105 protein-coding genes, 3 tRNA genes, 2 pseudogenes and 1 riboswitch (2 of these 111 only partly in view) are annotated in these 115,343 nt (G+C 37.4%); of the genes and pseudogenes, 89 read left to right on the plus strand and 21 right to left on the minus strand.

Annotation, left to right across the window (positions count from 1 at the left end):
- The 10 genes from IGJ37_RS05000 to IGJ37_RS05045 form a co-directional block, all read left to right on the plus strand.
- Positions 1-75, plus strand: the 3' portion of a protein-coding gene (locus tag IGJ37_RS05000) for a metallophosphoesterase (protein WP_325814745.1). It extends 816 nt beyond the left edge of the window; the window shows 75 of its 891 coding nt (coding positions 817-891); its start codon lies beyond the left edge, outside the window; the stop codon is at positions 73-75.
- 291 nt (positions 76-366) lie between these two features.
- Positions 367-1,278 carry an ABC transporter permease gene (locus IGJ37_RS05005; RefSeq protein ID WP_002382199.1) on the plus strand — a complete coding sequence of 304 codons (912 nt, stop codon included), beginning with the start codon at positions 367-369 and terminating at the stop codon, positions 1,276-1,278.
- A 14-nt stretch (positions 1,279-1,292) separates the two neighbouring features.
- On the plus strand, positions 1,293-2,174 hold the full coding sequence (locus IGJ37_RS05010; protein WP_002357901.1) for a carbohydrate ABC transporter permease: 882 nt from the start codon (positions 1,293-1,295) through the stop codon (positions 2,172-2,174).
- Between the two features lie 17 nt (positions 2,175-2,191).
- Entirely contained in the window at positions 2,192-3,790 is a 1,599-nt protein-coding gene (locus tag IGJ37_RS05015) for an ABC transporter substrate-binding protein (RefSeq protein ID WP_002357899.1), read from the plus strand.
- Between the two features lie 56 nt (positions 3,791-3,846).
- A complete protein-coding gene (locus IGJ37_RS05020) occupies positions 3,847-4,440 on the plus strand; it encodes a DUF624 domain-containing protein (protein WP_325814746.1) in 594 nt (197 codons plus the stop codon).
- Positions 4,433-5,350: an acetylxylan esterase gene (locus tag IGJ37_RS05025; RefSeq protein ID WP_002385975.1), complete on the plus strand. Its 918-nt coding sequence runs from the start codon at positions 4,433-4,435 to the stop codon at positions 5,348-5,350. The genes IGJ37_RS05020 and IGJ37_RS05025 overlap by 8 nt, the downstream gene beginning before the upstream one ends.
- Positions 5,331-6,095, plus strand: coding sequence for an endonuclease/exonuclease/phosphatase family protein (locus tag IGJ37_RS05030; protein ID WP_325814747.1), 765 nt, complete (start codon positions 5,331-5,333; stop codon positions 6,093-6,095). The genes IGJ37_RS05025 and IGJ37_RS05030 overlap by 20 nt, the downstream gene beginning before the upstream one ends.
- A gap of 4 nt (positions 6,096-6,099) precedes the next feature.
- A complete protein-coding gene (locus IGJ37_RS05035; RefSeq protein ID WP_010710169.1) occupies positions 6,100-8,250 on the plus strand; it encodes a glycoside hydrolase family 3 N-terminal domain-containing protein in 2,151 nt (716 codons plus the stop codon).
- A gap of 17 nt (positions 8,251-8,267) precedes the next feature.
- Positions 8,268-11,543 carry a GH36-type glycosyl hydrolase domain-containing protein gene (locus tag IGJ37_RS05040; protein ID WP_325814749.1) on the plus strand — a complete coding sequence of 1,092 codons (3,276 nt, stop codon included), beginning with the start codon at positions 8,268-8,270 and terminating at the stop codon, positions 11,541-11,543.
- 15 nt (positions 11,544-11,558) lie between these two features.
- A complete protein-coding gene (locus IGJ37_RS05045) occupies positions 11,559-12,524 on the plus strand; it encodes a LacI family DNA-binding transcriptional regulator (RefSeq protein WP_002357893.1) in 966 nt (321 codons plus the stop codon).
- Positions 12,525-12,556: 32 nt separating this feature from the next.
- On the opposite strand, the gene IGJ37_RS05050 is transcribed toward IGJ37_RS05045, so the two are convergent.
- Together IGJ37_RS05050 and IGJ37_RS05055 are read right to left on the minus strand one after the other, a co-directional pair.
- A complete protein-coding gene (locus IGJ37_RS05050) occupies positions 12,557-13,087 on the minus strand; it encodes a DUF5067 domain-containing protein (protein WP_002384665.1) in 531 nt (176 codons plus the stop codon).
- 270 nt (positions 13,088-13,357) lie between these two features.
- Entirely contained in the window at positions 13,358-14,071 is a 714-nt protein-coding gene (locus IGJ37_RS05055; protein ID WP_002366529.1) for a GntR family transcriptional regulator, read from the minus strand.
- 242 nt (positions 14,072-14,313) lie between these two features.
- Between IGJ37_RS05055 and IGJ37_RS05060 the strand changes: the two genes are divergently transcribed.
- From IGJ37_RS05060 to IGJ37_RS05070, 3 genes are all read left to right on the plus strand, one after another.
- The gene (locus IGJ37_RS05060) at positions 14,314-15,747 is read left to right on the plus strand and encodes a glycoside hydrolase family 1 protein (RefSeq protein WP_002366531.1); all 1,434 of its coding nucleotides are present in this window, start codon (positions 14,314-14,316) and stop codon (positions 15,745-15,747) included.
- Positions 15,748-15,771: 24 nt separating this feature from the next.
- Positions 15,772-16,821: an oxidoreductase gene (locus IGJ37_RS05065; RefSeq protein ID WP_002409424.1), complete on the plus strand. Its 1,050-nt coding sequence runs from the start codon at positions 15,772-15,774 to the stop codon at positions 16,819-16,821.
- 473 nt (positions 16,822-17,294) lie between these two features.
- On the plus strand, positions 17,295-17,753 hold the full coding sequence (locus IGJ37_RS05070) for a DUF441 domain-containing protein (RefSeq protein WP_202567844.1): 459 nt from the start codon (positions 17,295-17,297) through the stop codon (positions 17,751-17,753).
- Positions 17,754-17,791: 38 nt separating this feature from the next.
- On the opposite strand, the gene IGJ37_RS05075 is transcribed toward IGJ37_RS05070, so the two are convergent.
- From IGJ37_RS05075 to efbA, 3 genes are all read right to left on the minus strand, one after another.
- The gene (locus IGJ37_RS05075) at positions 17,792-18,133 is read right to left on the minus strand and encodes an iron-sulfur cluster biosynthesis family protein (RefSeq protein WP_002391631.1); all 342 of its coding nucleotides are present in this window, start codon (positions 18,131-18,133) and stop codon (positions 17,792-17,794) included.
- Positions 18,134-18,206: 73 nt separating this feature from the next.
- Positions 18,207-18,470 (minus strand): hypothetical protein, encoded by a 264-nt coding sequence (locus IGJ37_RS05080; RefSeq protein ID WP_002381957.1) that lies wholly within the window; start codon positions 18,468-18,470, stop codon positions 18,207-18,209.
- 155 nt (positions 18,471-18,625) lie between these two features.
- Positions 18,626-20,338, minus strand: a complete 1,713-nt coding sequence (efbA, locus tag IGJ37_RS05085) for a fibronectin-binding protein EfbA (protein WP_325814750.1) — start codon at positions 20,336-20,338, stop codon at positions 18,626-18,628.
- Between the two features lie 219 nt (positions 20,339-20,557).
- On the opposite strand from efbA, the gene IGJ37_RS05090 reads away from it, so the two are divergent.
- A complete protein-coding gene (locus IGJ37_RS05090; RefSeq protein ID WP_002386659.1) occupies positions 20,558-21,217 on the plus strand; it encodes a hypothetical protein in 660 nt (219 codons plus the stop codon).
- Between the two features lie 433 nt (positions 21,218-21,650).
- On the opposite strand, the pseudogene IGJ37_RS05095 reads toward IGJ37_RS05090, so the two are convergent.
- Positions 21,651-22,182, minus strand: a pseudogene (locus IGJ37_RS05095) (hypothetical protein).
- 61 nt (positions 22,183-22,243) lie between these two features.
- On the opposite strand from IGJ37_RS05095, the gene trpX reads away from it, so the two are divergent.
- The 3 genes from trpX to IGJ37_RS05110 are packed head-to-tail and all read left to right on the plus strand — an operon-like array spanning position 22,244 to position 24,909.
- Entirely contained in the window at positions 22,244-23,233 is a 990-nt protein-coding gene (gene trpX, locus IGJ37_RS05100; RefSeq protein WP_002391629.1) for a tryptophan ABC transporter substrate-binding protein, read from the plus strand.
- Positions 23,234-23,257: 24 nt separating this feature from the next.
- Positions 23,258-24,145 carry an ABC transporter permease gene (locus tag IGJ37_RS05105; RefSeq protein ID WP_002357879.1) on the plus strand — a complete coding sequence of 296 codons (888 nt, stop codon included), beginning with the start codon at positions 23,258-23,260 and terminating at the stop codon, positions 24,143-24,145.
- Entirely contained in the window at positions 24,142-24,909 is a 768-nt protein-coding gene (locus IGJ37_RS05110) for an ABC transporter ATP-binding protein (RefSeq protein ID WP_002357878.1), read from the plus strand. The genes IGJ37_RS05105 and IGJ37_RS05110 overlap by 4 nt, the downstream gene beginning before the upstream one ends.
- 31 nt (positions 24,910-24,940) lie before the next feature.
- Here the strand turns inward: IGJ37_RS05110 and IGJ37_RS05115 are convergent, their stop codons facing one another.
- A complete protein-coding gene (locus tag IGJ37_RS05115; RefSeq protein ID WP_002357877.1) occupies positions 24,941-25,402 on the minus strand; it encodes a threonine/serine exporter family protein in 462 nt (153 codons plus the stop codon).
- An 11-nt stretch (positions 25,403-25,413) separates the two neighbouring features.
- Positions 25,414-26,190 carry a threonine/serine exporter family protein gene (locus IGJ37_RS05120; RefSeq protein WP_002363785.1) on the minus strand — a complete coding sequence of 259 codons (777 nt, stop codon included), beginning with the start codon at positions 26,188-26,190 and terminating at the stop codon, positions 25,414-25,416.
- A gap of 231 nt (positions 26,191-26,421) precedes the next feature.
- Here IGJ37_RS05120 and IGJ37_RS05125 point away from each other — a divergent pair, with 231 nt between their 5' ends.
- Positions 26,422-26,628, plus strand: coding sequence for a hypothetical protein (locus IGJ37_RS05125; protein WP_002357875.1), 207 nt, complete (start codon positions 26,422-26,424; stop codon positions 26,626-26,628).
- Positions 26,629-26,645: 17 nt separating this feature from the next.
- Here the strand turns inward: IGJ37_RS05125 and IGJ37_RS05130 are convergent, their stop codons facing one another.
- Positions 26,646-27,425, minus strand: coding sequence for a Cof-type HAD-IIB family hydrolase (locus IGJ37_RS05130; protein ID WP_002363786.1), 780 nt, complete (start codon positions 27,423-27,425; stop codon positions 26,646-26,648).
- A gap of 214 nt (positions 27,426-27,639) precedes the next feature.
- Here IGJ37_RS05130 and IGJ37_RS05135 point away from each other — a divergent pair, with 214 nt between their 5' ends.
- Positions 27,640-28,359: a response regulator transcription factor gene (locus IGJ37_RS05135; protein ID WP_002381953.1), complete on the plus strand. Its 720-nt coding sequence runs from the start codon at positions 27,640-27,642 to the stop codon at positions 28,357-28,359.
- Positions 28,359-29,828: a sensor histidine kinase gene (locus IGJ37_RS05140; protein WP_016627159.1), complete on the plus strand. Its 1,470-nt coding sequence runs from the start codon at positions 28,359-28,361 to the stop codon at positions 29,826-29,828. Before IGJ37_RS05135 ends, IGJ37_RS05140 begins: the two co-directional genes overlap by 1 nt.
- 38 nt (positions 29,829-29,866) lie before the next feature.
- Here the strand turns inward: IGJ37_RS05140 and IGJ37_RS05145 are convergent, their stop codons facing one another.
- The 3 genes from IGJ37_RS05145 to IGJ37_RS05155 all read right to left on the minus strand — a co-directional run bounded on the left by IGJ37_RS05145 (position 29,867) and on the right by IGJ37_RS05155 (position 33,348).
- Positions 29,867-30,418, minus strand: a complete 552-nt coding sequence (locus tag IGJ37_RS05145; RefSeq protein WP_252671508.1) for a hypothetical protein — start codon at positions 30,416-30,418, stop codon at positions 29,867-29,869.
- A 14-nt stretch (positions 30,419-30,432) separates the two neighbouring features.
- On the minus strand, positions 30,433-31,134 hold the full coding sequence (locus IGJ37_RS05150; RefSeq protein WP_002360505.1) for a hypothetical protein: 702 nt from the start codon (positions 31,132-31,134) through the stop codon (positions 30,433-30,435).
- A 105-nt stretch (positions 31,135-31,239) separates the two neighbouring features.
- Positions 31,240-33,348 (minus strand): LTA synthase family protein, encoded by a 2,109-nt coding sequence (locus IGJ37_RS05155; RefSeq protein WP_002357869.1) that lies wholly within the window; start codon positions 33,346-33,348, stop codon positions 31,240-31,242.
- 257 nt (positions 33,349-33,605) lie between these two features.
- Here IGJ37_RS05155 and IGJ37_RS05160 point away from each other — a divergent pair, with 257 nt between their 5' ends.
- Positions 33,606-34,778, plus strand: coding sequence for a class I SAM-dependent rRNA methyltransferase (locus IGJ37_RS05160; RefSeq protein WP_325814753.1), 1,173 nt, complete (start codon positions 33,606-33,608; stop codon positions 34,776-34,778).
- Between the two features lie 66 nt (positions 34,779-34,844).
- Here the strand turns inward: IGJ37_RS05160 and rnhC are convergent, their stop codons facing one another.
- Entirely contained in the window at positions 34,845-35,762 is a 918-nt protein-coding gene (gene rnhC, locus IGJ37_RS05165) for a ribonuclease HIII (protein ID WP_002391377.1), read from the minus strand.
- Positions 35,763-35,980: 218 nt separating this feature from the next.
- Between rnhC and IGJ37_RS05170 the strand changes: the two genes are divergently transcribed.
- The 9 genes from IGJ37_RS05170 (at position 35,981) to IGJ37_RS05210 (ending at position 46,085) form a co-directional block, all read left to right on the plus strand.
- Positions 35,981-38,401 (plus strand): cation-translocating P-type ATPase, encoded by a 2,421-nt coding sequence (locus IGJ37_RS05170; RefSeq protein WP_002384650.1) that lies wholly within the window; start codon positions 35,981-35,983, stop codon positions 38,399-38,401.
- Positions 38,402-38,542: 141 nt separating this feature from the next.
- Positions 38,543-40,429, plus strand: a complete 1,887-nt coding sequence (locus tag IGJ37_RS05175; RefSeq protein WP_252671506.1) for an Ig-like domain-containing protein — start codon at positions 38,543-38,545, stop codon at positions 40,427-40,429.
- A 205-nt stretch (positions 40,430-40,634) separates the two neighbouring features.
- A complete protein-coding gene (gene rimP / locus IGJ37_RS05180; protein ID WP_002357863.1) occupies positions 40,635-41,108 on the plus strand; it encodes a ribosome maturation factor RimP in 474 nt (157 codons plus the stop codon).
- 143 nt (positions 41,109-41,251) lie between these two features.
- Positions 41,252-42,451 (plus strand): transcription termination factor NusA, encoded by a 1,200-nt coding sequence (nusA, locus tag IGJ37_RS05185; RefSeq protein WP_002360499.1) that lies wholly within the window; start codon positions 41,252-41,254, stop codon positions 42,449-42,451.
- 20 nt (positions 42,452-42,471) lie between these two features.
- Positions 42,472-42,771: an RNase P modulator RnpM gene (gene rnpM / locus IGJ37_RS05190; protein ID WP_002363794.1), complete on the plus strand. Its 300-nt coding sequence runs from the start codon at positions 42,472-42,474 to the stop codon at positions 42,769-42,771.
- Positions 42,761-43,066 carry a YlxQ-related RNA-binding protein gene (locus tag IGJ37_RS05195; RefSeq protein ID WP_002357860.1) on the plus strand — a complete coding sequence of 102 codons (306 nt, stop codon included), beginning with the start codon at positions 42,761-42,763 and terminating at the stop codon, positions 43,064-43,066. The genes rnpM and IGJ37_RS05195 overlap by 11 nt, the downstream gene beginning before the upstream one ends.
- A 12-nt stretch (positions 43,067-43,078) precedes the next feature.
- On the plus strand, positions 43,079-45,475 hold the full coding sequence (gene infB / locus IGJ37_RS05200) for a translation initiation factor IF-2 (protein WP_002357859.1): 2,397 nt from the start codon (positions 43,079-43,081) through the stop codon (positions 45,473-45,475).
- A 24-nt stretch (positions 45,476-45,499) separates the two neighbouring features.
- Complete coding sequence (gene rbfA / locus IGJ37_RS05205; RefSeq protein ID WP_002360497.1) at positions 45,500-45,850, plus strand: 30S ribosome-binding factor RbfA; 351 nt, start codon at positions 45,500-45,502, stop codon at positions 45,848-45,850.
- Positions 45,851-45,932: 82 nt separating this feature from the next.
- The gene (locus IGJ37_RS05210; RefSeq protein WP_002371260.1) at positions 45,933-46,085 is read left to right on the plus strand and encodes a hypothetical protein; all 153 of its coding nucleotides are present in this window, start codon (positions 45,933-45,935) and stop codon (positions 46,083-46,085) included.
- Positions 46,086-46,132: 47 nt separating this feature from the next.
- Here the strand turns inward: IGJ37_RS05210 and IGJ37_RS05215 are convergent, their stop codons facing one another.
- Together IGJ37_RS05215 and IGJ37_RS05220 are read right to left on the minus strand one after the other, a co-directional pair.
- On the minus strand, positions 46,133-46,618 hold the full coding sequence (locus IGJ37_RS05215) for a toxin (RefSeq protein ID WP_002382232.1): 486 nt from the start codon (positions 46,616-46,618) through the stop codon (positions 46,133-46,135).
- A gap of 34 nt (positions 46,619-46,652) precedes the next feature.
- Entirely contained in the window at positions 46,653-47,135 is a 483-nt protein-coding gene (locus IGJ37_RS05220; RefSeq protein WP_002360496.1) for a helix-turn-helix domain-containing protein, read from the minus strand.
- Between the two features lie 217 nt (positions 47,136-47,352).
- On the opposite strand from IGJ37_RS05220, the gene IGJ37_RS05225 reads away from it, so the two are divergent.
- From IGJ37_RS05225 to IGJ37_RS05335, 23 genes are all read left to right on the plus strand, one after another.
- On the plus strand, positions 47,353-47,487 hold the full coding sequence (locus IGJ37_RS05225) for a hypothetical protein (protein ID WP_002360495.1): 135 nt from the start codon (positions 47,353-47,355) through the stop codon (positions 47,485-47,487).
- Between the two features lie 45 nt (positions 47,488-47,532).
- Complete coding sequence (locus IGJ37_RS05230) at positions 47,533-48,288, plus strand: DnaD domain protein (RefSeq protein ID WP_002391825.1); 756 nt, start codon at positions 47,533-47,535, stop codon at positions 48,286-48,288.
- Positions 48,289-48,306: 18 nt separating this feature from the next.
- The gene (locus tag IGJ37_RS05235) at positions 48,307-49,149 is read left to right on the plus strand and encodes an ATP-binding protein (protein ID WP_252671505.1); all 843 of its coding nucleotides are present in this window, start codon (positions 48,307-48,309) and stop codon (positions 49,147-49,149) included.
- A 66-nt stretch (positions 49,150-49,215) separates the two neighbouring features.
- Positions 49,216-49,608, plus strand: a complete 393-nt coding sequence (locus IGJ37_RS05240; RefSeq protein WP_252671531.1) for a hypothetical protein — start codon at positions 49,216-49,218, stop codon at positions 49,606-49,608.
- Between the two features lie 19 nt (positions 49,609-49,627).
- Positions 49,628-50,035, plus strand: coding sequence for a RinA family phage transcriptional activator (locus IGJ37_RS05245; RefSeq protein WP_002360491.1), 408 nt, complete (start codon positions 49,628-49,630; stop codon positions 50,033-50,035).
- Between the two features lie 220 nt (positions 50,036-50,255).
- Positions 50,256-50,672 (plus strand): hypothetical protein, encoded by a 417-nt coding sequence (locus IGJ37_RS05250; RefSeq protein WP_002382237.1) that lies wholly within the window; start codon positions 50,256-50,258, stop codon positions 50,670-50,672.
- A 12-nt stretch (positions 50,673-50,684) separates the two neighbouring features.
- Positions 50,685-51,197 (plus strand): phage major tail protein, TP901-1 family, encoded by a 513-nt coding sequence (locus IGJ37_RS05255; protein ID WP_002365550.1) that lies wholly within the window; start codon positions 50,685-50,687, stop codon positions 51,195-51,197.
- Positions 51,198-51,229: 32 nt separating this feature from the next.
- The gene (locus IGJ37_RS05260; RefSeq protein WP_002357848.1) at positions 51,230-51,589 is read left to right on the plus strand and encodes a tail assembly chaperone; all 360 of its coding nucleotides are present in this window, start codon (positions 51,230-51,232) and stop codon (positions 51,587-51,589) included.
- 17 nt (positions 51,590-51,606) lie between these two features.
- Positions 51,607-51,963, plus strand: coding sequence for a hypothetical protein (locus IGJ37_RS05265; RefSeq protein ID WP_002363802.1), 357 nt, complete (start codon positions 51,607-51,609; stop codon positions 51,961-51,963).
- On the plus strand, positions 51,964-54,897 hold the full coding sequence (locus tag IGJ37_RS05270) for a phage tail protein (protein ID WP_325814755.1): 2,934 nt from the start codon (positions 51,964-51,966) through the stop codon (positions 54,895-54,897). It begins immediately after the preceding gene.
- A 1-nt stretch (position 54,898) separates the two neighbouring features.
- A complete protein-coding gene (locus tag IGJ37_RS05275; RefSeq protein WP_430598983.1) occupies positions 54,899-55,825 on the plus strand; it encodes a distal tail protein Dit in 927 nt (308 codons plus the stop codon).
- 12 nt (positions 55,826-55,837) lie between these two features.
- On the plus strand, positions 55,838-57,295 hold the full coding sequence (locus tag IGJ37_RS05280; RefSeq protein ID WP_325814756.1) for a phage tail protein: 1,458 nt from the start codon (positions 55,838-55,840) through the stop codon (positions 57,293-57,295).
- A gap of 32 nt (positions 57,296-57,327) precedes the next feature.
- Positions 57,328-59,097, plus strand: a complete 1,770-nt coding sequence (locus tag IGJ37_RS05285; protein ID WP_252671502.1) for a hypothetical protein — start codon at positions 57,328-57,330, stop codon at positions 59,095-59,097.
- 23 nt (positions 59,098-59,120) lie between these two features.
- A complete protein-coding gene (locus tag IGJ37_RS05290) occupies positions 59,121-59,516 on the plus strand; it encodes a phage holin family protein (protein ID WP_002357842.1) in 396 nt (131 codons plus the stop codon).
- Between the two features lie 118 nt (positions 59,517-59,634).
- The gene (locus IGJ37_RS05295; RefSeq protein WP_325814757.1) at positions 59,635-60,759 is read left to right on the plus strand and encodes an SH3 domain-containing protein; all 1,125 of its coding nucleotides are present in this window, start codon (positions 59,635-59,637) and stop codon (positions 60,757-60,759) included.
- 154 nt (positions 60,760-60,913) lie between these two features.
- Positions 60,914-61,834 carry a tRNA pseudouridine(55) synthase TruB gene (gene truB / locus IGJ37_RS05300; RefSeq protein WP_002357840.1) on the plus strand — a complete coding sequence of 307 codons (921 nt, stop codon included), beginning with the start codon at positions 60,914-60,916 and terminating at the stop codon, positions 61,832-61,834.
- Between the two features lie 25 nt (positions 61,835-61,859).
- A complete protein-coding gene (gene ribF, locus IGJ37_RS05305; RefSeq protein WP_002363808.1) occupies positions 61,860-62,810 on the plus strand; it encodes a riboflavin biosynthesis protein RibF in 951 nt (316 codons plus the stop codon).
- On the plus strand, positions 62,810-63,406 hold the full coding sequence (locus IGJ37_RS05310; protein WP_002360474.1) for a GNAT family N-acetyltransferase: 597 nt from the start codon (positions 62,810-62,812) through the stop codon (positions 63,404-63,406). The genes ribF and IGJ37_RS05310 overlap by 1 nt, the downstream gene beginning before the upstream one ends.
- Before the next feature lie 149 nt (positions 63,407-63,555).
- The gene (locus tag IGJ37_RS05315) at positions 63,556-63,879 is read left to right on the plus strand and encodes a PadR family transcriptional regulator (RefSeq protein WP_002360473.1); all 324 of its coding nucleotides are present in this window, start codon (positions 63,556-63,558) and stop codon (positions 63,877-63,879) included.
- A gap of 3 nt (positions 63,880-63,882) precedes the next feature.
- Positions 63,883-64,224, plus strand: coding sequence for a DUF1048 domain-containing protein (locus IGJ37_RS05320; RefSeq protein ID WP_002357836.1), 342 nt, complete (start codon positions 63,883-63,885; stop codon positions 64,222-64,224).
- A 25-nt stretch (positions 64,225-64,249) separates the two neighbouring features.
- A complete protein-coding gene (locus tag IGJ37_RS05325) occupies positions 64,250-64,510 on the plus strand; it encodes a DUF2087 domain-containing protein (protein ID WP_002360471.1) in 261 nt (86 codons plus the stop codon).
- Between the two features lie 158 nt (positions 64,511-64,668).
- Positions 64,669-65,844, plus strand: a complete 1,176-nt coding sequence (locus IGJ37_RS05330) for an FtsW/RodA/SpoVE family cell cycle protein (protein ID WP_252671500.1) — start codon at positions 64,669-64,671, stop codon at positions 65,842-65,844.
- Positions 65,810-66,958, plus strand: a complete 1,149-nt coding sequence (locus IGJ37_RS05335; protein ID WP_002357833.1) for an FtsW/RodA/SpoVE family cell cycle protein — start codon at positions 65,810-65,812, stop codon at positions 66,956-66,958. The genes IGJ37_RS05330 and IGJ37_RS05335 overlap by 35 nt, the downstream gene beginning before the upstream one ends.
- Before the next feature lie 61 nt (positions 66,959-67,019).
- Here IGJ37_RS05335 and IGJ37_RS05340 read toward each other — a convergent pair whose 3' ends face one another.
- Complete coding sequence (locus IGJ37_RS05340; protein ID WP_002357832.1) at positions 67,020-67,907, minus strand: LysR family transcriptional regulator; 888 nt, start codon at positions 67,905-67,907, stop codon at positions 67,020-67,022.
- A 23-nt stretch (positions 67,908-67,930) separates the two neighbouring features.
- Entirely contained in the window at positions 67,931-68,806 is an 876-nt protein-coding gene (locus tag IGJ37_RS05345; RefSeq protein WP_002382245.1) for a LysR family transcriptional regulator, read from the minus strand.
- A gap of 252 nt (positions 68,807-69,058) precedes the next feature.
- Positions 69,059-69,229, plus strand: a riboswitch (M-box (ykoK) riboswitch).
- 113 nt (positions 69,230-69,342) lie between these two features.
- On the opposite strand from IGJ37_RS05345, the gene mgtA reads away from it, so the two are divergent.
- The 12 genes from mgtA to IGJ37_RS05405 all read left to right on the plus strand — a co-directional run bounded on the left by mgtA (position 69,343) and on the right by IGJ37_RS05405 (position 83,987).
- A complete protein-coding gene (gene mgtA / locus IGJ37_RS05350) occupies positions 69,343-72,003 on the plus strand; it encodes a magnesium-translocating P-type ATPase (protein WP_325814758.1) in 2,661 nt (886 codons plus the stop codon).
- A gap of 243 nt (positions 72,004-72,246) precedes the next feature.
- Complete coding sequence (gene hemW, locus IGJ37_RS05355; RefSeq protein WP_002357829.1) at positions 72,247-73,395, plus strand: radical SAM family heme chaperone HemW; 1,149 nt, start codon at positions 72,247-72,249, stop codon at positions 73,393-73,395.
- 225 nt (positions 73,396-73,620) lie between these two features.
- Positions 73,621-74,664 carry a heat-inducible transcriptional repressor HrcA gene (hrcA, locus tag IGJ37_RS05360; RefSeq protein ID WP_325814759.1) on the plus strand — a complete coding sequence of 348 codons (1,044 nt, stop codon included), beginning with the start codon at positions 73,621-73,623 and terminating at the stop codon, positions 74,662-74,664.
- A 54-nt stretch (positions 74,665-74,718) separates the two neighbouring features.
- Positions 74,719-75,270 (plus strand): nucleotide exchange factor GrpE, encoded by a 552-nt coding sequence (grpE, locus tag IGJ37_RS05365; protein ID WP_023627973.1) that lies wholly within the window; start codon positions 74,719-74,721, stop codon positions 75,268-75,270.
- A 59-nt stretch (positions 75,271-75,329) separates the two neighbouring features.
- The gene (dnaK, locus tag IGJ37_RS05370) at positions 75,330-77,159 is read left to right on the plus strand and encodes a molecular chaperone DnaK (protein WP_002357825.1); all 1,830 of its coding nucleotides are present in this window, start codon (positions 75,330-75,332) and stop codon (positions 77,157-77,159) included.
- Between the two features lie 114 nt (positions 77,160-77,273).
- A complete protein-coding gene (locus tag IGJ37_RS05375) occupies positions 77,274-77,396 on the plus strand; it encodes a hypothetical protein (protein WP_002357824.1) in 123 nt (40 codons plus the stop codon).
- Positions 77,397-77,450: 54 nt separating this feature from the next.
- Positions 77,451-78,620, plus strand: coding sequence for a molecular chaperone DnaJ (dnaJ, locus tag IGJ37_RS05380; RefSeq protein ID WP_252671497.1), 1,170 nt, complete (start codon positions 77,451-77,453; stop codon positions 78,618-78,620).
- Positions 78,621-78,858: 238 nt separating this feature from the next.
- On the plus strand, positions 78,859-79,593 hold the full coding sequence (locus IGJ37_RS05385; protein WP_002369513.1) for a metallophosphoesterase family protein: 735 nt from the start codon (positions 78,859-78,861) through the stop codon (positions 79,591-79,593).
- 97 nt (positions 79,594-79,690) lie between these two features.
- Positions 79,691-81,883: a Tex family protein gene (locus IGJ37_RS05390; RefSeq protein WP_010707641.1), complete on the plus strand. Its 2,193-nt coding sequence runs from the start codon at positions 79,691-79,693 to the stop codon at positions 81,881-81,883.
- Between the two features lie 26 nt (positions 81,884-81,909).
- Positions 81,910-82,371 (plus strand): SprT family protein, encoded by a 462-nt coding sequence (locus tag IGJ37_RS05395; protein ID WP_002365561.1) that lies wholly within the window; start codon positions 81,910-81,912, stop codon positions 82,369-82,371.
- A 68-nt stretch (positions 82,372-82,439) separates the two neighbouring features.
- A tRNA-Leu gene (locus IGJ37_RS05400) sits at positions 82,440-82,523 on the plus strand.
- A gap of 246 nt (positions 82,524-82,769) precedes the next feature.
- On the plus strand, positions 82,770-83,987 hold the full coding sequence (locus tag IGJ37_RS05405; protein WP_002357817.1) for a pyridoxal phosphate-dependent aminotransferase: 1,218 nt from the start codon (positions 82,770-82,772) through the stop codon (positions 83,985-83,987).
- A 65-nt stretch (positions 83,988-84,052) separates the two neighbouring features.
- Here the strand turns inward: IGJ37_RS05405 and IGJ37_RS05410 are convergent, their stop codons facing one another.
- A complete protein-coding gene (locus tag IGJ37_RS05410) occupies positions 84,053-84,229 on the minus strand; it encodes a hypothetical protein (RefSeq protein WP_002357816.1) in 177 nt (58 codons plus the stop codon).
- A gap of 177 nt (positions 84,230-84,406) precedes the next feature.
- Here IGJ37_RS05410 and IGJ37_RS05415 point away from each other — a divergent pair, with 177 nt between their 5' ends.
- Both IGJ37_RS05415 and nagA read left to right on the plus strand, forming a co-directional pair.
- Positions 84,407-85,234: a helix-turn-helix domain-containing protein gene (locus tag IGJ37_RS05415; protein WP_002381942.1), complete on the plus strand. Its 828-nt coding sequence runs from the start codon at positions 84,407-84,409 to the stop codon at positions 85,232-85,234.
- Between the two features lie 100 nt (positions 85,235-85,334).
- Positions 85,335-86,483: an N-acetylglucosamine-6-phosphate deacetylase gene (gene nagA / locus IGJ37_RS05420; RefSeq protein ID WP_002357814.1), complete on the plus strand. Its 1,149-nt coding sequence runs from the start codon at positions 85,335-85,337 to the stop codon at positions 86,481-86,483.
- 42 nt (positions 86,484-86,525) lie between these two features.
- On the opposite strand, the gene IGJ37_RS05425 is transcribed toward nagA, so the two are convergent.
- Together IGJ37_RS05425 and IGJ37_RS05430 are read right to left on the minus strand one after the other, a co-directional pair.
- Positions 86,526-86,912, minus strand: coding sequence for a hypothetical protein (locus IGJ37_RS05425; RefSeq protein ID WP_192189759.1), 387 nt, complete (start codon positions 86,910-86,912; stop codon positions 86,526-86,528).
- A 13-nt stretch (positions 86,913-86,925) separates the two neighbouring features.
- Positions 86,926-87,585, minus strand: coding sequence for a DNA/RNA non-specific endonuclease (locus IGJ37_RS05430; protein WP_002357812.1), 660 nt, complete (start codon positions 87,583-87,585; stop codon positions 86,926-86,928).
- Positions 87,586-87,745: 160 nt separating this feature from the next.
- On the opposite strand from IGJ37_RS05430, the gene IGJ37_RS05435 reads away from it, so the two are divergent.
- The 8 genes from IGJ37_RS05435 to IGJ37_RS05470 all read left to right on the plus strand — a co-directional run bounded on the left by IGJ37_RS05435 (position 87,746) and on the right by IGJ37_RS05470 (position 94,268).
- The gene (locus IGJ37_RS05435; RefSeq protein WP_002363831.1) at positions 87,746-88,447 is read left to right on the plus strand and encodes an ABC transporter ATP-binding protein; all 702 of its coding nucleotides are present in this window, start codon (positions 87,746-87,748) and stop codon (positions 88,445-88,447) included.
- Between the two features lie 9 nt (positions 88,448-88,456).
- Positions 88,457-91,093 carry an FtsX-like permease family protein gene (locus tag IGJ37_RS05440; protein ID WP_325814767.1) on the plus strand — a complete coding sequence of 879 codons (2,637 nt, stop codon included), beginning with the start codon at positions 88,457-88,459 and terminating at the stop codon, positions 91,091-91,093.
- Positions 91,094-91,276: 183 nt separating this feature from the next.
- Positions 91,277-91,810 carry a hypothetical protein gene (locus IGJ37_RS05445; protein WP_002380225.1) on the plus strand — a complete coding sequence of 178 codons (534 nt, stop codon included), beginning with the start codon at positions 91,277-91,279 and terminating at the stop codon, positions 91,808-91,810.
- A gap of 16 nt (positions 91,811-91,826) precedes the next feature.
- The gene (locus IGJ37_RS05450) at positions 91,827-93,296 is read left to right on the plus strand and encodes a flotillin family protein (protein ID WP_002357808.1); all 1,470 of its coding nucleotides are present in this window, start codon (positions 91,827-91,829) and stop codon (positions 93,294-93,296) included.
- A gap of 146 nt (positions 93,297-93,442) precedes the next feature.
- Positions 93,443-93,676: a DUF2969 domain-containing protein gene (locus IGJ37_RS05455; protein ID WP_002357806.1), complete on the plus strand. Its 234-nt coding sequence runs from the start codon at positions 93,443-93,445 to the stop codon at positions 93,674-93,676.
- Between the two features lie 96 nt (positions 93,677-93,772).
- Positions 93,773-93,853 (plus strand) — tRNA-Tyr (locus IGJ37_RS05460).
- A gap of 9 nt (positions 93,854-93,862) precedes the next feature.
- Positions 93,863-93,934 (plus strand) — tRNA-Gln (locus IGJ37_RS05465).
- Between the two features lie 154 nt (positions 93,935-94,088).
- Positions 94,089-94,268 (plus strand): hypothetical protein, encoded by a 180-nt coding sequence (locus IGJ37_RS05470; RefSeq protein WP_002357804.1) that lies wholly within the window; start codon positions 94,089-94,091, stop codon positions 94,266-94,268.
- Positions 94,269-94,323: 55 nt separating this feature from the next.
- Here the strand turns inward: IGJ37_RS05470 and IGJ37_RS05475 are convergent, their stop codons facing one another.
- Complete coding sequence (locus IGJ37_RS05475) at positions 94,324-94,935, minus strand: TetR/AcrR family transcriptional regulator (protein WP_002357803.1); 612 nt, start codon at positions 94,933-94,935, stop codon at positions 94,324-94,326.
- A 175-nt stretch (positions 94,936-95,110) separates the two neighbouring features.
- Between IGJ37_RS05475 and IGJ37_RS05480 the strand changes: the two genes are divergently transcribed.
- The 14 genes and pseudogenes from IGJ37_RS05480 to IGJ37_RS05545 all read left to right on the plus strand — a co-directional run.
- Complete coding sequence (locus tag IGJ37_RS05480) at positions 95,111-99,358, plus strand: 2-hydroxyacyl-CoA dehydratase (RefSeq protein WP_002385954.1); 4,248 nt, start codon at positions 95,111-95,113, stop codon at positions 99,356-99,358.
- Between the two features lie 206 nt (positions 99,359-99,564).
- Positions 99,565-100,272 (plus strand): GntR family transcriptional regulator, encoded by a 708-nt coding sequence (locus IGJ37_RS05485; RefSeq protein ID WP_002357800.1) that lies wholly within the window; start codon positions 99,565-99,567, stop codon positions 100,270-100,272.
- A 414-nt stretch (positions 100,273-100,686) separates the two neighbouring features.
- The gene (locus IGJ37_RS05490; RefSeq protein ID WP_002357798.1) at positions 100,687-100,980 is read left to right on the plus strand and encodes a WXG100 family type VII secretion target; all 294 of its coding nucleotides are present in this window, start codon (positions 100,687-100,689) and stop codon (positions 100,978-100,980) included.
- Positions 100,981-101,007: 27 nt separating this feature from the next.
- Positions 101,008-104,484: a type VII secretion protein EsaA gene (gene esaA, locus IGJ37_RS05495; protein WP_325814768.1), complete on the plus strand. Its 3,477-nt coding sequence runs from the start codon at positions 101,008-101,010 to the stop codon at positions 104,482-104,484.
- A 2-nt stretch (positions 104,485-104,486) separates the two neighbouring features.
- Entirely contained in the window at positions 104,487-104,984 is a 498-nt protein-coding gene (locus tag IGJ37_RS05500) for a hypothetical protein (RefSeq protein WP_096397710.1), read from the plus strand.
- A gap of 14 nt (positions 104,985-104,998) precedes the next feature.
- Positions 104,999-105,268, plus strand: a complete 270-nt coding sequence (locus IGJ37_RS05505; RefSeq protein WP_010712367.1) for an EsaB/YukD family protein — start codon at positions 104,999-105,001, stop codon at positions 105,266-105,268.
- A pseudogene (essB, locus tag IGJ37_RS05510) lies at positions 105,265-106,437 on the plus strand (type VII secretion protein EssB). The gene IGJ37_RS05505 and the pseudogene essB overlap by 4 nt, the downstream one beginning before the upstream one ends.
- Entirely contained in the window at positions 106,418-110,866 is a 4,449-nt protein-coding gene (gene essC / locus IGJ37_RS05515; protein WP_325814769.1) for a type VII secretion protein EssC, read from the plus strand. Before essB ends, essC begins: the two are co-directional and overlap by 20 nt.
- 14 nt (positions 110,867-110,880) lie before the next feature.
- Complete coding sequence (locus IGJ37_RS05520) at positions 110,881-111,708, plus strand: DUF6232 family protein (RefSeq protein WP_225589822.1); 828 nt, start codon at positions 110,881-110,883, stop codon at positions 111,706-111,708.
- A gap of 58 nt (positions 111,709-111,766) precedes the next feature.
- Positions 111,767-112,213 carry a DUF5082 family protein gene (locus tag IGJ37_RS05525; protein WP_325814770.1) on the plus strand — a complete coding sequence of 149 codons (447 nt, stop codon included), beginning with the start codon at positions 111,767-111,769 and terminating at the stop codon, positions 112,211-112,213.
- 19 nt (positions 112,214-112,232) lie between these two features.
- Complete coding sequence (locus tag IGJ37_RS05530; protein ID WP_002385949.1) at positions 112,233-112,505, plus strand: hypothetical protein; 273 nt, start codon at positions 112,233-112,235, stop codon at positions 112,503-112,505.
- 13 nt (positions 112,506-112,518) lie between these two features.
- Positions 112,519-113,163, plus strand: a complete 645-nt coding sequence (locus IGJ37_RS05535) for a DUF4176 domain-containing protein (RefSeq protein WP_325814771.1) — start codon at positions 112,519-112,521, stop codon at positions 113,161-113,163.
- 15 nt (positions 113,164-113,178) lie between these two features.
- The gene (locus IGJ37_RS05540; protein ID WP_192189751.1) at positions 113,179-114,726 is read left to right on the plus strand and encodes a T7SS effector LXG polymorphic toxin; all 1,548 of its coding nucleotides are present in this window, start codon (positions 113,179-113,181) and stop codon (positions 114,724-114,726) included.
- Positions 114,702-115,343 carry the 5' portion of a hypothetical protein gene (locus IGJ37_RS05545; protein WP_192189750.1) on the plus strand. The gene runs 84 nt beyond the window's last position, so 642 of the gene's 726 nt are visible here — the first part of the coding sequence; the start codon lies at positions 114,702-114,704; its stop codon lies off the right edge, out of view. Before IGJ37_RS05540 ends, IGJ37_RS05545 begins: the two co-directional genes overlap by 25 nt.

A 115,343-nucleotide genomic window follows, 5' to 3' on the forward strand; every position in this document is an offset into this window, starting at 1 on the left:
GGCTTAGGAACGACCGCCATTCATGCCCGTCTTGGGGTGATCCCTGAAATTACACATTTTACTATCTATATTTAAAAAGTCTGGTCAATCCGACCAGACTTTTTTCTGTTATTTAACAGAATTATTTTTAAGAAAAAGATGTTCATATTTTGGTGAAACGTTTCTATAAAATGCTTTAAAATATCTAGAAAAGAGTATTTTTATGGAAAAAGAAGCAGGGGAAATAATTTCTTTATAAATGGTCTATAGCGCTTTTTAATGCTGTTATTTTTAAATAAAACCACAATGTAAGGGTTTACAACCGTTTGGAGTGAATGTATAATCTGTTTGTAGAAACGTTTCACTAAAAAGAAAGGAACCCTGCTTATGAAAAAACTAAAAAAGTTTTATGATCAGCGGCAATTGCATTGGATGGTACTTCCGGGTGTAGCATTCATGATTGTCTTTAACTACATTCCAATTTATGGAATTATCATTGCTTTTAAAAATTATACGATTGTTGATACGGTTTCTTCTGCACCATGGGTTGGACTTGAAAATTTTCGAATCATTATGGAAGATAGTTTTTTTTGGGAAGCAGTTCGTAATACCTTAGCGATTAGTTTAATGAAACTTTTTTTAGGATTCGCTATTCCGATTATCTTAGCGGTAATGATTTTTGAAATGAGAGATGGACATTTAAAAAAAGTGATTCAGACAATTTCTTATATTCCGCACTTTTTTTCTTGGATCGTTTTAGGCGGGATGTTGATTTCGTGGCTTTCAACAAATGGCTTTATCAACCAAGTCATGATGTCGTTAGGCTTAATGAATCAGGGCGTCAATCATTTGTTAGATCCTGATAAGTATTGGTGGATTGCTGTTCTTTCTGATTTGTGGAAAGAAGTAGGTTGGGGCACGATTCTCTATCTTGCTGGCATGTCTCGCATTGATCCAACGTTTTATGAAGCGGCGAGAATTGATGGTGCTTCAAAATTAACACAAATCCGAACGATTACTTTGCCCTTATTAGCGCCGATTATTTCGTTGAACTTAATTCTAAATGTTAGCGGTTTATTGGGATCGAACTTAGATCAAACGTTGGTTTTAATGAATGCTCAAAACCAAAACAAATCAGAAGTAATTAATTCATTTGTTTATCGTATGGGGCTAACGCAAGGGGACTTTTCTTATGCGACGGCAGTTGGTTTAGGGATTTCTGTTATTTCAATTGTTTTATTAGTCATTACAGATCGCATTACTAGAAAAATGAACAATGGTCGGTCGGTTATTTTATAAAGGAGGCAACAGCTGTGATTAAAAGAAAATCAAAAGAAAACAAATGGTTTTACTTTTTCAATACGTTAATTCTTGTGTTGTTTTCTTTATTAATTATCGTGCCAATTTGGAATATTTTAGTTTCCTCAGTTTCGTCAAGTTCGGGTTTAGCCGGTAAAGGCTTGGTTTTATGGCCGAAAGGATTTACGCTAGAAAATTATCGGAAAGTTTTTTCGGATAGTAGCATTCCGCGAGCGTTTTTGATTTCTGTTTTAAAAACAGTCATCGGTGCGTCGACGCATACGCTGTTCTGTGCAATTGTCGCCTATGGACTTAGTAAATCTAGACTAGTCGGGCGTAACATTTATACAACGATGGGTGTCATTACAATGTACTTTGGTGGGGGCATGATTCCCACGTATCTTTTGATTAAGTCATTAGGACTCTTAGATACCTTCTGGGTATATATCATTCCAGCTTTATTTAGCTATTATGATGTAGTTATCTTAATGAACTTTTTCCGAGAAATTCCACCATCTTTAGAAGAATCCGCCAAAATAGACGGCGCCAGTGAGTTTCAAATTTTTTATAAAATCTTTTTACCTTTAACAAAACCGGCATTAGCCACCATTATTTTATTTAATGGGGTAGGTCAATGGAATGACTTTATGACCACGAAATTATATATTACCAAAGAATATCTGTATCCATTGCAGATGAAAATTTATGAAATTATTGTTCAATCAAACTTGAGTACCATGACAGAGAGCGGCAGTACAGATATGGTGGTGCAGGCAACGACACGTGGTGTTCAGCTGGCAACAATTGTCATTACAACGATACCAATTTTAATCATTTATCCATTACTACAAAAACACTTTATCGGCGGTATGATGGCCGGTGCAGTAAAAGAATAAAGAAAGTAGGGAACAATATGAAAAAAGTTTTAGGCGGTTTATTGGTGGCAACGGCGGTCGTTAGTTTAGCGGCATGTAGCGGTGGGGAAAAGAAAGCTAGCTCAGATGTCTCAATTAAGGATCGGTATGAATTAGATGAAAAGACGCCTGCTTGGAAGTTAGATAAGAAGAAAGAACCGACCAAGATTAAATGGTATATTAACTCAGATTGGACGGCGCTGCCTTTTGGAAAAGACGTGACCACTGCGCAGATTAAAAAAGACTTAAATGTGGATATTGAATTTATTTCCGGCGATGATTCAAAATTAAATGCCATGATTTCAAGTGGAGATATGCCTGATATTGTGACATTAACTGAAAAAACTGGACAAGCAGCATTGAAAGCAGATTCTTGGGCCTATTCTTTAAACGATTTAGCTAAAAAATATGACCCCTATTTAATGAAAGTTGTTAACCAAGATACGTTTAAATGGTATGCCTTAGAGGATGGAAAAACATATGGTTACCCTAATTACTCTAATACAAAAGCGGATTATGAAAGTGGAAATATCCCAGTAAATGATAATTTTGTTATTCGTGAAGATGTCTATAATGCATTAGGCAAGCCAGACGTTTCAACACCAGAAAATTTTGAAAAAGTCATGCAACAGATTAAAGAAAAATATCCTGAGATGACCCCAATGGGCTTCACCACAGTGGGCGATGGTGCAGGACCATTTTTAGACAAATTACAAGACTTCTTAGGTGTTCCTTTAGAGGATAAAAATGGTAAATACTATGATCGAAATTTAGATAAAGAATATTTAGAATGGTTAAAAACATTTAATGATGTTTACCGAGCAGGCAATATTAGTGATGATAGCTTCACAGATGATGGGGCAACGTTTGATGAAAAAGTGAAACAAGGAAATTATGCAACCATGCTCGTTGCTGGAACCAGTGGTCAAGGTGGAAACTTTACAGAATTTATGAAAAAATCTGGCACACGTTATATAGCCATTGATGGACCAAGTAGCACTTCTGGCCGAAAACCAACATTAAATCAAACCGGCATTTCAGGTTGGTTAAGTAATTACATTACGAAAGATGCGAAAGATCCAGCGAAAGTCACTCAACTATTCACATATTTAATTGATGAACCAGGACAAATTTTAACAAAATATGGCGTTGAAGGAGTTACTTATGCGTACAATGATCAAGGAAAAATTGATTATTTACCAGAAGTGAAAAAATTAGAACAAACAGACAATGATGCCTACAACAAAAAATATGGCATTAGTCGTTTCCTATACTTTAACAATGACCGTGTTAATAAACTAAAAGTGCCAATGGAAAGTGCTTTAACGCAAATGCAAGAATGGGGCAAAGGAAAATTGGTCCCACATTTCGTAATTGAAAATATTAATCCAGATGCAGGAACGCCGGAAGCTCGGGCGAATGAAGCGATTGAAACCAAACTAAATACAACCGTTATTTCAATGATTCGTGCGAAAGATGATAAAGCCTTTGACAAATCTTTAGAAGACTACAAAGCATTCTTAAAATCAAATAAATGGGATGCAATTGAAAAAATAAAATCTGAGAAAATGGCGGAAAACAGAGACAAACTTAAGTAAGAGAGGAGGAGAGAAAAGCGGATAAAGCAACGAGAAATCCGCTTTTCTCTTTTAATATGAATAAGCTATTTGCATATGAAGGTTGGTATTATCGGATTTTTTCTTTTATTGCCAACTTGATCATTATTAATTTTCTCTTTTTAATTACCTGTATAACAGGCATCTTTAGCGGTGTCGGCTTAATTGCGTTGTATCGAACGATCTATCGTTTTTATCGTGAAAAAGATATTCCTGTTTTGCGAACGTTTTGGACAGCATTAAAAAATAACATCATGCGAGGTTTTATTTTAACAGGTGTCTTGTTCGTTGCTTTTTTACTGGGCGGTATTGTCGTAACAAGTTTATTTAAAATAGCCACTAGTTTAGGTTTCTTAGCTATTTTTCTATTAAGTTTTGTTGCATTATTTTTGACGAGTTTTCTTTTTCTCTTTTCCGTTTTTAATTGGTCCGTTAAAAAGACACTAGGTGAGACGGTTTATGTGGTCTTAAGTAATAGTGCAAATGCGATTATTTTGTTTATTTTACCTCTTTTAACGTTTGTTTTTTTCTATAAGCTTAATTTGTTTTTATATATTGCGTTAGGATTCGGGACAACGGCTTTTCTTCAAGTAGCGTTTTTTCAGAAAGTGTTAGGTGTGGAACATGAATGAGTATTTTGAGTTTTGGGAAAAGACTAAGGAAGAACTTCAAAAAATACCGCTAGATATTCATCGGCGGGTCATTGACTATCCATTGGAAAATGTTCAAGTGGAACAGGTCGACTTTTTAAGTTTCCTAGGTGAGCGCATCTTTGGCTATTTGTTACTTCCTAAAACGGCGGGGAAACAGCCAATAGTGATTGATTGTTTAGGCTATATGAATCATATTCAAGAACCTTGGCAATTTGCTCATTGGACACAAATTGGTTGTGCTTGTTTTGTCATTGATAATCGAGGTCAAGGGGGATTAACCAAAGATCGCGTGCCATATCAAACAATTTGGCATGAAGCACCAATGGGACGAGGATTTCTAGACAAAGAAGATTGGTACCAACGCCGCTTGTTTGCCGACCATTTACGTAGCGTAGAAGTGGTGCGGACCTTTACTGAAATTAATCAGGACCAAATCATTCTTCGTGGTGGTTCCCAAGGGGGTGGCGTAGTGTTAATGGTGAACAGTTTAGTCGACTTCCCGATTTTAGCTACTTTTGCAGATGTTCCAAGTCATTCTTGTTTAGAAAATAGAGTAGCAGAAGGAACGGGTTCGTATCAAATTATTCATCAGTACTTACAAGAGCATCCTCAAGCGCATGAAAAAATTGCCGCGGTCCTTCCTTATTTTGATAGTCGTCACTTTGTTTCGCAAATTAAAAATCCAGTCTTTGCTTCTGTTGGGAGTCACGATCCGATATGTCCGATGAAAGATTTTTTCCCTTCTTATCATCAGATAAAGGCAAGAAAAGCAGTCAGAGTGTATTGGAAAAAAGGCCATGGTGGCGGTGAAACAACCCAGATCCGTCGTGAGATGCGTCAAATTCAACAACTATTGCAGGAGGTTAAAAATGAAAATAGCTACGTATAATGTCCGGGTAGATACAGAGTATGACCAAGATTGGCAATGGTCTTTTCGTAAAGAGGCTGTTTGTCAGTTAATCAATTTTCATGATTGGAGCCTTTGTTGTATTCAAGAAGTACGACCGAATCAAGTCAGGGATTTAAAGGCGTATACAACATTCACCTGTCTTTCTGCGGAAAGAGAAGGGAATGGTCAAGGAGAAGGACTAGCGATTCTCTATAACGAACAAAAAATTCAGGCTATTGATACAGGGTATTTTTGGTTATCTGAAACACCTCAGCAGCCAAGTATCCATCCTGAAGCTGGCTGTCCAAGAATTGCTTTGTGGGGACTATTTAAGGAAACGACTCAAAATACGCCTTTTTTAGTCATCAATGTTCACTTGGATCATATTTCAGCTCATGCTCGTTTAGCAGGAATGACCGTTATCTTAGAGGAGTTACATGACAAAATTGCACAGTATCCAACTTTATTAATGGGCGATTTTAATGCAGAGTCGGAGGAAGCGGTTCATCAACTTGTTCAAAAAAAATTTCAAGATAGCAAAAATTTAGCTACTCATTATGGCCCAAGAGGAACATTTCAAAATTTTACTTACACAAAACCTTGGGCGGAATTAGAAGAAATTGATTATATTTATGTAAAAGGTTGGCAAGTACAGCAAACCGCAAGTTTAACAGATAGTATCGATGGACGTTTTCCCTCCGACCATTTTCCTTTAGAAGCAGAAGTATGTATTGAAGAAAGGTGAGAGTATGAAAGAAAATCAACTGATTCAATTAGTCGAAGAAATGACGATTGATGAGAAAATTAATCAATTATTACAATTAGCAGCAGCGTTTTATTCAGATAAAGCAGAAGAAAAGACCGGCCCTATGTCAGAGCTAGGACTAAGTCAAGAAACGATTGATACGGCTGGGACAACACTGGGTGTTTCTGGTGCAAACGAAGCAAAACGTGTTCAAAAAGAATATATGCAAAATCATCGATTAAATATTCCAACACTTTTAATGGCGGATATTATTCATGGTTTCAGAACCATCTTTCCGATTCCTTTGGCTTTAGGAAGCACTTGGGATGAAGCAGCGGTTGAAAAAATGGCGGAGATTTCAGCAAAAGAAGCTGCTGTTTCAGGATTACATGTAACCTTTTCACCAATGGTTGATTTAGTGCGCGATCCACGTTGGGGACGTGTCATGGAGTCAACAGGTGAAGATCCATTACTCAACAGCCGCTTAGCTGCTGCAATGGTGAGAGGTTACCAAGGAGAAAATTTAAAAGAAGACAATTGGCGAGTAGCCGCGTGCGTGAAGCACTTTGCGGCATATGGTGGTGCCTTAGCTGGTCGGGATTATAATACGGTAGATATGTCTGAACGGCAGCTAAGAGAAATGTATTTACCTGGCTATAAAGCTGGATTAGATGCGGGTGCAAAACTTGTCATGACGTCCTTCAATACAGTGGATGGGATTCCTGCTACAGGCAACCAATGGCTGTTTAGAGACGTATTACGAAATGAATTTGGCTTTGAAGGAGTTGTGATTTCAGACTGGGGAGCGATTAAAGAATTAATTCCTCATGGCGTTGCCAAAGATGAAAAACAGGCAGCAGAATTGGCTATCAAGGCTGGTGTAGATATTGAAATGATGACCACGTGTTATCCAGATTATTTAAAAGAATTACTTGAAGAAGGCCGGATTGCTGAAACACTTATTGATGAAGCAGTTATGCGAATTTTAAAACTAAAAAATGAGCTAGGCCTATTTGAAAATCCCTATCGTGGTGCGGATGAACAAGCGGAAGCAGAAGTGATTTTAAGCAAAGAACATCGAGAAATAGCTAAAAAGATTGCTCAAAAATCAATGGTTCTTTTAAAAAATGAAAATATTTTGCCTTTTACGCCGCAAGAAAAAATCGCGCTTGTCGGCCCAGGGGCCCAATCACAAGATATTTTAGGGGCTTGGTCATGGCAAGGAAAGAAAGAAGAAGCCATTTCCCTCGTGGCTGGTGCCCAAAAATTAACTACAAATCTTCTAGTTGCCCAAGAACCCTTTGATTACTTTGAACCGACCGCGGCGGCCATTGAAGAGGCTTTAACGTTAGCTAGTCAAGCAGATAAAGTAGTAGTGGCACTAGGCGAAACAGATTGGATGAGTGGGGAAGCTGCCAGTCGCAGTGATATTCGTCTACCCGAAAAACAATTAGCAGTAGTGGCACAAATTATTGAGAAAAATCCCAATGTTGTTGTCACGGTCTACAGTGGTCGGCCCTTAGATTTACAAGGGATAGATGTTGCAAAAGGAATTGTGCAAGCTTGGCAACCTGGAACAGAAGGGGGCAATGCGCTAGCAGAAATTTTGTGGGGACAGTACAATCCAAGTGGTCGCTTAAGTATGTCGTTTCCAGAAACGGTTGGTCAAGTGCCAATTTTTTACAATGTCGACAATACTGGGCGTCCTTATGAGTCAGCACCAGAAGAAAAATATGTTTCTAAATATTTAGATGTCTCTAATTACGCTAAATATCCCTTTGGATTTGGCTTAAGTTATAGTCATTTCTCTTATCAACCAATTCAACTAAGTGCATTAACATTTACCAAAGAACAACCAGTCACGGTCTCTGTTTTAGTAAGAAATGACAGTCCAATCGCTGGAGAGGAAACCGTGCAATTTTATGTACGTGATTTGGTGGGACAAGTGGTTCGCCCAATTAAAGAGTTAAAAGATTTCCAAAAAGTTTGGCTGGAACCAAAGGAAGAAAAAGAAGTTCAGTTTCTTCTTTCAGAGGATATGGTGCGCTATGTTCATTCAGATAATCAGGTAACCAGTGATGCAGGTGAATTTATCGTAATGATTGGTGGAAATAGTCGCGATGTACAAACCGCAACAGTCACGTTAAATGAATAAGATGGGAAGGATAAGTTATGCAGATAAAGAAGCTTAAGCAAGCAGACACAGTTGCTACATTTCTAGAGACAGGTGATTTAAAAGAATTGAATAGCTGTGGCATGATGATTAATCAATTAGAAGGTAATCCTTTAGACGGCAGTATGAACCAACTCTATTTGCGGATAATTACAGGGGACACAATTAATTATCGACCAATGATTGGTTCCAACAGTCAAAGTGATTTTTATCTTTCAGATAATCAATTGACATGGCGGGGTGAATTTGAAGCGGTTCGTTACCAAGTTGACTTTCGTTTGGGGCCAAGCAATCAATGGTTCTGGCGGGTTAATGTCACTGGAACTGGCTTAGTAGATATTGTTTATGGTCAAGATATTGGCTTAGCGACAAAAGGAGCCGTTCAGTCAAATGAAGCGTATGTGTCGCAGTATCTTGATCATCACATTTGGCAAGAGGGCGAAGAGCTTGTTGTTTTATCAAGACAAAATCAACCGCAAAATGAGAAGTTTCCAGCCCTTATTCAAGGGAGTTTTCAAAAATTAGTAGGCTACTCAACGGACGGCTATCAATTTTTCGGACGTTCATTTAAACAAACAAACACACCAGAAGCATTGGGGAAAAGATATTTAGCAAATGAAGTCTATCAATATGAATTTGCTTACACCGCTTTACAAACGGAAGCCGTCCAATTAACGAATGAAAGTAAGGAATTTGTTTTTTATGGTGCGGTAACAGAAACACATCCGCAAGCATTAGCTGAACCTTTTTTATCGAAAGAAGCCTTACAAGCTATTTATGAAACTGTGACATTCGATTCATTAGAAGGAACACAGGACTATCCTCCGAAACTTTTAGGAGAACCTATCACAGGAAATCCATTAACAGAAGAAGAGTTGGCTGCACTTTATCCCCTTCAGACACAAATTGAAAAAGTAGCAGGTCAGACGTATTCCTTTTTCACGGAAAATTACCATCATGTTGTTCTTCAAGAAAAAGAAATTGCCATGGAAAGAGCGCATGGCCACATTTTATTAAGTGGTAAAGGTTTAACGGTTGACGAACCTTTGCTTAGTACGACAGTGTATATGTATGGCATTTTCAATTCACAAGTAGTTTTAGGAAATACGACCATGAACAAATTAATGAGTAATAGCCGAAACGCTTTAAACGTTATGAAACGCTCTGGTCAACGAATCTACATTTTAGAGAATGGCTTATGGCGCTTACTAACAATGCCTTCTGCTTTTGAAATGGGGTTGAACTCTGCTACGTGGTATTATAAGTTGCCAAAGGATACAATTCGTGTACGCACCTTCACTTCGCCTGATTCAAGAGTGATTCAATTGGAAGTGACCAGTCAAAAGGATGCATATATGTGGGCTGTTTCTAACCATTTGTTATTAGGACCGGAAGAAGTACCAACCTATCAATTAGAACAAGCTGGCAAAACGCTTCGAGTGACGGGAAATCATTCTGCTACAGAAAATTATTACCCAGAACTAACCTATGCATTGACAGTTGATAAATCATTTCAAGTAACCGATAGCACATTATTGGGTGGAGCTGAAGCAGACTTATTAGTCTTGGCAATCGAAAAGACCCAAAAATTTTCACTACTTATTACGGGCAGTACAGAGGACCAAGCATTAGTCAATACACCATTAGATTTTGAAAAAGCAGAAAGTCAATATTTAGCATTCATTAATGGCTTGTTGCATCATTTTGAGTTAACACACACAGACTCAAGTGTGCAGCAAATGAATCAATTAACTCGTTGGTATACTCATAATATGCTCGTTCATTATTTGTCGCCACATGGCTTAGAACAGTATGGTGGAGCAGCTTGGGGCACACGAGATGTGTCGCAAGGACCGACAGAATTTTTCTTTGCGACGCAACAGCCTAAGATCGTGGCCTCCATTATTCAGCATCTATTTGAAAATCAATTTGAGGACGATGGCAACTGGCCGCAATGGTTTATGTTTGACCGATACGAAGAACAAAAAGCCAGTGAAAGCCATGGCGATATTATCGTCTGGCCATTGAAAGTAGTGACTGATTATTTGGAACAAACCGCAGATGATTCAATCTTAGCTACGGAAATCCCTTATACAAGTCGCAAAGATAATCACAAAACAAAAGAAACAGCATCTTTATTTGAACATTTGAAAAAAGAAATAAATTATATTGAACAACATTTTTTACCAGAAACTTTTCTATCCTGTTACGGTGACGGCGATTGGGATGACACGTTACAACCTTATGATAATCGTCTTAAAGAGCAAATGGCTAGTAGTTGGACCGTTGCCTTAACGTATCAAGTATTGAAAAAATTTGCGGCTTTAATTACGGAAATCGATGCTACTTATAGTCAACACTTAGCAATTTTAGTCGCAGGAATAAAGAACGATTTTCAAAAATATATGTTGGCGGATGAAACGATTCCAGGGTTTATTTATATGGAAACGCCAGAAACTTTTGAACAAATGATTCACCCAAATGACCAAAAAACAGGGATTCAATATCGATTATTGCCAATGACTCGTAGTATGTTAGCTGAATTATTAACACCGGAACAAGTAAGTCATCATTTAGAAATTATTGAAAAAGAATTAACGTTTCCTGATGGCGTGCGTTTAATGAACAAACCAGCGAACTATCGAGGCGGTGTGAGCACTAATTTTAAACGAGCAGAACAGGCGGCTAATTTTGGTCGCGAAATTGGCTTACAGTATGTTCATGCGCACATTCGCTATACAGAAGCGATGGCGAAAATTGGTCAGCGAGACAAAACCTGGCAAGCATTAATGCAAATCAATCCAGTTCAATTAAAAGAAGGGGTTCACAATGCAGAGTTACGTCAAGCCAATGCCTATTTTAGTAGTTCCGATGGCGATTTTAAAACAAGGTATGAATCACAAGAAAATTTTGGTAAACTAAAAGATGGAAGTATTGGGGTAAAAGGTGGTTGGCGAATTTATTCAAGCGGGCCGGGAATTTATTTAAATCAATTAATTACAGCTGTTTTAGGGATTCGGCAAAAGGCCCAAAGTGTGGTTTTTGATCCCATGTTACCAGAAAAATTGTCTGGTTTAACACTAACTTACCAATTGTTTGATAAACCTGTCACATATAAATTTTATCCAAATCAGTCAGCGAAAATAGTTATCGATGGTCAAGAGGTTCCGTTTAAGTTTGAAGAAAACCCTTATCGAGAAGGGGGAATGGAAGTTCAAAAAGACGAGGTGCTTTCATTATTAAATGAAGCAAGTGTTATTGAAATTTACCATTAGAAAGGAGAGTAGTCCATGGTAGGAATTAAAGATATTGCAAAAAAAGCAGGCGTATCAATCTCGACCGTTTCTTACGCATTGAATGGTAGTTCAAAGGTAACTGAAGAAACACGAACGCGCATCCAAGCAATTGCTGAAGAGCTAAACTATGTTCCTAACATGGCCGCTCGCACATTAAAACGTCGTCAAACCAATATTATTGGTGTCTATTTGGCCGATTATGGCGGTAGTTTTTATGGTGAATTGTTGGAGGGAATTAAGAAAGGCTTAGCACTGTTTGATTATGAGATGATTGTCTGTAGCGGTAAAAAGTCACATCTTTTCATTCCTGAAAAAATGGTGGATGGGGCAATTATTTTAGATTGGACATTTCCAACAAAAGAAATTGAAAAGTTTGCTGAACGTGGCCATTCGATCGTTGTCCTTGATCGAACCACTGAACATAGGAATATCCGGCAAGTTCTCTTGGATAATCGTGGCGGTGCCACGCAGGCAATTGAGCAATTTGTCAATGTGGGTTCAAAAAAAGTTCTTCTGCTTTCTGGACCAGAAAAAGGTTATGATAGCCAAGAACGATTGGCTGTTAGTACACGAGAATTAACTCGTTTTGGGATACCTTATGAAATTATCCAAGGCGATTTTACCGAACCTTCTGGCTATGCGGCTGCTAAAAAAATTTTGAGTCAACCACAGACAGAACCAGTCGATGTTTTTGCTTTTAATGATGAAATGGCGATCGGTGTCTATAAATATGTTGCAGAAACAAATTACCAAATGGGGAAAGACATTCGGATTATTGGTTTTGATAATTCTGAACTAGGTGCGTTTGTGCAACCGCGATTAGCAACAATTGCCTATTCTAAACATCGATGGGGCATGGTGGCTGCAGAGAAAATTATTCATTTAATGCGGGGAGAACTTGCTGAGAGCGAACACATTTACACACGTTTTATAGAAGGAGAATCTTTTCCATCTGAATAATAAATAAAAAGTTTGGTCCAATGCTAGCTAAGCTAGCGGACCAAACTTTTTTCTGTAATGGTAATTTCTTCTGATGCAATGGGTTCATCCAGACTGAGAAGGCGATCTCTAAATTTAAAATGGACCGGCTTATTCTCATTAATAAATTCATACGGGTAAGCGCCTTGGATTGTTTCACCAGGATTGATTTCATCTGCTAAACGATCTAATTTGTCTTGGAAAGGTGAATCTGTTAAGACTGCATATTGTAAATTTTGGGCTTTTCCGTGGACAGTTTGACTAACTTCCATAAAACTTTGAATCATTAGCTGAATATTTTGTGTTTTTTCGGTTGTATTGGTTAATTCAAACAGGACATAAAACATTGGTTTGCCTTGATAATCTTTTCCTTTATGCAAGGCAGTTAAGGCTAAACGCCCATCTGGAACCAACAATGTTCGATTTTCATACGTCCCAATACTTGTCGCCAACACTTCATCAGGTGCGGGCGCACTTTGACTTGCTGGGCTGCCACTTACAGTTGAACAAGCACTTAATAAGGTACTTAGAACGAGTAAGCTCATTAAAATGTAGGGTTTCCTCATATAAAGTCCTCACTTTGGTTGATTGACTATGTAAAAAACAAATTGCTTGTATCTATATAAAAAAGAGTGCTACAAGCAATATTTTAATCGTAGTTCTAGTAAATAGCAATACTTTTATCAAAATTCATGTTTGGAAATATAATTTGAAAAATATTTTTAACTAGCAGAAAAACATTTCTAACAAAAAGTATTGGCTCAAAGTAAAGAGATCATTTTGTTAGAAATGAGAAATGGCAACATAAAAGTTTTCTATTTTTCTGCAATTAAGACAGTTTCAAAAGTGAATTCACTAGGAATATGATTCGCAATTGAGTATTCAAAAATATGTCCATTACCTAGGTAAGCAATTTGTTCTGCACGCATCAGGAAATCATTATCGGTTAAGTTTAAATATTTTTTTTCCAACGCAGAAGGACGGATCCCAGAAATGCTGACCCGCGCACTTTGAATTTTTTGATGCAATTGTTCCGAAATATATTGATAAATGGAGACTTTCAATTCTTTCATTGTCAAGTTCGGAATTAAAGCAACGGGCATCCAAGTGTATTCAATAATTGAGGGCACATCTTCGATAATCCGTAAACGAATAATTTTGTAGACTAACTCTTCTTCTGTAATACTTAATTTTTCAGTCACCCAAGGCTCAGGTACTTCTGTTGCAAAGCCTAAAACCACGGATTCAACTTTTCCATCGTAGGTTGAGTAAGTGCCGGTTAACGGAGAAAATTTAGTAATGGTTCGATTTTGAAAGTCTTGAACAAAGCTGCCCGAGCCACGTCGTCTGACAACATAACCTTCTTGCACAAGCAAATGTAAGGCTTTTGTAATGGTTAGTTCGCTGACTTGATATTTTTCTGCAAGAAGACGACCTTGGGGTAACTTTTGATTAATTGGATAAACACCTGCTTCAATATCCTGTTTTATAGCTGCATAAATTTCTTTATAACGTGTATTTGTCCGCATCAGAGTCCTCCTTTATCACCAGTATTTCTCTCATTATACCATGAATTTAACGTGTTAAAACTATATATTTATTTTTACCGTAACCACTTAATAATCAAGTGCTTAAATAAAAGTAGTTGACTTATTATTTTTAAAACTATATAGTTTTAAAGGTAAACAGAAGAACTTATTGATCTGATTGGTACTTTTTGTGAAAACCTTTTACAATAAAAGGGCAGCACGGAAAAGAGGGAGGAATGACAATGGAACATCACCAACTAAAAGCATTTCCGCAAGATTTTTTATGGGGCTCTGCTTCGGCCGCTTATCAAGTAGAAGGTGCTTGGAATGAAGATGGCAAAGGCGCATCTGTTTGGGATGAATTTGTTCGGCTACCAGGAAAAACGTTCAAAGAGACAACTGGTGATTTAGCCGTCGATCATTATCATCGTTTCAAAGAAGATGTGGCTTTAATGAAACAACAAGGTTTAAAAGCATATCGTTTCTCGATTGCATGGACACGAATTTTACCTGAAGGGCGTGGTCAAGTAAATCAAGCGGGACTGAAATTTTATTCAGATTTAATTGATGAGTTATTAGCGGCAGGAATTGAACCAATGGTAACTTTGTATCATTGGGATTTGCCAGCTGTTTTGCAAAAAGAATATGGTGGCTGGGAATCAAGAAAAATTATTGATGATTTTGTGGCCTATGCGAAGATTTTATTTGACGCTTTCCGTGGCAAAGTTCGCTATTGGATTAGTTTAAATGAACAAAATGTGTTTACTTCGTTAGGTTATCAATTAGCCGTGCATCCTCCCGGCGTAACAGACAATAAACGGATGTATGAGGCCAATCATATTGCTAATTTAGCCAATGCAGCAGTGATTAATGCGTTTCATGAATTAGAAATGCCTGGCAAAATTGGCCCTAGCTTTGCTTATACGCCTGTTTATGCCGTTGATGCGCATCCTGCCAATGTTTTGGCGGCAGAAAATGCAGAAGATTTGTTGTCGCATTTTTGGTTAGATGTCTATCTTTGGGGAGAATACCCAATTGCCGCATTAAATTACTTACAGGAGCAAGGTGTGGCCCCAACGATAAAAGAGGGCGATTTAGCGTTACTACGTTCAGCCAAACCTGATTTTCTAGGTATTAATTATTATCGGACGGATACGGTTGCTGCTAATCCATTAGATGGTGTTGGAATAGGGAAGATGAATACAACGGGTGAAAAGGGTTCTGAAACGGAATCTGGGGTACCGGGTTTATTTAAAAAAGTAAATAATCCATATGTTGAACGAACGAACTGGGATTGGGCCATTGACCCGCAAGGTTTGAGAATTGCCTTACGACGATTAGCTAGTCGCTATCAAGTGCCTATTTTAATTACTGAAAATGGGTTAGGCGAATATGATACCTTAACAGAAGATAAACAAATTCATGATACGTATCGCATTGATTATTTACGAAGCCATATCCAAGCGATTCAAGAGGCGATTACGGATGGCGTTTCAGTTATTGGTTATTGTACATGGAGTTACACCGATTTACTGTCGTGGCTCAACGGCTATCAAAAGCGTTATGGTTTTGTCTATGTGGATCAAGATGAAACACAAAAAGGTTCCTTAGAAAGAATCCCGAAAGACAGTTATTATTGGTATCAAAAAGTCATTGAAACAAATGGACTTATCTAATTATAAGAAAAGAGTGTGGAAAATATGACAGTAAAAATGGGGTTTATTGGATTTGGTAAAAGTGCCAACCGCTACCATTTACCTTACGTAATGATTCGAGAAACACTAGAAGTGAAAACGATTTTCGATTTACATGTTAATGAAAAAGCAGCAGCGCCCTTTAAAGAAAAAGGCGTAAATTTTACCACTGACCTTAATGAATTATTGACGGATCCAGAAATTGAATTGATCACAATCTGTACACCTGCGCATACACATTATGATTTAGCCAAACAAGCCATTTTAGCTGGTAAATCAGTGATTGTGGAAAAACCATTTTGTGATACGTTAGAACATGCAGAGGAATTATTTGCTTTAGGGCAAGAAAAAGGGGTAGTAGTGATGCCTTATCAAAATCGACGTTTCGACGGCGATTACCTAGCGATGAAGCAAGTAGTAGAGCAAGGCTTTTTAGGAGAAATCAATGAAGTGGAAACACATATTGATTATTATCGACCAGGAAGTATCACGGAACAAGGACCTAAAGAAAATGGTTCGTTTTACGGACTAGGCATTCATTTAATGGATCGCATGATTGCTCTTTTCGGGCGTCCAGATCAAGTCACTTATGATATTCGTAATAATGAAGTGAGTGAGGCAGTCGATAATTATTTTGACGTTGATTTACATTATGGTTCAAAATTAAAAGTAAAAGTTAAAACGAATCATTCTGTCGCTAGTCCGTATCCACGTTTTATTGTTCATGGCAGCAATGGCTCGTTCATCAAATATGGCGAAGATCAACAAGAAAATGATTTAAAAGCCGGAATCATGCCGGATGCACCAGGCTTTGGAGAAGATTCACCAATGTATTATGGAGAAGTGACCTACCGTAATGGCAATGGCGACTGGATTAAAAAACAAATTAAAACGCCTGTAGGTGATTACGGTCGTTATTATGATGCCGTCTATGAAACGTTGAAAAATGGTGCACCGCAACTAGTAACTAAAGAGCAAGCATTAACTAACATCGAAATTTTAGAAGCAGGTTTTCTTAACTCAAGTCCAAGTGTTTATCGTTTGAAAGAAAACTAAAGCGTGTTTAAATGACTTGAAAAGCGCCTGCCCCACAGTCCAGACAACTGTGGGGCAGGCGCTTTTATTTATAAAGAGTTGTGAATTTTAATATAAGAAACGTATATTGTTAGTAAAAATAAAAAAAGGAAAGACATCTTAGTAGCACTACTTCCCCAAGAATTGCTACTAAAATGTCTTTTGTGATGCTCGCTCAATTGAAGAGCCTTAAATAGGATATCGAATATCCAGTATAAATGCAAGTAAACTACTTTATAGTTAATATTAGTATACTTCATAAAATAATTTTTCAAAGAGAAAAAGGCTTGTTATGAGAAAAAATTAATTTTTAACTCGTTTTTTCTAAGCAAGATTCGGGTGAAAAAGACAATAATTACTGAAGCTGAATGGTAATTAAAGAGGTTCTTTGCTAAAATAGGAAAGACAAGAAAGTTTGGTTAACGAAAGAACCAAATCAGAAAGGAGGACAACCAGTGGAAAGTTGGCTTTTTTTACTACTGATTGCCTTGATTGCGTTTGTTGCAAAAAATCAAAGTTTATTAATTGCGTCAGTTGTTGTGCTTGGTTTAAAAGCTTTACCAAATAGTGCGAAAATCATGTCGTGGTTGTCAGATAAAGGCATTAATTTAGGTGTCACAATTATTTCAATTACCATTTTAGTCCCGATTGCTACAGGACAAATTGGCTTAAAGGATTTAATCCAATCATTCAAAACACCGATGGGATGGCTGGGGATACTTTGTGGAATTCTGGTGGCTGTTTTATCCTCAAAAGGAGTAGGTTTAATTAATCAATCGCCAGAGATTACGGTGGCCTTAGTTTTTGGAACGATTCTTGGCGTCGTTTTTTTAAAAGGAATTGCAGCTGGTCCGATTATTGCATCGGGCATGATGTACGTAATCATTACTACCTTTCAAGCCTTTCAACACTAAAAAAGCAAACAAAACGCGTAAACGTTTTGTTTGCTTTTTTAGTGTTGATAAATGTCCACATTACTATCTAATATGCCACTTTCATTTTTTAAAGTAATGGTTCCCGCATTCGGATGAATCACTAGCTGTAAATGCCCTGTTAAAAACATTTGGTCATACGTCGAAGTATAGACGTGAAAAGAATCATTAGCAATTGTTTCGGTATAAGGCGCTTCTGCTTGATCAACAGGAACGATAATGAAACGATCGCCAATCATACAACAACCTTCTGCGGAAGAATAAGGATTAGAGCCGTCATTTGCTACCAACAAGAAGGTGTTCGTTTCAGTTAAGAAAGGGGCTAAACGTTGTTTTACTTCTTCAGAAATAGTCAGAGACATTTGCCTCACTCCTTTAAATAGTATGTAAAAGGAAGAGGGTAGCTTGTCGCTATGCCGCTCTTCAAAGGTTTTGTTATTTGCTTGTTTCTTTACTGCTTTTTTTGAAAAGAGCAATAGAAAAGGCGACAACTAAGACAACTGTTGCAGCTAAAACAAATGGATTTTTTGTTGCTGATGTGAACCCTAGGACTGTTGAACCAATCGCACCTACGTAAGATAAAATAATCGCTGCTTTCTTTGGTGTTGAAAGTTCTGTAAAGCTATCGCGGAAGGCGACACCTAAACCTAAAGCGCCAATAAAGGCAAACATCCCAAAAATAATGTGTAAAAAGACCATGAATTTCACCTCCAACAGTCAGTATAGAGAGAAATAGCTAGTTTGTAAACTAATTGAGCTTACTTGTGTTATTTATCACTTGATAAATGTCTTTGCCAATGCAAAAAAACAACGTACGATCAATCGGCAGTACGTTGTTTTTTAGTTTAATATAATTAGGAAGCAGAAGCCTTATTTTGCTGGATTTTTTTGATCGATTCTTCTGTTGGCGTCACATATAACGTTCGTTGGTTTTCATAAATCACATAACCTGGTTTTGCTCCATTGGGTTTATGCACATGTTTTACTTGGACATAGTCAACAGGCACTTGTGAAGAAAGTCGATATTTTGAAAAATAAGCTGCTAGAAGTGCGGCTTCAGTAAGGGTTTCTTCGCTAGGATGTGCGTCACGAATAATTACATGAGATCCAGGAATATCTTTGGCATGGAGCCAATAATCAGGTTTTTTAGCGGTTCGTAAAGTCAATTGATCATTTTGCAAATTATTTTTTCCAACGAGAATAGGTGTGCCATCTGTGGCATAAAAAAGATCGGGTTGGCTTTTTTTCGGCTGTTTTTGTTTTTTATTTTTTTTACGTTTTAAATAGCCTTGCTCAATCAGTTCTTCACGAATCACTTCAATGTCCATTGGTGTCGCAATTTCAAGTTGTGCCACAACTGACTCTAAATAAGAAATTTCTTGTTGTGTTTGCTGAATTTGTGTCTTAACAACTCGAACAGCATTTTTCAATTTTTGGTATTTTTGAAAATATTTTTGTGCATTTTGATTAGGTGAAAGTGCAGGATTTAGCGAGATACGCAACGGTGCATTTTCTTCATAATAATTTGGTAATTCCACCTCGGTGGCTCCTTTTGGGACTTGTGCCATGAAGGTTGTTAATAGTTCTCCGTCGCGACGGTAATTTTCAGCGTTTTCTGTATCGGCTAAGGTTTGCTGTAATTTTTTAAGTTTCTTTTGATTTCTTTTTAGTTCATTTTCAATTTTGCGAATTAGTTCGCCGCCTTGTTGTTTGACACGGTCTTTCTCTGCTTTACCAGAATAAAAGGCATCTAGTAATTCACTGAGTGTCGGATATGTTGTTTGTTCACCAGCTAATGATTGATAAGGAATGGGCGTAAAATATTCTTTTTTTTCAGTGACTGTTAATGTCGGTACAACAGCTTCAGTGACTGAGGACCAAAATTCTGTCCAGATGGCCATTTTTTCATTTGGTTGTGCAAGTAAACGGGCACTTAATTCGTCTGCTGTATCTTTGCCTAGACCTTGGAAATGTTGTTGTAAATAGCGTCCGTTTAATTCAGGAGCTGTAGAAAGAAGCGCAAAGACTTCTTCTTTTGAGGCCGTGAGCGGATTAAGTCCTATTGGTTTTGGCGGTTCAATATAAGTTGCTCCAGGAAGCAACGAACGATAACTATTTTGGCTCATTCCAATGTGTTTTATTGCATCTAAGATTTTTCCAGAAGATTGGTTAACTAAAACGATTGTACTGTGACGTCCCATTAATTCAACAATCAAAACAATATTTTGTAAGTCACCTAGTTCATCTCTTTTTGAAAAGGTGAAGTGAATCACGCGATCATTTTCTATTTGTTGAATCGTTTCTAAAATGGCACCGTCCAGAAATTTTCGTAACATCATCACAAAATTAGGAGGTGTTTCCGGATTGCTATAGGTAATTGTAGATAGTTGTATGCGCGCATAACTAGGATGTGCTGATAATAATAATTTATGGTTTTTACCTTTCGCACGAATGACTAAAACGACTTCGTTTTCATAAGGCTGATGGATTTTTGAAATCCGGCCACTTACGAGTGTTTCTGTCAACTCATGAACCATGCTATGAGTAAATACGCCATCAAATGACATAATAAATCCCTCGTTTCTTTCCGACTAATAGCTTTATTATAGCGGAGTTTTTGAATTTAAGAAAGAAGCTTGTTAAAAAGGAGTTGGGTTTTCCTTAGAAAGCTGGGGAAGTTTGCTGGTTTTTTTAGTAATTAAAGCGCAAGGGTAGGCAAGAAAGAAAATGATTAGTATAATAGATAAGAACTAAAAGCGAGGAGCGATTAGAAGTTGAATAATTTTATGGAAGAACTAAAAGAGGCACTTTATGAATTAAGACAAAGAAAACTGTTAATGATTACCGCTATTGTAGCATTAGTATTAATAATTGGCTCAATCATTTTTATTCCAACGATGCAAAAAAATATTCGAGCTGCTCAAGTTGAATCGTTAGTCGCAGGACCCATCAAATCAGAGAAAGTCAGTGTCTTAGATTACAAAACAGCAGACAAGAAAATTCAAGAAACAGGAGCCATGTCAGTCATGTTTGCTAAACCATCTGGCAAGCAATACGATCAAATGGTGAAGCTGTTTAATTCAGATAAAATGAATGAATTTCATCGATCGCTGTATATCTATCCGTTAATTTATAATGCTGGCAAAGCACAAGAGCAATACAATGTTAGCGGCGATGAGATTACGCTTGTTTTCTTTGAAAACGGCAAAGAAAAGACACGGACGGTTGTCGAAAAATCTATGGATTTAAAAACACAATTAATACCAGAATTAAATCGATTACCAATGGCTGGCGTTTTGAAAGACCAGCAAAAAGCGGCGCAAGAAGCTGAAAAAGAAGCAGCAAAGACCGCTGAAACACAGACGACGACCAGCACGACTGGCGTTGCTCAATCTACTGAAACGACGACAGAAAGTACTGATACAGTACCAGAAACTGGTGAATAATAGTTAGCTATGTTAAACTTAGATTGTAGAAAGTTTTAAGGAACTAGAAAGAGGGGATTTTCGATGGCATTAGTAATTTCAATGACGATTTTAGTAAGTTTATGGCTGATTCAATCGCAAAAACAAGCAGTTAAAGTTCCCGTGAAAATTGAAAGAAACCGAAACAATTAAGTGGTAAATATGCTAAAATAAAGAAAAACGAGCCTCTCATAAGAGTGGCTCGTTTTTTAGAAGTAAAAGAAATGCAAGAAAATAAAAACTTTTTCTTGACGAACAAAATCAATATAGTGTAGACTACCTTTAACAACATAACTAGGAGGGAAAATACATGACACAATTATCTAACGTAAAAGAAATGCACCAATCATGGCAAAACTGGCGTAGATAGTTGTATGTATGATTCTTTCATAGATACAACTTTAGAAGACTTATTCTAAAAAGTGTATCTATGCTGGTTATATTCAAGAAGAAAAAACGACCACATAGAGGACCCATCTATGTGGTTTTTGTTTTGCATAAAAACAACGACCACTCCTAAACACTTAGGATAAGTCGTTGTTTTTTTGCTACGAATCACTACGATTGGCACGAAGTGACAGAGTAGATGATGAGTAGTACAAGGTGAGCGAAGAGAACGTTGTCACATTCGTAGAAAAAGTGCTCCTGCGATTCTCACCAAAGTTGCGATCCTCGTCGCAGCTAAATCCTGACAAGCACTACGATTGAGTAGATGCAGGCTGCGCATACTCGCCGCAGTTTGGCCTTCAAGAGTGATGAGTAGCACAAGGTGAGCGAAGAGAACGTTGTCACATTCGTAGAAAAAGTACTCCTGCGATTCTCACCAAAATTGCGATCCTCGTCGCAGCTAAATCCTGACATTTGTAAAAAAGTGTTCCTAGGATTTTGACTAAGCAGAGGATTACGAATCTCAGTTTCACTTTCAACGGAAGAAACGCCCTATAGATAATGGTTTTATTATTAAAAAGAAAAAGTTGCCAAACAAAAGGGCAGTTAGGAGAATGCAAAATGAAAAATAAACGTTTAACGTTTGTCGTGTCTTTATTAGCTATTTATTTAATTGGTGCTTTTTTTGTGAATCAAAAAGTGACGAATTCAAAGAAAGAAACAGTTACTGTAGGGGTTCTGCAGTTTGTCAGTCACCCCGCATTGGATGAAATTTATAAAGGTGTTGAGGAAGGGTTAAAGGAAAATGGCTATGACAAAGGCAAAAACTTAGAAATTATTTTTCAAAATGGTCAAGCCGACCAGAGTAAGTTAGCAATCATGAGTCAACAATTAGTACAAAAAAAGGCAGACGTTTTAATTGGCATCGCCACGCCAGCTGCGCAAGCGTTAGCCAACACTACCCAAGAAATCCCAATTATTTTAGGCGCCATTACGGACCCTGTTAGTGCTGGATTGGTGAAAGACAATCAAAAGCCAGGTGGTAACATCACGGGTGTTAGTGATCAATCACCTTTGTCAGCCCAGATGGATTTACTAAAAGAATTGATACCAGCTGCCAAAAAAATAGGTATTCTCTATGCTTCCTCAGAAGAAAACTCTCGATACCAAGTAGCTGAAGCGCAGAAAGCAGCTGAAGCCAAAGGATTGACAGTGAAAACATATGCTGTGCCATCAAGTAATGAAATTGCACAAACGGTTCAAGTGATGACTAAGGAAACAGATGTGATTTATATACCAACTGATAATACGATTGCTAATGCCATGCAAACGGTAGTCGGAGAAGCAAATCGAACCAAGACGCCGATTATTCCTTCGGTGGATACAATGGTAGAACAAGGCGGTTTAGCAACTGTAGGGATTAATCAACATGCATTGGGGGTACAAGCCGGCAAAATGGCAGCAGAGGTTCTGTCTGGAAAAAGTCAACCAGCAACTACACCCATTTATACCTTTAATACAGGCGACACAATTATCAATGAAAAACAAGCTCAAAAGTTAGGAATTACGATTCCCGCAGAGTTAGCAAAAAAATCGAAATTGATTAACTAATTATCAAAGAAAGTAGGAGAAGCGATGATTGTTTCAGCAATTGGACAAGGAATGTTATGGGCCTTGTTAGGACTAGGTATCTTTATGACTTATCGTATTTTAAATTTTCCAGATATGACCACAGAAGGTTCATTTCCGTTAGGAGGGGCGGTTTGTGTAACTGCCATTACAACAGGGGTTTCACCATTTGTAGCGACTCTTTTAGGGGTCGGAGCAGGAATGCTTGCCGGTTTAGTGACTGGTTTACTATTTACAAAAGGAAAAATTCCAATTATTTTAGCAGGAATTTTAGTGATGTCTGGTTTAAATTCCGTGATTTTATTTGTGATGAAGTCGCCAAATAAGTCTTTATTAAACCAACCGAAGATTCAAGATGTTTTTCAAAAAATGGCCTTACCCGATTATTATGATACTATTTTTTTAGGGATTAGTGTTTTGGCTGTGGTAATGATTTTACTGTTATTTTTCTTTAACACTAGTTTAGGACAAGCCTATATTGCGACAGGTGACAATGAAGAAATGGCTCGCTCGATTGGCATTCAAACGGATCGCATGAAAATTTTAGGATTGGTTTTATCGAATGGCTTGATTGGCTTATCTGGCGCTTTGATTGCCCAAAATGATGGATATGCGGATGTAAGTAAAGGAACCGGTGTCATTGTGATTGGCTTGGCTTCACTCATTATTGGTGAAGTACTGTTTGGAGAATTAACGTTTGGTGAACGGTTGATGGCGATTGTTGTAGGGAGTATTATTTATCAACTATTGATTTTATTAGTGATTAAATTAGGCTTTGATACGACATATCTGAAAATCTTCTCAGCAGTGATTTTAGCAATCTGTTTAATGATCCCACAATTGAAAAAAGCATTACGACTACATGGCTTTTCTGATAAGGGGGAAACGAAATGAAACCAGTTGTTGAATTAAAAAATGCGACAAAAATCATTGATAATGGGATGAATGAAAAAAAAGTGATTTTGGATCATGTGAACTTAGCCATTTATCCTGGAGACTTCATTACTGTTTTAGGTGGAAATGGCGCAGGCAAGAGTACGCTATTCAATAGTTTAGCAGGAACTTTGACACTAACAGAAGGACAATTTTTAATTGAAGGAGTCAATCGCACCAATCTTTCTGAAGTCAAACGGGCCAAATCTCTAGCGCGTGTTTTTCAAGATCCTAAAATGGGGACAGCACCAAGAATGACTGTGGCAGAAAATTTATTGCTTGCCATGAAACGCGGACAAAAACGTCCCTTAACATTACGGAAGATAAATGAGCAACGCGCCTTGTTTACAAAAATCTGCCAAGAAGTTGGCAATGGCTTGGAAAATCATCTGGATACACCGACAGGTAACCTTTCTGGCGGTCAACGCCAAGCCTTAAGTTTATTAATGGCCACTATCACAAAACCAGAATTATTACTTTTAGATGAACATACTGCTGCCTTAGATCCCAAAACATCCAAGCAGTTGATGCACTTAACGGAACAACGGATTGAAGAAGGGAACTTAACTTGTTTGATGATTACCCATCGAATGGAAGATGCTTTACGATATGGCAATCGTTTAATTGTTTTACAAAAAGGTAAAATTGTTCAAGATTTAAACGCTGCTGAAAAAGCACAATTAACGCTACAAGATTTGTTGCTGTTCTTTGAAGAAGTAGAGTAAAAAAACAAGCTCAGAAAATGAGCTTGTTTTTTTATTTTTTGACCAATCGGAAGAGTCGCTTTGGGAAAAAACGTTTGACAATTCGTTCCAGTAGCGAGGTCACCATAAAGCCCGCTGCGATGGCTGCAGCAGTAAAGACAACTTTTAAAATCAACTGCAAACCGTCATCAATATTTCCTAACAAAATGCTCCGAACTGCTTGATAGGCAGGGCCTCCTGGCACTAAAGGAACCAAACTTGGAATATAAAAAATAATCATCGGCATTTTTTTGTAACGGGAAAAAAAGATACTAGCGATTCCTAACCCGACCGTTCCTAAAAAGTTTGCAAAGGTTTGACTAGCATCAAAAGTTTGCGTTAAGACATAATAAATCATCCAGCCTGTCATGCCAGTAATGCCACAAGCCACCAGTGCTTTACGAGGAATGTTCGTAATAATACCAAACGTCACAGTCGCTAAAAAACTAAAGAGAAGATGAAAAATTAGTTCCATTTGAACACTCCTTACATAAATAATTTAAAAATCAAGGCAATTCCCAGGCCAACAGACCCAGCAATAAAAATAGCTTCTGTCCCTCGCGCCGTCCCGCTGATGAGGTGGCCCGCTAAAATGTCGCGAAAAGAGTTCGTAATCGCCACACCTGGAACTAACGGCATCACCGCACCAATAATAATATTATCGATGTTGACCGCTAAGTGAAAATGCACAGCCAAATAGGCCAACAAACCAATGACAAAAGCGGCTGCGAATGAATCGAGGTAAGGAACTTGGAATAACTTTTGGGTAAAAAGATAACTGGCATACCCAATCACGCCAACAAAAAAAGTTGCAATAAAATCTTGCCAAGTGCCACCAAAAATGTACATTAACGTACAACTAACAATCCCGGCTGCTAACAAGCGTAACGAAATTGAAAAAGTGGGGGTATCTGTTTCTAATAGAGTTAAGCGCTGATAAAGCTCTGGCAAAGTAATCTCCTTTTGCGCAAATTCTCTTGATAATTGATTGACAAGGCTAACTTTTTCCAAATTAATCGAGCGCTGGGGGATGTTTTCTAATTGCGTATAATTACTGGAACGAAAGCCCACGAAAATCCCTGTAGCCGTCGTGTAACAAACGCTCTCTGGCTCGCCAGCATTTGTAGCAATCCGAGTAATTGTATCTTCGGTTCTATATACTTCAGATCCGCTTTCCAGCATAATTTTTCCAGCTAAAATGCATGTATCAATAATTAATTGTTTTCTTTTTTCGCTATTAACCAAAGGAATGGCTCCTTTCATTTCGAGTTCACTTTTAGTGTATCATTTTTTTTAAGAACTGTACGCAATTTAAAACAGAGATAGAAAAAAAGTGTGATTTTTTACAAAAATGAAACGAATCTTAAGAATAAATGAAAACAAATAAGGAATTAGTAAAAATTATGGGTTAGTTGTAAGAATCTAGGATCTTTCCTTGCATTTTAGTAGGAAACATCCTATCCTAAACATAGAAAAACAAAGGGGTCAATAAAAATGGACAACCAATGGTTACTCTACGGAATTAGCAGTGTTGTATTAATTATTTTAATCAGAAGAACAATCCTATCAGGAAACATCGTATTAAGTTGTTTGTTGGGAGCGATTTTGCTGATTCAAGTAGTGGGAGTAGCTCTCTGTGCACAGCAGAAAAAGAAAAATGAACATACAAAAGAACTACCTTCTTCTAAAGTACATCAATAGAAGAAGGTAGTTTTCTCTTATAGTAAATCAAATTTTTTCAAGCCATTAACAATGCCATTCTCAGTATTTTTAGTTGAAATAAAGGTGGCTTTTTCTTTTAGTTCTTCTCGCGCATTACCCATGGCAATTCCATAATCACAGGCCTCAAACAGCGCCAAATCATTGATGCCATCACCAAAGGCATAAGTGGGAATGCCGTTTAATCCCAAAGTGTTAAAAAGATTTTTGACACCAGAGCCTTTAGAGACCCCTTTACGAACAATATCTATTGAAAAAGGACCATTGCGATAAAAGGTCAATTCAGGAAACCGCTCATAGTAATATTCATCATCATCGCCATGTTGACTTAAGACCAACATCATGTTGACGGCATCATTCTCATAACCTGTGGGATCAATTTCGGGAACAGCTGAATGAATATAATCATAGGCTTGTTTCACTGTGCCAGTATGCCCTGTACAAAAAATACGGCGCTCATTGTAAAAAGCCAATTCATGACCACGCTGTTTGACATGTTCATGCAGTGAAACACATTCCTCTGTTGTAAATTCATCTGAATAAATCGTCTTTCCTTCATAATGAATAAATTGCCCGTTCATTACAATCGCTGAGTCAATACCACTGGCTTTCATGATTGGCTGAATCTCACACAAGGTCCGTCCTGTCGCAATTAAAGGTAAAATTTGATTGTCTTTCAAGGCCGCCACTGCTGCGGTAATCTCAGGAGTAATTTGCGATGTTCCATCTAACAAAGTTCCATCTAAATCAAAAAAAGTAATAGCTTTCATTTTATCCATACCCTAACATCCTCTCTACGCTTGTTATTTTAACAAACTTTTCTGAAAAGACAATGGGTTCACTTCGTTTTCTTTAAAAGAGCAGGAAAAAAAGTGATTTTTGATGGTTCTGTAAAGGATTTTTGAAGAAATATAGAATCGGTTGGTACAAATTCAATTTTAGAGTATACTACAATAGAGCAGTTTTATGAAAAGTGAATAAGGAGTGAATGAAATGAATATATTAATGATTGAAGACAATGAATCCGTCTCAGAAATGATGCAAATGTTTTTCTTAAATGAGGGGTGGGAAGCTACCTTTAAAGATGATGGCAAAGAAGGATTGGCGACTTTTCTTGCTTCGCCAGAAAAATGGGACATGATTACGTTAGACTTAAACTTACCTAGTATGGATGGGATGGCTGTTTGTCGTGAAATTCGCAAAGTTTCAGCCAATGTTCCCATTATTATGTTGACCGCTCGTGATTCTGAAAGTGACCAAGTAATTGGCCTTGAAATGGGTGCGGATGATTATGTGACAAAACCATTTAGTCCATTAACTTTGATTGCACGGATGAAAGCTCTACATCGTCGTGCCGAGGTGGCAGAGGCTGCGCATGATACGTCTGAGAATACAGATGAAACGTTTGATGTGATTACGGATCATTTTAAAATGAATACGAAAACACGAGAAACATATTTAGATAATCAATTAATTGAAGGCTTAACACCTAAAGAATTTGATTTGCTATACACTTTAGCAAAAAAACCACGCCAAGTCTTTTCACGCGAACAACTACTAGAATTGGTTTGGGACTATCAATACTTTGGCGATGAACGGACAGTTGATGCCCATATCAAAAAATTACGACAAAAAATTGAAAAAGTGGGTCCTCAAGTCATCCAAACGGTTTGGGGCGTAGGGTATAAATTCGACGATTCAGGTGTTGCTTAATGAAGTATTTGTATCAACAATTACTTGCTTTTATAGGTGTGATCGCTCTGATTATTCTCATTGTCGGAACGTCTTTCACACAATTGACCAAGCGCACAATGCAAGAAAATAACTATGAACAGCTGTATGGTTATGCAGAATCGGCTTTAGAAACACGTGACTTTTTTATTAATGTTGCAGGTGTTTCAGATCGAGATGTTTTATCCTATTCATTTCAGTTGACTGAGCGCGTACTCCAGAAGCAAGATGTGCAGTTTGTGTTTATTAACAAGGACCGCGAAGTGCAGTACCCACCAGTTGATAGCACGAAAAAATTAGACTTTTCCTTAATCGATAAAAATTGGGATCAAATCATGAAAGGCAATCGTGTTTATGCAACAGAAAACATTGATATTTACGGGGCCCGAAATACTTCGTCCTATGTAATGTTACCGGTGTATGGATCAAATCAGTCTTCTAATAAAGAAGTGATTATTGGTTCACTCGTTATTACACAACCTGCCAAAAACGTTGACCGAAGTGTTCAGTCCGTGACACAAAACTTGATTAAAGGCTTTATTTTTTCTGGTGTGATTGCCTTGTTACTAAGTTATCTATTTGCGACTTTCCAAGTGAAACGAATTAATCGGATGCGTAAAGCCACCAAAGAAATTACTAGTGGAAATTTTGATATTCAATTACCGGTTCATGACAAAGATGAATTTGATGACCTAGCAGAAGATTTTAATAAAATGGCCGCGTCTTTAAAAGAATCACAAGAAGAAATCAATCGGCAAGAAGAGCGCCGTCGTCAATTTATGGCGGATGCTTCTCATGAAATGCGGACGCCTTTAACAACTATTAATGGCTTGTTAGAGGGATTGCAGTATAATGCTATTCCTGAAAATCAAAAAGAGAATGCGATTAAACTGATGCAAAATGAGACCGCTCGCTTGATTCGCTTAGTCAATGAAAATCTTGATTATGAAAAAATTCGGACCAACCAGATTCAAATTGTTGTGAAGAAGTTCAACGGAACAGAAGCTTTAGAAAATATTGTGACTCAACTAACGGCCAAAGCTGAAGTCGCTGGTAATCAATTGTATTTAGACACCACCGAACCAATTGATGTGTATGCCGATTATGATCGTTTCGTGCAAGTTGTTGTCAATATTGTTCAAAATGCCATCCAATTTACTGAAAATGGCGAAATTCATATTGCTTTAGAAAAAGGCTATTTAGAAACTATTGTCCGTATTTCTGATACAGGAATCGGCATGACGGAAGAGCAAATTCTGAATATCTGGGATCGTTATTACAAAGTAGATCCATCCCGTAAAAATACGAAATATGGAGAATCAGGATTAGGCTTACCAATCGTTCAACAATTGGTCCGCTTGCATAAAGGAAAAATTAATGTTGAGAGTGAACTTGGTAAAGGCACCACGTTTATTATTTCATTTCCTGATGTTGAAATTACTGAAAACTAAAGAAAACGTCTGGTCACAATCAGTGCCAGACGTTTTCTTTAGTTTAATAACGCATGTAGAGACAGGGGGTGCACATAGGGACTATCAATAATTTGTGGATCTTTTGTCAGAAATAGCAAGCGCTTGTTTCTTTTTTGAACTGCTATTTTTAATTGAGGTAAAATTTCTTGACGTTGTCCAATCGTTAATGAAGAAAAGATGTCATCAATCACTAACGTACTTGTTTTTGAAAGCAAAAGTTGTATTATGCGCATTTTAATTTTTTCAAAAGTCGTAAAAGAAGTAAAGGAACGACCAAGTAAGGCAGGTTCTAATTGGAACACCTGGAAAGCTTCGGATAGAACTACTTTTCGATCCCGTTCTTTGATCGTACTAGCGATAAATAAATTTTCTTCTAATGGCAAGTAGGGCAGAAAGGTTTCACTAGAAGAAAGCCTAGTAATGGTTAGTTGGTTTGTTTGGAAAAAATCGGCCAATGCGAGTTCTTGTTCTGGAGCAGAATAAATGATTCCATAAACTTCTCGCAAAGCTAACGCGTCGAATGAGGATTTTTTTTCGGTTGTTTTTTTGAATGATGGTGTGACATTCATAGAAAATCCCTCCCTTATTTCTTATGTGTACGTAAATAAATCAACGTGAAAGGAGTCCCGCAAACAAGAGGAATGCCAAGCAAGATTAAGCAGTTAACAAAGCAGTTACGGATTGTATAAAGTGACTGCATACTTTTAAAATCAAAAGAAAACGCTTGGATCGTTTGAATCCCTAAATGCTGGATATTTGTAATCGTGACATCCTGGTCGGTACTTTTAGCTAAAAATGCTGGAGTTTCCAAATGAGACCACTGTAAAATAGCATCACGAGCAGCCCAAAGAACAGTATTATACGTTTCTTGAAACATTAAAGTGAAAAGTAAAAAACTGAAAATTCCTAATAGAGCCGGTAAACATAACTCTAGTAAGAGCTGTTTGGTGACATACATATTTGAAAAGTGCATGTGATACCATGTATGTATTTCTTCCTTTTTTATGCGTAATGTCACATACATCAACAGAAGAAAAGTAACACCAAAGAAAATGACACTACCTAGATAGAGGTGCCAATAGTATTGGATCAGTTGGTAATGGTAACTAGTTTGTTTTTCAATATCGACAAAGTCTGGCATCGTTCGTAAAAACTCTTTTTCAAAATCAATTAAGTTAAACAGCCCAGTCAATAAGAAAGAGAACAGGAAGAAGAAGAGTGCGGTGATTAACGTGATTTTTTTATGATAAAAACTACTAGCTGTAGCGTAACGGACACTTCTCATCAACTTTCACCTCTCTAAACTATCTTTAGTATAGTGAAATAATATGAATTAATTATGAAAAAGTAGCAAAAAAGCTTGAGCAAATTGCTCAAGCTTTTTGAAGATTTATTTACCCGTTTTTTGATAGCCTTGATAACTGTCAGTGTGATATTCATCAACGGTTGATTTATTATTGTTTTTACTGTAAACACTCGTTGATTTTTCACCTTTTTCTTTTTCAATTGCTTCCAGTTGTTGCAATTGGTTCTTGTAATCATAGTCTTCTGGGTTAACTGGTTTTAAGCCGCTATTGGTATAGAAACGAAGCAAGTCACCGTTAGTAATTTGGTCAGACGTTTCTAATTGTTTCGTCGCTTTGGCTTTTAAATCAGCGACTTCTTTCTTAACTTCTTCGGTTGGCTCTGTAATTAAAGTGCCTGTTTTAGTATCGTAAATGCTAGAACCTAAAATAGTATATTTAGGTGTTACAACATTGCCGTTGCGGAAAGCAACGATTTGATTGTGTTGTTTAGAGAATAAATCTTGGCCTAACTGAATGTAGTTTTTCGTATCGACACCAAGCAAGTGTAGAAGGGTTGGTAAGGCATCAACTTGGCCGCCATACGTATGGTTCACACCGCCATTTTCTTGACCAGGAACGTGAATCATATAAGGAACACGTTGCATATTGGCGTTGTCAAAATCGTTCCAATCTGCTTTGGTTTTACCTACTAATTCTGCTAAGTTTTGGTTTCTTGAATTAGAAACCCCATAGTGATCGCCATAAAGAACAATGACTGAGTTTTCATAGAGACCTGAAGATTTCAAGTAGTTAAAGAATTCTTCGACCGCTTTATCTAAATAATTCGCTGTTGCAAAGTAACCATTAATTGTTTCGTCAGAGGTTTTTGCAATTGGGAATCCTGCTTCATCGTTTGTAAATTGAGAATAAGGATAATGATTGGACACAGCAATAAATTTAGAATAGAACGGTTGTTGTAAATGTTCTAAATATTGAACGGATTGATTAAAGAATGGTTTATCGTGTAACCCATATTGGAATGAGTTATCTGAATTAACATCATAATAACTAGCATCAAAGAAATAGTCATAGCCTAAACGTTTATAGGTTTCATTTCGATTCCAGAAGTTACCGGCATTTCCGTGGAAAGCAGCGCTAGTGTATCCTTGCGTTTGTTTTAAAATATCGGGTGCTGCTTCAAACGTATTTTTCCCACCAACTTGTGTAAAGAGTGAACCTTGGTCTAAACCAAATAGTGAATTTTCAAGTAACGTTTCGGCATCACTTGTTTTTCCTTGACCAACTTGGTGGAAGAAGTTATCAAAGCTAAAGGTACTTTTACTATTGTAAAGACTATTGATAAATGGTGTGACTTCGTGTTCTACGCCATTTTCATCTTTTAATTTGTAATTAACTAAAAATTGTTGGAAACTTTCTAAATGGATATAAATTACATTTTTGCCTTTTGCAATACCAAACTTACTATCATCGGGTGCCGCATATTGTTGTTTCACGTAATCTTCAACTTGTTTCATATCGTTAGCACTAGCTTCGGCACGGACTTGGTTTGTTTGGTAAGTTGTAATGCCATCGTATACGGTAAAGGCATTTAAGCCTAAGAATTTCACGATATAGTCACGAGAGAATTGACGTCCTAATAATTGGGGACGTTCTGTTTCAGCCATAAATAGATTGAATAAGAAAAAGACAACAGAAAGAAGTGTGACAGAGACTGCTACACGTGCGCGGACTGGACGCGCATCTGTTTTAATTTTTTTCGTTAATAATAATACGCCAATAATAATGAAGTCTAAGAAATAAATGACGTCATAAGGTCTAAAGAGACGTAAGGCACTTTCGCCAAGACCGCTAGCTACTTTGCCAGCACCAAGCATCGTATTAACTGTGATGAAGTCAGTAAATTCTCGATAATACACGACATTTGAGAAGAGCAGTAAACTCATCAAGAAGTAAATAATCATCATTGTAATATAAGAAGCTTTTTTACGGCGAACATACAAAGCGATGGCTAATAAAAAGACCGTTGTGGCAATTGGATTAATTAAGAGTATGAAATACTCGTTAATATTTTCCAAACGTAAATGGAAATCAACGGCGTACGCAAAGAGGTTTTTTAGCCACAGTAAGATGGCGATTAGCGAGAATAACCCCAGTCGCGTGTTCAAAATATTTGTTTTAAATAATTTTTTCAAAATAAACGTCCTTTCTAAACGATGATTCTATAAAAGTAAAATTAGGTAAATTTCGTATTTTACAATATCGCTTTAATTTTACTCTTTCACAAATTTTATGTCAATTCTTACCGAAGTGAGGAATGGTGATGTTAAAGAAAACTTACTATTTCCTTAAACTTTTTAGTTCGTTAAATGACGTGAAGCTTGAATCCTTTAAAGACAGATGGGCCTTTTTTTGCTATACTAGATAGGACTTTGAAAAGTAGGTGTACAGAATGAAACTTCAAGTAACTAAAAAAGCAGAACATAAATTTAAAAAAGGATATCCTTTAATTCAGAAAGAAGATTTGCAACAAGTGCCAGCGCAGTTACCAACAGATTGGCTTACTTTGATTGATAGTAAAGGCCAGCGCTTAGCTGAAGGATATTTAGGCGAACAAAATAAAGGAATTGGTTGGTTGCTGTCATGGCATGGACCAATTAATCAATCTTTTTTTCAGCAACTTTTTGAAATAAGTCGTGAGAAGCGGACGTCTTTTGAAAAGGATTCGCTGACAACCGCTTATCGATTATTTAATGGAGAAGGGGATGGCATTGGGGGTCTAATCATCGATCGCTATGCAGATTACGCCGTTTTTTCATGGTATAATGAAACCCTTTATCAGAAAAAAGCCGAACTTTTGACGGCGTTTCGCACAGTTTACCCTGACATTATTGGTGCCTACGAAAAGATTCGCTTTTCCACAAAAGATTTACCAGAATCACAGTTTTTGTATGGCGAACAAGCACCCGAGCCATTACTTGTCACTGAAAATAACGTTCAATTTGCTACCTATTTAAACGAAGGATTAATGACAGGCATCTTTTTAGATCAAAAAGAAGTTCGTGGTCGATTAGTAGATGGTTTTGCAGTAGGTAAAACAGTCTTAAATATGTTTAGTTATACAGGTGCTTTTTCAGTAGCTGCCGCTATGGGGGGTGCCGTGGCCACCACTAGTGTGGATTTAGCTAAACGAAGCTTACCGAAAACGACTGAGCAATTTGAAGTCAATCATTTAAATCTTGCCGCGCAAAAGATTATTGTTATGGATGTTTTTGACTACTTTAAATATGCTTCACGTAAAGGTTTGAGTTATGACATGATCATTTTGGATCCGCCAAGTTTTGCTCGCAACAAAAAGAAAGTTTTTTCCGTTGCTAAAAATTATGGGGAGCTAGTGAAAGATTCTATTGATATTTTAACGGATAAGGGAACGCTTATTGCCTCAACCAATGCGGCAAATTTATCCTTAGCCAAATATAAAAAAATGGTGATTACTGCCTTGCAAGAGAAAAATGTTCGTTACAAGATTACGGACACGTATCAATTACCGGCAGACTTTCAAGTGAATTCTAATTTTCCAGAAGGTAATTACTTAAAAGTCCTGTTTATCGAAATTGAAAAATAATTTTTTACACCAAGCAAAAGTCCCAGCGCCGCTAATCGGCATTGGGACTTTTGCTTGGTGTTTATTTTATAGTAACTTTTGGGCTTTTTGGGTATTTGCAAAATGCAGCTTCGCGTAGTTCGCTAATAAGTCTAGGCCGCCTTTTTTCAAAATACGGGCGGCTACTTGGTCTGATTTGCTGCCAGCACCAGAGGGCACAGAGAAACCCAATTCTGCAGATTCTTTGTCTAACTCTTCTAAAAAAGCAGCGCGGCTAATAATAGAGGCGGCAGCAACGGCAACATGATACTGCTCTCCTTTAGTGACGAAGAACAATTTTTCAGTGACTTGATTTTTTTCATTACGAACATATTTCCGATAATTATTTTCAGGGGTGAACTGGTCAATCAAAATCCCTTCTGGCTTTGTGGGAGCCAATTCTTGTAGCAACAGATAAATCGCTTGGTTATGCAAAGCGACTTTCATGTGTACAGCATTGTAGTTTGGTTGGATCTCATTGTATTTTTTGGGTTCAACGATTAATAACTTGTAAGGAATCCGTTCTTTAATGACATGTGACAATTGAATAATTTGTGGGTCGGTTAATTCTTTGGAATCACGAACACCTAATGCTTTTAGTTTGCTAATCATGCTTTTGTCAACATAGGCAGCACAGACAGTTACTGGACCAAAATAGCTGCCATTACCGACTTCATCGGAACCTATCACAGACCAGTTGCCAAAATCAGCAGGCAGTGTAGTAGTCTGGGGAGAAACTTTTTTCTTTGGTGTGGTACTCGTTCCTTCCCAACGAGCGGCCTCTTTTTCAGCTTGAGGTCCCTGAAACATGACTTTACCTGATTGATAAGCAGTGATGGTAGTGGTACCAACCTTGGCCACAAAGACAGTATAAGGGACCGTTTTATTTAAACGATTGGGTTGATAAACAGTGGTCATCTCTGCTAATGTTTTTTTACTAACTTTAATTACGTGATTCTGTGCCATCAATTGTTCCTCATTTCTTGATATTTCTTCTTTACTATAGTAAAGGAAAAACAAGTAAATGAAAAGGTTTTGCGTTAGCTTGTTCCTGAAAATGACAATGTTTAGGAAATGTATAATTTTTTTCTATAGTTGGGCGCTAGTTGTTATCTAAATTTTTATTCAGTGCTATACTGTGGGAGAGAAGGAGACGATGAAAGAGTCGACTAGAACAAGGGGTGATGTGTTTGAGAAGAAAAAAAGAAATGCAAGAAAATGAACCAATAGCAGTGACTGCTAACGCGGAACGCTATTATCCAGAAGATAAACAAGGCTTGACGGCCGCACAAGTTGAAGAAAGACAGCGAAAAGGCTTAGTCAATGCCGCCGTCGACACAGAGTTTATCACAACGAAACAGATTGTTATTAATAACGTATTTACGTATTTCAACTTAATTTTTGTGGTACTAGGTGTGTTATTAATGCTGGTACAATCTTATAAAAATATGACCTTTTTGCCAGTAGTAATCATTAATACGGTCATTGGAATTTACCAAGAAATTAAGTCGAAGAAAGTATTAGATAGCTTAAATATTCTAAACGCTACAAAAGTAACCGTTGTGAGGGATGGCCAAGAACAAGAAATTTCGCCAGATGAACTGGTTTTGGATGATGTGGTGCTCTTTAAATCGGGTGAACAGATTTCTGGGGATGCAATTGTCTTATCTGGTGAAGTCCGTGTGAATGAATCCTTGTTAACTGGGGAATCTGATGAGATTACCAAAGTAGCAGATAGCCAACTTTTGTCAGGTAGCTTTATTGTGTCAGGTTCTTGTTATGCAAGAATTGATAAAATTGGCGCTGAGGCCTATGTTCATCAATTAACGCTTGAAGCGAAGTCAATTAAAAAAGGGGAACAATCAGAGATGGTCGGTTCCATTAACCGTTTGGTGAAATGGGTAGGGATTATTATTATCCCAATCGGCTGTGTTCTATTTTTCCAAAGTTATTTCATCAACCATCAAGGGCTTCATGACAGCATTGTCTCCATGGAAGCTGCCTTGATTGGGATGATTCCGGAAGGGTTGTACCTTTTAACAACCGTTGCATTAGCTGCCAGCACAATGCGCTTAGCGAAGCGCGGCGTTTTATTGCACAACATGAAAAGTATCGAATCCTTAGCACGTGTTGATGTGTTATGTGTAGATAAAACAGGAACAATTACTGAAAATACGATGGAAGTCCAAGAGTTGGTTCCTGTGGTGAGTATCGAAAATGATGGTACAGACTTAACCAATGTCGAAAAATTAATTGGCGATTTTTGCCGAACAATGTCAGCTGACAACGATACGATGAAAGCGATGAAAGAATTTTTTGTTACTAATAATCAGAGGGAAGCCGTTAGCTATACCTCGTTTTCGTCTGTCGAAAAATTTAGTAGCGTGACTTTCCCGGAAGCGACGTATATTCTTGGGGCGCCAGAGATGATTTTGAGAGACAATTATGAAATGTATCAATCTGAAGTGGAACATTATACAAGTCAAGGCTATCGCTTATTGGTGTTCGGAAAGTATTTAGGAGAATTTCAGGAAACGTTGGCAGCAGAGGTTCAACCTCTAGGCTACATTCTTCTTTGGAATCCGATTCGTAAAGAAGCCAAAGCAACTTTTGAATATTTCGCTGAACAAAATGTGGCCATTAAGGTCATTTCTGGCGATAATCCTTTAACAGTTTCCAATGTAGCACAAGCGGCAGGCATTATTGGTGCTGAAAATTATGTGGACGCGCGAACATTAACTACAATGGAAGCCCAGACAGAAGCTTTAGAAAAATACACCGTTTTTGGTCGTGTCACGCCAGAACAAAAGAAACAATTTGTGCTATTGTTGAAAAAATTAGATCATACAGTGGCGATGACAGGGGATGGAGTCAATGATATTTTAGCCATGAAAGAAGCAGATTGTAGTATTGCCATGGCTTCAGGAAATCAAGCTACAGCACAAGCCTCGCAAGTTGTGTTGTTGGATTCTGATTTTTCAACGATGCCGGAGGTTGTCTTTGAAGGCCGCCAAGTAGTTAATAACATTGAACGCTCTTCAAGTTTATTCCTTGTAAAAAATATTTTCTCCTTGCTGATGTCTGTCTTTGCTATGATTTTTGCCGTGACATATCCTTTACAACCGACACAAGTCACATTGATTAGTTTATTTACAATTGGTATTCCTTCGACATTTCTAGCTTTGGAACCAAATCATCGTCGCATTGAAGGGAAATTTCTTTTCAATGTGTTATCAAAAGCAATTCCTGGTGGGTTAACGGATATGTTAGTAGTCGGTGCTTTACTAATTTGTGGTGATATTCTTGCACTTCAAAAAACGGACATTTCAACGACTGCAACATTGTTGCTAGTTTCAGTCGGCTTTATGGTTCTTTATAAAATTAGTTCACCAATGAATCGTTACCGCAAGCGCGTAATGATTGGCTGTTTAATCGGAATGGTTATTACAAGTATTTCCATGAAAAACTTGTTCTCGTTAACTTCGGTATCGCCAACAGCCTTGTTACTTTTAGCCATTCTTTTCTTTGCAGCAGACTCAACTTTCCAACATTTATCAACCATTTCTGAAAAAGTTCAATTATGGTTTTATAAGAAAAGACATTAGGAGCAAAACACCGAGCCAAAATTATTTTGGTTCGGTGTTTTTTGTTTTTTATCGTTGGGAAAAATAAAAACACTTGCACCTAGTTAATCCTTGATAGTATAAACCTAACCAATTATTTTAGATAGGAAGGATTGAATAAAAATGAAAAAAAGAAGTTTTGTCTATTGGGGAATGTTTTTCATTCTTTTGTCGACGCTGATAACGCCTTTTCTGAAACTTGAAACAGGATATGCGCAAACGGAACCAACTAGTACCAGTGAAACCAATCAAATTTCTGCTACGCCAAACGTAGTGCCGCGTAAGCAAGTAGGCAACATTGTGACAGCGATTCAGCTAACGGACAAAGAGGGAAACCCACTTGGGACCATTAATCAATATACAGACATCTACCTCCGAATTGAGTTCAACTTACCGGATAATACCGTTAATAGTGGGGATACGAGTGTGATTACTTTGCCCGAAGAGCTACGTCTCGAGAAAAATATGACCTTTAATGTAGTAGATGATACAGGTGCTGTGGTTGCAATCGCACAGACCGATGTAGCAAATAAAACGGTCACGTTAACGTATACAGATTACGTAGAAAACCATGCTAATATTAGTGGGTCTTTATATTTTACAAGTTTGATTGATTTCGAAAATGTCGAAAATGAATCCAAGATTCCTATTTACGTCACGGTTGAAGGGGAAAAAATATTTGCTGGCGATCTTGATTACCAAGGTGAAGGCGATGATGTTAACGAAAAATTTAGCAAGTATTCGTGGTTTATCGAAGACGATCCAACCGAAATTTACAATGTACTACGGATTAATCCAACAGGGCAAACGTATACTGATTTAGAAGTGGAAGATGTGCTAAAAACAGAAAGTTTAAGTTATATCAAAGACACTATGAAAATTGAACGAGGACAATGGACACTGGATGGAAATGCTATTTGGCAATTCACGCCAGAGGAAGATATAACTGGTCAGTTGGCTGTCCAGTATGGTCCTGATGACCGTAATTTTTCGGTGCATTTTGGCAATATTGGGACTAACGAATATCGTATCACCTATAAAACCAAAATTGATCATCTTCCCGAAAAAGGTGAAACCTTCACAAATTATGCAAAATTAACAGAAAATCAAACGGTGGTGGAAGAAGTCGAAGTGAGTCGTGTCTCACAAACGGGTGGTGGAGAAGCCAATGGTGAGCAATATGTTGTTGAAATTCATAAAGAAGATGAAGCAGGCCAGCGTTTAGCAGGTGCAGAGTTTGAACTCATTCGTAACTCAACCAATCAAACAGTGGCCAAAATCACAACAGATCAAAACGGAACAGCGATTGTTAAAGGCTTGTTAAAAGATAACTATACTTTAGAAGAAACCAAAGCACCTACCGGTTACCAGCTTTCGCAAAACAAGATTTCAATAACACCTGAAGACTTTGGTAAAAACTTAGTTGCACTGAAAACTGTTGTGAATCATAAGATTTCATATCAACCAGTCGCTGCTTCATTTTTAGCTGGAAAAGTTCTTTTAGGAAAACCACTGAAGGATGCTGAATTTCAATTTGAATTGTTAGATAAGAAAGGCACAGTACTAGAAACGGTTAGTAACGATACTTTAGGGAAAATTCAATTTTCACCATTAACCTTTGAAACTCCTGGAAAGTATCAATACACCATTCGGGAAGTAAACACGCAACAGGCAGGTGTTTCCTACGATACGCACAACCTTCAAGTTCAAGTAACCGTCGAGGCGCTTTTAGGAAATCTTGTGGCGACTACTCAGTATGATGGAGGTCAAGTATTTACTAATCACTATACGCCAGAAAAACCTATAGAAAGTACCACACCACCAACGAGTGGGACAACAGATACTACCACGAATTCAACCACAGAAACTACTTCAATAACCATTGAAAAACAGGCGATTCGCAATAAGGAATTGCCAAAAACAGGAGAAACAAAAGAAAACGCGTTTCTTTTCTTAGGTAGCCTTCTTTTGATTCAAGGATTATTTATCTATTTTAAAACGAAAAAATAATCGCTTAGATAGTTTCAGTAATCGAGACAAAATGTGCAAATTTCGAGAGATTTAGCTTGTTCATTTGAGTTTGGAGTGGTTCTGTGCTATACTATCTTTAGCGTAATGATACTAGTTGGGAGTGAGCGGATTTCTGCTCACTCTTTTTGATGGAAAAGTCATCAGGACACGGTTCGTTACATCAATCTCGAAGGAGGCGAAAATTTTGAGTAGTGCTGTGGAAACTGTAACAAAGTTAGTCACACCAATCTTAGAAGAACAAAATTTTGAACTTGTGGAAGTAGAGTTTGTTAAGGAAGGAAAAAATTGGTTTTTACGAGTATTTATCGATAAAGAAGGTGGCATTGATATTGAGGAATGTGCCTTTGTCAGCGAAAAATTAAGTGAAAAACTAGATGCAATGGATCCAGATCCAATTCCGCAAGCGTACTTTCTGGAAGTTTCTTCTCCGGGAGCAGAACGTCCGTTAAAGAAAGAAAGCGATTATGAACAAGCGGTAGGTAAGTACATTCATATTTCTCTTTATCAAGCAGTTGATGGAGAAAAACAGATTGAAGGTACCTTAGTCCATCTTGATTCAGAACAATTAACATTAAGTGTAAAAATTAAAACCAGAGTGAAGGAAATGACTTTTGAACGTAAAAATATCGCAAAAGCTCGTTTAGCCATTCAATTTTAATCAACAGACTCGAATGTAAAAAAGGGTCCACTAAAAGTTTTACTTTTAGCCGGGCCTGTGACAAGTTTTAACGAGAAGTTTTTCCCTTGGAAGAAGAACCACTCGTTCAGCTTTAACGAATCCATAGGAGGAAAAGAAAAACAATGAGCAAAGAAATGTTAAATGCATTAGACGTATTAGAAGCTGAAAAAGGGATTCCTAAAGATACGGTGATTGAAGCGTTACAAGCAGCTTTAGTTTCTGCATATAAAAGACATTATGGACAAGCAAGCAACGTCGAAGTTGAATTTGAACCAAAAAAAGGCAATATTCATGTGTATGCTGTCAAAGAAGTAACAGAAGAAGTATTTGATTCACAATTGGAAGTTTCATTAAAAGATGCCGTTGCATTAAATGGTGCATATGAAATCGGCGACAAAATTCGTTTTGAAGTTACGCCAAAAGACTTTGGCCGCATTGCTGCCCAAACAGCAAAGCAAGTAATTTTACAACGTGTCCGTGAAGCAGAAAGAACAATTATTTATAATGAATTTAGCGAATATGAAAATGACATCATGCAAGGAATTGTTGAACGTCAAGATCGTCGTTATATTTATGTAAACTTAGGTAAAATCGAAGCAGTCTTATCCAAACAAGATCAAATGCCAAATGAATTTTACCAACCGCATGATCGGATTAAAGTTTACGTATCACGTGTTGAAAACACATCAAAAGGCCCACAAGTTTTTGTAAGCCGTAGTCATCCAGATTTACTAAAACGTCTTTTTGAACAAGAAATTCCAGAAGTTTATGATGGAATTGTTGAAATCGTAAGCGTCGCTCGTGAAGCTGGCGATCGTTCAAAAGTAGCCGTTCGTTCAACAGATCCTAATATTGATCCAGTGGGTACCTGTGTCGGTCCAAAAGGCCAACGTGTCCAAGCGATTGTGAATGAATTAAAAGGCGAAAATATGGATATTGTGGAATGGAACGAAGATCCAGCTATTTATATTAGTAATGCCTTGAATCCAGCTCAAGTATTAGATGTTATTTTTGATCCAGAAAATAGCAAAGCATGTACAGTTGTTGTACCTGATTATCAATTGTCATTAGCAATTGGTAAACGTGGTCAAAATGCGCGCTTAGCTGCTAAATTAACGGGCCATAAAATTGATATCAAATCAGAATCTGATATGGCTGAATTTTATGAACAACAAGCCAATCAAGAAGTTGCCGAAGTGGCAGAAGAAATGGATGAAGCAATTATCCATTCAGATATGACGGCAGATGATTACGAAAACTTGGCTACTGAAGAAGCAGTTGTTGAAGCAGAAATTACAGAAGAATTACCTGAACAAGAATAACGTTTTTGGAGGGTGAAAAAATGAAAAAGAGAAAAATTCCAATGCGTAAATCGGTTGTTTCAGGCGAAATGAAACCGAAAAAAGAATTAGTCAGAATTACTCGCTCCAAAGAAGGCGAAGTGGCCTTAGATCCAACTGGTAAATTACCTGGACGTGGCGCTTACGTTGATTTGGATCCTGCGGAAGTCCAAAAAGCTTGGGATAAAAAAATTCTTGATCGTGTCTTAGAAACAAAATTAAGTGATGAATTTTATCAAGAACTATTGGATTATGTAACACATCAAAAAGCCCGCAAAGAGTTGTTTGGCGATGGAAAATAAAACCAAAATTTTGAACCTTTTAGGTTTAGCAATGCGCGCCGGTAAATTAGTCACAGGCGAGGAATTAACCCTTAAAGATATTCGTGCAAACAAAGCGAAATTTGTGTTTGTTGCGCAAGATGCCAGTGAGAATACTAGAAAGAAAATCAAGGACAAAAGTTCTTATTATAATGTTCCTGTTAGCGAACTGTTCAGTCAATTCGAGCTCAGCCAAGCGATTGGGCGACCACGAATGGTTATCGGAGTAACTGATGCAGGATTTGCCACCAAAATCAAGGAATTACTAAAAGGTTAGGAAGGTGATTGCATGGGAAAAAAAAGAATTTATGAACTAGCAAAAGAAATGAATAAAGCAAGCAAAGACGTTGTCGATAAAGCGCATCAATTAGGTATGGATGTTAAAAACCATATGGGCGCAATTAGTTCCGAGCAAGAAACAAAGCTTCGTCAAGCATTCGGAGGAGGAAGTACCGTAAATACTCAATCAAAAGCAACAAACAACCAAAAGCAACAAACAACACAAAATAAACCAGCCAATAAGAAACCAATGAACAATAAACCTGGTGAACAAAGAAATAACCAAAATCGTCCAAACAATCAATCAACGAATGGACAACAAAGAAACAACAACAACCAAAATCGTCACGGCCAAAGCAACACACAAAACCGTAGCAATCAAACAAATACAAACAATCAAAACCGCAATACCCAAAACAATAACGGTTCTACAACGAATCAAAATCGGACCAGCCAAAATAACAATGGCGGGAACAACCAAAACCGTGGCGGCCAAAACCGTAACAACAATTTTGGTGGCGGTCAAAATCGTAATAACCGGAATAACTTTAATAACCAAAACCGCAATCGTTTCAACAAAAAAGGGAAAAAAGGCAAACATCAACAAGAATCAGCGAAGCCAGCAGTACCAGCACGTAAATTCCGTGAATTACCAGATGTTTTAGAATATACAGAAGGTATGAACGTGGCGGATATTGCGAAAAAAATCCACCGCGAACCAGCGGAAATCATCAAAAAATTATTTATGATGGGTGTCATGGTTAACCAAAACCAAGCCCTAGATAAAGATACAATTGAATTATTAGCTGTGGACTATGGCATGGAACCGCAAGAAAAAGTCCAAGTTGATATTGCGGACATTGATAAATTCTTCGAACCAGAAGCAGTTGTTGAAGAAAACTTAACTACACGTCCCCCTGTTGTCACAATCATGGGACACGTAGACCACGGGAAAACAACATTATTAGATACATTGCGCCATTCTCGTGTGACTTCAGGTGAAGCAGGCGGTATCACGCAGCATATTGGTGCCTATCAGTTAGATATTGATGGCAAACCAATTACGTTCTTAGATACACCAGGACATGCGGCCTTTACTAGTATGCGCGCGCGTGGTGCCAGCATCACTGATATTACCATCTTAGTTGTTGCAGCGGACGATGGAGTAATGCCACAAACAATCGAGGCGATTAACCATGCCAAAGCGGCAAAAGTGCCGATTATTGTAGCAGTTAACAAAATTGATAAGCCTGGTGCGAACCCTGATCATGTGAAACAAGAATTAAGTGAACATGAATTAATTCCTGAAGAATGGGGTGGAGATACGATTTTCGTCAATATTTCAGCGAAATTCAATCAAAACATTGATGAGCTATTGGAAAATATTTTATTGATTGCTGAAGTAGAAGACTTAAAAGCTGATCCAACGCAAAAAGCAATTGGAACAGTGATTGAAGCGCGCTTAGATAAAGGTAAAGGTCCGGTTGCGACATTACTCGTTCAACAAGGAACTTTACATGTTGGTGATCCAATCGTTGTTGGTAATACTTACGGACGTGTTCGTGTGATGACCAATGACATGGGCCGCCGTGATAAAGAAGCAGGACCCGCAACTCCTGTAGAAATTACCGGATTAAATGATGTTCCTCAAGCGGGTGATCGTTTTGTGGTCTTTGAAGATGAAAAAACAGCACGTCAAGCAGGGGAAGAACGGGCTAAACGTGCGTTGCTTGAACAACGTTCAGCAAGTAGCCGTGTGACATTGGATAACTTATTTGAAAGTCTAAAAGAAGGCGAATTAAAAGAAGTTAATATCATTGTCAAAGCAGACGTACAAGGATCTGCCGAAGCCGTTTCAGCAAGTTTACAAAAAATTGATGTAGAAGGCGTTCGTGTGAAAATTGTTCACGCGGCAGTTGGGGCCATCAATGAAAGCGACGTAACTTTAGCTGCAGCAAGTAATGCGATTATTATCGGCTTTAACGTTCGCCCAACACCACAAGCAAAACAACAAGCAGAACAAGAAGAAGTTGATATTCGTTTACACCGTATTATCTATAAAGCCCTAGAAGAAATCGAAACAGCGATGAAAGGGTTATTAGATCCAGAATTTGAAGAAAAAATTACTGGTCAAATGACGGTTCGTGAATTGTACAAAGTATCTAAAGTTGGCACAATCGCTGGCTGTTATGTTACAGAAGGCTTTATTCGCCGCGATAGTGGCGTGCGTGTCATTCGTGATGGTATTGTTATTTATGAAGGTAAATTAGCAAGCTTGAAACGTTTTAAAGATGACGTGAAAGAAGTCAAACTTGGTTTTGAATGTGGCGCTATGATTGAAAATTTCAATGATTTACGTGTAGATGATGCGATTGAAGGCTTCATTATGGAAGAAATCAAACAATAATTTTAGTAATTGGAGGAAGACACTATGGCAAATTATCGTGACCGTCGTGTAGGTCAAGAAATCATGCGTGAAGTGAATGATATCTTGAACAAACGCATCAGAGATCCACGCGTCCAAGGCATCACTATTACAGATGTTCGTGTGACCGGTGATTTACAACAAGCAACGATTTATTACAGCTTGTTATCTGATTTAGCTTCCGAACAACAAAAAGCTCAACAAGGATTAGACAAAGCCAAAGGACTGATTCGTAAAGAATTAGGACAACGGTTAACCTTGTATAAAACACCAGAGTTGATTTTTGAAAGAGACGAATCTGTCCAATACGGAAATCACATTGATGAGTTGATTCGTAAGTTGAATCAAGGTGAATAATTAAAAAGAAAAAGCACACCAGACGAATGGTGTGCTTTTTCTTTTCATGATTTCTTGATAAAATAGTCATGGAGGTGCAAAGATGAAAAGAATTGTTGCTTTCTATAAAAATGGAGATCGTTATTTAAAAGAAATGGGTTCAGGCAAGAGTTCCTTGTACTTTTTTCTTTTCTTATTTGTACTACATAGTATGCGGGAACATATTATTCTGTCCCCGCCGTTTATCAGTTTTTGAGCGTGGAGCAAAAATCCAAAGTGATTTTTGTCCCACGCTCATGCTTTTTAAGTTAACCCAGTATTTAATACCATCACAGAATAATCCCTAAATTCAAAAATCCGTCCTTTATAAAGATAAGTGGCGCCATACTTTTGTCGATAGTACGTAATCACATTTTTTAATGTTTCAACATCGATTTCCAAAAATTCAGCACAAGAATAATGGTTACTTAAGCCAGCTTCAGAGCAACGAATTAAATCGTCTAATGTAACTAATTGCTCTAAGGCCACATTGCGAGCTTTCAACTCTTGCTTCCGATTTTCTGTACAATTTTGATTTAAAATAGTGCCAACGGATGTTTGATAATGCCCGTATTCCTCGGCTAAAATATTCTTCTTTTGACGGGTACTCAATGTTTTTTCAATATAAATTTTGCCATTTCGATACAACCCATAACAACCTGTTTGATTGTATAAATCAATTTCTAAAACCGTCACATCCTTTTGAATGGAACTGACGAGTTTTTCATAATCATTCACTTTACCATTCACCTGCCATTACTTAATAAAAAGAGTAGATGGGAAGTTAATCCTCTTTTTTGTCAGAAGAAATCGATTGTTGATATTTGGCATCAATTTCATCCAAGTAATCGTGAATTTTCTCGATCTCTTCTTTTGAAAATATCTTTTCTGGATCCCCAGCGTGGGCAGCCAGTGTCATTTCGTCACGGCGAGGGAATGAGAGAATTTCTGCTTGCGTTTGTTGTTCGTGTAATTGTTGTTCGGCAAATTGATAAACGATGGCTTGTCGTTGGGGTTCTAATTTTTTATAAATGCGGTCGATAGTTGAGGCATTTTTTTCCATGGGAACTTCTTGTCCCATCAACCAGGCCTCATTAATGTCTAATGCATCTGCAATGCGATAAACTTTGTCTTGTTTTGCTTCGTAACGACCAGCTAGCCAATCGCTGATCGAAGATTTACCGATGCCAGTTTTTTTCGCTAAATCACTAGGTTTGATGTTCTTGGCTGTTAAAGCCTCTTTTAAACGGACAGCAAAAATGTTCATATTTCCGAACCTCCTATTGCCTCAAAGTATACTATACCTGTTTAGAGAAGGCAAGTAACAATCGCAATTAAATTTAGAAGTTCATAAAACCGAACTTATGAGTTGACAGTGAAAATATTTGATGCTAAGATAGAGCCATTCAAATGTTCGGTTAACTGAACAAATTTTTTTAAGCACTTTGTTCGGAAAACCGTATCTTTGTAGAAAGGGTGAAGAAATGAGTCGGAACTATAAAAAAACGTTGTCGGATATGTTACTTTTAGCAATTATTTTATTAATAAGCAGTGTCTCAATAAAAATTGGGGCCATCGTGATTGGTATGATTGGCCTCATGGAATTACTAACAGAGTAACAATAATTTAGTCAAAAGGAGAGAAGCGGATTGGCAGAACGACGCATGTTTGCAAAAACGATTATTGATAGTGATGCGTTTTTAGATATGCCCTTATCAAGTCAGGCACTGTATTTTCATTTAGCGATGCGTGCCGATGATGATGGATTTATCAATAATCCCAAAAAATTGCAGCGAATGGTCGGTTGTGGGGAAGACGATCTAAAATTGCTAATGGTTAAAAAATTTATTCTAGTATTTGAAAGTGGTGTGATCGTTATCAAACATTGGAAAATTCATAATTATATTCGCAGTGATCGTTACAAACCAACCTTGTATCAAGAAGAGAAAAATCAGATTGTTGAAAAAAATAGCAAAGCTTATACGTTTAAAGCAGAATCGTCTGTCAGTGGTCAACCAGCTGACTACCAACGGTTACCACAGGAAAGCATAGTCCAGTCTAAGTTAGGTCAGAGTCAAGGTAGTAGTTCAGAAAACGATTGTTTAAAGACGATTTATCATTTTTATGAGGAAAACGGCTTTGGTACACTGGCCTCAAAAACAAGCCAAGATTTTAAGTATTGGTTGCAAGATTTTATACAAAAAGGGGCTAGCCAAGAGGAAGCATGCCAATTAATCTTGCATGCTTTAGGAATTGCCGTCGATCGAAATAAACGGAATTACGGCTATGTAAATGCTATTTTGAAAAGTTGGGAGCAACAAAATTATTTATCCGTACATGAAGTTCTGGTAAATGATAAAAAACAAGTGTTGGAGCATGCGCCGCAAATGACAGAAGAATATCAAGAGTTAGGTTTTTAAAGAAAGGAGGAAATCAGTATGCATGCGACAGATCAAACTTTTCAAATACTATTGAGTCAATTGTTAGAAAAAGTTGAAGACCGTTGTCCTGAATGTGGCAGTGAACAATATGTTTGGCAACAAAAAAATAAAGATGGCACAGAACGTTGTGCCCCAACTTGTTGGTCGTGTGGGTATAAAATGCTAAAAAAACATGAACAAGAAGCCACTCAACAACGTTCTCAAGAGAGTTTTATGGCGCGTACACAAAAATTTTTTCATCAAGGGTCCTTAATTGCTGATGATGCGCTACGGCAATGTCGCTTAACCAATTACCAAACCACTGAATTAGAAACAAGACAAGCAAAAGAACGGGCCTTAGCAGCAGTTTCAGCGATTGTTGAAGGAAAGCCAATCCACGTTATTTTTTCAGGGAGACCTGGTGTCGGTAAAAGTCATTTGGCTATCAGTATTTTAGTTGAAGTCTTAGAACGCTCTGCATATCAAAAGTATTGTTTATTTGTCAGCTACTCTGAGTTATTAGAAAAACTAAAAATGTCCATGAATGAGTCGACCAAAAGCCAAGCAAAGGCTCAAGCGTATATTACTAGAATGAAAAAAGCAGACGTTTTGGTCTTAGATGATTTAGGTGCTGAATTAGGAATTAAAAATAAAGTTAGTACGGATTTTAATAATGACATCTTAAACCGAATTTTAGAAGCTAGACAGAATAAAGCAACTATTTTTACTACTAATTTTTCTGGAAAACAACTGGTGGAGGCCTATGGAACACGCATTATTTCTCGTCTAATGAAGCACGCCAGTGGCTATGTTTTCCAATATAAAGACACAACAGACAAACGAATGAGGAGTGTGAAATAAATATGTTAACAATTATTATTGGGTTTATCTTTTGGACAATGACACTGATGTTAGGTTATCTAATTGGTGAAAGAGAAGGCCGTAAACATGAGTAATTTAACAAAACATAAAAAAGATTTATTTGAAATGAAAAGCGTTGTATTTAAAGATATTTCAAAGCAACAAAGCGAAAAAGCACAAAAAAGAAAACAACTCTTACAACTAATGAATCAATATCCCGATTGGACAAGTCAGAAAAATAAATCTATTATGCAGGAAATTCAAGAATTAGGACAAGCAATCGGTAATTGGTCGATGGATCAATCAAGACCCATCCAATCCATCAAGGCCGCATCGTTTACAAAAAGCGAGTATCTCTATTTAATTTGGCTCGGTTATTCAGATGAAGCGATTCGTCACGGCTTAGACATGTCGAAAGAGTGTTATTTTATTTATCGATTAACACTTTTAAATGAATAAAAGTAAAGGAGATTAACCAATGCGTACGTCAACATTTAATTATATCAAAGATATTTTAGCAGACTTTTATAAAACAGATGAGTATATCCGTCAACGGGAAGAAGAATTACGGCACCCTTATCAAGAAGCAGATTTAAATGCTGGTATTAGAGGACAAGGACTTCACTCTGTAGTGACCGAACGAATGGCGATTACGATAGCTATGGATCGTCGTCTGTGGAACTTAGAGAGAAATCGAGACATTATCAAAAATTGTTTAGCTGAAGCGGATGAACAAACGCGCGTGATTATTGAAGAACTATATATGAAAAAACGGCCCTCTTTAACATTAATTGGACTTGCCCAGCAATTATTTATTAGTAAAAGCCAAGCCTATAAATTAAGAAATCATTTCTTTGAAGCGGTGGCGGATGAACTAGGGATGTAAACATGGAAAAAGCGTGGAATTTTTTCAGGTGTCAACATGGTAAATTAATAGTGTCGAAAGAGATAGATAAACGTGAGGCAACCAAAAAATGAAGACACGGAATTCTATGATTTTGACTGCTTTCTTGTGTCAGCTATGAAGGAGCAGAAAATGCCGGCTACTTTCAAGATCCTTCATTTTGACTAGAAGAGAGCCAATTTGTTAACCAATCCTGAATTTTTTGAATGGAAAGGTGGCGCTAAAAATGAATGAAGCGGAACAAGAGTTATATGAAGCCCTTGTTGCAATCTGCCAGACGTCAGGATTTTTGTTGCTAGAGGAACTGCCGACAGATTTACCAGATCAGCCATTTGTTTACTTAGGCGATAGTAAAGAATTACCTAAGCCAACTAAATCAGCTATTTTGGGAGAAATTGAATTAATAATGCATGTTTATGGTGCGTTATCTGAACGACAACAAATTTCTACAATTAAAGGAACGATTTTACGGCAGGCAACCAGTAACTTAAAACGAACGGCTCATTTTAATTGGGGTATCAAACATCAAGAAGTCAAAGCACAAATGGTAAAAGATACCAAACAAATGAAAAAAACAATTTGGCATGCTGTACTACCATTACACATGCAATTTTACTAGGAGGAATTATCAATGGGAGAAGTTATGCAAGGAAAAGACCGTATTTTATTAGTTCGTCGCTTGGATGAAGCAGCGACAAAGAAAGCAATGAAACCCTTATTTCAAATTGAACATGAATGGGAATTCTCACGTGAATCGAGCGGTACGCAAACAAAAGATGGCGTTGCGAATGCTGTTTCTGGTTTAGAAGTTACGTTATCGTTAAGCGGTTTAGCCTCTCGAGATGATGAAAATTTATACATGAAAGACGCAGTTGAAGATGGCATCTTAATGGAATTTTGGGATGTTGATTTAAAAGGTGAAAAAAATGCGGAAGGTAAATATCCAGCAATTTATGCCCAAGGTTATGTAAATTCATGGAGTTTACCAGCCAATGTAGAAGAATTAGTAGAAATCGAAACAGAAGCCTCTATTAATGGCAAACCACAAGATGGTTTTGCAACAGTAGAAGCAGATATTATTGCGGAAGCACAATATGCGTTCCAAGATACCGTTCCAGATAAAGCACCACAACCTGGCGAATAATCAAAAAGTGTTGAATTTTAGGAGGATAAAAAATGAATTTAGAGATTAACGGAAAAACAATTGAAGTGAAATTTACGATTGGCGCGATTCGCGAATTAGATAAACGTTACCAAATTGAAAATGGCGCTGCCAAATTCGGCATGGGCATCAGTTCAGCAATGATTTATTTACGCCAATACAATCCAGTAATCTTAGTTGACATCATGGAAGCTTTACAAAGTGGGCAATTAAAAATAGGTAAGTCGGAAATTGAAGCATGGTTAATGACCCAAGATGTCAAAAAACTTTCAGATGATTTGCTTAAAGAAATGGGAAAGCAACCTCTTACAAAACCAATGATCGATCAGTTCAGCAAAGAAGCGAAGAAAGCAGAAGCGCAAGCGACCAACTAATTAAAACGAGCGATGACGTGTATCACGACATCGCTCTTTCTGCTTTTCGCTACTTAGGCTGTCGTTCATTTGAAGAAGTGGATCGGATGACCATGTCTGAATTTGAATTACGAATGATTGCTTTTAATTTAGCAGAAGTAGATGAAGAGCGGAAAAGGCACGAGCTTGCCTACTTAAATGTTAAAGCGCAAGCGACAAACAAAAAAGGAAAACCCGTTTTTGAAAGCTTTAAAAGTTTTTATGATTATGAAAAACGAGTTGCTGAAGTTCTGGCAGCTAACCAGCCACAACGAACAAAATTAAATGAGCGGAAAAAAACGCAACTTGCCACTGTGGCAGAGCGTCTACGCCGCTATCGGAAGGGAGGAGAGTAGATGGAGAATGACAAAGAAAAAACGCCGTTATCGGAGGCAAAGAAAAGCCTTGCAGGCGTCCAACAAGCATTAAAAAGTATGAGCGGTGAGTATGCCTTATTAAGTGGATATTTAGGGAAAATTAGTGCGGGTGTCAATCAGTCAGCCACGGTCATGAAAACATTTAAAACCGTCATGCAACAATCTGGAGAAACAGTGAAAAAAACAGGAGACGAAACAGCAAAGGCAGCAGATCAAATGAACACAGCGTTAACAGATTCTGCTGAACAAGCCGGTGAAGCAGCTAAAAAAGCGGGGAAAGAAACCTCTGATGGCTTTACTAATGCACAAAATAATATGCTGAGCTTTGGGACGGCCATGACTAGTGCCGTTTCCTTACCTATGCTGAACGTTTTAAAAACAGCTATGGGCGTCGGTGCTGGGGTCAGTGGCGAATTTCAAGGAATGCAAGGACTGATTATGGCCAGTGCAGGAGGGATTTCTGATTCATTGCAAGGCGAGTTGCAAGGGGCATTGACTCAGATGAATCAATCATTTGAAGCGGCAGCACAAGTGATTCAAAGCGTGATGGCTCCAGGAATGGAAATTTTGGTTCAAGTGGTTATCACAGTCGTCAAAGGCATTACAGCTTTGGTGAATTTATTTATCAAATTACCAAAACCCGTCCAAGTTTTTATTGTTGCCATTATGGGCATTTTAGCCGCCATTGGGCCCATGTTGATTATGGTAACGATGGCTCAGCAAAAATTTCAACAGTTTAGTGCTGGTTTGGCTCTTGTACAAGGAAACATTGGGAAGTTAGGTGGTGGCTTATCAAAACTAAGTGCTAGTTTTAGTGCCTTAGGTGGAGGACCATTAATTTTAATTGTAGCAGCCGTTTTAGCAGCGGTAGCAGCGTTTATTTATTTCTATAAAACCAATGAAACATTTAGAAATAGTATCAATAGCTTAGCTAGTGCCATTCAAGGAGCTGTTTCAGCGGCGTTTGGCAAATTGGTAGGATTGCTACAACAGATCCAGCCGGCCTTTCAGCAAGTAATGTCAGTTTTTAAACAATTTTTTGCAGTAGGCTTAGAGAAAATGGCGACTATTTTTTCAACAATTGGTCGTGTGCTAGCAGGCGTTTTTGCCAGCGGTTTGCAATTAGGTAGTAACTTATTAGGGCAATTTGGTGGCACCTTTGACAAAGCTGGTTTAGCGGTTGGTCTTTTGGTAAAAGTTCTGACAAAGGTTGCACTGGCTGCATTAGGAATTTCCGGGCCGTTTGGTCTAATTATTTCCTTGATTGTTTCATTCGTGACGGCCTGGATGAAAACCGGTGATTTGAGTGCGGGTGGTATTACCCAAGTCTTTGATAATTTAGGTAACACGATTACATCGGTTACAACAATGCTGGCAGCTAATCTACCGAAAGTTATACAACTTTTTACAACCGTTTTAACCAGTATTCTCGGGAAAATAACAGAAGCTATTCCAAGCATCGTCACCGCGTTATCTAGTTTAATTACGTTAATTGTTGGTGCGATCGTTGCCAATTTGCCAGTCTTAATTGAAGCGGCAACACAAATTATTACTACGTTGATTCAGGGGATTACAACAGTCTTACCAATGTTGATAGAAGTTGGTTTGAGCTTATTAATGACTTTAGTTAATGCGATTGTCACCGCCTTGCCAACAATTACAACTGCAGCGATTAATATCATCACTACATTAGTGACAGCTTTTGTCACAGCGTTACCAATGCTAGTTACAGCAGGTGTTTCAATTATCACGGCCTTAGTCAATGCATTTGTTACGATGTTACCGTTGATTTTGACTGCTGGTTTACAAATTTTGATGGCATTAATCACTGGGATTATGACGATTTTACCTCAGTTAATTCAATCAGCGCTGACGATTATTCTAGCGTTAGTGACAGCGTTGATAGGTGCCTTACCACAGATTATCAGCGCAGGTGTCAAATTGTTAATGGCGTTAATTCAAGGAATTATTTCGATTTTACCAACCTTAGTTGCGGCAGCTATTACCTTAATTTTGACATTGGTAAATGCCTTAATTGGTGCCTTGCCACAAATCATCAGCGCAGGCGTCAAATTGCTAATGGCTTTGATCCAAGGGATTATTTCAATTTTACCGCAACTGGTTACTGCAGCAATTACGCTAATTACCGCTTTAATGGGTGCGTTAATCAATGCGTTGCCACAGTTGTTAAGTGCTGGGATTCAACTGATTCAAGCCTTAATTAATGGTGTACTCAGTCTATTGGGTGCCTTGCTGTCCGCAGCAGGAACATTAATCTCACAAATGATCACGAAGATTGGTTCTTATTTTGGTCAACTGTTAGCTTCGGGCGGACAGTTAGTTGAAAATATCAAAAATGGGGTTACCAATGCAGCCGATCAGGTAAAAAATGCCATTGGTTCTGTAATTGAAGGTGCTTGGCAAGCAATCCAAGGTTGGTTTTCAAAATTCACCGATGCCGGTGCGAATATTGTCGGTATGATTGCTGATGGAATTACAGGCGCAATTGGAAAAGCCAAAGAAGCAATCGATGGGGTCGTCAGTAAAATTCGTAACTTTTTACCATTTTCACCAGCAAAAGAAGGTCCCTTATCTGATTTGCATAAATTGAATTTCGGCGGCACGATTGCCACGGGGATTTATGCAGGCGAAACAGCCGTTAGTAGAGCAATGGCTTCTATTTTAGATTTACCGCTGTTAAATGATTTTGCCTTGGACTTAGCTGGTCGAGGAAACTTCACGGCAACGATTGACCATCGTTTAGAAAATGATGCATACAATCGACCATTATTTGTGACAGTAGAGTCAACGTTAGATGGAAAAGTTGTCGCAGCAACTACGGCGCCTTATTTAGCAACAGAGTTACAACGACAACAAGTGAAACAAAATAACCGCTTAGGAAGGAGAGGATAACATGTATAAATTTGTTGATACCAATCAAGCAACTCATTCAACGCCTCTTCCTTCAGAAGCGTTGAATTTTAACGGTCAATTTTTAGAAAAAGTCATCCCTGGCTATCAAACATTATCAGTTTCAGGACGAGAATTAGTTCCAAGCGAAATTGAAAGCTATCAATTAGGGATTCGTGATGGTAAACGTCACGTTTATGCGCGAATTCCAGAACGAGAATTAACAGTCAAATATCGCCTTTCAGCTGTGAATAATGAAGCGTTTCGAGATGCATTTAATCATTTAAACGTTGCTTTGTTTACGGAAAAAGACGTTTCTATTTGGTTTAACGATGAACCGGAAATGCTGTGGTTTGACAGTAAGTCTTCAGTGAGTGATGTACCCGAAGGTGTTAACCAAGTAACAGGCACCTTTACTTTATTGCTTTCTGATCCGTATAAATACACACGGAGTGATGCGACTAGTGTGATGTGGGGTTCGCCAACCATTACATTTCAAGCGAATTACTTAATGGGGAATACAGGCTCAGGTGCAGTTGATTTTCCAATTTTAATTGAAGGCGGGGCTTATTGGGGATCAACCATGATTACCTTTCAAAATCGGGCTTACACGATGGGGGATTTAGGCAAAGAAGTTCGGCCAATTGAAATTTATCCTACGGTCGAAGGATTAAAAGTCAAACCGATCATTATTTTAACAGGAACCGGACGTGGTGTTTGGATTAAAACACGGAACGATACAATTAACTTAGGAGACTTTGATCGTTCGGAAATTATCATTGATACTGAAAATTTTTATCTGACAAAAAATGGTGCACCGATGATTCGACCAATGAACGATTTTTATCTATATCCCAATGAACCGCTGTATATTCAAGCCAAAGATAGCGACTTCCGCTTGACGATTCGCTATCCTAACCGATTTGTGTAGGAGGGTGATTAAATGTTAATGGCGCTGGATTTGAAAAGAACATATACGGCAATTTTGGATAATGCCTATCAAGTCAGTTATGAAAAAATAGAGAACAAAATTGGCAGTTTAGATTTTACCATGCCGCTAGATGATCCTAAAAATGAATTTATTGCAGAAATGCAATGGGTGGAACTGACCGACAATGAGAATGAATATATTGGTTTATATCGCGTGATGCCAACCACAATTAAGAAAGATGCGAACAATAATCAAATTCACTACTCTGCCACAGAAGCATTATGTACCTTAGGTGATACTGTCCTTTTTGGTTGTCACGAAATTAAAAACAATACAACGAAAGAGGCCATTCAATTTCTATTAAATAAACAAAAAACAAAGCATTGGGTCCTAAAAAAATGTGATTTTTCAAGGAAATTAACCTATAAATGGGAGAATGAAAACGGGCTAGTCGAGCCTTTATTTAGCATCCCAGCCGATTTCGAAGAGGAATATCTTTGGCAATGGAATACAGAGGTCTATCCTTTTGAACTTTCATTAGTCAAACCACCAACAGAAGCAGTTGCGCGAATTCAAGAAGGTTACAACATGCAAGGATTTGAAATAGAACGTAATCCCAAGATGCTAATCAATCGGATTTATCCATTAGGTTCAGGCGAAGGTGTTAACAAAGTCAATATTCGCTCGGTCAATCAAGGGGTTCCGTATTTAGAGAACAAGTCCGCAATTGACCGCTATGGTTTATTAGAGTCAATTTGGGTGGAACAGCGTTTTTCTGATCCCAAGGCATTAAAGGAAAATGCTTTGCGAATGTTAGAAGAATGGACCAAACCACAAGTTTCTTGGGTAGTGACTGCAGCTGATTTATTTAAATTAACAGATCAACCTTTGGCAATCGATCGTTTGCGGTTGGGTACGGTTATCATGATTAATACGAATGAATTTGGGAGTGTCAACCTTCGTATCAAAAAAGAAAGTAAAAAAGATGTTTTTGGTGCCCCCCAAGACATTCAGCTAGAGTTGGGAAATCTGCAAGAAACAATTCATAGTACCATGACAGCTTTCAGTCGGAAACAAGAGATTAGCGAAACTTACGCACAAGGGGCGACGACACTTTTAAATCGTTCAATACAAGGAGAACTTAGCAAGACACAGCCAGTGGAGCTGAATTTATACTTTGACGAGGACATTCTTTATATAAACACCGCAGAATTAACGTTCAAGGCAACTGCTAAAGGACCTTCGCATTCTGTAACGAACATTGATTTGGTAGTGGATGGCAAAAAATTACCCCAACTATCATTGCAACAACAACGGCTAAACATTTTGAGTTATTTACGAAAAACAACAGATGGAAAAATCGAACGCGGCAATCACACGCTTCAATTTTTCTCTCATCAGCCACTATGGTTGGATGCTTCGGTCATCTGTCGTGTGTATATTCAATCCCAATTGGGTGGCCAGTTTTAATAAAATAATGAAAACTAGAGGAGTGTGACGAAATGTCAGTAGAACATATTGAAGAATTAGATACCCTGAATCAAGGTCGCCTTAAAATCAATGCAATCTTGGATCAGTCGAATGCATCAGCTGAGAAAGTAGATGCTTATCAAGTCCAGTTAACGAATGGAATTTCTGAAGCGAAAAACATCGCAGATGAAGCTGGCAAAGAAGCCGTACAAATTGCCACCGATGCAGGCAATCAAGCAAATGAAACAGCTAACCAAGCGATGAACAATGCCAAAACAGCCATCACGATTGCAGGAAACGCAGTTTCAACGGCAAATAATAATAAACAAGAATTTGATACTTTACGAAATGATTTCGATCAATTAGTAGCAGAAGCAGGTGATAGTAATCCAGAAATTGTCCAAGCACGCACAGATACACAAGGCATCAAACAAGCTACCTTAGCGAATCGTCTTCAAATTGATTTGAATGACCGTATGACAAAAGCAGACGGTATTTCTTTATTGGCTAAGCCAACCACTGTCAAATTGAAGTTAGACTTTAACGGTAAAACGGCCGGCAATACAGCCACCAATGCAAACAGTTATTCCACTGATTTTACGGCAAAAATTCTTAAGAAGCCAACAGACGTTTGGGAGGAAGTTTCCCAAGCGGACTACAATAAAATGGCCAGCCGTGATGATGAGGGTGTGAAAACAGGTTCCACCCAAAGTGGTGTAATTCCACAACAGTTAGCGGCCTTCAATCTCGTTGAAGCCGCAAAAAAATTAATTCCACAAATGTTTGAAACATTCACAACTGACGAGGCGGTGGCATTTATTCGCCAGAACGTTCAATTTTTTACGATTAATCAACGTGTGAAAGCCGCTGCGCCAAATAATCAAACGATTAAAATCGCTACGTATTTACCAACTACGGATAATTGGGTAACTCAAATCCAAGAATCAGCAAAAGAGTTCGGCGATTTTTCAATTCAAATCAATGATCAGAATTTTATCACAGATGAAGGTTTCATTTATTTAATGAGCTATACAGATTCATCGAATGGTGTGACGCCAGCCAGTTTAGAAGTTGATTACGTGGGGCTTCATATTGGTCTGTCTGTTGATGCCCAAGCGGTTTTAGCGAAGAGTGGTTTTGTTCAAGCAGAGCAACTCAATACCCATGTGGAAAATCAGGATAATCCGCACCAAGTAACCGCTGAACAAGTGGGGCTGGGCAATGTAGAAAATTATGGCTTCGCATCAGACAGCGAAGCAGTCGCGGGAACTTTAACGAGTAAATATATGCACCCGAAAAACGTTGCGGAAGCGATTAAAGGTCAAGCTGTGACACAAACAGGTGATCAAGAGATTGCTGGGGTGAAGAATTTTGTGACTATGCCAACCGTCAATGGTGCGCCTTTGGAATCCTCTAAAATGGCCATTTATGAAGCTAGCGGAGTCGGTGAAGTCGAGGCAAAATATCAGGCGGCCTTTAATAAAGACAATATGAAATTTGTATTAATTAGGGTAGGAAATCGTGTCGATGCATTTGTAAGATGTAATTTGAGTGATCCAACGAAATTGAATAACCACATGCCTAAAGTATTTAACATACCAACTGGGTACAAAATGTCCTCAAAAATAAGTGCTAGTGTCTGGAATATTCCACTCTCAGTTGCACCTTACGTTTTTCCGTATCCTAATTGTAATGCACTATATGAAATCGGAAATCAAGGGATAATTTTTGCCTCAAGCAGAGCCGGAAATGTTTACCTCCAAGGAAGTTGGTACACGGACGATCCGTTTCCGACAAAATAACAAGCTAGTTTAGGAGTCTTTTTATGGAACGTTATCTCAACACAATAACAATGCTTTTAAGCATTTTCGGTGGGATTGTCGTACGTTTATTAGGTGGATTAGATCAATTGTTGGATGTCTTCCTCTTTTTAATTATTGTCGATTTCATCACAGGTTGGATTAAGGCAATCGCCACAAAAGAATTGTCCAGTCGGATTGGTATGCTCGGAATTGCGAAAAAAGTGACGATGTTATTTGTGGTTGCTGTAGCGGTTCGTGTTGAAAAAGTTGTGGGGAACAATTTGCCAATTCGGGAAATGGTTCTGATTTTTTACATTGCGAACGAAGGACTTTCTTTTTTTGAAAATATTGCGACCTTTATTCCTATGCCGAAAAAGTTAAAAGAGTTATTTATTCAGTTAAAAAATAAAGATGATTAAGTAGAAGTGGTCGGGACAAACGTAGAACTTTCGGCTGATCGCCGAAGAAATTACTTCTGTCCCGCCATTTATCTGCAGGTTTAAGCCATGAAAGGGAAGTTATTTTGACTTTCCTTTCATGGCTTTTTTAAGAAAGGAGCATGCTATGTTTAAAAAATTAATGATTCAACTTGCTTTAGTGATTGGCTTAAGTTTAACGATTCCGATGATGGCTTGCGCTTACACCATCGAAGCGGATCCAATCAACTTTACTTATTTTCCAGGCTCTGCAAGCAATGAATTAATTGTTTTACATGAATCAGGAAACGAGCGGAACCTAGGACCACACAGTTTAGACAATGAAGTAGCCTATATGAAACGAAATTGGTCAAATGCTTATGTCTCATATTTTGTCGGATCTGGTGGACGAGTGAAACAATTAGCTCCTGCTGGCCAAATTCAATATGGCGCAGGTTCTTTAGCTAATCAAAAAGCCTATGCGCAAATCGAATTGGCTCGAACGAATAATGCGGCGACATTTAAAAAAGATTATGCTGCCTATGTTAATTTGGCCCGTGATTTGGCTCAGAACATTGGTGCTGATTTTTCGCTGGACGATGGAACAGGTTATGGCATAGTCACTCATGATTGGATTACAAAAAATTGGTGGGGAGATCATACAGATCCTTATGGTTATTTAGCGCGTTGGGGGATTAGTAAAGCGCAGTTGGCACAAGATTTACAAACGGGCGTTTCTGAAACAGGTGAGACTGTCATTATTCAGCCGGGTAAACCTAATGCGCCAAAATATCAAGTAGGACAAGCAATTCGTTTCACTTCAATCTATCCAACACCAGATGCTTTAATCAATGAACATCTATCAGCAGAGGCACTTTGGACACAGGTAGGAACAATTACAGCGAAATTACCGGACCGACAAAACCTTTACCGTATTGAAAATAGCGGACATTTGTTAGGTTATGTGAACGACGGCGACATTGCTGAACTTTGGCGCCCGCAAAAGAAGAAATCATTTCTAATTGGTGTGGACGAAGGCATTGTTTTAAGAGCAGGACAACCTAGCCTGTCAGCCCCAATTTATGGTATCTGGCCCAAAAATACTCGCTTTTATTACGATGCGTTTTATATTGCAGATGGGTATGTTTTTATTGGTGGAACAGATACGACAGGCGCGAGAATTTATTTGCCAATCGGACCAAACGATGGCAACGCACAGAATACATGGGGATCATTTACTAGCTAAAAAAAAGCCACAAACTCTGATAAAAGCAGAGTTTGTGGCTTTTTGTGCATTTAGCAGAGATTTTGCCAAAGGGAATAAGCAATGGAGACTGCGAAGCTAGGTACTTTTATGCTATAATGACAAAGTTAGTATTATCGGAACTGGAGGAACTATAATGGACGGCATTTTACCGTTATGGAAGGAACGTGGCATGACAAGTCATGACTGCGTATTTAAATTGAGAAAAATTTTACATACCAAAAAAATTGGTCATGGTGGTACGTTAGATCCAGATGTCGAAGGGGTCTTACCCATCTGCGTTGGCAAAGGAACGAAAGTGATCGAATACATGGTAGATTCTGGCAAAACCTATGAAGGTGAAATTACACTTGGATTTGCTACGACAACCGAAGATGTTAGTGGTGAAATTGTTGAAAAAAAACCAGTTACAACACCTCTGTCAACTGAACAAATTGATCAAGCAATGGCCGAAATGACAGGTGAAATCACACAAATCCCACCGATGTTTTCTGCGGTGAAAGTCAATGGTAAACGTTTATATGAATATGCCCGGAACGGGGAAGAAGTTGAACGGCCCCAACGAAAAGCAATGATTTATTCATTTGAACGCACTAGTGAACCAATTTTTAATGAATCTGCTCAAACACAAAGTTGGCGGTTTAAAGTGGTCTGTGGCAAAGGAACCTATGTGCGGACACTATCCGTGGATACTGGCAAAAAATTAGGTTATCCTGCCCATATGTCGGATTTAACGAGAACGGCAAGTGGCGGTTTGCAAGCTGCGCAATGCTTAACGTTAGAAGAAGTAGCCAAACAAATGGCTGCTGAAACAATCGATCAATGCCTGTTGCCCATTGAGACAGCAGTAGAACAATTCCCACGAATTGATTTATCAGATGAATTGTATCAAAAAGTAAAAAATGGCATGCGTTTGCACAAAAAAGAATTAGGAATAAAGGCAATGCCAGAATCCTTAGTTGCCTTATTTTACCAAAATCAAGTGGTTAGTTTATACATGCCACACCCAACGCATGATAAATTATTGAAACCAAGTAAAGTTCTACGGAACAATTAAATAAAAAAGAAGGAAGTTTTTGCACATGCAAGTTATTCAACTACATCATCCCTATGAACCCAATCAAATTCCTAATGAAGAAGTCGTGATGGTCCTAGGCTTTTTTGACGGTGTCCACAAAGGCCACCAAAAAGTAATTGAAACAGGCAAAAAGATTGCTGAGGAAAAAGGCTTGAAGTTAGCTGTGATGACCTTCAACCAACACCCATCAATCGTTTTTCAAAAAGTTTTACCAGAAAATATGAAATATTTAACTAGCTTGGAACAAAAAGAACGCCTAATGGCCAACTTGGGCGTTGATATTTTATATATTGTCGAATTTACTTCAGCGTTTGCTCAATTAAAACCGCAAGATTTTGTCGATCAGTATATCGTTAATTTAAATAGTGCAGTGGCAGTCTCTGGGTTTGATTATACGTATGGTCCTAAAGAAATCGCTGGAGTCAAACAGTTACCAACTTATGCGCAAGGCCGTTTTGAAGTGGTGACAGTACCAAAAGAAGAAATGACTGGTGCCAAAATTAGCTCAACAAGAATTCGCGAAAAAATGGAAGCCGGCGAAATGGAGGAGGTCACGGAGTTGTTAGGATATATTTATGAAACAGAAGGAACAGTTGTCCATGGCGATGCTCGTGGCCGTTTATTGGGTTTCCCGACCGCTAATGTCAAAGTGAAAAGCACCGTGCGCTTACCAAGAATTGGCGTCTATGCTGTGCAAATCGAAGTTGGTGGCAAATGGTATGTCGGCATGGGCTCAATTGGTCATAATGACACCTTTGGAGAAGGACGCGATTTAACCGTGGAAGTCTATATTTTGGACTTCCATCAAGACATCTATGGTGAGCAAGTGGTGGTTCGTTGGAATCATTATTTACGTGACCAAGTGAAATTCAATGGGGCTGAAGCCTTGATCGACCAATTAAAACAAGATGAACGAGATACGGCTGACTATTTCCAACAATCTGAGGACAAATAATGAAGATTCGTCAAGAAAAACCTGCAGAGTATCAAGCTGTAGAGCGTTTAACGTATCAAGCGTTCAAGGAATTAAACTTGACCGAAAACTGGCGTCCCACAGAGCATTTTATCGTGCATTTATTAAGAGAAAGTGCCGACTTTATTCCGGAGTTGTCCTTAGTTTCAGAAACTGATCAAGGAAAATTAACGGGTCATATTATGTCTTCAAAAGCCAAACTACGATTACCTGATCATACAGAGAAGGCTGTTTTGACCGTTGGGCCGCTAAGTGTCCATCCAGAAGCACAGAACACGGGCGTAGGCTCAGCGTTAATTAAGCATTCTGTGCAGAAGGCCAAAGAATTAGGCGTCGGCGGATTGATTATCCTGGGCCATCCAACTTACTATACGAAGTTCGGTTTTGTTCCAGCGACTACTTTTCAGATTACGTTACCAGAAAAAGAAACATCAGAAGCATTATTGGCTTTGGAATTACTGCCAGGTTATTTTGGTACAAGTGGTGGGGAGTGGCATTTTTCAACATGCTTTGCTTATCCAGAAACACACCTTGTAGAATTAGAAGCCTTTGAAGCAGAACTCGGAATAAATGAATAAAGAATAATAAGACGCGACAACTACTAGTTAAGTACTGGTGGTTGTCGCGTCTTTACTACTTTTTATTACAAAGTAGTTGACAGAACCGGTACTCAGTATTATTATGTAGTGGTACATAGTACTAAAGAGTAGTTTAGGGAGGAAAAGCAGTGAAGCAGACAGAGTTGCTAAAAGGCATTTTAGAAGGTTTAGTTTTAGCCATCATCCGAAGGAAAGAAACATATGGTTATGAAATTACAAAAATTTTAAATGACCAAGGGTTTACTGAAATTGTTGAAGGAACCGTTTATACGATTTTACTGCGTTTAGAAAAAAATCAATGGGTTATAGCTGAAAAAAAGCCTTCAGAAAAAGGGCCAATGCGGAAGTTCTATCGCTTAACCTCATCAGGAGAAGCAGAACTCGCTGATTTTTGGCAGCGGTGGACGTTGCTTTCAAAACAAGTAAACAAGATGAAAAAAATGGAGGGATAGAGCATGTCAAATTTTAAAGCGTTGATCAAAAAAGTTGTGGGGGATAAAAAAGAGTACAAAGAATATAAACGACGGATTGCAGCATTACCAGCAGAGTATCGACAAGTATTTCAAGAAATTGAAAAATATGCATGGCATTTTTCAGATCATAGCGGAGCCAATATGTTCAATGCGTTGACTGATTTACTTGATTTGTTTGAAGAAGGAGCTGCTAACGGAACACCTATCAAAAATATTACGGGAGAAAAAGTAGGCGATTTTGCTGAAACAATTGTCAATGAAGTCGCTGGCAAATGGACCGATAAACAGAAAGAAAAACTGAATCATCAATTTTCTAAACAATAGTCAAAACAAAAAAAGGAGAATAAACATGGTTGAAAATTTTTTTAAAGAAGGAAAGTTGCTGGTTATTCCCAAGAAAAATGCGAAAAAAGTCCAAGTGTTTCAACGTGTGGCCAACCAATTTGAATTTGGGAAAGAATATACGGAAAAAGAAGTCAATCAGCGACTTAGAGAAATCTATGAAGATTATGCACTTTTGAGACGGTATTTAGTAGATTATCAGTATTTAGAAAGAGATAAGTTTGGAAAAATTTATCAGAAATGTGAGCAACACACAAAAATTATATAAATGGCTTTTTTTAAAAGTAGCGAAACTAGGTGAAATGAACCAAGTCTAGCTACTTTTTGTTATGTAAGCTTAGTAATAGTTCTATAAAAAACTCTCTATTTGTTTTCTAACTCAGACTGGTAAGATTGATTTAATTAGAAAAAGATAGAGGTGAGAGAATGAATCTACGTACTTTAGGTCTAACAAAAATTCTTTTGACCTTTATTATATTAAGTATTATTGGCGCGTTAATGATTTATAGCGCCAGTAGCTATGACTTGTTGATGCAAGGCGTGAAGCCCACTGCTGTGTTTATTAAACAAGGCATTATTATGTGTCTCAGCTGGGTGCTAATGTTCGTGATTTACAAAGTTCGACTAGAAGTGTTATTTAATAAGAAAATTGCGATTGGACTGCTTTTAGTTTCGGTACTATTACTGTTAATGGTTCGACTACCTTTTTTTGGTGTAGCAGCGAATGGCGCACAACGTTGGATTTCTCTCTTTGGAATCCAGTTTCAGCCATCAGAACTTTGTAATTTTGCGATTATTTATTACTTGAGCTGTTATTTAGGTGAAAAAGAAAATGGCTTGACAACGAAGCAGTTAAGGAAACAATTGCTGTTTGTTTTGGTCGTTGCATTTTTAGTTTTGATTCAACCCAAAGTTGGCGGGGCCATTCTTATTTTAGTTATTGGCAGTGTCTTGATTTTCTCAGCAAGTATTCATGCAAAATTTAGTGTAATTGCTGCGGGGATTGTCGTTGCTAGCGCGGCGCTTCTTTCTAAAATAATTATTTTTCTAGGCGATCACCAGTACTTACCACATTTTTTTGCGCATGTGTATGACCGCTTAGTTGTTTTGAAAAATCCGTTTTTATCCTTTCATGATCGCGGATTTCAGCCTTCAATGGCCTATTTAGCGATGTATAACGGTGGGTTTTGGGGCACTGGACTAGCCAATGGTATGGTAAAAAAAGGTGGCTTGCCAGAAGGTCAAACCGATTTTATCTTTGCGGTGATTGTGGAAGAACTTGGTTTGATTGGCGGCTTACTATTACTATTTCTTTTGTTATTTTTAGCGGCCTCGATTTTGCGGAGTAGTTGTGTAATAAAAAATCATTGTTACGGCTTGTTTTTGTTAGGAGTCGGGACCTTGATTTTATCTCAAACGGCGATTAACATTGGTGGCGTTTTGGGTTTGATTCCAATGACGGGAATTCCTTTACCGTTTGTTAGTTACGGTGGGACAAGTTATTTAATCTTTTCAGTGGCATTAGGAATCGTCATTAAAATTATTGCAAACGAAAGGCGGCAGTTAAATGGTCAATACAAAAAAATTCAACTTACATCTTAATTATGATTTATTATTGCCCATTTTTTTACTCACACTTTTATCTTCTGGTGTGCAATATTGGATTGCCGTTAATGAAGGAAAAGACGGAACTGTGCCAGCATTAAAACAACTCTTCTTTATTTTTGTTGGCTATGCAGGCATGTTTTTAGCTAGTCGGCTGTCACAGAAGTTTATTTGGAAAGTAGCTCCTTTTTTCTATGGGTTTTCATTAATCTTAATGAGCGCTTTGTATTTTTCCTATGACAAAGGAATGTATTTATTGACGGGCACAAAGCGCTGGTTAGATTTAGGGTTTATTAAATTTCAGCCATCAGAAATTGCGAAAATTGCGTTTATTTTAATGTTGGCAAAAATTATTGTCCAACATGAGCAACAAGACTGGTCTGATAAATGGCGTTCAGACAAGCAACTTCTAAAAAAAATCGTTGCGGTTAGTGTCCCTGTTTTTTTCTTGATGGCGGTACAAAAAGATTTTGGGACATCCCTTGTTTTCGTAACGATTATTCTATCTCTTTTAGTTATTTCAGGAATTGATCGCAAAATTTTAATCATTATTTTCAGTGCTTTAGCAACGTTAGGCGTGGTCTTGATTCTGTTAGTCTTTACAGAGTGGGGGCACAAAGTACTCTTCTTTTTACATTTTAAACAATATCAATTGGATCGAATTTTAGCATGGATTCATCCCTATGATTATGTCGATAAAATCTCCTATCAACAAGTACAAGGCTTATTGGCAATTGGTTCGGGTGGTTTATTTGGCAAGGGTGTGCATGGGATTGAAGTGTATGTTCCTGTTCGTGAGTCTGATATGGTTTTTACTTTTATCGGGGAAGCCTGGGGCTTTGTGGGCAGTGCCACCGTTGTTTTTCTCTATTTTTACTTGTTTTATCAAGTTTTAGTAGCTGGCTTGCGGAGCAATTCGCGTTTTTGTATGTACATCTGTGTCGCCCTCATTTTTTCGCTGGTCTTTCAAACGGTGGAGAATATCGGTGCGGTGATTGGACTGTTGCCGTTAAAAGGTATTCCGCTTCCGTTTTTAAGTCAAGGAGGCACTTCGTTAGTGATGGCTATCACTTCTTTAGGATTTGTCAAAGGAAGAGAAGCCGCTACCTGAAAACACAAATAAAAACCAAGACTGGAACTCGCTTGCCGACAAGCTCTAGTCTTGGTTTTTACTATTGAAATTGTTTTTGGCATTCAGCCAAAAGTTGTTGAAGTTGTCGACTCATGTAACGTTCTTTTAAATAATAAACTGCCATGTTTCGTTTAGGTAGTTCTTGGTAAGTTAGTGTATGGATCGAATTGTCTAAAAGTTGAATATTTGTGTATTCGGGGACAATAGCGAAACTATCGGAATGAGACACCAAGTGAGTAATAAGTGAAAGAGTATCCACTTGAATGACTTTCTCTGGAGAAAAATTAGAAAACGTAGTATCTAGCCAATTGGTTAATTTGTTTTGCTCGGAAAATTCGGTATTTAAACGGACGAAGGGGTACATTGTTAGTTCTTTTAAAATTTCTTCCGTCGTGGCTTTTGCCAAAGCTGGATGATCGTTTCTTAAAATGAATTGATAATTTGCTGTAAATAAATCAATTTTACCAATATGTTCAGGTAATGGTAAGTCAGCAAAGGAAATACCAAAATCTGCATCCATTGTTTCCAAGGATTGAAGAATATTTTCTGTAATAATAGTATGGACTTGTAAGTTGGATGAACGATCCGTTAATGTTGTCATTAGTAAGTCATTCAATTTATATTCTAAATCACAGAGATAAGTGGCTACATAAATATGGTTGGAAGAATGATTAATTTCTTTTAGCTCTTCTTCAATTGAGACCAACTCATTGGTGATGCGCCAACAATATTTTTCTAAAATTAATCCAGCTGGCGTTAAGGTGGTAGTTTGACCTTGGCGATTAAAAAGTTCCGCGCCTAACGTTGCTTCAAGAATTTTTATTTGCTTACTTAGGGCAGCTTGAGAAATTGCTAAATTTTCGGCTGCTTTAGTAAATTGTTTCACTTTGCATAACTCTAAAAAATAATGTAAACGAAATAGTTCCATGGGAATTCCTCCTTTTTCTATTCCTAGAATAAATAACGTAATTGTTCGAATAAATAACGGTGTGCTTCACAATGTCCGTGATGATTATTCTGAACTAAATAGATGGCTCGTTCTGGACTATCTTCCAGAGGAATACCAACTAAGTTACGTCTGTTTAGTTCATCAGTGAGTGAATAGGGAAGGATGCTACAGGCTTTTTCTCGTTGGACCATGTCTAAGACTAAATGAAGAGAAGGGAGTTCGATGACGATTTGCCGATTTTCCCAATTGATTTTACGTTCCCAACGTTTAAACACTTTTTTTTCATATACTTGATCGGAATATGCAGCAAAAGGTAAAGAACGAATTTCGTCAATCGTTACGCTATCGGCATGGGCTAAAGGATGATTTTTATTGACACAAAGGAGATAGCTTTCTGTATAAATTAATTCTTTCTCTAATGGAATCGAGGTATCCAAAAATATCCCAATCCCAATGTCAATTAAATCTGTTTCCAAGGCTGTTTCAAGATCGTAATAATACTTAAAATCAATACTTACATACGGATAGGATTGATTAAATAACAACAATACTTCTCCAAATGCTTTATCTATATCAATTAAGTTTGTTCCAATCCGAATGGTCGTTGTCGATCCTTGGGTCACTAATTCATTAATCTCTTCTTGCGCTTCCTTAATGAGTGCAAAAATCATCTCTGTTCGCTTGGCGACGACTTCGCCTGCTGGAGAAAGCCGACAATGTTTCTTGTCTCTTAAAATTAATGAAGCACCTAATTCACGTTCCAACTCCTTGAGCTGGGTACTTAAATAAGGTTGACTCGTATGGAGCTTTTGAGAAGCTAAAGTAAAACTCGCATACTTTGAAACTGCCATAAAATATTCTAGTTGTTGTAATTTCATTTTCCTCACCGCCGTTTCTTTAACTATACAAAAAATAGCAGAAGAAAAGCTTCTCGACAAGGCTATCTGACGGTCTTTAGATTAATTTAACCAGTTATGATTCTATGAATAAATACGAATCATACCAGAAAACCATAGTAAATAAGCGGATTATTTTTCTTTTTGTTACTGAATGGACAAAAAGTTATCTGCTAAAAACTTTTTCTATATCGTTATTTTTTCAAGGAAGAATTATACTTGCTGTTGTAATTAAATAAGATTTGTTAGGTGAGGCTCCTATACAAACATAGGCTACTGCCCAAAAATGTCGAGAGACGCCAATGGGTAGAACAGGAACTGTCGAATGAAGGCTTTTCTTAAGGTAGCTAAAAGCAATCGCTTTTTACGTTGTATAGTGCTAAAGCTCAACGATAAGAACGATTATTCTTTGACACGTTGAGTTTTCAGCGTGTCTTTTTTTGTGGAAAGGGTGAGGAAAATGGAAGATGAACCGATCGTCAATTCAAGTCAACAACAGATAAATGAGGTGAAAGAAAATGGAAAAGAAAATGCGTCACTTGGGCCATGACTATAGTTACAAAAAGTTTGCCCATTCAGAAGTAGAAAAAGTTTTACAACGTTTCGGCTCAACTTGGGATGGCATTAAACACCAAGATATTGAAGAATTACAAGAACGTTATGGCCGCAACAAAATTATGAATGAAAAAAAAGCTTCACGGCTGCGACTTTTTATAAAATCGTATATCACGCCGTTTACTTTGGTGTTATTAGCACTAGCCACAATTTCATTTTTTACAGAATATGTCTATGCTGCGCCAGAGGAAAAAGATGTTACTGGCGTGTTAATTATGTTAGCAATGGTCATCTTAAGCGGCACGATGAGTTTTGTCCAATCAGTCAAATCAAGCAATGCAGTTGAAAAATTACAAAATATGATTAAAGTTACAGCGACAGTCATTCGTGACAAGAAGCAAATGGAAATTCCTATTGAGGAAGTTGTGTGTGGCGACTTAGTCCAACTATCCGCTGGCGATATGATTCCAGCCGATTTACGTTTAATCCAATCTAAGGACTTATTTGTTTCCCAATCATCCTTGACTGGAGAGAGTTTTCCCATTGAAAAACACGCGACTCATCAAAAAGATAGTGATCAAATTGATACAGAATATGACAATCTTTTGTTTTTAGGAACAAATGTCATTAGTGGCACTGGTTTGGGCATTGTCATTAAAGTTGGTAATCAAACTTTATTCGGACGGATGGCTTCTGATAACGGAGAAGAGCAGCAGCAGACGAGTTTTGAAACAGGAATTAATAAAACAACGTGGGTGCTGATTCGCTTTATGTTGGTCATTACGCCAACTGTTTTTCTAATTAATGGGTTAACAAAAGGCGATTGGGTGGAAGCGTTAATGTTTGCGATTGCCACAGCTGTTGGCTTGACACCAGAAATGTTACCCATGATTGTAACAACCAATTTAGTCAAAGGTTCTCGAGAAATGGCTAAAGAAGGCACGATTATGAAAAATGTCAATGCCATTCAAAATTTTGGCGGGATGGATGTACTTTGTACGGATAAAACAGGTACCTTAACACAAGATAAAGTAATTTTAGAATACCACTATAATATTGGGTGCCAAGAAGATCAAAAAGTCTTGGATTTAGCATTTCTAAACAGTTATTTTCAAACAGGTTTGCGTAATTTAATGGATAACGCCGTTATTCAAGCGGCGACACAAGAAAGTGATATACAATCAGATGATTTTTATAAAGTAGATGAAATTCCTTTCGATTTCAATCGACGTCGAATGAGTGTGATTATCAAAGAGTTTAAAACGCGAGAAACACGCTTAATTACCAAAGGGGCGGTTGAAGAAATGCTCTTGGTCTGCACACAGGTACTTTTAAATGGCGAAATTGTGCCCTTAACAGAGACGCTGCGTCAAAAAATTACCAAAGACGTTGAAGCTTTAAATCGAGATGGTTTGCGCGTTCTAGCAATTGCCGATAAAAAAGTCGAAGCGGCTGAATGGGAGTATACAACTAAAGATGAATCAGAGTTGATTTTACAAGGTTATCTTGCCTTCTTGGATCCGCCAAAAGAAACAGCAGCGGCAGCTATTCACGCCTTGCATCAACATAATGTAGCTGTGAAAGTATTAACGGGGGACAATCAGTATGTGACGCATTCTGTTTGTAAAGAAGTTGGTCTGGCTGGCGAAAAAATTATTACAGGAAAAGAACTTCAACAATTAAACCAAGAAGAATTAAGAAAAACCGTTCAAGCGTATAATATTTTCGCCAAAATTACGCCTGACCAAAAAGTTCGTATTGTAAATGCGTTAACTGAAAATGGTCAAACTGTTGGCTTTTTAGGTGATGGAATAAATGATGCTGGAGCAATGCGTGCTGCTGATGTAGGAATCTCTGTTGATACAGCTGTCGATGTGGCGAAAGAATCGGCGGATGTAATTTTATTGAGAAAAGATTTAATGGTTTTGGAAAAAGGAATTTTATCTGGACGGCGCGTGTTTACGAACACGATGAAGTACGTCAAATTAACAGCAAGTTCTAATTTTGGCAATGTGTTTTCCGTGATCCCAGCAAGTATCTTTTTACCATTTTTACCGATTGCTCCGATTCAATCGCTATTATTAAATCTAATTTACGATACTTCGTGTATGTCAGTTCCTTGGGACAAAGTAGATGAAGAATACGTAGAAAAACCAAAAAAATGGGAACCAAAATCAATTGGTAATTTTATGCGTTGGTTTGGCCCAACGAGTTCTATTTTTGATATTGTTACCTATTTATTTATGTATTTCATTGTGTGTCCGGCTATCCTAGGTGGCTCATTCTTTGAATTAAATGGAGCAGATCAATTGATCTTTATCGGTATTTTCCATGCAGGGTGGTTCATTGAGTCCTTATGGTCCCAAATGCTCGTCTTGCATTTCCTACGAACAGAAAAAATGCCTTTCCTTCAAAGTAGTGCTTCTGGAATTATGACGTTAGTCACTACAGCAGGGATTGTTCTCGGAACTGTTTTACCCTTTACCGCTTTCGGTGCAGAACTAGGGTTTGTCGGTTTATCACCAAGCTATTTCTTGTATTTAATCCCGACAATTGTTGCTTATTTAGCACTGGTTGCGTTCATTAAAGTTTTATACGTCAAACGTTACGGTCAATTACTGTAACTGATTTGTACTATTATATATAGAAAAATTTTTTTACTTTTCTTTCAAGGTTGAGGAGGTGTCGGTTTTTATGACAGCTCCTCGTTGTTGTTTTAAGTGACTGTGCGAATTTTTTTATGGATTTATTTGTCATTTACAGTTAGTATGGCTAGTAGAGACTTTCCAAAAAGAACGAGCTTTTTGGTAATAAGGAGATAAAACGAGCTAATGACCAAAACAAACCAACTTTCAACTTCAACGCCGATGTTCGATCGGTCGGCCTATATTCATATTCCATTTTGTGAGCATATTTGTTATTATTGCGATTTTAACAAGGTCTTTTTAGAAGGACAACCAGTTGATGAATATATTCAGAGTTTATTAAAAGAAATTCAACTTACGCAAGCGTTGTATCCAGAACAAGAAATGAAAACCATCTATATTGGCGGAGGCACGCCAACTTCATTATCAGCGAAACAGTTAGATGTGCTACTAAAAGGGGTTCGCGAACAGCTAACGTTTGATGACCGAAATGAATTTACGGTGGAAGCAAACCCTGGTGATTTAACCCAAGAAAAATTACAAGTCATGAAAAACTATGGCGTCAATCGTCTTTCGATGGGCGTTCAGACATTTGATGATCGCTTGCTCAAAAAAATCGGCCGCAAGCACACCGCCGCAGATGTTTATGAAACAATGAAATTTTTAGAGAAAGAAAATTTTACCAATGTCAGTATTGACTTAATCTATGCTTTACCTGGACAAACATTGGAAAGTTTTCGCGATACTTTGACAAGAGCCTTAGCATTGGACTTGCCACACTATTCGCTTTATTCATTAATTCTTGAAAATAAAACAATGTTCATGAACTGGGTTCGTCAAGGACGGTTACAGCTGCCTGAAGAAGAAATCGAAGCACAAATGTTTGACGAAACGATTGAAGCAATGGAGAAAAAAGGACGTCACCAATATGAAGTCAGTAATTTTGCTTTAACAGGAAAAGAAAGCCAGCATAATCTGGCTTATTGGAATAATGACCACTACTATGGATTTGGCGCAGGTGCCAGCGGCTATCTTGGGCAAACTCGTTACAAAAATCACGGTCCAATCCAACATTATTTGAAACCCTTGCGAGAAAATCAATTGCCAATTGTGGAGACCGAAGAATTAACTCGTCTAAATCAAATAGAAGAGGAGTTATTTTTAGGCTTACGTAAAAAAGTAGGCATTTCTAAACAAAAATTCCAACAAAAATTTCATGAACCAATTGAAGCAATTTATGGAGAGGTCATTCAACGCTTAATCAAAGAAGAATTATTAATTGAAGAAGCAGATATCTTACGTTTAACGAAAAAAGGACTATTTGTGGGGAATAATGTTTTTGAAGCATTTTTGTTAAGTGAAAAAGAGTAAAAAAATAAAAAAATCATCGAAGTGTGACAAAGCATTTCGATGATTTTTTTATTACAAAAGTTGGTATTGATGGTTTTTGAAGGTGGTTTGCAGCGATTAGCACTCTTGAGTGAAGAGTGCTAAAAAGTTGCGTATTTCCCTTGACAAAAAGGTAAGGACTTGTTATATTAGTATATGTAGTTAGCACTTAGATGTTAAGAGTGCTAATGAAGGGTGGTAATAACGATGATTACAGAAAGACAACAAAATATCTTGAGACTTATCATCCAAAATTACACGAACACGGGCTTACCTGTCGGTTCTAAGAAATTGATGGAGGATGGCATTGCCTCTAGTTCTGCCACAATTCGTAATGATATGAAAGCATTAGAAGAATACGGCTTATTAGCTAAGACCCATTCTTCTTCAGGGCGAATCCCCTCAATGGCTGGTTATCGTTACTACGTGGATCATCTTTTACAACCAACACAAGTAGAAGAGAACGAACTTAGAAGGATCCGTCAATCTTTTGGAAAAGAATTTCATGAGATTAATGATATTATTCGACAATCAGCTGAAATTCTATCAGAATTGACAAGTTATACTGCTTTTTCATTAGGACCTGAAGTGAAAGAACGGAAATTAACCGGCTTTCGAATGGTTCCTTTGAATGATCGGCAAGTCCTTGCTATTATAGTGACAGATAAAGGCAATGTTGAAAACCAAGTATTTGCCATTCCTGCCGCTGTTTCTAGCCAAGATCTTGAAAAAATGACACAAATCATCAATGATAAGTTGGTTGGACAACCTTTGTTGACCGTTTATCATCGTTTGCGGACGGAGATTCCGATGATTTTACATCGCTATTTCCAAACGCCAGAAGGAATGATGAACTTATTCGATGAGATGTTAGGACATGCCTTTGAAGAAAAAGTCTTTATCGGTGGTCGCATGAATTTGTTAGATTTTGGCATCAAACAAGATATTGAACAATTGAAATCTGTCTATTCCTTTATGCAAAATTCTGATGAGCTGACGCATTTATTAAATGGTTCTGCAACAACAGAAAATCCAATTGTTTTTCGTATCGGCTCAGAAATTGGCAACAATCTCTTAGAAGATATGAGCATGATCACTGCTACGTATGAAGTATCAGGACATGGCAAAGGAACAATTGCCCTGCTAGGACCAACCAGTATGCCGTATTCAAAAATATTCGGTTTGGTAGACACGTTTCGACATGAGCTAGCTTCACAACTAGGTGACTATTACCGTTTTTTAGGTAATTAAGCAAACCTTGTTAGGATAAGAAGTAGATGCATAAAGAGAAAGGAAGTTGCTGAAGTGAGTAAAAAAGAAGAGAAGCAAGAAGAATTACAAGAAGAATTACAAGAAGAAATGGAAGCTGTTGATGCTGCTGGCGTTTCTGAAGTAGAAGTTGAAGCAACAGAGATTGAAAATCTTAAAGCAGAGCTTTCCGAAATGGAAGACAAGTTCTTGCGGGCAAGAGCCGAAATTGCTAATATGAGCAATCGAAATAAAAACGAACGAGAATTATTAGTTCGTTACCGCTCACAAGATTTAGGTAAAAAGATTTTACCATCTATTGATAATTTAGAACGAGCAATGGCTATTGAAGTATCAGATGAACAAGGCGAAAGCTTGAAAAAAGGTATTTCGATGGTGCTAGAAAGTATTACTGTGGCTTTAAAAGAAGAAGGAATTGAAGAAATCCCAGCAATGGGTGAAACCTTTGATCCAAATTTACATCAAGCCGTTCAAACAGTCCCTGCTTCTGAAGAAACCCCAGCAGATACCATTGTTGAAGTTCTACAAAAAGGGTACAAATTACAAGATCGTGTGTTACGACCATCAATGGTCATTGTTGCACAATAACAAACGTTAATTAAAAATATATTATTATAGAAAACTAATACAGATTGGAGATATTCACTATGAGTAAAATTATTGGTATTGACTTAGGAACAACAAACTCAGCTGTCGCAGTGCTAGAAGGCGGCGAAGCGAAAATTATTGCAAACCCAGAAGGTAACCGCACAACTCCTTCGGTCGTTTCATTCAAAAACGGTGAAATTCAAGTGGGCGAAGTAGCAAAACGTCAAGCTGTTACAAATCCTAACACGATTTCATCTATTAAACGTCACATGGGTGAAGCTGGCTACAAAGTTGATGTTGAAGGAAAATCATATACACCACAAGAAGTTTCTGCAATGATCTTACAATATTTAAAAGGTTTTGCTGAAGACTATTTAGGTGAAAAAGTTGAAAAAGCAGTTATTACAGTTCCTGCATATTTCAACGATGCGCAACGTCAAGCAACAAAAGATGCTGGTAAAATTGCTGGTTTAGAAGTAGAACGGATCGTTAACGAACCAACAGCAGCAGCTTTAGCTTATGGCTTAGATAAAACAGACAAAGATGAAAAAATTCTTGTCTTTGACCTTGGTGGTGGTACATTCGACGTGTCAATCCTTGAATTAGGCGATGGCGTTTTCGATGTATTATCAACAGCCGGTGATAACAACCTAGGTGGGGATGACTTTGATAATAAGATCATTGACTACATGGTTGCAGAATTTAAAAAAGAAAATGGCATTGACTTAGCTAACGATAAAATGGCATTACAACGTTTGAAAGATGCTGCTGAAAAAGCGAAAAAAGACTTATCAGGTGTAACAAGCACACAAATCAGCTTGCCATTTATTACTGCTGGCGAAGCAGGACCATTGCACTTAGAAATGAACTTAACTCGTGCAAAATTTGATGAATTAACAAGTGATTTAGTTGAACGTACAAAAGTACCAGTACGTCAAGCCTTGAAAGATGCTGGATTAAATCCTTCTGAAATCGACGAAGTTATCCTAGTTGGTGGTTCAACCCGTATTCCAGCTGTAGTTGAAGCTGTTCGCAAAGAAACAAACAAAGAACCAAACAAATCAGTTAACCCTGACGAAGTAGTAGCAATGGGTGCTGCAATCCAAGGTGGCGTAATCACTGGTGATGTTAAAGACGTTGTCTTATTAGACGTAACACCGTTGTCATTAGGGATTGAAACAATGGGTGGCGTATTTACAAAATTAATTGATCGTAACACTACGATTCCAACAAGTAAATCACAAGTCTTCTCAACTGCTGCTGACAATCAACCAGCTGTTGATATTCACGTTTTACAAGGTGAACGTCCAATGGCCGCTGATAATAAAACATTAGGTCGTTTCCAATTAACAGATATTCCTGCGGCTCCTCGTGGTGTGCCACAAATTGAAGTAAGCTTTGACATTGATAAAAACGGGATTGTAAATGTTCGTGCGAAAGACTTAGGCACTCAAAAAGAACAAACAATCACGATTAAATCTTCTTCAGGTTTATCTGATGATGAAATCGAACGTATGGTAAAAGATGCTGAAGCAAACGCTGAAGCAGATAAACAACGTAAAGAAGAAGTTGACTTACGTAACGATGCAGATGCTTTATTATTCACTGTTGATAAAACATTGAAAGAATTAGAAGGAAAAGTAGACGCTGAAGAAGTGAAAAAAGCAGAAGATGCGCGTGATGAATTAAAAGCAGCCATCGAAGCAAACGATATCGAACAAATGAAAGCAAAACGTGATTCATTGAATGAAATCGTCCAAAACTTAACAGTAAAACTTTACGAACAAGCTGCGCAACAACAAGCACAAGAAAATCCTGAAGCTGCTCAAGGTGGCGCTGATGATGTTGTTGATGCTGATTTTGAAGAAGTAAATGGTGATGACAAATAATCAATAACAATTGATTTTAGGGACTGGATCATTAGTACAATGACTAATGTCCCAGTCCCTTGTCTTTTGTGAGAAAATCAACCACAATCAAGTTAGCAAGAAACTATTTAGGTTTTGAAAGAACTGTGGTATGATTACAACGATGTTAAACAAGCTGAAAATACCTATTCACAGCTAGTAACACTGATTCAAGGTGTGACAGATAATCCAACCAGAGAGACCGAAAGCAATCGATGAATTTGGCTGGTTCTAAACACATTGTAAAGTTTGAAGAAAGTTGGAGGGAAGTCAATGGCGACGAAACGAGATTATTATGAAGTGCTAGGATTAGCAAAAGGTGCTTCAGATGATGAAATTAAAAAAGCATACCGCAAACTTTCCAAAAAGTACCATCCAGATATTAACAAAGAAGCCGATGCGGAAGAAAAATTTAAAGAAGTTTCTGAAGCGTATGAAGTATTAAGTGATCCACAGAAAAAAGCGGCCTATGACCAATATGGCCATGCAGGAACTGATCCTAATTACGGTGGCGGCGCTGGTGGCTTTGGCGGTTTCGGTGGCGGCGGATTTAGCAGTAGTGGTTTTGGTGGATTCGAAGATATTTTCGATTCATTCTTTGGCGGCGGCGGTGGCCGTTCTGTTGATCCAAATGCACCAAGACAAGGCGCCGATTTACAATATACAATTCAATTGAAATTTGAAGAAGCTATTTTCGGTGTCGAAAAAGAGATTAAGTACAATCGAGAAGATATTTGTGCAACCTGTGGCGGTAATGGCGCCAAACCAGGCACACACCCAGAAACTTGTCATAAATGTCATGGCTCTGGAACAATCAATGTTGAACGTCAAACGCCATTAGGTCGTATGATGAGTCGTCAAACTTGTGATGTGTGTCATGGCACAGGGAAAGAAATTAAAGAACCATGTCCAACTTGTCATGGCACAGGTCATGAGAAAAAAGCACATACTGTCAAAGTAAATGTGCCTGCTGGAGTAGAAGACGGTCAACAAATGCGCTTAGCTAACCAAGGAGAAGCGGGTACCAATGGTGGACCATATGGTGATTTATATGTAGTCTTTCGTGTTGAAGATAGTGATATTTTCGATCGAGATGGCGCAGAAATCTACTATGATTTACCAGTAAGTTTCGTCCAAGCGGCTCTAGGTGACGAAGTAACTGTCCCAACTGTTCATGGTGACGTGAAATTAAAAATTCCGGCTGGAACACAAACTGGCACAAACTTCCGCTTAAGAGGCAAAGGTGCGCCACGTTTACGTGGTGGGGGCAATGGTGATCAACACGTGAAAGTGAAATTAATAACACCAAAAAATCTTAATGAAGAACAAAAGGATGCCCTACGAGCTTTTGCAAAAGCTGGCGGACAAAATGTAACTGAACAACAAGAAGAAGGCTTCTTTGATAAAATGAAAGATGCGTTTGGCGGTAAGAAGAAAAAATAAACCAATCGAGTCAGAGACAAAAGTAGTTAGCTCCAAGTGTTCATCACTCTTGAAAGCTAAATTGCAACGAGTAATTGCAGATACTGCTTTTGTTTAGCTGATTATTTTAAGATTTAGAGAGTGGGACATAAGTCGTTTTGACTTATGTCCTATTTTCGTTTCTTATTTCCAAACATTTTACGAGAATATTTTAAAATTTAGCGTATACTTAATATAAGCAAGTTAGGAGGGCTTATTTATGAAACCATATGTTTATGTAATCAGTGATATTCATGGACAAGCAGATTTGTTTGATGCCTTACTCACAGACTATGACCCAGTCGAGCATCAGCTAGTTTTAATTGGTGATTTAAACGACCGTGGTCCGCATTCTAAAGCCTGTTTTCTCAAAGGAAAAGAACTTGTCGAGCAACATGACGCTGTTTATTTACGAGGCAATCATGAAGAATATTTTTTGCAGTTTCTTCAAAATCCAGAGGACTGGTTTGCAGGATATGTTCGCAATGGTGGCAAGGAAACAATTGAAAGCCTCTTGCATCCAGGAGCTACTGCAGAATACTCACCAACAGAAATGGCCTTAATGATCCGTAGTCGCTATCCAGAGTTAATTGATTTTTTAACAAAACGACCACTTTATTTTGAATGGCAGCATTACTTATTTGTGCATGCTGGGGTTGATTTAACGATGGAAGATTGGCGGCAAACAGCACCTAAGGATTTTTTGTGGATTCGCGAACCCTTTCATCAAGGGAAAAATAATACAGGCAAGACCATTGTTTTTGGTCATACTATTACCCCGATGTTACATGGTGATATGCAGACAACGGACCTTTGGCAAAGTGATGGAAAAATTGGGATAGATGGTGGTGCTATTTTTGGCGGCTCTGTACATGGTGTGATTTTTAATGAAAAAGGCATTGTCCAAGATATCGAATATCAAAAACGGACCCCTGCGTGGCAACCAGAATTTTGATTCCTTAATCGCATGAATCAGTTACCTCACTTCTATATTTAGAAGCAAAAATATGCTAAAATAGATAAGTATGCATAAGAAAAGAGGTATCTAGTTAATGGCAGAAGCTTATAACGAAGAAGTAGTAGCGCTACTTCAAAAAGAATTGACAACGTATCGTTCAAAACAAATAACAACGGTTTTAACTTTATTAAATGAAGGAAATACAGTTCCTTTTATTGCCCGTTACCGGAAAGAAATGACTGGAAGTTTAGATGAAGTCCAAATCCGTGAAATAGAAGAACGTTATCATTATTTACAAAACTTGAAAAAGCGGAAAGAAGAAGTTCTCCGTTTAATTGAAGAGCAAGGAAAACTAACAAAAGAACTCAAAACAGATATTCAAAAAGCAGTAAAAATGCAACAAGTGGAAGATTTATATCGACCATATAAACAAAAACGTCGGACTAAAGCGACTATCGCGAAAGAAAAAGGGTTGGAACCATTAGCAGATTGGTTGCTCTCTTTACCTGAAAACGCGGATATCTTAGCCAAAGCGGCTACTTTTATTAATGAAGAAAAAGAAGTTGCAACCGCCGAGATAGCCTTGCAAGGTGCTCATGAAATTTTAGCAGAACGTATTAGCGATGAACCAAAATACCGAACATGGTTACGTGATTATATGGTTAAACATGCGCAATACGTTAGCGTAGTTAAGGACGAAGAAAAAGACGAAAAGCGGACCTATGAAATGTATTACGATTTTGCAGAACCAGTTAGCAAAATGGTGCCGCACCGTGTCTTAGCAACGAATCGTGGTGAAAAAGAAGACATTTTAAAGGTTTCCCTTGTCGCTGATGAAACAAAAATTAATGATTATTTCCAACGTCAACTAATCGGCAAACAAGCAACAAGTTTAGCTGCTCCATACATTGAAGCTGCTTATTTAGATAGCTATAAACGATTTATTGGACCAGCGATTGAACGGGAGATTCGCAATGAATTAACAGAAAAAGCTGATGAACAAGCGATTGCAATTTTCGGTGAAAATTTACGTAATTTATTATTACAGTCACCACTTAAAGGAAAAGTTGTTCTAGGATTTGACCCGGCTTATCGGACAGGCTGTAAATTAGCAGTTGTCGATGAAACTGGTAAAGTTTTAGCAATTCAAGTGATTTATCCACATAAACCAGCGACTGCTGCGAAACGTGAAGCCGCTGGTCCAGCCTTTAAAAAGATCATTGAAGACTATCAAGTGGACATGGTAGCTATTGGAAACGGAACGGCAAGTCGTGAATCTGAATTGTTTGTGGCAGAGCAATTAAAAGCGGTGCAACGGGACGTCTTTTACGTGATTGTTAATGAAGCAGGGGCTTCCGTTTACTCTGCGAGTGAAGTGGCTCGTAAAGAGTTTCCTGATTTACAAGTCGAAGAACGAAGTGCGGTCAGCATTGCACGTCGTTTGCAAGATCCGTTGGCAGAATTAGTAAAAATTGATCCCAAAGCAGTCGGGGTCGGTCAATATCAGCATGACGTATCGCAAAAACGTCTTGCCGAGCAATTGGATTTTGTTGTGGAAACTGCAGTAAACCAAGTTGGTGTCGATGTGAATACAGCGAGCGCTCAACTTTTACAACATATTTCTGGCTTAAATAAAACAACGGCGCAAAACTTAGTCACTTATCGTGATGAAAATGGTGTCTTTACAGCACGAAATCAAGTCAAAAAAGTACCTCGTTTAGGACCAAAAGCATTTGAACAAGCAATTGGCTTTTTACGAATTCCTAATGGCAAAAATGTGTTAGATAACACTGGCATTCACCCAGAAAGTTATCCAGTAGCACAAGCAATTTTAGAAAAAGCAGAGATTGCTTCTAAAGAATTAGGGACAGCAGAAGCTATCGAAAAATTGAAACAGTTACCAGTGAATCAATTAGCTACTGAGTTAGAAGTTGGTTCAGAAACACTCACAGATATTATTGCTAGTTTAATCCAACCAGGTCGTGATATGCGCGATGAGATGTCCGCGCCACTTTTACGTAAAGACGTGTTGACAATGGAAGATTTGAAACCAGGAATGGAAATGCAAGGGACTGTTCGAAACGTAATTGACTTTGGCGCGTTTGTCGATATTGGTGTGAAGCAAGATGGCTTAGTCCACATTTCTAAGTTAAGTACTAAATTTGTTAAGCACCCAACGGATGTTGTTGCGGTGGGTGATGTAGTCACAGTTTGGGTAGAAGATGTTGACTTGAAAAAGGGGCGTATTAGTTTAACTATGTTGCCTCGGGCTGATAGAAAAGAGTAGCAATGAAAGAGTCTCAACCAGTCTTGATGACAGATCAAGCGCTTCAAACGCTAGTGGAAAAAATTTCAATCGTATTTTTTCAGAAACCTTTTCTGCATCAAGCTACATTTAATCGGCGGTTAAAAACTACGGGCGGTCGCTATCATTTAGCTTCGCATCACCTGGATTTTAATCCAACTGTCTTTTTAAAGTATGGACAAGAGGAACTGGAAAAAGTCATTAAGCATGAGTTATGTCACTATCATTTACATTTAGCTGGCAAAGGCTATCAGCATAAAGATAAGGACTTTAAAGAGTTATTGGCTAAGACTGGCGGTGCCCGTTATGCACCGCCTCTAGTAGAACGGAAAAAAGCAGTTTTCCATCAGTACCAATGTCAGTCTTGTGGAGAAGTCATCCTCAGAAAACGACGAATTGATACGACACGATATGTCTGCGGAAAATGTCATGGGCGTTTGTCCTGGCAAGCGAAAAAAGAACAAATCTAACGATTCTGGTCTTTGTTATCTTGACAAAGACCAGTAATTATTTTAGGATAAATAAGTGCTCTTAAAATGCAGATGTGTTGGAATTGGCAGACAAGCATGATTGAGGGTCATGTGGACAGATGTCCGTGTGGGTTCGAGTCCCATCATCTGCATCAACTAGTATAACAAGAGGTCGGGACAGAAGTGTTTAACTCCGAGAAATAAGAAGGAGTTGCTTCTGTTCCCGCCGTTTATCAGTTTTTGAGCGTGGAGCAAAAATCCAAAGTGATTTTTGTCCCACGCTCTTGTTTATTACGGAAAAACCATCAATTTTTTATTAAATTCTGATATTTATTATTGCTTTTTCATTATAGTTGGCGTAACTTTAGAGTATAAATTTGTGAAGCGAGGGAGTCCGTGTGAGAAATTTTAAAAAATCCGATAAATTAAATAACGTAAGTTACGATGTCCGTGGTCCTGTTTTAGAAGAAGCAGAACGCATGCAAGAAGAGGGCATACGTATTTTGAAATTAAATACAGGGAATCCAGCGCCATTTGGTTTTGATGCCCCAAATGAAATTGTGCGCGACATGATTGTAAATGTTCGCGATTCAGAAGGTTATTCCGATTCAAAAGGTATTTTTTCTGCAAGAAAAGCGATTGAACAATATTGCCAATTAAAAAAATTTCCTAATGTAACGATTAATGATATTTACACTGGTAATGGCGTGAGTGAACTAATTACCATGTGTATGCAAGGCTTGTTAAATAACGGCGATGAAGTACTTGTGCCAATGCCAGACTATCCTTTATGGACTGCTTCTGTTTCTTTGGCGGGCGGTACACCCGTTCATTATATTTGTGATGAGCAAGCAGAATGGTATCCAGACATTGATGATATAAAATCAAAAATAACTTCGAATACAAAAGCAATCGTTATTATCAATCCCAATAATCCGACTGGTGCTTTATATCCGAAAGAGTTATTACTAGAAATTGTCGAAGTGGCACGTCAAAATGATTTAATTATTTACTCCGATGAAATTTATGATCGCTTGGTCATGGACGGTTTGGTTCATGTACCGATTGCTACATTAGCTCCTGATTTATTTGTCGTAACATTGAATGGTTTGTCAAAATCACATCGAGTGGCAGGCTTCCGATGCGGTTGGATGGTGTTAAGTGGAGATAAATCACGAGTAAAAGGGTATATCGAAGGGCTAAATATGCTTGCTTCCATGCGGTTATGCTCGAATGTGTTGTCACAACAAATCATTCAAACCGCATTAGGCGGCTATCAAAGTGTCGATGATTTACTTTTACCAGGTGGCAGAATTTACGAACAACGAGAATTTATTTACAATGCGATAAATGATATTCCTGGTTTATCAGCCGTGAAGCCTAAAGCAGCTTTCTATATTTTCCCGAAAATTGATACGGCCAAATTTGACATTTATGATGATGAAAAATTTGTTTTAGATTTCTTACACAAACATCATATTTTATTAGTCCATGGTGGTGGGTTCAACTGGCAACAACCAGATCACTTCCGTATTGTTTATTTACCGAAGATGGAAGACTTAAAAACTACAGCAGATAAAATGCGTGAATTTTTAAGTACCTACAAACAAAAATAAAAGAACTACCAAAAAATAGCCTCTAACGAAGCTATTTTTTGGTAGTTCTTGTTTTATCAACAATACTATTCTGCGGTTTCACATGCTTTTTTACTAATAATCATTCGGTTGGTATATTTTTCTTCCATATCAGGACTAGGATTTGCTACTACGATGAGATAAGAATTTTCATACTCCTTCTCCACAAAGCCTGAATAATTTGTTTTTTCCCAAATGAAGTGAACCTTTTTCTCTTCGGCCATACAATAACACTCCTTTTTAATAAAAATGAACCTATTTATTTTCTAAGAAAACCTTAGATAATGTTCTTGCAGTATATTATGCAATAAAGTACAATAAAAGCATAATGCGAATTCGCATATTTTGACAAAATCCCCATTTTGCAAGGAAAATGGCCGATATAAATAGGAGCTATTGTGATGAATTCTTTAGGTGCAGTTATTAAAGAAATTAGAAAAAATAGAAAATTGACACAGAAAATGTTATCAGAAGACATCTGTTCGCAAAGTGTTTTAAGTCGCATTGAAAACAATGAAGAGTTGCCAAACGTCCTCGTAATGCAACAACTTTGTGATCGTTTAGGTGTGACTGTTGACCAGATTATGCGTTATAAATCTGGTGATGTGCACGTTGTTACGTATTCATTTGAAAAAATGGCTGAATATTTTCGCCATAAAAAATATCAATTATTATTAAATTATTTAAAGGAAAATCGTATTGAAGAACAATTGTATTTAGATACGGACTGGCAAAAATATTATTATTATTTAGGTAGTTGTGAATTGTTTGTTCTAAATGATTATGAAAAAGCTATTGCTAGCTTGCGTAAAGGGTTATCTTTCACCTATAAAGCTGATAAGTTAAATGTTTCTGATTTAGAGATTCAATTAATTAGTTGTCTAGGTGCCACTTATGGTTACATGGGCAATCGAGTAGAAGCAGAACGATTTTTAAGTTTGAGTATTCATTATTTTAATCAATTGCCAAATGAACGCAGTAATGCAGAATTAACGAAAATATTTTTTAATTATGCTGATTTCTTATTCAAAAATTATACAGAAAAAGATGCCGAAATTTATGTGGATCAAGGAATTACTTGGGCCCGCAAAAAAAATAGTTATTATTATTTAAGTGAATTATTAAATCTAAAATATTTAGTTTTAATGAGAAAGAATAAACATGAAGAAGCAGAACGTTATCTGAACTTAGCACAACAAATGAAAAATGTGGAAAGTGGCAATCTTTAAAAAATCCTCAGAATTGCTTAAAAGGTCTACACCATTTCTTGACTTTTGTACTGATTAAGAGTACTTTTGAAGTAAGTAAAATAAAGAAAGAAGGATGAAGATGAAAACATTTATCTTTGCAGACAAGTTCTTTTTAAAAAGCGATGTTAAAGGACCTGGTTATTTAGAAATCACGGATGGTATCTTTGGTAATTATACAAAAGATGAACCGCAAGGGGACGTAAAAATTATTCGTGAGGAAGGCAAATGGATTGCCCCAGGTTTAGTGGATACTCATATTCATGGTTACATGAATCATGACGTAATGGATAACGATGCAGAAGGCATTAAAGTGATGTCTGAAGGCTTATTATCTTGTGGTGTAACTTCATTTTTACCAACAACATTAACTTCAAGTAAAGAACGTTTAACAGACGTTGCACGTACGATTGGTCAAGTCTACCAAGAAGTACCTGGTGCAAAAATTCAAGGGATTTACTTTGAAGGACCTTTCTTTACTGAAGAACATAAAGGCGCACAAAATCCAAGTTATTTTGGAGATCCAGACCTTGATACATTCCACGAATGGCAAGAAGCTTCAGGCGGAATTATTAAGAAAATTGCGTTGGCTCCAGAACGTAATGGTGTGAAAGAATTTGTTGAAACCGTTACAGATGAAGGTGTCGTTGTTGCTTTAGGCCATAGTAATGCGACCTTAGAAGAAGCTGATGTGGCAGTTGAAGCAGGCGCTAGCGTTTTTGTTCATGCATATAATGGGATGCGTGGCTTAAATCACCGTGAACCAGGGATGGTTGGTGCATTGTTAACGTTACAACACGTTTTCTCTGAATTAATTTGTGATGGACATCATGTACATCCGCAAGCGGCTGAAGTACTGATGGAAAAAGCGGGCCATGATCACGTTGCGTTAATTACAGACTGCATGATGGCTGGCGGTATGCCAGATGGCAACTACAATTTAGGTGAATTTCCTGTTGTGGTAGCAGAAGGAACGGCTCGTTTGGATACTGGGAACTTAGCAGGAAGTATTTTAAAACTAAAAGAAGCAATTAAAAATGTAGTTGATTGGGGTATTGCAACACCTGCACAAGCAATTATGATGGCTTCATTAGTTCCTGCGATCAGCTGTAAAATTGATGATCAATGCGGTATGATTGCAAATGGTCGCGATGCTGACTTTATCGTATTAGAACCAACCATGGAATTAGCAGCCACTTATTTAGATGGCGTAGAACGTTATCGAGCATAAGACACAAGAAAAAGCTTGCGGAAATTTATCCGCAAGCTTTTTTTATAATTCATTTGGTAAAATCGCAGAAGTGATTTCTTTGTTCTCGTAGGCAATAAAAAAATCGATTAATTGCTTGTCAAATTGCTCAATATCCTCTTTGTAAAGGGAGCTAGGAATCACAAAGGTTTGCTCTAGGGTGCCTGCTAGATAATCGCCATCTAAACTTTGGGCGACAACTAAAAATTCTTGTTTGCGCCAATGTTCCACATCTGTTTCAGAAATGGTTTCTAGAGAGGCTAAAAATTTACAATTTTCGACAAACTGTTCATCAATTTCTTCACTGAAAGTTAATTCAGCATCCTCTTCTTGAGGTTGAGAGAGGATTGCTTGCAAAAATGTTTGTGGTTTTGCATCGGGTAATGTTTCTTTTAGCTGTTCAAAATCCAATGAAAGTTCCTCCTTATTGTTTGTTTAAAATAGTTACTGAAAAATCAATGGGTGAATTTGTTTTAAGGCTTTTGGCTTCTAAGATGATTTTTTCAGCCAACAAATCGTTTCCGTTATATACAGGTGTCACGCGATAGCGAACGGTTTCGCCGCGATCAAGAGCTGCCCGAATCTGATTTTCATATTTCGTCATATAAGGAGTGTTGACAGGATTCTGATACAAGGTGGTTAAGTTACGTGGATCATCACCACTGCCTCCCATTTGACGGCCGATTAGGTGGCCACGCGAGTGATTAGCTTTTCCTGAAATGAAACCAGCTGGTCGAATATCTTTATTAGCGGAAGTTCCTGTATTGACCATTGCGGGTTTTAATAGCGCATCAGCGCCTGTCGCTCGTTTTAGACGATCTAGAGAATGATAAGTAATCCAGCCGTTTGAGTTATCCTTTAATTCCTCTGCTGAAAATGTGGCTTTACCATTTTCGATGGGTCCGGGATTATCTCCTTTTGGTGCTGGTGTGCTTGAGGGGGTGGTTGTTTGTGGTTGAACATTAAATAAATCTTGTAAAGCATCAGGAACTTTAACGCCAACCGCGCCTAAAATTAAAATGATTAATGCGCCAATCAGCATGATGGTTGAATTAAATGGTGGTTTCTTCTTTCTGTTTGCCATAACGTGCTCCTCTAATTTTATACTTGCAATAGTCCAAATTTAAGTGGACCATCTTTTCTATTATACGTAAATTTGCTAAAAAATCAAAAAAGGCTTTTCTTTGAAAGACTTGTTTTCTCAGATATGTTACTATTTTAATGTAGAAGGGAAGGGATAGTGGATGGCCTATATTGAAGTCAAAAATGAATACAAGCGTTACCAAATGGGAGAGACAACTATTACTGCGAATGACGGCATTTCTTTTGAAGTGGAAAAAGGAGAAGTAGCGGTTATTTTAGGCCCCAGCGGTGCTGGAAAATCAACTGTTTTAAATATTCTTGGTGGAATGGACAGCTGTGATGAAGGGGAAATTATTATTGATGGCACAGATATCGCTCAGTTTTCAGAGAAACAATTAACCACTTATCGACGAAATGATGTCGGGTTTGTTTTCCAATTTTACAATTTAGTCCCAAATTTAACGGCAAAAGAAAATGTCGAATTGGCTTCGCAAATCGTTGCGGATGCGTTGGATTCGACCAATGTTTTACAATCGGTGGGTTTAGGGGAACGTTTAGATAATTTTCCAGCGCAACTTTCTGGTGGTGAACAACAACGAGTAACCATCGCCCGTGCGATTGCTAAAAAGCCCAAGTTACTTTTATGTGATGAACCGACAGGAGCGCTGGATTATGAAACAGGGAAACAAATTTTAACCATTTTGCAAAACACTGCTCGTGAAACTGGAACGACCGTCTTAATTATTACCCACAATTCAGCCATTGCAGAAATGGCCGATCGGGTAATTCGAATTAATGATGCGAAAGTTCGCGAAATGACTGTGAATGATCAGCCTAAATTGGTTGCTGAAATTGAATGGTAGGTGCCTAAAATGAAGAAAACAGCGCTAATTAAAACAAGCTTACGTGAAATTAGACAATCTACTACACGATTTTTATCGATTATGGGGATTATTTTCCTTGGTGTAATGGTCTTTGTTGGTTTGAAAGCTACTGGACCAGATATGATTAAAACCGCGAATAATTATTACCAGAAAGAGCAGCTTCCAGATGCGCGAATAATTTCTACAATGGGACTGGAAAAGAAAGATTTAACAACACTACAGTCTTTAAAAGATGTCGAAACAGTTGTGCCGCGGTATACAATAGATGCCACGATTGGGCCGCAAAATAATGCAGTAAAATTGTTTGGCTATCGAAAAAATCAAGCAGGATCGGTTAACTATCAAGTAGTTGACGGTCGGTTACCTAAACAAACAAATGAAATTGCATTAGATACATTAGCGAAAACTAGATATGACTATAAAATGGGTGATAAAATCACTTTAAACGATGCAGCGATTAAAGAAAAAGGACTGACGCAAACCCATTTTACTGTTGTTGGATTTATCAATTCACCAGAATATATTGATAATACATCCAGGGGAACCACAACGGTCGGTTCTGGAACGTTAAACTTTTTTGGCGTGGTTTCGGAAAAAGCCTTTGACAGTCAACGGTATCCAGAATTGCTAATCTCATTTCGTTCATTAAAACATCAAAATACGTATTCCTCTGATTATGAAAAGAAAAGAGAGCAGGCCTTAAATCAAGTAAAAGAGGCACTGAAAAATCGGCCAGAAGAACAGGTTGCCGCCCTACGTGATTCGGCTCAGCCGGACATTAACCAAGGTCGACAAGCGCTAGAAACGGGAAAACAAGCGCTTGCGCAGTTGGAGCAACAACCAGAAATTCCAGCTGAGATGCTTGAAAAGCAAAAAGACGAATTGGCTAAACAAGAACAACTGTTGGCTGAAAAAGAAACAGAGCTAGCCAATTTGAAAGCCCCAACGTATTATTATTTTACTAGGGAAGACAATCCAGGATTTTCTGAATATCAAGATAACGCTGATCGGATTTCTTCTTTAGCCACGCTGTTCCCGTTGTTCTTTTTCCTAATTGCGGCATTAGTCAGCTTAACTACCATGACGCGTATGGTGGAAGAAAAAAGAATGGAAATTGGTAGTTTGAAAGCTTTAGGTTATCGTAATCGTGAAATTGCTTCGATTTTTATTACCTATGCAACGGTTGCTAGCCTAACAGGTGCATTATTAGGATTGGCAGTTGGCTATTATCTATTCCCTAAAATAATTTTTGATGCCTACGGTCAAATGTACAATATTCCTGATTTAGTTACACCGTGGTACTTAAATTACAGTTTATGGGGCATCATTGTAGCCTTAGCTTGTACTGTGGGAGCGGCCTTAGTGACATTAAGAATCGATTTATTAAGTACCCCAGCTACCTTGCTAAGACCCAAAGCGCCGAAAGCAGGCCAACGGATTTTACTAGAACGAATCCGCCCTTTATGGCAACGCATGAGCTTTATTCAAAAAGTGACCGCTAGAAATCTGTTCCGCTATAAACGACGGATGCTGATGACCGTTATCGGAATAGCTGGTTGTATGGGGCTGTTAATTGTTGGTTTTGGTTTACGCGATTCAATTGTGGATGTCGCTACAATTCAATTTAATAAAATCTGGCATTACCAAGCAGTCGTGACTTTTAAAGAGCAAACAACAGCTGAAGAGACAAAAGAGTATCAAGAAACGTTGCGCAAACTGGATGGTTTGAATAAAACAATTCCGTTATATTCAGAAATCTTTAAAACGAAGGGCAAAGGCGCACCAACTCAAAATATTACTCTTTATGTGCCACAAGATCCTTCGAAAATGGCTGATTTTCAGTTATTTAATGATCGAGTCACTGGAGAAAAATATTCCCTCAACGATGACGGTGTAATCATTAATGAAAAATTAGCTAAATTATTTGGCTATAAAGTCGGAGATCAATTAAATTTAGAAAATAGTGATAATCAAACCTATCACGTGAAAATTGCCGCGATTGCAGAGAACTACACGGGTCATTTTGTCTATATGACGCCGAAACTCTACCAGACGATGACGAAACAGAAGCCGGAGTATAATACAGAATTCCTACTTTTTGACAAAAAGTTATCCTCAAAACAAGAAACCTCAATCGGAGAGGCGTTGACAAAACAGCCGAAAGTGTTGAACATTACGTTTTTAACTGCGATGAAAGGTTCGTTTGATGATATGCTGAAAAGCCTTGATATTGTCATTTGGGTACTAATTGCTGTTTCTGGTTCTTTAGCGTTAATTGTGTTATATAATTTAACCAACATTAATGTTTCTGAACGGATTCGAGAACTTTCCACGATTAAGGTTTTAGGGTTTTACGATCGTGAAGTCACCACCTATGTTTACCGTGAAAACATTATTTTAACGTTCATTGGTATTATTGTTGGCTGCTTCTTTGGGAAAATTTTGCATCAGTATATTTTAGCAACCGTTGAAGTTGATTTAATTATGTTTTCGCCAATTATTCATTGGCCAAGTTATCTATATTCCGCAGTCATCACCATGTGTTTCACGTTGTTTGTGATGGTCATTATGCATCGGAAATTGAAGAAAATCAATATGATTGAAGCGTTAAAATCAAATGAATAGCACATTTTAAAAAACGAGGAGTCCGTAGAAGTTCGATAATTCTAGGGCTGCTCGTTTATTGTTGCTTCTTTTATTAAGAAAAAATAGGTCTTAAGATGTATCTTTTGAGATTTATTTGGAAATTGCTACTCTTTTTATTTAAAAATTGGTACACTATTACTAGGTTATAGCACAGAAAGGAGTGTGGGAAAAGTGTTAGAAGGTCTACCATTGGAAACGGTTTATTTTTATGCATTAGTGGGGAGCGCGGTCCTCGCTTTTTTACTAATTATTTTTGGGGATATTTTTAATTTTGATGGACCGGTGGACCCAATGCTGATTATTCCATGGATTGCTTTTACCTCGCTGTTTGGGTACCTTGGGGAAGAATTAACAGCGGTGAATAGTTGGCTTATTTTAATTGTCAGTGGTATTCTTTCAACCATTATTGTTTTCTTCCTAAATTTTTATGTGTTGGTCCCTTTGAAAAATTCGGAGGCCACAATTTCTATTTCGGAAAAAGACATGGAGGGTCGTGTTGCTACTGTGATTACCCCAATTCCTGTCCGGGGAATGGGCGAGATTCAATTGAAGAGTGTCACAGGTTCGTTAAGTCGACCAGCAGCATTTTATGTGCCACAAGAAGTGGCTGCGCCAAGAGGTAGTGAGGTATTGATTATTGAATTGAAAGAACGGGTTTGTTATGTCATTCCTTACGAAGGCAGTCTAAAAATATAGAGTAGGAGAGAAGAAAATGGGGATTTTGTTACCGATTATTATTGCAGTTTTAGTATTATTAATGTTATTAATTGTGTTTGTTTCTAAATATCAGACAGCCAAACCTGATGAAGCGTTAATTATCAGCGGGAGCTATCTAGGCTCTAAAAATGTTCATGTAGACGAAGGTGGCAACAAAATTAAAATCGTTCGTGGCGGTGGTGCGTTTGTCTTACCAGTGTTCCAACGTTCAAATCGAATTAGTTTGCTTTCAAGTAAATTAGATGTTTCCACACCAGAAGTGTACACAGAACAAGGGGTTCCTGTGATGTGTGATGGGACATCAATCATTAAAATTGGTTCGTCAGTTGAAGAAATTGCGACAGCAGCGGAACAATTTTTAGGAAAAACAACGGAAGAATTAGAAAATGAAGCACGTGAAGTATTAGAAGGACATTTACGTTCGATTTTAGGTTCAATGACAGTGGAAGAAATTTACCAAAATCGTGATAAATTTAGCCAAAGTGTACAAGAAGTTGCCAGTGTTGACTTAGCTAAAATGGGCTTAGTTATTGTGTCGTTCACAATTAAAGAAGTTCGTGATAAAAATGGATACTTGGATTCATTAGGGAAACCAAGAATCGCTCAAGTTAAACGTGATGCAGATATTGCAGAAGCAGAAGCCTTGAAAGAAACTCGCATCAAAAAAGCGGAAGCAGAAAAAGAATCACAACAAGCGGAATTGCAACGTCAAACAGAAATTGCAGAAGCTTCAAAAGAAAAAGAATTGAAATTAGCGTTATACAAACAAGAACAAGACATTGCCAAAGCCAAAGCAGACCAAGCCTATAACTTGGAAAGCGCGCGTGCACAACAACACGTGGTGGAACAAGAAATGGAAGTCAAAGTCGTTGAACGTCAAAAACAAATTGAGTTAGAAGAAAAAGAAATTACGCGTCGTGAAAAACAATACGACTCAGAAGTGAAGAAAAAAGCAGATGCAGATCGTTATGCACGCGAACAAGAAGCTCTTGCTCAAAAGGCACGCGAAGTGGCAGAAGCCGAAGCAGAACGCTTCAAAGTTGAAGCATTAGCCGAAGCGGAAGCCAACAAAACGCGTTTAACAGGTCAAGCGCAAGCCGAAGCTATTTTAGCTCGTGGTGCAGCGGAAGCCGAAGCCAAACAAAAGATTGCTGATGCCTTCAAAGAATATGGTGAAGCAGCTGTGTTAAGTATGGTGATGGAAATGTTGCCACAATTAATGAAAGAAGCAGCACAACCATTGGGCAACATCGACAAGATTTCAGTGGTAGATACAGGCGCAGGTGGCGAAAATTCTGGCGCCAACCGTATTACAAATTATGCAACAAATTTGTTGGCTGGTACACAAGAAACACTAAAAGAAACAACGGGCCTCGACGTGAAAGAGCTAATTGAAAACTTTTCTAAAAAAGGTACCTCAAATAGCGTGAACTATCATGCAACAGAAGGTTCAGAAAAAGAATAGAAATCAGCCTTTAAGGAGTAGCGAATCGTATTTCGTTACTCCTTAATGCTGCATTGAAACGATAAACGAGCAATCTGACAGAGAAATAGCGAGTGCTTGTTTTGTTTCAAAGATTCTGATAACATAGAGTTCTTGGAGGGATAGAGATGTCAAAAAAGAATAAAGATATTGAAGTACGTGTTGAAGAAGAAAAAGCCCAATACAATGGAGCAAATGTTTTAATGAACAAATTATTTATTGGTAAAAAAGAAATCGGTCGTGTCATTCCGCAAAATGATAAAAAATTCATCATTGAAATTGATGGCAAGCAAGAAGGTACAGCAAAAAATCTGGACGAAGCCTTTGAAACAATTATTCGTCAATGGAATTTAAGTGAATAAAAAATAAATAACAATTTTTTTAAAAAAAGGGTTGCTTTTTTCTGGAAAAGATTGTATTATAACTAAGTCAGGTCGTTACAGCGACAATGACTTTTTGGAGGAATAGCGAAGTGGCTAAACGCGACGGACTGTAAATCCGTTCCTTAGGGTTCAGTGGTTCGAATCCACTTTCCTCCATTTTCTTTTTGGGGTATAGCCAAGCGGTAAGGCAACGGACTTTGACTCCGTCATGCGTTGGTTCGAATCCAGCTACCCCAGTTTTCAGAACATTTCTGGTAGAGAGATGTTCTTTTTTTGTATAATTATATAACAAAAATGAAGTAAGATTTTCCTCATGTACAGGCTAGAAAAGTTTTCATTTATATAAGAATATGCTAAAGTATTAAGAAAGAATAGTCTGGAGTTGATAAGAATGAACTTTAAAGAAAAAATTACAGAAATGGTTGAAAATGTTTACGATTTAGCACGCGATGGTAAGTATGATGTCAAAGTTGACTTAATTCCTCGTAAAAAAGGCAACATCAAAAGTGGTGTTAAAGTCACTTCTTCAAGAAATACAGCCCACAATATCAAATGGCGTTCAAAAAACTAATTCGTCTTTAACAGAAACACCGGAGCAGACAAAATTATTGTCTACTCCGGTGTTTTTATTTTTCTAATTCGATACCTAAGACAGTTAAATGCCCATTACCAACTAATTTGATAACTAATTGGGCTAAGTGGTTGGGTGTCATATCTGTTTCGCTAGTAATCCACCAATGAAGGGTACCGATGAAGATAGAGGTCATGTATTCAATAACAAAATCTATCGGTACATCAATATCATTTTCGGTAATACGCAACTGCGAAAAAATCGTCGCATATTTTTCTTCGATAATTTCAGCTAAGCGTTTTCGAAAGTGTTCGTTGAAATTATTGTCCATGATAGTTAAGAAGAAAGATTTGTTCTCTTGAATATTAATATAGAGTTGCGTCAGAAGTTCTTCAATGTGCTTCACGCGGACACGGTTGCCATTAACCAGTTGTTGCGAATCAAGAATAGCGGTAAAAGCACTAAGCGTAAAGGTGAAGATTGCATCATATAAATGCTGTTTGTCTTTAAAATGAGCATAAAAAGTCGCACGATTAATCATAGCTTCATCAGCAATATCCTGAATCGTCACCGCTTCGTAGCCTTTCGTTTCTACAAGTTTAAAAAAAGCTTCAATAATCATTTTTCTGGTTCGTTGTACTCTAAGGTCTGTTTTCTTTGCCATCATAAATTCCTTTCGAGATAGTCAACATTCGCGGAAACTTTGTTGTTTATCTCACAAAATAGGGTAAATTGCTTGTTGCAAATCATTTAGAACCTTTCTAAAATAGGTATATCTATTATAACAAACAGTTTGTATAATAATCAACAAACTGTTGAAAAATGAAGGGGTATTTTAATTGATGGTTATGAGAGCAGGGATTGATGTTGGGTCAACGACAGTAAAATTAGTATTTTTAAATAAGCAAAATCAGCCTATTTTTACAAAATATGAACGCCATTTTTCAGATGTCAAAGCAGCAACGGAACGCATTTTAAAAGAAGGGCTAGCAAGGATCGGTGCAGACCAACCTGTGACAATGAGCATAACTGGCTCTGGTGGTATGGGGCTGGCTGAGGTATTAGGGATTCCCTTTGTTCAAGAGGTTATCGCGTGTACACGAACTGTTGAAACAATAATACCAGAAACGGATGTTGCTATTGAACTTGGCGGAGAAGATGCAAAAATCACTTTTTTTGATGGTGCTTTAGAGCAACGAATGAATGGTAGTTGTGCAGGTGGGACAGGCGCCTTCATCGATCAAATGGCTGTTTTACTTAAAACGGATGCCAATGGAGTGAATGAATTGGCGAAGAATTATCAAACTATTTATCCGATTGCTTCCCGCTGTGGGGTTTTTGCCAAAACGGATGTTCAACCTTTAATCAATGAAGGAGCAGCGAAAGAAGATATCGCGGCGAGTATTTTTCAAGCGGTAGTTAATCAAACAATCGCCGGGTTAGCTGCTGGTCGAAAAATTAAAGGTAAAGTAGCATTTTTAGGGGGACCTTTATTTTTCATGTCAGAATTGAGAAAACGGTTTGTTGAAACCTTAGCAATTCAGACAGAAGATGTTATTTTTCCAGAACAACCGCAACTGTTTGTAGCAATGGGTGCAGCACTTTATTCAGAAGATGCAGCCGAATGTACATTGGAAGAATTAATTCAGCGCTTAGTGAACAGCCAGGCTACTGATTTACAGCCGAGCGACACGTTACCACCGTTATTTAACAGCGCAGAAGATTTGGCAGATTTTCGAGAAAGACATGCGCAAGCCCAAGCAACGGAGAAACCTTTATCTCAACATACTGGCGTGACCTTTTTAGGGATTGATGCAGGCTCCACAACGACAAAAGTCACATTGATTGATGAAGATGGTCATTTGTTGTTTTCTTTTTATGGTAATAACCAAGGGCAACCTTTAGAAACCACCATGACAGTACTGAAATCACTTTATCAACAACTGCCTGAAGAAGTTTTTATCGGAAAAGCGGCTGTTACAGGATATGGAGAACAGCTAATAAAAAATGCGTTAAAAGTCGATATTGGTGAAGTTGAAACGATGGCCCATTACAAAGCAGCCAACCATTTTCAGCCAGGTGTGGATTTTATTTTGGATATCGGAGGACAAGATATGAAAGCGATGACCATTAAAAATGGCGTGCTTTCCTCGATACAATTAAATGAAGCTTGTTCTTCTGGGTGCGGTTCCTTTATCGAAACCTTTGCGCAATCTTTAAAATATAATGTGAAGGATTTTGCTTTGGCGGCTTTAGAATCGCAAGCGCCTGTTGATTTAGGTTCTCGGTGTACTGTTTTTATGAACTCAAAAGTGAAACAGGTTCAAAAAGAAGGGGCCTCCGTCGGCGATATTTCTGCTGGACTATCTTATTCAGTCATCAAAAATGCCATTTATAAAGTCATTAAGGTTCGCCGACCTGAAGAGTTGGGAGAAAAGATTGTCTGCCAGGGAGGAACATTTTACAATGAAGCTGTCTTGAGAGCTTTTGAAAAAATTAGCGGTCGTGAAGTGGTTCGTCCTTCTATTGCTGGTTTGATGGGGGCCTATGGAGCAGCGCTGATTGCTTTGGACGCTTATGAAATTGGGGAAGAAACCACGCTTCTTTCTTTAGAAGAGTTAGCGGCATTTACCTCTGAAAAGGAATTTACTCATTGCGGCTTGTGTGAAAACAATTGTCAATTAACGGTCACAGTGTTTTCAGATGGGCGCCAATTTATTACGGGAAATCGCTGTGAACGTGGTGCACGAATTAAAATTAAACGAGAAGAACGCAAAGTAAATTTGGTTGATTATAAGTACCGCAAGTTATTTAAGTACCGACCTTTGCGGGAAAATAAAGCGTTTCGTGGGCGCTTGGGTATCCCTAGAGTCCTAAACATGTATGAAAATTATCCTTTGTGGCATACATTTTTTACTGACTTAGGCTTTCGGGTCGAATTATCGCCACGTTCTAATAAGCAAATCTATGAACAAGGCCTTGAAACGATTCCCAGTGATACGGTTTGTTACCCAGCGAAAATGGCGCATGGACATATTCAAGCATTAATTGATGCGCAAGTGCCAATTATCTTTTATCCTGGTGTTGTTTTTGAACAGCAAGAAACAGTGGAAGCAGATAATCATTTTAATTGTCCAATTGTGCAAAGCTACCCAGATGTTATTCGAAATAATGTGGATGCCATCAGAGAGGGCCAAGTGGATTATCGAAATCCCTATCTTAATTTAGCGAATGAAGCTGCAGTTGCCAAAGTTTTAGCTGAAAATTTTGCTGATTTAGGGATTTCCTTAGAAGAAATTCAAACAGCGCTGCATCATGGTTATCAAGAATTAGCAGCTTTTAAAAAAGAAATTCAAGAAAAAGGCGAAGAAACGTTAGCCATGTTAACTGAAAAAGGCCAGAGAGGGATTGTCTTATCGGGGCGACCGTATCACTTAGATCCAGAGATTAATCACGGCATTGCCGAAGTCATTACACAGGAAGGATTTCATGTCTTGACAGAAGACAGTATCTCGCATCTTGGAGACGTGCAGAATTTACGTGTGGTGAATCAATGGGTCTATCATTCTCGCTTATATGCGGCGGCTAAAGTAGTGGCTAAGACGAAAAATTTAGAACTTGTCCAACTGAATTCCTTTGGTTGCGGCTTAGATGCTGTGACAACCGATCAAGTAGAAGAAATCATGGATCGGTCTGGCAAAATTTATACAGTCCTCAAAATCGATGAAGGTGCGAATTTGGGCGCAATTCGTATTCGGTTGCGCTCCTTGAAAGCGGCTGTCAATGAGCGGGAGAAGCAACAGTTTGTTCCGCATATGCAAATGGAAGAGCCAGAGAAAATTGTGTTTACAAAACAAATGAAAAAAACACATACCTTACTGTTACCAATGCTTAGCCCGATTCATCAATCTGGATTAGTCGATGTAGCATTACAAGCTTCTGGCTATCATGTTGTCTGTTTGCCTGCGCAGGATAAAGAAGCCGTGAATGTCGGGTTAAAATATGTCAATAATGATGCGTGTTACCCAGCAATTATTTCTATCGGACAACTAGTCGAAGCTTTGGAAAGTGGTCAATATGATTTGGATAATGTCAGTGTCTTAATGACGCAAACAGGGGGCGGTTGTCGCGCAACGAATTACATTCCCTTATTACGAAAAGCCTTAAATGATGCTGGTTTTTCTCAAGTTCCTGTAGTTTCAGTTTCGATGGGCAATAAAGGGGTCGAATCCAATCCAGGATTTAAATTTACGTTGCCAATGATCAAACGCTTAGTGGTTGCCTTTTTATATGGTGACTTATTCGAACGAGTAGTTTATCGAACAAGACCTTATGAAACAGAAAAAGGAATGGTGGATCAACTGCACCAAGATTGGCTAAAAAGAGTGGAAGCCAATGTCCGGAATGGTTCGCTGACACAATTTAATCACTTCATGAAAAAAATTATTCGGACGTTTGATGAAATTCCTTTACAAGAGATAAAAAAACCAAAAGTCGGTGTGGTCGGGGAAATTTTAGTGAAATATTCGCCGACAGCGAATAATGATATTGTGCGTTTGCTAGAAGAAGAAGGTGCTGAAGCAGTTGTGCCAGATATTGTTGGCTTTATGAACTATTCTTTGTACAATCAAATTTGGAAATACGAAAATATGGGCATGTCAAAACAAAGCAAACGTTTAGCAGAATTTGCGATAAAAATCATTGAATTGGTAGAAAAACCAATGGATAAGGCATTGAGAAAATCGGTCCGTTTTGATGGTATTCATTCCATTTATGATATGGCAGCAGACGCAAGTAAAATTTTATCAATTGGCAATCATACGGGTGAAGGTTGGTTTTTAACAGCTGAAATGATTGAGCTCTTAAAACACGAGGTGAATAACATCGTTTGTATGCAGCCGTTTGGATGTTTACCAAACCATATTGTTGGAAAAGGGGTCGTGAAAGAGCTACGACGTCAATATCCGCAAGCAAACATTGCGGCGGTGGATTATGATCCAGGGGTATCTTTGGTTAATCAGTTGAACCGAATCCGTTTGATGATGGCCACAGCGAACAAGTTGTTGAAAGAAGAAAATGTAAAAAGATAATAACTAATAGAAATTCGTTTAAAAACATTTGACTTGGTCACTTTTTACTGACTAAGCCAAATGTTTTTGTTATAAAAAGAAAGCATGCAACTAGACCAACTTTGATAAAAATTCCAATTCCTCTTTTATTTATCATTTTTTGGTTGTTTACACGGTCTATACCAGTTATAATAGAAGAGGAGATGAACGAAGAGGAGGAAGCGTAAATGGTTCAAAATATACCAATTTATATTCAAATTCACGATAAAATCAAAGAAGATATTGAAAAAGGTGTCTGGAGTATCGGGGATCGTTTGCCCTCTGAGCGAGAATTAGCCTTGAAATTTGATGTTAGTCGAATGACCTTACGCCAAGCCATCCAGACTTTAGCAGACGAAGGGATTTTAGAACGAAAAATTGGTTCAGGAACGTATGTAGCACGTAAGAAAGTTCAAGAAACAATGACAGGTACCACTAGTTTTACAGAAATTACCTTGTCTCAAAATCGCGTTCCTTCTAGTCGGACGGTGTCTTATTTTGTAGCGAAACCTAGTTCTAGTGAGATGGAAAAATTACAACTAGGTCCAGAAGATTCAATTTTACGAATGGAAAGAATTCGTTTTGCGGATGACATTCCGATTTGTTTTGAGGTGGCGAGCATTCCTTATTCATTGGTCTCGCAATATGGCAAATCTGAAATCACGAACTCTTTTTATAAAACACTTGAAGCCAAATCTGGCCACAAAATTGGCCATTCTAACCAAACAATCTCTGCTGTTCAAGCATCGGAACAGATCGCAGAATATTTAGAGATTAAACGAGGCGATGCGATTCTGCGTGTGCGCCAAGTATCCTATTTTGAAAACGGACTACCTTTTGAATATGTTCGTACGCAGTATGCAGGAAGTCGATTTGAGTTTTATTTAGAGAAGTAGAGAAAAAGAATGAATAAAAGATAGGAAAACTTATCACATTGATAAGTTTTCCTATCTTTTAATTTTTTTTGCTAAAGAAATAAATTGTTTTTTTAATAAAATGCATATTTACTTATTAATTTATCTGACGTTAAAAAATAACGATTTAATGGAATTTATTTATTTTTTTAAATTTTATTTAAATATTTTTTAAATAATTTTTATTTATCAGTTATTTTTGTTTTTATTTTGATAAATATTGATTTGGATGGTTTTTAATGTTGTTTTTAAGAGTTTTTATTTGTTTATTTTATTGTTATAATTATTTTTATGCGAATACGTATATTTTTAAATAGTTATTGACTATATTTTTTATATATAGTTATAATATTTGTAACAGATAATAAAACTATAAAAAATGTGGAGGGATTACTTATGGCAGGATCAATTGCTGTAACACCAGAACAACTGAAATCACAAGCGAAAGTATATTCGCAAGCATCGTCTCAAATTCAAGATGCAATTCGTAAAGTGAATTCAATGAACCAACAAATTTCACAACAATGGAAAGGGCAAGCATTTCAAGCGTATCTGGAACAGTACAATCAATTGGAAGGTAATGTCAAACAGATGGAAGAATTATTGATTAGTATTAATCAACAATTAAACAAATATGCAGACACTGTCGCAGAACGTGACCGTCAAGATGCAGGATCATTTGGCTTTTAATTGATCAAAGATTGAAGCGCTAGCGCAATGAATTGCACTAGCGCTTTTTCTAAAGGAGAGAAGATAATGGAAGGGAAAATAAAAAAAGGTATCCCTTTTGCCTTAGCAATTGGAGCAACTTTCTTGTTATTACTTTTTTTCATTCATTTAGGGTTTAAAGATGAGAACGTGACTCGAAGTAGCAAAGATCAGACAACAAAGATGCAGTACGCATTAGTTAATGAAGATAAAGGCGCAAGTTTTGAAGGAAAACGTTATGCATTAGGTTCTGATTTTGTCACATTAATTAACAAAGATACAGCTAATCGATGGGAAACAACGACTCGGAATATCGCAACATCTGGGGTTGAAAATGGACAATTCGATGCCCAAATTATTATTCCGCAAGATTTTTCGGAGAAATTATTGTCACTACAAGCTGTTAGTCCAGAGCAGGCTTCTGTTGAATACCAAGTGCGAGACGGACAAAATGAATTGACCAATCAAGCAATTCAAGACAAAGTAAATACTATTTTGAAAGATTTTAACCAACGCGTAATTCAGATGTATTTTTCCAGTATTGTTGGAAATTTAGTTATCGCACAACAAAACGTTAACCAAATCACTGATACGCAGTTGCTGTATCAAAATCAATTAGAAGAAACAATTCAGCAACCATTTAAAGAAATTCCCATGAATTATACGACAGTATTAAGTACGGCTAGTATTTTAGATGAGGACAATAAATTATTTACAACCGAGCAAGAAGCGTTTGTAAAATCAGTACAAACCTTATTAGAAAGCAACAATCGGAGCTTAGAATCAACTATTAAGACAACGGAAGATACGAAAAAATCAGTGGGCGAGTATTCGAAAGAAGCAAATGAAAAAATAAAAAAATCAATTGCACAATTTAATGAACAGTTTGAGAGACAAAAACAAGAATTGACTAATCAATGGGAAAGTGACACGACAGTATACAAACAACAATTCGATCAACTAAATGGAATGGTAATCAATCAGTTTAGCTCCTTCTACACACCAAGTGAACAAGGAAGCTCAGGGATTTATGCTGACTTTTTATCAGAATCTAAATTATTTCAAGAAACACAAAGCAATCGCATTGGCGAACTACAAAAAGAAATCGCAGAACTACATATGCAAGTAGAACAATTAACTGCGTTAAAAAAGCAAATTGCGGCTACATATTATAATGATCTTGAAGCAACACCTGAGATAGCAACAGACACTCAAATTAAGCAAGCGATTATTCAGTTAATTACGAACGAAAAAGAAAATATACCTAACTTAGATAAAAATTATCAGGAAAGATTGGAAGAATCACTAAGTGAAATTTCTTTTGTAAGTTTAGAAAGACTCGTTAGTGAATTAGAAATGAATAATAGGATTTCAGTTGAACAAGGCAATCTTTTCCGTGATGAGTTACAAATTATTCAGCGATATGCAGAACAACATGAACTTGATTTCACCAATTCAAGCCGCTTTATGTATTTGGAACCTAAACAACTTCATGAAGATACTATAGCGATTCCACAAGAAAAAGTAACTTTTTCACTAGCGACAAATCAAGAGTCGGTTATTTCATTACGACAAACCAATACACAAAATGGCGAATTGTCATTTCTTTTAGATGATTCAAAAGTTCAAACAATTAAAACATCTTTGAATCAGCAGTTAGCAGGTACAGGTTACAGCATTGATATTTCAGCAATTACCCCAACACAGCTAACAATTACCAAACCAGTCAAAATACAAGCTGAGATTCCTGAGAATGATGAAGTGGACGAAGAAAATACGCAAGAAGAGTTGGCAGAAGAATCCGAAGATGAATCTGAAAAAGTAACTGAGCCAGTAAATGATTTGCTCTCACTTCCAGAAAAACTTTCCTTAACGATTGACTTACCAATGGCTTGGCAACTGACACCAGAACAACAAAAAACAGCATTTAATCAGATTGATTATTCTTGGTGGGTAAATAATGAGCTTCAAAATGCACGTTCGTTCGCTGTGTATATTGCAATGGACCAACCATTAGTAACCGATATTCCTGAAATCATGAAGCAATTTCAACTTTTAGATACTGTATCACAACAAATTGTGACTTTATATGGTACGCCTAATCAAAGTCTATCTATTCAAGAGTATGCAGCAATGTTAACCGCTCCTGAAAATCAGGATAAAACAATTGAAGAGTTAGCAGGTGAGACATCCATTTACTGGATGTACGACAATATCACTGAAAACGAGCAAACCATGATGATTACAGATAAATTATTAGACGAATATAAAAAAACAGGAAATCAATTATATCGAGAAACAGATGAACAAATTAATCAATTAAAACAATTAATTGGTACTGAGACAGATCAAAATACAGACGGACGACCTACAACACTTTACGGAACATTAAATTTAATGACGGTCCCTGAAAAATTATTACGAGAAGCGGAGAAATTAAATACATGGTTTGATGAAGCAACAAAACAAGTCAATGCGACATATGCTACTTGGCAAGAAGCTGGAAAAGTGGGAGCTACTTCTGTAATTGATGAAAGAAATCCACATCCAGAAGAAAATCAAACCACCACTTTAGATGTAGAAACAGAAAATTTAGTTAAAATGATGCAAACGTTAATGCAAACAACTAAAGAAACTAGTCTAATAACAGCTGATTCAGCAGCCAAAGTCAAAGATGTTGCCCCGACTATCAAAGAATTGAAAGCCTCAACAACCAAAGTTCAAGATCATGCGCAAAATATCTTAGCAAACTTAAATGATTCAATTGATGAGTCAAAGAAAACAACCAAAGAAAATGAAGAGTATGCCAAAACATTTGAAAAAGTATTGGCTAATACAAGAGACGGCGGTGCTGATAATCCACGGGTATTTAGTTTCCTTGCGAGCCCAATTCAAGGAGAAGGGATCTTTGGCGAAACACGACAAGTCTCTTTAATTCCCTATTACGCTACCTTGATTGTTAGTATTTTAACATTCGTTATTGCGCTAACTTTCCAAGGCTTTATGAAGAAAAGAACAGTTACTGTAGCGGATGCGTTGGTTGAACCAACCAGAGTTTGGCAAAATATACCAAATCTGTTATTACTCTTGATTACGGTTATTTTGTTTGGGAGTGTCTTTTCACTTCTACTGGTGTTCAATGTATCTCAAATAAATCGATTCGCTTGGTTTAGCTATAGTTTCTTAGTATTTGCTAGCGGTTCACTTTTGGTTTGTGCTTGTTTACGCCAATTTAAAAAACTTACTTTATATGTTTATGGAGCTATGCTGGGGTTATTTTTCATGTTGACACCTTTATTAGGCATTGCAACAAAGGTAGGCTCATTAAGCAATTGGCTCTATCGTTTATCGCCGCTTCAAAATATCCAAAATGGCTTTACTGCTTTAGTAAATGGGATACAAATTAGTTGGGTTAGTTACCTTATTTTAATCGTTTTACTTGTTTTAGGTGTTGTCCTTAACTTGTTTGTACGACCGGAGGAATAGCCATGAGAAAATTAATAAAAATAGTGATTGTTTTAAGTGTTAATATGCTCTATTTGTCATTGTCATCAACAAAAACAAAAGCAGAAGAAGTAGGCGCTTTAAAAATAAATAATCAAGTGATCTACCAAGACAATCAGCAGAAAAAAAACGTAGAAGTGAATTTCATTATTCCAGATTTGTTTTTGCCGATAAAAGCAGAGAGAGAAAAAGAAGTCAATCAAAGTAAAGCGAGGGTTGTCAACGAAGCAAAAAATGATGTATTTAGGACAGAACAGAATGCAAAAACATTAGCAGTTGATAAAAAGGTAAGGCCTTTTCTGTTCAAAGAGACGGCAACGGTCACTTCTCCTGAAAGTGTTGAATCTCTTGAGGTTCACCGAGAAATATCCATAAACTTTTGGTTGTACAGTGGTATTTTTTTAGGAAGTATAGTTATTTTATTCGTTGGTGTTTTTCTAGGAAACCGTTTTTCATATCATCGTGCACAAAGCGGAAATTAAGGAGTGAAAGAAACATGAACAAAAGAACATCGATTGGTATCGGCTTACATGTGTCGAATCAAATTATTGATTTGCAAATCCCTAATCAGGTATCAGTTGCACGTTTAAAAGAATTGTTACTCGAATCGTTTGAGCTGTTGCCAAACCGTTTGCCAGCATCATTTGAATTGGTTGTTTTGAATAAACCAATTCATTTAGCTGATAATCAATTAATTGCAGATTATCCATTAGGGAATGGCGACCAACTAGTAGTAAAAGAAATTATAAAGGAGACACATGGATGAGCGAGTTAAAGGATATTTCAGAGACAATCACGTTAGAAGCAACAAAAGAATATGTTCAAGTGACATTATAAGCAAATCAATATCAGTTAGAAAGACTAGAACAGTTTCAACAATTTTTAAAATCAAGTCGTGGATTTTTATCGGGAAAAATAATACAAGCAACGGAAGAAGCGTTAGTGATTCAATACCATAAGGATCAATATATGCAATCCATTTTACAAGCGATAAAAAAAATGGATCAATATGAGCGATTATTGTTAGCGCAAAGAGTTCATTATTTGGTTGATTTCTTAGGTACGCCGGTCCAACCCTTTATTCATCCAGAAAACATCTATATCTTGGGAGAAGAATTATTAATTGCTCATCGTGGTTTTATGCAGGTCATTGTGCCTTATTCAGCAGATGAAAGAGAATTTTTTAAACAATATCGAGCGCTGATTTTAGCAATCTTACATCCAAAGTATGAGTATGAACAATTAATTCAAGGGAATGGCACCCTGAAAGATACGCTATCTAAACAATTACAAGAGGCGAAAACAATCAATGAAATTGAGCAAATCATTGGTGAACAAGTCATTCGTCAAAAAGCCAAGCGTGAAGCAGAAACCAAATTAGTGAGTAAAAAAAGTTATTTAACCTTTAAATGGGCCAGCTTAGTGTTATTGGCTTTAACGCTACTTTTTGCAACTACAACAGGGATTTATGTCTTAAAAAAATTACCAGCCCAAGAGCGAGTAAGTTTGGCAGAAGCGCAGTATATTTCTAATGACTATGCAAGTGTTACGAAAACATTAAAAGAAGATACACCAGAAGAATTACCGATAGGAGCTAAGTATGTTGCTGCTGTTAGTTCTGTCCAACTAGATAATTTATCAAATGAACAAAAAACAGCAATTTTAAATAATTTATCTCAAAAATCTAGTGAAAATACCTTACTTTATTGGATTTATATTGGCAAAGGAGACTTTGAAAAATCATTAGATATTGCCCAAAATTTAGGCGATAACCAATATATATTACATGCCTATACAAAATTATATGATGCAACCAAAGCCAATAACAAAATGAACGGCGAGAAAAAACAAGCATTGTTAACAAAATATGAAGAAGCAATTGATAAATACATGAAAATCTTGGGAGGAAAAACGGATGACAACGAAAATCAGTAAAAAATTGGTCTCTGTGAATGATCAAATTCATACATCTAGCATGACTTATTTTGACATTTTTTATTTTGGTCCCCAACTTCTTCACCGTCAAATTACGGCTAAAAACCCAAGTGTTTCAATCAATCAACAATTATTTTTTTACGAAAATGAAGAATTATTCTGTAATGGTGAAACCTTTGATTCTGCTGAAAATTTTTCTGTTTTTCCCCACGAAGAATTGATTACTGTCACCACCAATAAACCGCAGAAAGATTTTTTAATTGCCTCTGCCAAAAATGCTGCGATTTCATTAGAAACAGATGCCATCATCAATATTACACTAACATCAGAAACTGGGGAATATACAGCAACGATTTATCCCGGAGAAGATACGATTTACTACAATCATTATTTAGTTGAAAAAGGAAGCTATGCTTTTGCAGTCGGTGATCAATTAGTTGTCAATGGCTTAATCATTGAAGTTCGGGAAAAACAATTAAAGTTAACAAGTCTAGGAGCTACATATTCCCTGAATCCTTGGCAAATTGTAGAAGAGGAGGCTATTCCAGAATATCCTGTGGATTTCCCGTCATTTCGACGAAGCCCACGGATTCACTTGAAGGAGCCAAAAAAACAAATAGAAATTGCTGCCCCAAAAGCCAAGCAAACAGAAGGGAAAAATGAACTGTTACGGACGATTGTCCCACCTTTAGGAATGGTCGTTTTGAGTGGCGCAACAAGCTTTTTAAGTGGGGGCAATCCAATTATGATGCTTAGTATGGGCGGAGCGAGTTTATTGACGGCTGGTTTTTCAGTCTCTAGTTATTTCACCAATAAAAAAGAAACAAAGCAAAAGAATATCGAACGGACAAATAGCTACGAACAATATTTAATACAAGAGAAAGCTCATTTAAGTATACTGCAACAAGAACAAAAAGAGGCCTTGGAATATATGAATCCTGCCATGAACGAATTAGCCTTAATGACAAAAGAGTATCATGCGCGAATATATGAACGCATGATGACTAATGAAGATTTTTTGACAGTTCGCTTAGGGGTTGGTGAAATTTCTTCAAGTTTTACGACAAATTATCAGTCAACGGAAGATGATTCACTAAGTCAAGAAGCTGAAGAACAATTAGTATGGCCATATAAACAATTAGAAAAGGCGCCGATTGTTGTACCACTAATGGGACAAACCTTAGGATTGGCGGGAACACCTGCTGTTTTAAGGACAGCCATTCAAACGTTGTTATTTCAAGTGTCTGTTTTACATTCCTATCGTGACGTAGAGTTTGTTACTTTAGTACCAGAGGAAGATTATCAGAAAGATTGGCATTCTTGGCGTTGGTTGCCACACGTCAAAATCCGCAGTCTGAATTTGCGTGGGATTGTTCACGATCCTCAAACAAGGGATATGGTTTTAAATTCTTTCTATCAAATGATTACGAAACGTCGTCAACAAGTGCGCGAAGCCGGTAATGAAAAAGTTCACTTTCAACCACAGTATATTCTGTCGATTTTAGAGGAAAGCTGGTTGTCAGGGCATGGCTTAAATGAATTTTTAGCCGAAGATATGAGTCAATATGGTGTGACAGTTATTTGGGGAAAAGATGCTTTAAATATGTTACCAGAAACGACAACTACACTGATTGAGTATCAAAGTAGTGAAGCGGCGACTTTAATTAATCAAAATAATAAATATGTGAACCAAAACTTCGTTCCTAATCATTTACCGACTGCTTACCCGCTTGCTTATGCGATTCAGCGCTTGGCGAATTTGCAGCATGTGGAAGTGGAGAAAAATGCTATTCCTGAAGCAATTGACTTTTTAGAATTATATGATGTAAAGGAAATAAAGGATTTAAATGTAACAGACCGTTGGCAAAGAGCCGATACTTCTAAGTCTTTAGCAGTTCCTCTTGGCGTTCGTGGCAAAGATGACATTGTTTACTTGAACTTACATGAACGTGCCCATGGACCGCATGGACTTGTCGCAGGAACGACTGGCTCTGGTAAGTCTGAAATCGTTCAAAGTTATATGTTGTCATTAGCTGTTAATTTTGCTCCAGAAGATGTAGGTTTTTTACCTATTGATTTTAAAGGAGGCGGAATGGCTAACTTATTTGCAAAATTACCTCATTTGTTGGGTTCGATTACTAACTTAGATGGAGCTAGTTCAGCTAGAGCATTACAAAGTATTCGTGCAGAACTACAAAAACGGCAACGAAAATTTGGAGAATACGGGGTTAACCACATCAATGGTTATACGAAATTATATAAACAAGGAAAAGAAATTACTGACCCAGAAGAAAAGAAAAACTATCCAAGTGAGCCCTTACCCCATTTATTTTTAATCAGTGATGAATTTGCTGAATTAAAAGCCAATGAACCAGATTTTATGGCAGAACTTGTCTCTACTGCACGGATTGGTCGTTCGTTAGGTGTACATTTAATTTTAGCGACACAAAAACCAAGCGGCGTAGTGGATGACCAAATCTGGTCAAACTCACGGTTTAAGCTGGCATTAAAAGTTGCTGACGCCAATGATTCCAATGAGATTATTAAAACCCCAGATGCTGCTAGTATTACTCAACCGGGTCGTGCTTATTTGCAAGTAGGGAATAATGAAATTTACGAATTATTCCAATCTGCTTGGAGTGGTGCTAACTATGATCCATTCGCTACCAAGGAAGAAAAAGTGGATGAAAGGATTTGGTCAATTAATCAATTAGGACAATACGAATTATTAACTGCCGACCTTTCCGAAGAAGAAGAGGTTTCTATTAAAACGGAGGAAGAGTTAACACAATTAGATGCAATTGTTGAAGAAATTGCCAAGCATGCGGAAGAAAGTCAAGCAACTTTACCAGAGAAACCTTGGTTACCTCCATTAGCAACAGAAATTGTTTCACCACTTTTTAAAACGCAATGGCAAGAACAACGAGAACTTTCTGTTCCTTTTGGTTTTATGGATATTCCAGCAAAACAAGAACAAGTCAATTTCAATTTCGATTTGCACGAATTAAATCATACTGCCTTATATGGTTCACCGGGGTTCGGTAAATCAACAGCTTTGCAAACCCTAGTAATGAACTTTGCTCGTAAAAATACACCAGAACAAGTTCAATTTAATTTGTTTGATTTTGGTACAAATGGGTTGTTACCGTTGAAAAAATTACCACACGTTGCTGATTTAGTCCGTTTGGAAGAAGAGGAAAAATTGGTTAAATTCTTAAAACGAATTCGTAAAGAAATTCAAGAGCGTAAAGATGCCTTTACTGAATACGGTGTTGCTAGTTTAAATCAATACGAAGAAAAATCAGGACAGAAATTACCAGTGATTGTTACGATTGTAGATGGGTTTGATGCAGTCAAAGAAAGCCCATTAGAAGATCCAATTGAATCTGTTTTAAATCAATTGCTACGAGAAGGAGCAAGTGTTGGCTTGTATACCATTATTACGGTCTTAAGAACAAATAGCTTTAAAATGAGTATGACAAGTAGTATCCCAACACATATCGGTTTGTATTTAGTAGAAGAAGATGCGATTCGTGATGTTGTTGGACGAGAAGCTTTGATTCCACAAGAAATTATGGGACGTGCACAAGTGAAATTGGAACAGCCGCAAGAAATTCAAATCTATCTACCAACAGAAGGGGAAAATGATATCGCTCGTTTAAACCGTTTAGAACAAGAAATTGAAAAGATGAGCCAAAAATGGGGCGGTGAACGACCGCTACCAATCCCAATGTTACCGAAAACAATCGCTATGGCGAATCTATACAATCATCCACACGCTCAACAAATGCTGGAAAATATGGAGTTCCCTATTGCCTTTGATAAAGAAACGACTAACATAGTGGGCTTCAAACCAACGGAACACGGTTATTTTGTGATTGGGGATGATACACCACAACAAAATGAATCTGTTGAAAAAGTGATTATCGAAGACATGAAGCATTTTAGAGGGCGTGCCGAACGGATTATCTTTAACCATAGTGACCGTTTTGGCGGTTATGCAGATAGCTTTGATACGGTGATTGCAGGAACTGAATATGGAAGCTTTGTCAATGAATTATTACAGGAAATTGAACAACGACAAATGATTAGTGAGTATGAACCGATGTTGATTTATATTCCCGAAGCACAACAATTTGTTGAAAAATCCTTTATTAGTGCTGAAAACCTAAATATCCTACTGAAAAAAGGTAGCCAAGTCGCGATGTATTTTATTTTCCAAACCAATCAAAAATTATTGGAAAACAGTTTTAATGATGCCGACAAATTATTACGTGCTAATATCCCAGCGGGTATGGTTGGTACCAGACTCGCAGACCAAAGCTTTGTTAAAACGAAAAGTGATTATAATGAATCTGCCGTGGAATTGGATGAATCTCATTTCTTTGAAGGTCGAACAGCAATGCGGGTGAAGTTAGTAAGTGAATAAAAAGGAGTGGAATTATGAATAATGAATTGTCAAAATTAATTGATATGAAAAAGAGCGAAGAAGAAATTGAAACAAATCATTTTATTATCAAAGATAACATTTTAAGATTTGATCATCTAACTTTACAATTAAGTAACATTTCCAGAATATATGCTGGAACTAAGCGGATGAGAATTCCTGTGATGGCGATAAGCATTTTTGTTTTAGCTTTTGGAACTATTCGGTTTGAAGGATTACGTTGGATTAGTTTAATTATTATGGGATTGACAGGATTGTGTATCTATATGGTTTATCAAAGACATCAAAGTAATAAAGAATATTTAATCTTTCAACTAAATTCTGGAGATAATTACTCCCTTTATTTTCAAGATGCTGAATTTTTAAACAAAGTCCGTAATGCAGTTGAAGCAGCATTCAATCACAAAAATATGTATTCAGAAATCAATATTGCGGAACAAAAAATTATTCAAGGAAATCACCATGTAATTCATGGCAACCAGGCCAACTTAAACACAGGGATTCAACAAGGCAATACAATACATTCGAATAATCATGAAGAACATTCGTCAACTACTGTTGGGGATATCACAGATAGTACTATTCATCATTCGATATTTGGCAACCAGAATCATCAAAAAAATGAACAACCTGTTTATGATTGGCCGGTACTTGAAGCTAATTTTAAAGCAGTCATCACTTCATTGAAAAATGAAGACGAAACAAAACAAGTCAACAGGCAAGCGCTAAAAGCTGTTGAAAAAAAAGACGCAAAACAATTTGAGACAATCATTAAAATGAATCGGAAAATTTTTACGTCCAATCTATTTTTTAAATACTGCTAGTGGTGTATTGGCTCAAGTGATTTCAACGATTTTAGGGATTCGGTAAAGGAGGAACCTCATGAGTGATGAAGCAATAAAAACGCAAAAAAGAGCACTGGCAGCCGGAAAGCGTGCTGAAGCCAGTCATTTAAGTAGTCAGGTCAACACGGCACAAGCCAACAAAAATCAAATTGATCAGAAAATTCAAGAATTAGAAAAAGCAATTCGTGAATTAAGTCGAGAGATTCTTAGTATTCATCAATTGAAATCAACCGTTTCTAATCAGTTAAAGAGTATTTCTGGAAGTAATTTTAAAGGCACACGACGGAATAAGTATAATGAAAAAGTTAGAAAAGTAGATAGTGATTTATCAAAATATGCCACAAAAAATCAAGAAAATTTACAAACATTTCAACGGAAATTGTCTAACTTACAAGAAGAAGCGCAACGTGAAGCCATGACAATCAGTTCATTAAATTCACAAATTTCGGCACTATTATCAATAGCAATGAGTTTGGATTCTTAATAAAGGAGTGAAAAAAATAATGAAAAGCGGTGTAAATTTATCGGAATGGACGCAATCTGTCAATAAAGCAAACAGCACAATTTCAGGAATTGGCAAAATGAAAACTGTATCTTTTTCTCAAACAAATGCTCGACCTTTTACAGAATTCAAAACAATGATAGAGCAAATCAATTCTTCTCTAGAAAGTTACAAAGAATTTGCAAAAGGAAGCACCAATAAAATGATTGCTGCTGGAAAAAATAAAGCCAATGATGATAAAGCGGGAGCTGCTACTATGAAAATTAGTCAATAAGGAGTGAAGAAAAATGAATCAACAACAAAAGGAGTTGTGGGTGGCTACTATAGAAAGTAGTAACCTGACTGGAGAAATAACAAAGGACACCATAAACGAACTCGGTTTAATTTTGGGCGGTCAACCCCAATTAGCTCAAAATATTTATCAAAGTTTCCTCAATCAAACCACAAGTTATGAACATAAACCAAGAATTGGCGCGATTATTCATATTAGTTTTGATTACGAAAAGGAAAGAGTCACTTTTGCTTGGTTAAAAAAACAAGTTGTATTGACCGTGCCACAATTTAAACGATTTATGGGTTTCGTTGATACAATTTTTACAGAAATCTATCCAATTGGAACCATTGTCGAATTAGATGAAGAATTATTAACCGAAGATGTTAAAGCGCTTTTTGCTACAGATGAATTAGGTTTATTTGTTTCTGTTCAAGGGAGAAAATTAACCATTCCAGAAACGCAAATGATGATTGATTACGTAGGAACTTTATGGCCATTTGGATTACAAGCAGAGGTGGAGCCAATTTATTTTAACTCGGTCATAATAAAACGAGTTATTTCAGAAGGGCCTACTAATGCGTACGAGGAAAAGTTTACTTTTGAAGTTTTGAGAAAACAATTGGCGCAAGATGAAAAATATTCGTGTACGTATGTCTAATGAGGAGGTGGGCAAATGAAAATTAATATGCGTGAAGTGATGGAAGCTAAAAACAAAATTACTTCTTCCAGAAATAAACTACAAGCAGAAATCAATCGTGCCAAAAGCGATTGGAAAACAGTCCAAGGAAGCGATGCTTTATCTGGAAAAGTCAAAACAGCTATTAATGGTGAAATTGGTAATTACCAACTACCGATGCTAACCAATTATTATGATCTTTTACATACAATAGCACAAGAAATGGAAAAAACAATTAGTGATTTTAAAGCTAGTGTGAAGGAAAATAGTGAATCAGCCATCATTGATACAGATGCCTTAAATGAAGCGAAAGGAAAATTTTCAACACCGTTATCAAATTTTGCGAAATTAGATAAGAAAATTAGCAACATCTACAGTTCTGTGGCACATATCGTCCCTATTTCCGCACCATCCAATCAATTTAATAAAAAAATGGAAGAGGCTAAGAAAGTCTTGACGGAAACGCTGAAAGGCATGGACACTTTTAACGGACGCAAAGCAGGCAGTACTGTCAAAGACAAACTAGCCCAACAATCTAGTCAAATCACGAACGTCGGAGGATTAAGCTATAGCAATCCCAAATCATTGGAAATATTTACGGATAAAACATTTAAAAATGAAATAAAAGAAGCGCATAAAACTGTAAAAAAAGAAGAAAAACTTGAGTTTAAAAAAGAACATCCACTCTTAGCAGCCATGAACGGGAATCTAACCGAAGCAGATTTGCAGGAATTGGATAAATTGATAAATAGTTCGTTGGCAGGTTCTATAAAAGAAGGGAAGCGGTGGACAAAGCATGTTAAAAATTTATACATTTCTTCCAGAATTAAAAGAATGTCAGACGGCACTTTAGTCATCAAAAAAGCTGGGAAATGGTTGAGTAAGTTTGATAAACTAACCGGAATTGATAAATATATGAGAAAAGGCAAAGACTTTACTCGACTAAGCACCTCAGGAGGCTTAAAACAGTTTACTGATTTAGGTGATTCATTACTAGATAAATTGAAGTTAGTGGATAAAAATGTTGTATTAAAAGGATCAAAACAAGCATTCAAAGAATCAGTTAAAGGAATTGGCAAAGGAACTTTAAAGAGTGCTGGTGGTGCGTTGAAAAAAAGCGTAAGTTTTGGGATTAATGGTGTTGTGAAAGATGCCAAAGCATTAGTCAATGCAAAAGGTGCAGGAAAAATTGTGCCAGGGTTGAACATAGCTTTAGGAGCTGTAGATGTCGTTCAAGGAATCAGTAAGAGTGAGAAACAAGCCAGAAAAGACGGATTGAAAGGGCAAGAAATTACCGCAAGTAAAGTGGGTGGTGCATTGGTGGATGTCGGGAAAGTAGCGGTGACCACGGCGGCGATAGGAGCGGTCGGAGGTTTAATTGCAGCTGCAAGTGCTCCTGTATGGGTAGTTGTTGGAGGAGGTATATTAGCTTCTCTAGCTATAGCAGAAGCCGATAAGCGAATAGGAATAACTAGCATGGGAAAGAAAGCCGTTAATTCAATGATAAAAGGAGTGTCTGGATGGTTCAAACAAAAGAAATATTGAAAAATTTTATCCCAAGTTTTTACAAAAAAGTATCAAAAAAAGATTACAATGCTAAATCATTTTTTAGTTTAATAGGGGGATATTTAGTAATAGAGTTTTTTTTAGTTATGATTAGCATTTCAGAAAATTTAAAATCTAATTTTAGTGTAGTATCTATTAACTTTAAAAATTTTGTAATAATTAGTGGCTTAGTTATTATATTGTTAAATCTGTTAGGGATATTTTTGATGAAAAGGGAAAAAACAAAAAATATTAGCGCCTGTATCGCATATATATCAGGTATCATATTTTTGTATTTTGTTTTAATCGTTTTAGGATTTTTAATTGAGAATCCCATAAAGCTGATAGTTAAAGGTAGTTTGATTTTAAATGTATTATGGATAGTAGGAGTGTTAATAAATAGCATTTTGGTGAGCTTATCTTTAGTAAAAAATAACATGAATTACAGAGATAAATATGCAAATTATTATATAAATGCATTATCTGGTGTAGCTATTGCTTTAGCTGCCGTTTCTCAAATATCTGATGATTATAATTATTTATATATAGGTTGTGTTTTAATATTATCCGTTTTACAAATTATTGCTGTATATCATATACCAAGAGTGTTGAAATAT

Source organism: Enterococcus sp. AZ104, from assembly GCF_050546705.1.
Classification (GTDB): domain Bacteria; phylum Bacillota; class Bacilli; order Lactobacillales; family Enterococcaceae; genus Enterococcus; species Enterococcus faecalis.

What these genes read in the sequence shown, in the direction of transcription:
- IGJ37_RS05455 (WP_002357806.1), top strand. Translation starts at nt 93,443, where the DNA reads ATGTCAAAAAAGAATAAAGATATTGAAGTACGTGTTGAAGAAGAAAAA.
- IGJ37_RS05235 (WP_252671505.1), top strand. Translation starts at nt 48,307, where the DNA reads ATGCATGCGACAGATCAAACTTTTCAAATACTATTGAGTCAATTGTTA.
- IGJ37_RS05415 (WP_002381942.1), top strand. Translation starts at nt 84,407, where the DNA reads ATGAATTCTTTAGGTGCAGTTATTAAAGAAATTAGAAAAAATAGAAAA.
- IGJ37_RS05225 (WP_002360495.1), top strand. Translation starts at nt 47,353, where the DNA reads ATGAGTCGGAACTATAAAAAAACGTTGTCGGATATGTTACTTTTAGCA.
- IGJ37_RS05345 (WP_002382245.1), bottom strand. Translation starts at nt 68,806, where the DNA reads ATGAAATTACAACAACTAGAATATTTTATGGCAGTTTCAAAGTATGCG.
- efbA (WP_325814750.1), bottom strand. Translation starts at nt 20,338, where the DNA reads ATGTCATTTGATGGCGTATTTACTCATAGCATGGTTCATGAGTTGACA.
- dnaK (WP_002357825.1), top strand. Translation starts at nt 75,330, where the DNA reads ATGAGTAAAATTATTGGTATTGACTTAGGAACAACAAACTCAGCTGTC.
- esaA (WP_325814768.1), top strand. Translation starts at nt 101,008, where the DNA reads ATGAATTGCACTAGCGCTTTTTCTAAAGGAGAGAAGATAATGGAAGGG.
- IGJ37_RS05290 (WP_002357842.1), top strand. Translation starts at nt 59,121, where the DNA reads ATGGAACGTTATCTCAACACAATAACAATGCTTTTAAGCATTTTCGGT.
- IGJ37_RS05410 (WP_002357816.1), bottom strand. Translation starts at nt 84,229, where the DNA reads ATGGCCGAAGAGAAAAAGGTTCACTTCATTTGGGAAAAAACAAATTAT.
- IGJ37_RS05025 (WP_002385975.1), top strand. Translation starts at nt 4,433, where the DNA reads ATGAATGAGTATTTTGAGTTTTGGGAAAAGACTAAGGAAGAACTTCAA.
- IGJ37_RS05035 (WP_010710169.1), top strand. Translation starts at nt 6,100, where the DNA reads ATGAAAGAAAATCAACTGATTCAATTAGTCGAAGAAATGACGATTGAT.
- IGJ37_RS05395 (WP_002365561.1), top strand. Translation starts at nt 81,910, where the DNA reads ATGACAGATCAAGCGCTTCAAACGCTAGTGGAAAAAATTTCAATCGTA.
- truB (WP_002357840.1), top strand. Translation starts at nt 60,914, where the DNA reads ATGGACGGCATTTTACCGTTATGGAAGGAACGTGGCATGACAAGTCAT.
- IGJ37_RS05015 (WP_002357899.1), top strand. Translation starts at nt 2,192, where the DNA reads ATGAAAAAAGTTTTAGGCGGTTTATTGGTGGCAACGGCGGTCGTTAGT.
- IGJ37_RS05080 (WP_002381957.1), bottom strand. Translation starts at nt 18,470, where the DNA reads ATGGTCTTTTTACACATTATTTTTGGGATGTTTGCCTTTATTGGCGCT.
- IGJ37_RS05150 (WP_002360505.1), bottom strand. Translation starts at nt 31,134, where the DNA reads ATGAGAAGTGTCCGTTACGCTACAGCTAGTAGTTTTTATCATAAAAAA.
- IGJ37_RS05485 (WP_002357800.1), top strand. Translation starts at nt 99,565, where the DNA reads ATGGTTCAAAATATACCAATTTATATTCAAATTCACGATAAAATCAAA.
- IGJ37_RS05440 (WP_325814767.1), top strand. Translation starts at nt 88,457, where the DNA reads ATGAAGAAAACAGCGCTAATTAAAACAAGCTTACGTGAAATTAGACAA.
- IGJ37_RS05385 (WP_002369513.1), top strand. Translation starts at nt 78,859, where the DNA reads ATGAAACCATATGTTTATGTAATCAGTGATATTCATGGACAAGCAGAT.
- IGJ37_RS05470 (WP_002357804.1), top strand. Translation starts at nt 94,089, where the DNA reads ATGAACTTTAAAGAAAAAATTACAGAAATGGTTGAAAATGTTTACGAT.
- IGJ37_RS05145 (WP_252671508.1), bottom strand. Translation starts at nt 30,418, where the DNA reads ATGAATGTCACACCATCATTCAAAAAAACAACCGAAAAAAAATCCTCA.
- IGJ37_RS05115 (WP_002357877.1), bottom strand. Translation starts at nt 25,402, where the DNA reads ATGGAACTAATTTTTCATCTTCTCTTTAGTTTTTTAGCGACTGTGACG.
- IGJ37_RS05060 (WP_002366531.1), top strand. Translation starts at nt 14,314, where the DNA reads ATGGAACATCACCAACTAAAAGCATTTCCGCAAGATTTTTTATGGGGC.
- IGJ37_RS05270 (WP_325814755.1), top strand. Translation starts at nt 51,964, where the DNA reads ATGGAGAATGACAAAGAAAAAACGCCGTTATCGGAGGCAAAGAAAAGC.
- ribF (WP_002363808.1), top strand. Translation starts at nt 61,860, where the DNA reads ATGCAAGTTATTCAACTACATCATCCCTATGAACCCAATCAAATTCCT.
- IGJ37_RS05195 (WP_002357860.1), top strand. Translation starts at nt 42,761, where the DNA reads ATGGAAAATAAAACCAAAATTTTGAACCTTTTAGGTTTAGCAATGCGC.
- IGJ37_RS05285 (WP_252671502.1), top strand. Translation starts at nt 57,328, where the DNA reads ATGTCAGTAGAACATATTGAAGAATTAGATACCCTGAATCAAGGTCGC.
- IGJ37_RS05045 (WP_002357893.1), top strand. Translation starts at nt 11,559, where the DNA reads ATGGTAGGAATTAAAGATATTGCAAAAAAAGCAGGCGTATCAATCTCG.
- IGJ37_RS05020 (WP_325814746.1), top strand. Translation starts at nt 3,847, where the DNA reads ATGAATAAGCTATTTGCATATGAAGGTTGGTATTATCGGATTTTTTCT.
- IGJ37_RS05230 (WP_002391825.1), top strand. Translation starts at nt 47,533, where the DNA reads ATGTTTGCAAAAACGATTATTGATAGTGATGCGTTTTTAGATATGCCC.
- IGJ37_RS05520 (WP_225589822.1), top strand. Translation starts at nt 110,881, where the DNA reads ATGAATAATGAATTGTCAAAATTAATTGATATGAAAAAGAGCGAAGAA.
- IGJ37_RS05175 (WP_252671506.1), top strand. Translation starts at nt 38,543, where the DNA reads ATGAAAAAAAGAAGTTTTGTCTATTGGGGAATGTTTTTCATTCTTTTG.
- IGJ37_RS05110 (WP_002357878.1), top strand. Translation starts at nt 24,142, where the DNA reads ATGAAACCAGTTGTTGAATTAAAAAATGCGACAAAAATCATTGATAAT.
- IGJ37_RS05320 (WP_002357836.1), top strand. Translation starts at nt 63,883, where the DNA reads ATGTCAAATTTTAAAGCGTTGATCAAAAAAGTTGTGGGGGATAAAAAA.
- IGJ37_RS05390 (WP_010707641.1), top strand. Translation starts at nt 79,691, where the DNA reads ATGGCAGAAGCTTATAACGAAGAAGTAGTAGCGCTACTTCAAAAAGAA.
- IGJ37_RS05435 (WP_002363831.1), top strand. Translation starts at nt 87,746, where the DNA reads ATGGCCTATATTGAAGTCAAAAATGAATACAAGCGTTACCAAATGGGA.
- IGJ37_RS05275 (WP_430598983.1), top strand. Translation starts at nt 54,899, where the DNA reads ATGTATAAATTTGTTGATACCAATCAAGCAACTCATTCAACGCCTCTT.
- IGJ37_RS05450 (WP_002357808.1), top strand. Translation starts at nt 91,827, where the DNA reads ATGGGGATTTTGTTACCGATTATTATTGCAGTTTTAGTATTATTAATG.
- hrcA (WP_325814759.1), top strand. Translation starts at nt 73,621, where the DNA reads ATGATTACAGAAAGACAACAAAATATCTTGAGACTTATCATCCAAAAT.
- IGJ37_RS05475 (WP_002357803.1), bottom strand. Translation starts at nt 94,935, where the DNA reads ATGATGGCAAAGAAAACAGACCTTAGAGTACAACGAACCAGAAAAATG.
- essC (WP_325814769.1), top strand. Translation starts at nt 106,418, where the DNA reads ATGACAACGAAAATCAGTAAAAAATTGGTCTCTGTGAATGATCAAATT.
- IGJ37_RS05210 (WP_002371260.1), top strand. Translation starts at nt 45,933, where the DNA reads ATGAAAAGAATTGTTGCTTTCTATAAAAATGGAGATCGTTATTTAAAA.
- IGJ37_RS05500 (WP_096397710.1), top strand. Translation starts at nt 104,487, where the DNA reads ATGAGAAAATTAATAAAAATAGTGATTGTTTTAAGTGTTAATATGCTC.
- IGJ37_RS05120 (WP_002363785.1), bottom strand. Translation starts at nt 26,190, where the DNA reads ATGAAAGGAGCCATTCCTTTGGTTAATAGCGAAAAAAGAAAACAATTA.
- IGJ37_RS05525 (WP_325814770.1), top strand. Translation starts at nt 111,767, where the DNA reads ATGAGTGATGAAGCAATAAAAACGCAAAAAAGAGCACTGGCAGCCGGA.
- rnpM (WP_002363794.1), top strand. Translation starts at nt 42,472, where the DNA reads ATGAAAAAGAGAAAAATTCCAATGCGTAAATCGGTTGTTTCAGGCGAA.
- IGJ37_RS05295 (WP_325814757.1), top strand. Translation starts at nt 59,635, where the DNA reads ATGGCTTTTTTAAGAAAGGAGCATGCTATGTTTAAAAAATTAATGATT.
- IGJ37_RS05160 (WP_325814753.1), top strand. Translation starts at nt 33,606, where the DNA reads ATGAAACTTCAAGTAACTAAAAAAGCAGAACATAAATTTAAAAAAGGA.
- IGJ37_RS05170 (WP_002384650.1), top strand. Translation starts at nt 35,981, where the DNA reads ATGTGTTTGAGAAGAAAAAAAGAAATGCAAGAAAATGAACCAATAGCA.
- dnaJ (WP_252671497.1), top strand. Translation starts at nt 77,451, where the DNA reads ATGGCGACGAAACGAGATTATTATGAAGTGCTAGGATTAGCAAAAGGT.
- IGJ37_RS05335 (WP_002357833.1), top strand. Translation starts at nt 65,810, where the DNA reads ATGGTCAATACAAAAAAATTCAACTTACATCTTAATTATGATTTATTA.
- IGJ37_RS05135 (WP_002381953.1), top strand. Translation starts at nt 27,640, where the DNA reads ATGAATATATTAATGATTGAAGACAATGAATCCGTCTCAGAAATGATG.
- IGJ37_RS05105 (WP_002357879.1), top strand. Translation starts at nt 23,258, where the DNA reads ATGATTGTTTCAGCAATTGGACAAGGAATGTTATGGGCCTTGTTAGGA.
- IGJ37_RS05090 (WP_002386659.1), top strand. Translation starts at nt 20,558, where the DNA reads ATGGAAGAACTAAAAGAGGCACTTTATGAATTAAGACAAAGAAAACTG.
- IGJ37_RS05310 (WP_002360474.1), top strand. Translation starts at nt 62,810, where the DNA reads ATGAAGATTCGTCAAGAAAAACCTGCAGAGTATCAAGCTGTAGAGCGT.
- nusA (WP_002360499.1), top strand. Translation starts at nt 41,252, where the DNA reads ATGAGCAAAGAAATGTTAAATGCATTAGACGTATTAGAAGCTGAAAAA.
- IGJ37_RS05245 (WP_002360491.1), top strand. Translation starts at nt 49,628, where the DNA reads ATGCGTACGTCAACATTTAATTATATCAAAGATATTTTAGCAGACTTT.
- IGJ37_RS05430 (WP_002357812.1), bottom strand. Translation starts at nt 87,585, where the DNA reads ATGGCAAACAGAAAGAAGAAACCACCATTTAATTCAACCATCATGCTG.
- IGJ37_RS05005 (WP_002382199.1), top strand. Translation starts at nt 367, where the DNA reads ATGAAAAAACTAAAAAAGTTTTATGATCAGCGGCAATTGCATTGGATG.
- IGJ37_RS05040 (WP_325814749.1), top strand. Translation starts at nt 8,268, where the DNA reads ATGCAGATAAAGAAGCTTAAGCAAGCAGACACAGTTGCTACATTTCTA.
- IGJ37_RS05325 (WP_002360471.1), top strand. Translation starts at nt 64,250, where the DNA reads ATGGTTGAAAATTTTTTTAAAGAAGGAAAGTTGCTGGTTATTCCCAAG.
- IGJ37_RS05280 (WP_325814756.1), top strand. Translation starts at nt 55,838, where the DNA reads ATGTTAATGGCGCTGGATTTGAAAAGAACATATACGGCAATTTTGGAT.
- infB (WP_002357859.1), top strand. Translation starts at nt 43,079, where the DNA reads ATGGGAAAAAAAAGAATTTATGAACTAGCAAAAGAAATGAATAAAGCA.
- IGJ37_RS05530 (WP_002385949.1), top strand. Translation starts at nt 112,233, where the DNA reads ATGAAAAGCGGTGTAAATTTATCGGAATGGACGCAATCTGTCAATAAA.
- trpX (WP_002391629.1), top strand. Translation starts at nt 22,244, where the DNA reads ATGAAAAATAAACGTTTAACGTTTGTCGTGTCTTTATTAGCTATTTAT.
- IGJ37_RS05330 (WP_252671500.1), top strand. Translation starts at nt 64,669, where the DNA reads ATGAATCTACGTACTTTAGGTCTAACAAAAATTCTTTTGACCTTTATT.
- IGJ37_RS05075 (WP_002391631.1), bottom strand. Translation starts at nt 18,133, where the DNA reads ATGTCTCTGACTATTTCTGAAGAAGTAAAACAACGTTTAGCCCCTTTC.
- nagA (WP_002357814.1), top strand. Translation starts at nt 85,335, where the DNA reads ATGAAAACATTTATCTTTGCAGACAAGTTCTTTTTAAAAAGCGATGTT.
- IGJ37_RS05505 (WP_010712367.1), top strand. Translation starts at nt 104,999, where the DNA reads ATGAACAAAAGAACATCGATTGGTATCGGCTTACATGTGTCGAATCAA.
- IGJ37_RS05050 (WP_002384665.1), bottom strand. Translation starts at nt 13,087, where the DNA reads ATGAGCTTACTCGTTCTAAGTACCTTATTAAGTGCTTGTTCAACTGTA.
- IGJ37_RS05065 (WP_002409424.1), top strand. Translation starts at nt 15,772, where the DNA reads ATGACAGTAAAAATGGGGTTTATTGGATTTGGTAAAAGTGCCAACCGC.
- hemW (WP_002357829.1), top strand. Translation starts at nt 72,247, where the DNA reads ATGTTCGATCGGTCGGCCTATATTCATATTCCATTTTGTGAGCATATT.
- IGJ37_RS05340 (WP_002357832.1), bottom strand. Translation starts at nt 67,907, where the DNA reads ATGGAACTATTTCGTTTACATTATTTTTTAGAGTTATGCAAAGTGAAA.
- IGJ37_RS05125 (WP_002357875.1), top strand. Translation starts at nt 26,422, where the DNA reads ATGGACAACCAATGGTTACTCTACGGAATTAGCAGTGTTGTATTAATT.
- IGJ37_RS05130 (WP_002363786.1), bottom strand. Translation starts at nt 27,425, where the DNA reads ATGGATAAAATGAAAGCTATTACTTTTTTTGATTTAGATGGAACTTTG.
- IGJ37_RS05260 (WP_002357848.1), top strand. Translation starts at nt 51,230, where the DNA reads ATGAATTTAGAGATTAACGGAAAAACAATTGAAGTGAAATTTACGATT.
- IGJ37_RS05220 (WP_002360496.1), bottom strand. Translation starts at nt 47,135, where the DNA reads ATGAACATTTTTGCTGTCCGTTTAAAAGAGGCTTTAACAGCCAAGAAC.
- mgtA (WP_325814758.1), top strand. Translation starts at nt 69,343, where the DNA reads ATGGAAAAGAAAATGCGTCACTTGGGCCATGACTATAGTTACAAAAAG.
- IGJ37_RS05535 (WP_325814771.1), top strand. Translation starts at nt 112,519, where the DNA reads ATGAATCAACAACAAAAGGAGTTGTGGGTGGCTACTATAGAAAGTAGT.
- rbfA (WP_002360497.1), top strand. Translation starts at nt 45,500, where the DNA reads ATGGCAAATTATCGTGACCGTCGTGTAGGTCAAGAAATCATGCGTGAA.
- IGJ37_RS05490 (WP_002357798.1), top strand. Translation starts at nt 100,687, where the DNA reads ATGGCAGGATCAATTGCTGTAACACCAGAACAACTGAAATCACAAGCG.
- IGJ37_RS05480 (WP_002385954.1), top strand. Translation starts at nt 95,111, where the DNA reads ATGGTTATGAGAGCAGGGATTGATGTTGGGTCAACGACAGTAAAATTA.
- IGJ37_RS05140 (WP_016627159.1), top strand. Translation starts at nt 28,359, where the DNA reads ATGAAGTATTTGTATCAACAATTACTTGCTTTTATAGGTGTGATCGCT.
- rnhC (WP_002391377.1), bottom strand. Translation starts at nt 35,762, where the DNA reads ATGGCACAGAATCACGTAATTAAAGTTAGTAAAAAAACATTAGCAGAG.
- IGJ37_RS05055 (WP_002366529.1), bottom strand. Translation starts at nt 14,071, where the DNA reads ATGCGGACAAATACACGTTATAAAGAAATTTATGCAGCTATAAAACAG.
- IGJ37_RS05030 (WP_325814747.1), top strand. Translation starts at nt 5,331, where the DNA reads ATGAAAATAGCTACGTATAATGTCCGGGTAGATACAGAGTATGACCAA.
- IGJ37_RS05255 (WP_002365550.1), top strand. Translation starts at nt 50,685, where the DNA reads ATGGGAGAAGTTATGCAAGGAAAAGACCGTATTTTATTAGTTCGTCGC.
- IGJ37_RS05540 (WP_192189751.1), top strand. Translation starts at nt 113,179, where the DNA reads ATGAAAATTAATATGCGTGAAGTGATGGAAGCTAAAAACAAAATTACT.